The following is an 89,483-nucleotide window of genomic DNA, read 5'->3' on the forward strand; positions in this document are numbered from 1 at the left end:
CTGCACCGGTTCTCGTCGGGGAGTCCGCTCTATCTGCGTGGCGTGCTCAACGCCGCCCGCGCAGACGGGGCCCTGGTCCGCGACGGGGACCACTGGCGGTTGCGCGGCCACCTGCGGCCCAGCCCGGATATCCATGAACTGGTGGCCTCGCGCCTGGATGCGCTGCGACCAGACGAGCTCGACGTGGTGGAGGTGGTGTCTGCGGCGCAGGCACTCGAGTGGGACGTGCTGCTGGACATCTGCCCGCCCGAGGCGGTGACTCGCGCAGAACGTCGCGGTGCGATCCAGGTGATCGCTGATGCGGCGCACACCATGGTGCAACCGGCGCATCCGATCGTCGGCGAGGTGGCTCGACGACGCTGCCCGGTAACCCGGTCGCGTCAGATCAATTCCCTTCTGGCACGGCACTTGTCAGCGCACCGACCAGCCTCTGCCGACGTGCGGACCCGCATCCAGCTGGCCCGCTTCATGATGGCCAGCGATGCCCCCGCGGATCTCGAAACCATCGTCGATGCCGGTGCCAGTGCTGTCACCATGTCCAATCTGGTTCTCGGGGAACAACTTGCACGATTCGCCTTGGAGCACGGCTCCGGTGTGCAGGCCGCGATCGTGCTTGCCGACGCCATCAGCTGGCAGGGCAGAGGGCAAGAGGCAGAGGAGCTGCTGGCCCGATTCGACCCGCACTCCGGCGATGAGCTGACTGTGGTGCGGTGGGGCTGCCTGCGTGCGGCGAACCTCTTTTTCGGCTGCGGTCATGTCGAGCAGGCGTGGGCCGTTCTCGACATCGTCCGCGCGCGTGTGACCAGTGCTGCCGCCCTGAGCTTCATCGCCGCGATGGAGGTCAGCTTCGCGTTCTTCGCCGGTGACCTGCCTGCCGCGATCGCTTCGGGAACCCAGGCGCTGGCGTCGGATATGTTGCCGATGGCGACGGTGTGGGCTGCGCTGGCCACCGCGGGGGCGCTGGCGCTGTCGGGGCGCTTCGCCGCGGTGGCTGCGGTGGTGCAGCAGGGTGAACGGGCGGCCGATTGTTGCGAGTCCGGCCCGCAGCGCTACTCGCTGGCACTCGCCGAGGCCCTGGCCGGTCTCTACGGCGGTGACTTGACCGCGGTCGACCGCGTCATCACGCGGTACTCCGCGATGACGGCGGGTGCGCTGCAGGCAGAGGCCATCGTGACCGCGTTGGCGGGGCGTCTTGAGCTGGCGCGGGGCCGCGTCGTCGAATCGTGCGACGCGTTGCAGACCTCGGTGTGGGCGATGTCGGAATGCCTGCCGCGCGGTTGGGTCATGCTGGTCGCCTCGTGGTTGGCGCAGGCCGAGGCGCATCGCGGAAACATCGACGCCGCCACGGTGGCCCTGGCGCGGGCCGAAGCGGCCAGCGGGCCTCAGGTCGAGGTGTTCCGCCCCGAACTCGAGTTGGCCCGGTCGTGGTTGCAGGCGGCGACGGGCGAGACATCGTCAGCCCAGCAGCACGCCGTGCGGGCAGCGCAGCTCGCGCGTGGCGGCGGCATGCGCGCGGTCGAACTCACCGCACTGCACACTGCCCTGCGCCTCGGCGACCGTTCCGTGGACGCCAGGATTCAGCAGTTGGCCGCCCAGCTGGACGCGCCCCTGTCCGAGCCGATCGCCGCGCACAGCCGGGGCGTGAGCGAGCACGACGGCCGCTGCCTGGACGAGGCAGCCTGCCGTTTCGAAGAGCTCGGCGCACTGGCGCTGGCCGCCGACGCGGCCGCCCACGCCGCGCGTGAACACGCCCGCGCCGGGCGCCGGGGCAGTGAACTGGAATCCGCGACCCGGGCACATTGGCTGGCCAGCCGGTGCGGCCTGGCTACACCGGCAACCCGGCGTGCAGCCGATCCGCTGCATCTCACCGAACGCGAATGGGAGATCGCGAATCTGGTGGGAGCCGAGCTGAGTAACCGGCAGATCGCCGACCGATTGTGCTTGTCGGTGCGCACCGTCGACGGCCACCTGTACCGCATGTTCGCCAAACTCGGCATCGAGGACCGCGACCAGCTGGCCCGGCTGGTCCGGTTTCGCCCGGCGACCTGAGGATCAGGACGCGGTGCCGTCGGCGAGCAGGGTGATGAGCTCGTCGCGGGTGTTGACGCCCAGCCGCTGACAGGCCCGGAACAGGTGCCCTTCCACCGTGCGCACCGACATCACCAGCCGATCGGCAACCTCGCGGTTCGAAAGTCCGGTCGCCGCAAGGGCGATGACCTCCCGCTGGCGCGGGGTCAGCACACCGGTACTGGCCATCGCCCGGTACGCCGGGGTGCGGGCCCCGCCCGCGGCGAGCCGGTGCGCAGTGGCGATCGCGCGGCGCTGCCGCTCGCCGTGCAGGTGCGGTACGGCTTGCGCCGCGGCGTCGAGTGCGGCGACCGTATCGCCGATCACGGCATAGCCGTTCGACGCGCTCAGCAGCCGAGCGCCGTCGGCCCGGCGCAGCGCGGTGGCGTGATCGCGTGCCAATGCCGCCCGCGGGCCCTGCACCACCGCGGCCAGTTGACCGAGCCGTTCTGCCGTGTCGGTTGCGCCGAACTGGGTTGCGGTCTGCAGGCACCACAGTTCCTGCGCCGGCCTGCCCTGGGTGCGGGCAGTCCTGGCCGCGCCGATCGCGAAAGATATTGCGCGGCTTCGCGATCCATGTACTGCTTCGAGCCATGCCTGGGTCAGCAGCATATCCGTACGCCAGATGTGCGAGTAGTCACCGAAGTAGCGGAACCTCTCGGCGTCGGTGGTCCGGGCGCCCGCCAGATCACCGCACATCGCCAATGTCATGGTCAGCCACATCCCGGCGAGTTCGCGGATGACACCCGACTGCGCATCGAACACCGATCCGGTGGCCAACGATTCCCGCAGCCAGCGCTGCGCGGACTCCAACCGGCCACAACACAATTCGGCGTATCCGAGGATGACCGCGGTGAACGAACGCGACACCACGACGTCGAGCGACTGCTGTCGCAGGCGGTTGGCGATACCGGTGATGCGCTCCTGGGTGCCTGCCCGGTGCAAGCCGACGATCTCCATCAGGCCGAGACCGAACCGCAGATGCGAGGCTTGCGGGGCCGTTGTCGCCAGTTCATACCCAGCTGCTGCCGCTTCGGCCATGCGGTCGACCTGACCCAGGTCGCCGAGACCGCAGACCAAGGCCCAGTAACCGAACATCGCCGCCATGGGATCGACGTTCTCTGCAGTCAGCGCAGCCGTCGCCATGTCCACTGCTTCCCGGGGGTGGCCCAAGGCGATGCGGCACGAGGCATGCAGCGCCTGATAGGACGGGCCGAGGCCGCAGCTGTCGGCGGCGTCGCGCGCCGCCGACAACACGGTCTCGGCGCTGCCTGGCCGTGCCAGCACCCAGGACAGATTGGCAGCTCGCAACAGGGCGATCGACGCGCGTTCAGCGGCATCACCGCCGTCGGCCAGTTCCGCGAACATCGTGTCCGCGGCGCCACCCTGCCCGGCGAAAGCCAACATCGTGGCGAGCGCCGCCTGGGCTGCGCGGCCGCCACCTGCCGCGACCGCCGCCTCGGCCAGGCGGGCAGCCAGGTCGAGGTCGAGTAATTGCAGCGCCGCGTTCGCCGCTTCCACCAGGAACCCGGGATCGCCCTGGGTGTCGGAATCCATCAGCAGAACGGCACGTCGCACAGTCTGGACCGCCGACGGCGCGCACAGCTGCCCGATCAACTCGGCGACCCGGCCACGGATACTGCGTAGCCGCGCGGTGCCGGCCCGGTTGCGGCGGACCTCCCCGAACAACGGATGCGCCAGCCGTACCTGCTCGCCGTCGACGATGATCAAGACCCGGTCGCGCGCGTCGTCGATCACCGCGGAGCCGACGAATCGGAGCAGCACCGGCAGTTCGACCGGATCGGAGACGGCGAGCACGTCGAGCAGCTCGATGATCGCGTCGGGCTGGTTGCCCGTGCTCGCTTCGAGTAGGTCGACGAGCGAGGCGGACAGTCGAGGCGGCCCGTCCCACACCCATACGCCCGAGCGTCGCGCCAGCCGGCCCGCCGCGATCTCGTCGGTGACCAACTGCCGCAAATACAGTGCGTTGCCGCGGGTGTAGCTGAAGAACCGTTGTGCGCTCGACGATTCCAGTGCAGCGCCGAGGACTTGGGTGACCAGTGCGCTGACCCCGTCGCTGGTCAGCGGAGGCACGGGAATGCGGGGCAACCGCGCGCACAGGGCTGCCACCGAATCCGGTAGTGGCTCGCCGTCGCGGACCGTCATGACGACAGTGCCCCTTGCCTGCTCGACGAACCGCTCGATCACCAAGGCCGACTGGTCGTCGAGCAGGTGGGCGTCGTCAACACAGATCAGCACCGAGGGTTCGTCATCGACGAGGGCTTGGATCACTTCCTGCACGCGGTGCAGCGGATCCAGGCCACATTGCGCGGTGTAGCCGGCGAGCGCGCCCAGCGGGATCGAGCGACCGGTGGCCGTTGCCGCGATCCAGCGGACGAGCCCCTGCGGTCGCTGCGCAGCGGCGTGTGCCAACCGGGATTTGCCGACCCCGGCGGGTCCGGTGAGCACCGCGCCGCCATGGGAGCTCAGCGCGGCCGCGATCAGGCGCAGTTCGTCCTGACGATCAACCAGTGGCCACGCGGTCGGCACATCCGGATCCTAAGGCCGCGTGGTCAGCCGCGCCTGCAAGCACCGATGGCGCCTGCAGGCCGACCTACCCGATCAATCGAACTGCGACCGCACCGTGGCGGCGTCGGCGGCCGACAGGGCCGCAGCGGCCAGTTCCCGTGCCTCGGCACTGTCGATTGCGCGCACAGCGTCCTTGGTGGCCGGAATGGCCGGGGGAGTGACGCTGAGGGCATCGACACCCAGCCCGAGAAGCAGGGCGGCGGCGCGGTTGTCTGCGGCGAACTCGCCGCAAACCGAGACCGATGCCCGTCTCGCCGCGCCTTGACACGTCGACCGCACCAACTGCAGGACACCCGGATCGAACGCGTCCCCGAGGCTCGCGACGGCGTCGTTGTTGCGATCGGCTGCCATCGTGTACTGGGTGAGATCGTTGGTGCCGATCGAGAAGAAGTCGACGTGCGGCGCGAACGCCGCAGCCTTGAGAGCGGCGGCGGGCACCTCGACCATCATCCCGACCTGCAGATCGGCCGACGCTTGCGGACCGGCCCGCCGGATCGCGTCGTCGAGCAACCGGCGCGCGGAGAACAGTTCGTCGAGGGTGCTGACCATCGGGAACATGATGCTGACGGGCGTGTGCCTGCTGAGCCGGGCCATGGCCGCCAACTGGTCGGACAACAGCTGCGAGTGGGCCAGCGCCAGCCGGATGCCGCGCACCCCAAGATAGGGGTTCGGCTCGGCGGGCGTCGGCAGAAACACCAATGGTTTGTCACCGCCCACGTCGAGGGTGCGCAGGGTGATCCGGCGTCCCTCAAGGGATTCCGCGATCTTGCGGTAGACCGCGAGTTGCTCGTCCACGTCGGGTGCCTGCTCCCGGCCAAGGAACAGAAACTCCGTGCGGACCAGGCCCGCGAAGTCCGCGCCCTGGCTTGCCGCGGCGCGCGCGTCATCGACCGAGCCGATGTTGGCGCCGACCTTGACCGTGACACCGTCGCGCGTGATGGCAGGCTCCCGCGTCCGCGTGACGGCCTGCAGGTGCTGCTGCGCGGCTGCGGCGACCCGGGCTTCGAACTCCCGGCGGACATCGTCGGGTGGATCCACCAAGTATTCCCCGCGCGTACCGTCGACGGCAACGGTGGTGCCGTCGGCGATGGCCAGCACGGCCCGTCCGGCGCCTACGACCGCAGGGATTCCCTTGGCACGCAACAGGATCACGTTGTGTGCCGTGGCACTGCCGAACGCCAGCAGCACTGCGGCGACCTGCGTCGGATCGAGTTCGGCGGCCTCGGCGGGGGTCAGGTCGGCGGCCACCAGCACGCCGGTTGCCGCGGACGTGGGTGCAACATGGCCCAGCAGGGCACGGAGCACCTGATCGCCCACGGCGCGGACGTCCTCGGCCCGCGCCTGCAGGTAGGCGTCGTCGACGGCGGCGAACTGATCGGCCACCTCGGCCACCGCGGCGGCCCAGGCTGCTGCGGCGTTGTGACCGTTGTCGATTCGGCTCTTCGCCGCGCCGAGGAGCGCTTCATCGTCGAGCAGCAGTCCGTGCGCGTCGAAGATCGACGCCTCGGCTTCGCCCACGGCACGGGCGGTGTGGGCCCGCACGTCCGCGATGGCTGTACGCACGTCGTCGACGGCTGCGGTGAGGCTGCGCCATTCGGCCGCCGGATCCTCGCCCGGGTGTTCGGGTACCTCGACGGTGCCCGCCCGAACCGACCAGGCCGGCCCGATGCCCAGCCCCGGCCCGGCGCCGATGGGTCGGCCCGTCGCGGGTGGCTCAGGTGGGGCTGGGGTGGACGGTGTCTCGTCGAAGCGCCGGGCGGCCAGCGCAAGGATGTGCTCGAGCACATCTGCGGCTTGGGGGCCGGATACCCGGATGTCGACCTCGTCGCCACTGCGTACACCGAGCGTGGCGATCTTGGACAGGCTGGCAGCGTCGATCCACGCCGAACCGGTGCGCGGGTTACGGATGCGCACCTGGGCGTCGCGGCCGCGGACCTCCTGGACGAGGCGGGCTGCGGGTCTGGCATGCAGGCCGTGCGGGTTGGTCACGACGAACGTCGCGGCCAGTCCTTCGGCGGCGGTCTCGGTGGTGGCCGGTTCGATGCCGCCGCCGAGCTGGGCAAGTTTTCCGGCGAGCGCACCCGTGGCTTCGGCGGCGACCTCGGCGGCCGGGGCTCCGCCGCCCGCTGCGACCGCGGCCACGACCAGTCCTTCGACAAGGGGAGCCGGGCACAGCACGACCCGCTCCCGCACGTCGTCGTCGAGCAGTTCCAGCGCGAGTTCGGCGGAGAGCACGGCACTTCCGAGATCCATGAGCACCACCGCGCCGTCGCCGTGGTCGGCGGCGGCGATGGCGTCGACGATCGCTACCGCGTCGGTCCCGAACGTGTTCTCGTCGAGGCCTGCCGCGACTTCGATCTGGATTTGCTTGCCGTGCAACATCTCCTGCGCCAAGTCGACGGCAGCCGTGGCGAGAGGACGACTGTGTGAGACGACGACGAGCCCGACGGTCACGTGCCCACCACCGTCGCGGCAGCACCGATCAACAATGCTGCCGACGTGGCTCCCGGGTCGATATGCCCGACGCTGCGTTGCCCCAGATAACTGGCCCGCCCTTTGCGGGCCACCATGGATTCGGTGGCGTCCCTGCCTTTTTCGGCGGCGGCTGCAGCGTCAGCGAGAGCTTTGGGCAGGTCGGTGCCCGACGCGAGTGCCGCGTCGACGGCGTCGAGGGCAGGCGCGAGCGCATCGAACATCGTCTTGTCGCCGGCTTCGGCGCGTCCCCGCTGGACGACGCCTTCGACGCCGGCGCGCAACGCCGCGGCGAAATCCGCGCTGTCGGCACCCATCGCCGGTGCCATGCGCAGGAAGAAGGTGCCGTACAGCGGCCCACTGGCACCGCCGACCGACTTCACCAACGTCATGCCGACCTGTTTGCACAATGCGCCGGTGTCGGAAGGTGGTGTTTCGTCGAGCGCGGCCACCACGGCCGTCATCCCGCGGTCCATGTTGATGCCATGGTCGGCGTCGCCGATCGCGGCATCCAGATCGCTGAGATACTGGGCATTTTCGCCGATCAGCCGGGCGAACTCGCGGACCCAGGCGTTGAGTCGGTCCAGATCCATGTCAGCATCCTCTCCGCAACGCGGGTGTGTTGACCGGGTGGTCCCACAGCCGCAGCAATTCGTCGTCAGCGCGTAGCAGGGTGACCGAGCAGCCCGCCATGTCCAGGCTCGTGATGTACGGCCCGACGAGTGAGCGCGCGATCTGCACGCCTGCCTTCTCCAGGATGGCCGCCACTTCGGCGTACATCACGTACAACTCGATCAGCGGTGTGGCACCCATGCTGTTGAGGAACAACACCACCGGGTCCGTGCCGGTGAAGTCGAGGTCGGACAAGATGGGTTCGACCAAGAGTTCGGCGACGGCCCGGGCGGGTTGCAGCGGCACGCGCTGCCTACCGGGTTCGCCGTGGATACCGATGCCGAGCTCGATCTCGGTGTCGGACAGCTCGAAGGTGGGGTGGCCCACCGCGGGAACCGTGCCCGACGTCAAGGCGACGCCCATGCTGCGGGCTGCGGCGTTCACCCGGCGCGCCACCTCGGCGACCTCGGTCAGCGGCCTGCCCTCGTCGGCCGCGGCCCCGGCGATCTTCTCGACCAGCACGGTGGCGCCGACGCCGCGCCGCCCCGCGGTGAAGGTGCTGTCCTGCACCGCGACGTCGTCGTCGACAACGACCGACTCGACCGTGATGCCCTCGGCGGCAGCCAGTTCGGCGGCCATTTCGAAGTTCATCACGTCACCGGTGTAGTTCTTCACGATGTGCAGCACGCCTGCGCCACTGTCGACCGTGATGGTCGCCTCGAGCATCTGATCGGGTACCGGTGACGTAAAAACCTCACCGGCACAGGCGGCGTCGAGCATGCCGCGGCCGACGAAACCGGCGTGCAGCGGCTCGTGCCCGGACCCGCCGCCCGAGATCAGGCCGACCTTGCCTGCGACCGGGGCATCAGCGCGGTAGACGATGCGGTTGGTGTGGTCGACACGCAGTTCCGGGTGGGCCATGGCCATGCCGCGAAGCGACTCGGCGACGACGTCAGCGGGATCGTTGATCAGTTTCTTCACAATTCGGCTCCTCAGACTGCGGTTGGTGCTGCGTGGACGTTGAGTTGCGCGGTGTCGGCGCGGGTGCGTGAGATCGCGACGTAAGAGAGTGCGGCGAGCGCGCCTGCGAGGAATTCGGCGGCGAGATATACGGGCAACTGGTGCCAGGCCACCGAGCCGCCTGCGATCTGCTGGATGAGCATGGGGCCGAAGGTGCGGGCGGGGTTGATCGACGCACCCGTCGTCGGTGCCAGCGGGATGATCGCTGCGAATACAACCAGGCCGATCGCTACGCCGGCGAAACCTGCCGACGCCTTGCGATGTATCACGCCGAAGACGGTGAACACGAGTATGAACGTACCTACGAACTCCGCGAAAAATGCCTGTACGGCACTGATGTCGCCGGTGTAGGTGGCGACGCCCAGGCCGGCGTCACGCGCGCGGGTGCCCAGCACGCCGAGGATCGCCGCGGCCCCGACGGTTGCGCCGACGAGTTGTGCGGCGATGTAGGCCGGAACGCGCGACCAGGGGAACCGGCCGGTGACGGCCAAACCGACGGTGACCGCCGGATTGATGTGGTTGCCCGAGATGTGCCCGAGCGCGTAGACGGTCGCGACGACGACCGTGGCGAACGCGAATGAGATGACGCCGAGATCGGCCATCGTGAACGGCGCGTGACCGTTGATGATGATCGTCGCGGGCACCGAACCCACGCCGATGAACACCAGGAACGCGGTGCCGAAGGCTTCCGCGGCGAGTTTTTGAGTGATTGACGGCTCGTCCATGTCGTGCGCTCCAGAGAGTTGGGATGTGACACACCACTTGCCGACTGTGAATCGGCTATCTCGTATCACATTCGACATTATCGAATGTGATCTGGAACATACGCTTATGCTGCTGTGAGCACAAGAGTGTCTGCGGCACGAGGAGGTCGACGTGATTCAGGCGGTGGATCGCGCCCTTCGCATCCTCACCGTGCTCCAAGGCGGTCGGCGGATGAGCCTGGGGGAGATCGCCTCGGCGATCGAGCTCGCACCGTCGACCGTGCACGGCCTGGTGCGCACGTTGTTGGCGCACGGCATGGTGCAGCAGGAGCTGGATTCCGGGCGGTACCGACTGGGCCCCGCGACGTTGCGGATGGGCAACGTCTATCTGGACACGCTCGAATTGCGCTCGCGGGTCGCGGTCTGGACCGAAGGGTTGGCCCGCCGCACCGGATGTGCGGTGCGCACCGGGGTGTTGTTGTTCGATGAGGTCGTGGTCGTGGCGCACGAGCCGCGTCCCGACGGCACCCGGCAGATGCCCGAGGTGGGCATCGTGATCCCCGCGCATGCCAGCGCACTGGGCAAGGCGCTGCTGGCCTACGCGGCGGACTACCCGTCAGGGGAGCTGCGCGGGATGACGGGCGAGACCGTCACCGACGCCGACGCGCTCGCCGGCCAACTCACCCAGATCCGCGGCACCGGCATCGCAACGGAGGCCGAGGAGGCTGTGCTCGGGGAATGCTCGGTTGCGGCAACCATTTTCGATGCATCCGGTGAGGCCGCGGGCGCGATCGCGCTGGTGGTCCCCGCGGCGCGCTGGCCGTTGGACCAGGAGGCCGTCGACGCGCTGCGGGATACCGCACGCACCGTCTCGCGTGAGCTCGGCGCGCCGGTCTGGCCGCCCCGCCGCGGCGGATAGCGATCAGGCGGTGCCGAGACTTCCTCCAACGCGGTTTCGTCGACCTCGTCGACGAGGTCCACCGCCTCCTCGGGCATCTCCGGAGGGCCGGAACGCCGGACCAACCGGTTCACAACCGCCTCCGTGAACGGTATTTCCATGTCACGCACCCGGTTCGGTGATCACCGGGAGTCCTCGCTACCCGCCCTGGTGCCCACGAATTCGAGCAGGCGCGGGTCGGTCGACGTGAACCGCTCGACCTCCTCGCCGCCATCGCAGCGCAGCAGTGCGACGGTGATGCTGTCGGAAGTGCGGGCGATCACCTGCCAGTGCGCGCCGGACTCCTCCCAGCGCACCAGATCGGCAACGCGATTGACATCCATGGTCCTACGATCGCATGTGATGGCTGCGAAACATCAGATCCGGTTGGCGCGGGTGTATGAGGAACCGGCGCCCGACGAGGGGACTCGGGTACTGGTGGACCGGCTATGGCCGCGGGGAATCCGCAAGACGGACCCGAGGATCGGGCATTGGATGCCTGACGTTGCGCCGTCGACCGAGCTGCGGCACTGGTACAACCACCAAGCCGAGCGCTTCGACGAGTTCGCCACTCGCTACACCGCGGAGTTGGAGACCTCGCCGGCTGCCGAGGCGCTCGACGAACTGCGCGACATGGTGCGCAAGGGCCCCGTCACGTTGGTGACGGCGACCCGCGAGGTCGAATTGAGTCATCTGGTGGTGCTGGACAAGCTGCTCTCGCCCGACGCAAGGTAGGTAAACCTACCCTCACTTCCTGAGGTAGGCTCGGCGATCAAATGACCGAGATCGATGACGCGCCGATCCTCAAGCGCGAACTGACCGACATATCCGACGCGGTACGGGCCGTGGGGGCACCGCCCACCCCGATCGTGGCCGATCCGTACGCGATCCGGCCGGCCGATCCGGACGCGGACGCCGAGATGGTGGCCGAATGGATGAACCGGCCGCACCTTGTTGAGGCCTGGGAATACGACTGGCCGCCCGAGCGCTGGCGGCGTCATCTGCAGGCGCAGGTCGACGGTGAATACTCCCGCCCCTTCATCGGCAGCTTCAACGGCGAGCCCATCGGCTATATCGAGCTGTATCGCGCCGCGAAGGATTCGATCGCACCCCGATACGCCGCCGAACCCGACGACATCGGCATCCACGCCGCGATCGCCGACCTGCGGTATGTCAACCGTGGTCTCGCGGCGTTCCTGCTGCCCCGCATCGTCGCCAGCGTCTTCGAGCTCGAACCGAACTGCCGGCGCATCATGTTCGACCCGGATCACCGCAACGCCGCTGCCCGCAGGCTGTGCGAGTGGGCGGGGTGCACGTTCCTCGGCGAGCACGACATGTCCAACCGGCGCATGGCGCTCTACTCGTTACCGCGTCCATGACCTGCCGAATGGCCAGTTGTGACACGATTTTTCGACGGATGCGTGTCGCAACTGGCCATTGGTCGCGACGTCAGGATTGACCGAACTCGGCGTAGCCGTCGTAATCCGGCTTCATCGCGGCGGCCACCAGCTCCCACAACACCTCGTCGGTGCCGCCACCGACGCGGGCCAGCTTCATGTCACGCCACCACGCACCCAGCGGTGTCTCGTCGACGAGATAGCCCGAGCCGCCGAAGATGTGCATGCACTCGGAGAGCACTTCTTCCCCCAGCCGCGCGGCGCTGACCTTGATCGCGGCGGCGGCGCGCATGTCGAGCTTGCCCTGCGCTGCGATGCCCACCAGGCTGTAGCGCAGCATGTCGACGCGGGCCTGCAGGTCGGCGATGCGCATCCGCAGGGCCTGATGTTCGTAGAGTGTGTGGCCGAACTGCCGTCGTTTCATCATGCGCGCCAACGTGATTCCGATGACACGTTGGGCTCCCGCAGCCACCTGCCCGGCGATCGACATGCGTTCGTGGGCCAAGCCCCAGGAGATCGCCGCCAAGCCGGTTCCCGCCCGTGCAACCAGGGCGTCCGCGGGCACCCAGGTGTCGATGTGGACGGCCGCGGTGTCCAGCGGGCCTGCGCCGACCTTGCGGTACGGGGCCTGCACTTCGACCTGGCTGGTGGGCACGGCGATGACGACGACATTGCCGTGCCGGCTGGTCGGGTCATGGTCGACGCTGCGCGCCACCACCATGATGTGATCGGCGATGGGGGACAACGACACGAACTTCTTGATGCCCTTGACCTCGAAGCCGTCTCGGGCCGTGCGCACTTCGGTTTCCACGATCTGCAGGTCGGAGCCGCCGGATTCCTCTGAGGCGCCGATGCACAGCACCGCTTCGCCGCGGATCGCCTGCTCGCAGATGGCGCGGAGGTAGTCCGACTTGCCGAAGCGACGCAGCAGGGCGATCGCCGAATCGTGCAGGCTGACACCTACTCCGATGCCCGCCGAGCCCGTGCGGCCCAGCGCGAATGCCAGTTCGAAGAGCTTGGCCATGTCGGGTTGTTGACCGTCGCCCCATTTTTCGGCGAACACACCCGAACGCCCGAGGTGTTCGATTAGGTGACGCGGAAAACGTTCGGTCGCTTCGGCTTCGGTGGTCCAGGCTGTCACGGTCGCGTCGAAGGCCTCGTCGAGCAACTCACGGTATTCCTCGACGGTGGTGGTCGCCGGTCGGGTGGTCACGGTCATGCTCTCGCCATCTCCAGGTTGCGTTTGACCTCCAGCCGGCGCAACTTGCCCGACGAGGTTCTGGGTAATGAGCCCGGAGCCAGGAACACCACGTCGGCCGGTACGACGCCGCATTCCGAGGCCACCCGCTGCACCACTTCGCTGCGGGCGTCGGATTCGTCGCCGCCGCGGAACTCGGCCGCGATCACCAGGCCGGGCCGCGAGGCTCGTTCGTTGGCGCCAACGGCGACGACGGCACCTTCGCGAACTCCCTTGACCTGTGCGGCGATTCGTTCGACCTCGGCGGGGAAGATGTTGCGGCCGGCGACGGTGATCAACTCTTTCGCCCGTCCGCACACCACCAACTGACCGTCGACGAGGTAGCCGAGATCGCCGGTGGGGAACCAGGCGTCGCGCTGGTAGGGCTCCTGGCCCAGGTAGCCCGACATCATCGAAGTGCCACGGACCTCGATTTCGCCGACCTCGCGGTCGCTGACGCCCGCGTTGTCCTCGGTGGGGCACAGTCGCACCTGCATGCCGGGGATCGGCGCGCCGAGGACGGCGAGTCGCTGGGTGGTGGTCCGGGAGCCGGCCTTCACCGCGATCTCGTCGACTGCGACACCGACGCCGGGAGTGGGAATCGATACCGCACACGATGATTCGGCCAGGCCGTAAGACGGGCACAGGGCTCCGGGGTCGAAGCCGAAGCGGACCATCTCGGTGCCGAACCGCTGGGTGCCGTCACAGTCGACGGGCTCGCCGCCGTTGAGGGCGAATCGAAGCGGCGACAGGTCGAGGCCTTGCAGACGGCTCGCGTATTTGCCGATCAGTCCGTACGCCATGTTCGGCGCCGCGGTCAACGTGGCCCTGCTCTCCGAGAGCCAGTTCAGCCAACTGAAGGGCGATGCCGCGAAGGCCGTCGTCGGCGCCTGCCACGCCTGCAGTCCGTTGATCGCGTTGGTCAACAGGAACGCCAGGCCCATGTCGTGGTACAGCGGCAGCCAGGAGCAGCCGACATCGTTGGTGGACACACTGATTCGCTCGCTGATGCCGCGCAGGTTGGCCAGTGCGGCCGCCGACGAGATCTGCGCGGTGCGCGGGGTACCCGTGGATCCGGCAGTACCCTGCAGGATCGCGACGTCGGAGGGCCCGGAGTGGGGGCGGAGCCACGTGGCTGAACGCCGAGCGTGGGCGACGGTCACGTCGTCGTGAAGGGTGAATTGGGCTGGGGCCTTTCGCAGTTGCTCCAGGTGGGCGCCGTGGCTGAACACGGTGCCCACGCCGATGCCGGTGAACCGGTCCAGCGTTGCCTGCGCCCAGCGCTCGGGGTCCGCGCCGCGGACCGGGCCGGGCAGGATTGAGAGTGCTGCGCCGGCCAGAACGGCCCCCACAATCGCGGCGACGAATTCGGCGGTCGGTTCACCGACCAATCCGACCGTGCGCGAACCGTCTTCGCCGATGCGTTCGGCGATGTTCTCGGCGCGCACATGGACCTCGCCCCACGGATGACGCGCCCAAGTTTGGGTTTCGGTGTCGAAAACGACGAGATCGGCGCCGGTTGTGGTCAGCGAGTGCGACAGCGCTGTGGCGAGCGTGCTCACTGGTCGCTCTGCCCCGCAGGCAGTTTCGCCAGAATCGCGGCTTCCAGATCACCGACGGTGTCGCAGCCGAGCAGATCCTGTTCGGAGAGCGCAACACCGAGTTTGTCCTCGATCGCGACCATTCCAACCGCGAACGCCACGGAGTCGAGACCGGCGTCGTCGATCAGCCGGGACTCGCGGGTCACGCGCCGGATGTCGACATTCATGTCGTCGCGCAGGATTTCGATGAGGGCAGCGCTCACGGCGTCAGGCGTAGTCGGGTGCATGGGGTGGGACGGTACACCCGAGACTAAGGTAAGGCTAGGCTTACCTCCCGTGCTTAGTATTGGTGCCGAGCCAAATCTGTACTGCCGTACCGGACGCCCCCGTCGACCACCACAGCTGCCGGCACCATTTCGGCACTGATCAAGCCGTGGCCGTTGGTCAGCTCGTCCACCGTATCGAAGGCTGCGGCGATGCGGTCAGACGTGTCGATCACGATCGTCGTCACCGGCACCTGGCGGCCGATCTGAAAGAGCTTGTCCCCATGCGGTTCCCGGGTGCCGCTGTATCCCCATACGCCGCGCAGAACCGTGGCGCCTCGGCTGGTGCCGGACTGAAGGAGCTGGCGCACGATGGCCCGGTGGATCGGCACCCCGTCGTGCAGCGTGGCCTCCGACGTGTGGATCATCAGCTTCTGCCACAGCGGCCTGCCCTCGGCGTCGGTCGCGGGCAAGGTCGGCGGTCGCGTCAGCAGCTCGCCACCGCTCTTACACAACTGTGCTCGCTCGACGGTCAGCAACGGCTCGTCCAGCAGGTCATCGAGCTCGCCGAGCGCCGCCGAGACCTGTTCGCGCGTGCCGATCGCCATGATCATGATCGGAACATCGGAATTGCTGCTGAAGAACCGCGCACGGCGACGCTGGCCGTGCGCCGTCCCGTCGACCCCGAGAAGCACTGTGGCCCCGGCGAAACCGTGCCTGTGCAACGTGGTGCACACGGCACGATAGGCAGGCGCGCCGCCCACCCGGTGATGCCGGCCGACATAGACCGTCAGCTTGGCTGTCTCCGGGATCGTCGGCGCCGGACTACCGCGCCGGACCAGTTGCGCGCGTTCGAGCGTGATGAGCCCGCGAGTGGTCAGCGTGACCGTGTCCTCGGCGAGCGCCGCGATCTTGTCGGCGGTATCCACCGCCGCGACGGCCACCGGCGGGTCCTCCGACATGCTCAGCGTCTGATCGCTGCGTAAGTGGTGGTGTGGACCGAAACTGGCGATCCCTCGCATCATCACACTCGTCGCGACGTCGTTGCTGCCGTACAGATCGAACAGGGCGTCGGCGGCGAAGCGGTGACCGTGCCGCATGCGCTCGGCGAAATAGGCGGTGAGCTTGAGGTAGTCGGTCTCGTGCGGGTCACTCACAGCTGAGCTCCCAACCACAGCCCCAATCCCGCCATCATCAGGCCGAGAACCACACTGACCAGGATATTGGCCGCAGCCGGCCACAGACGGCGTTCTTCGCTCAGCCGCTGCGTTTCCAGCATCCAGGTGGAGAACGTGGTGTACGCCCCGACGTATGCCGTGCCCGCCAGTAGTGCGACGTTCGGGCTCAATGCCAGGCCGCCGAAAAAGCCCAATAGCAATGCGCCACTGAGGTTCACGACCAGCGTGCCGAACGGAAAGCCGCGCGTTTGCCGGGCCGAGACCGCCCGGTCGACCAGAAAGCGTGACACCGCGCCGAGGCCGCCGAGCAGCACGACCCCCGTCCACACCAGCAGGGTCGTCACACGCGGACCCGTCGGGTTAGCGCGGTGGCCAGCGTCACCGCGAGTAACCCGAGAACGAGACTGGCCGCCGTGTAGCCCGCCGCCAGACCCCACCGCCCGGACTCCAGCATTCGAACGGTTTCCACTTGCATGGTCGAGAACGTTGTCAATCCGCCGCACACGCCTGTGCCCAGCAACGGACGCCGGTAGCTGGATACCGGCAGGCGTTCCAGCAGTCGGGTGGTGAAGTACCCCAGCATGAAGGCGCCGACGATGTTGACGACGAAGGTCGGCCACGGCCAGTGGCCGGGCGCCGGTGCCGCCGCGATCGCCAAGACGGCGCGGGCCACCGTGCCCAGCGCGCCGCCGATGAACACGGCGGCCAGTTCGCGAGGGTCATGGCCGAACATGAAGTAAAAGTATGGCGGCAACTCGGCGACCGGCAGACACCGACGCGCTTCTGGTAGCAGAATCGTCAACCATGGCTGCCAACCCCCGTGCCGGACAACCGGCGCAACCTGAGGATATCATCGATGTCGCGCAGGTGGTGACGGCGTATTACACGTTGCAACCCGATCCCGAGGATGTGGCCCAGCAGGTGGTGTTCGGCACGTCCGGGCACCGCGGGTCGAGTCTGGATGCCGCGTTCAACGAAGGGCATATCCTGGCCACCACCCAGGCCATCGTCGAATACCGCGCCGCCCAGGGCACCACCGGGCCGCTGTTCATCGGCCGCGACACCCATGCCCTCTCCGAACCGGCATGGGCCTCGGCATTGGAGGTGCTGGCCGCCAATGACGTTGTGGCGATGATCGATTCGGCGGATCGGTTCACCCCGACCCCCGCGGTCAGCCACGCCATCTTGACCTTCAACCGCGGCCGGGATGCGGATCTGGCCGACGGCATCGTGGTGACCCCGTCGCACAACCCGCCCCGCGACGGCGGCTTCAAGTACAACCCACCCAACGGCGGACCCGCCGACACCGATGCCACCAGTGTGATCGCCCAGCGCGCCAACGAAATCCTGCGCGAGGGCCTCACCGCGGTCAAACGAATCCCCTTGACGCGGGCTTTGCAGACCGCGCAGCGCCATGACTACCTCGACGCCTATGTCGCGGACCTGCCCAACGTGGTGGACCTGCACGCGATCCGCGCCGAGGGCATCCGCATCGGCGCCGATCCGCTGGGTGGGGCCAGTGTCGACTATTGGGGTGCGATCGCCGAGCGGCACAACCTCGATCTGACCGTGGTCAACCCGCTGGTGGATGCCACCTGGCGGTTCATGACGCTGGACACCGACGGCAAGATCCGCATGGACTGCAGCTCGCCGAACGCGATGGCCTCCCTGATCGCCAACCGTGACAAGTACCAGATCGCCACCGGCAATGACGCCGACTCCGACCGCCACGGTGTCGTCACCCCCGACGGGGGGTTGCTCAACCCGAATCATTACCTCGCGGTGGCCATCGACTACCTCTACACCCACCGGCCCAACTGGCCCGGGTCGACCGCGGTCGGCAAGACCGCGGTGAGCAGTTCGATCATCGACCGGGTGGTCGCCGGGTTGGAGCGCAAGCTGGTGGAGGTTCCGGTCGGCTTCAAGTGGTTCGTCGACGGTCTGATCAGCGGGGCGATCGGGTTCGGTGGCGAGGAAAGTGCAGGGGCGTCGTTCCTGCGCACCGACGGGTCGACGTGGACCACCGACAAGGACGGGATCATTTTGGCTCTGTTGGCCTCGGAGATCCTGGCGGTGACGGGTAAGACCCCGTCGCAGCGGTACGCGGAGTTGGCCGAGCGGTATGGGGCGCCGACGTATGCGCGTATCGATGCGCCGGCTGACCGTGAGCAGAAGGCGCGGTTGGGCAAGCTGTCGCCTGAGCAGGTCAGCGCGACGGAGTTGGCTGGTGAGCAGATCACCGCGAAGCTGACCGCGGCGCCGGGCAACGGGGCGCCGCTGGGTGGGTTGAAGGTGACGACCGAGAACGCGTGGTTTGCCGCGCGCCCGTCGGGAACCGAGGACGTCTACAAGATCTACGCCGAATCCTTCAAAGGTCCCGAGCACCTTGCCGAGGTCCAGCAGGCCGCCAAGGACTTGGTCAATACAGTTATCGGGTGAGTTCTGTCGCGGAGACCGACTGTCAAAGCAAACCGAAGCTGCCCGGTGAAGTCTGGGTTCTGATCGCTGCCAACGCCGTGATCGCGCTCGGTTACGGCGTGGTGGCGCCGGTGCTGCCTGCCTACGCCCGTCACTTCGGCGTCAGCATCAGCGCCGCGACCTTCGTCATCACCGCGTTCGCGCTCATGCGCCTGACCTTCGCACCGGCCAGCGGCCTGCTGATCCAGCGGCTGGGGGAGCGGCGGGTCTACGTCAACGGACTGCTGATCGTGGCGTTGTCCACAGGCGCCTGCGCGTTCGCCCAGACCTACTGGCAACTGCTGCTGTTCCGCTCACTCGGCGGTATCGGCTCCACCATGTTCTTCGTCTCGGCGCTGGGCCTGATGATCCGGATCAGCCCGCCGGACGCCCGGGGCCGGGTTGCCGGCATGTTCTCCTCGGCCTTCCTGGTCGGCTCGGTCGGCGGGCCGGTGCTCGGAAGCCTCACCGCAGGCCTCGGGCTCAGCGTCCCGTTCCTGATCTACGGTGGCGCGCTGTTGGTGGCAGCCGCCGTGGTGTTCATCAGCCTGCGGCACTCGTCGCTCGCGGCGCCCGCACCCGACGACGGCCCCAAGGTGGGCGTGCGGACCGCGCTGCGCAATCGGGCGTACCGCGCGGCGCTGCTGTCCAATTTCGCCACCGGATGGTCGGCGTTCGGGTTGCGCATCGCCCTGGTGCCGTTGTTCATCACCGAGGTGTTCCACCGCGGGGCCGGCGTCGCCGGTCTGGCGCTGGCCACATTCGCGATCGGCAACGTCTCGGCCGTCATCCCCAGCGGGCATTTGTCCGACCGGGTGGGTCGGCGGCTGCTGCTCATCGTCGGGCTGAGTGCGGCGGGCATTTCGACCGTGCTGGTCGGATTCACCGACGGGCTGACGCTGTTTCTCGTCAGCGCGTTCGTCGCGGGGTTCTCGACAGGCATCTTCTCGGCACCGCAGCAGGCCGCGGTGGCCGACATCATCGGCAGCAAGGCACGTGGCGGCACCGCGGTCGCGACGTTCCAGATGATGTCGGACGTCGGCTCGATCGGCGGATCCTTGCTGGTGGGCATGATCGCTCAGCATTTCTCGTTCTCCTGGGCGTTCGTGGCCAGCGGAGCCATCCTGCTGCTCGCCGCGACGGGCTGGATCTTCGCCCCCGAAACCCGCCATATTCCGGCCGCCGAGCACACCCCGGCCCGCGCACTGGGCCCGGAGGCCGGTGGCGAGGTGCCTTGACCAGCGATTTTGAATGGCGGGTAGCCGTGGTGTAACTTCGTGGAGCACGACAAACGGGGCTATGGCGCAGTTGGTAGCGCACCACACTGGCAGTGTGGGGGTCAGGGGTTCGAATCCCCTTAGCTCCACGTTTTGAAAACCCGCTCTGACCTCGGTCGGGGCGGGTTTTTTCGTTAGCTAGGCACGTCGGGTCACCCGGCCGTAGACAGCCTGGGTCATCCGCTCGGCGTGGCCGTGCTACGCGGCGACCACGTCGGCACCGACCGCCGCCTGCATCCGGCTGAAATCCGAGTGCTGCATCTTGTTGAGGGGTGGTCCGGTGCTAGCGAACATTCCACCAGGCGGTGCGAACCGCATTGAGAGCGTCTTTCGCTGACACGGTGAGACGAGTCTGACCAGCTAATTGCGCCTGCCAGTCCGTGTCCGGTGGCGCGCTGCGAAACAGGTACGCCCCGGGGTTTTTGTTGGTGGGGCCGTATTGCCGGAACAGCGTGGCCGCAACCGGATCGATAGCGCCGATCTCGCTGAGGGCCCACAGGTCCCAAAGATCGCGGGGCGCGTGCCGGTCAGCCCATGTCGCAGTCTTCGACGCGACGAAGGCGGGCAAAGTGGGCACCAGCAGCGCCGCAGGTGGGGCATCGGCGTAGCGCTGGACCAGCACGCGACGTTCAGTCGGCCACAGGACGCGATCTCGAGACGAAAGCAGCTGCAGCCGCACTGGACGACCGTCCGCGGGTCGCAGCAGCACCGGCAGCGTGTTCGCGGTCGCGCTCAGCGCAGGTTCGACGGTGAGCCGCCCATGGCTCCGAGCCACCGCGCGGGGGAGTGAGGCGTCCAGGTCCTGCGCGACCTGCTTGCGGTCGCCAAGGGCAATCAGATCGATGTCCTCACTGAGTCGACCATCGGGAAGATGTGTGCGGGCCAGCGCCGTCCCGCCGATGAAGTGGATTCGGTCAGCAAAATGTTGGCTCAGAAATGCCAGCAGATGGGAAATCAGGTGATCGCGTTCAACTTGTTCAGCGGCGACACCGAATTGTGTTGCCACCGAGTCACGTTCGTCGACGTTCATGATCCCACTTGCGCCCAGCCTTCGGCCCGACGCAGCGACGCCAGCCGACGCTGGTCGGCTGCCAATGCCCGCAGGTGGTTCATGTCACTGCGTGCGTATAGCGCGGCGACCGCCGCGGGAACGTCAGTTTCGGCATCGCCCAGGGCGGGACGGTGAGCCAGATCGAGAACGGTCTGCTCGGGTGTTGTCACCAACGTCGGCCCCAGCTCGGTGCGGATGAGTTCTGCGTCCAGTTCGCTGGTCTGGCGCTTGACGAATCGTATGATTGCCTGCCGGTCAGAAATTGCGATCGGTCGATGTTGTCGTGGCACCGCGATGATCGCGGTGGCGAGTGCCCGCGGAATCGCGCCGTGTAGGCGAGCGGCGCTGACCCCCATCACGACGATGTTGTCCGCACCGTAAATCGTTGCGCCGATTCCAGCAGCGGCGGCTTCGAGTCCGGGGATCCATCCCCGGCCCACCATGTCTTGGGGGACAGCGACGTAGTAGCCGTCCGCGAGGCGATGAAGTAAGCCGTGTTCGGTGAGTCGCGCGAGCTGGGTTCGGGGATGGGCATACACGGCGGTGGCATCGCGTGGCCGGATTGTCCGCAGCGGGACTTGAGCTAGCTCCGTCGGTATGGGGGTGCTGCGGTCTTGTGCCATTGTCGCCTTTGAGTATGCAAATCGTACTTCTGTAGAGTACGAAGTGCATACTCGGTAGGCAAGCGTCGGGGCATCCGGCAGATGCGGAACAGTCTTGCCCTGTCGGGTCAGCTGCCTGAAAAACCACGGCTGGCCCTACGTAGCCGAGGTCGGAACAAGAAGGGCATTGGTATCGAAGGCGCAGATCGAAGGGAACGCCGAGATGCTCCGTGACCAACTGGAGCGCGGGACGCGCCCGCGCTCCGCCGTGACCTAACTGTCTTGCGACAGGCGATGAATCGCTGACACACGCTGGACACATCAGCATGAAATCCTCCACGTTTTTCGTTCGCGGGCACCAGGCGAGATCACTCCGGTGTCGAGCCGGCGAGCCTGATCACCGAGACTCACACCAGGGACAAATTCCGCGATGCATTTGTCCCTGGTGTGAGTCTCGGTGAGGTCCGCGCCTGACAGGTCACGCCAGCGGCGCGAGGCCCACCGACGGGAAGAGGTCGTGGGTGGGCAGCGTGTCCATGACGGCGTCGATCAGCTCGTCATAGTCGGGCTGCATCTCCCGCTGCGGCGCGCCGGCGTTGTACGTGACGGCCCAGCTGATGCCGTCGTCACGGATGGCCATCAGCGCGTCGGTATTGCTCAATCCGCCGTTGTGCGTCCACTCGACGCGTCCGTCGGTGGCGTTACCGGCGAACATGATGTCGGCAGGCGTGTACGTGTTGAGCAGCCGGTGCTTGGAGGTTTTCGCAAAGCTCGCAAGCACTTTCACCAAGTCGCAGGACGGAAAGGCCATCCCGCCGATCGCATCGCCGACCTCCTCCAGATTCACGTTGCCGTAGCCGGACCGCACCAGCGGCTGGTCCGCACTCATCAGACTGGCGGGCAGATCCATGTTCCAGTCGTGGCTCAGCACCTCCTGCGGCCGCCGACGTGCCAGCGTCGAGCCCGACGGTGTCGGCAGCGTCAGTCCCAACGGCGCGAGGACGCGTGACTTCAGCGCGTCGAACCACATACCGCCGGTGAGCTTCTGGACGAGGGCACCGAGGAATAGGTAGTTCGTGTTGCGATAGCCACCTTTCGGCGGATCGAACGGCTGACACATCATGAAGGCGGCGAAGTCCAGCTTGCTGCGCGCCGGGAGCGACTTGCCGAACGCGGCGACGACCTCGGGGTCGAGACTGGCGAAGTTTCGGGCGACGGATGTCTGGTGCTTGATGAGCTCCAGGACCGTGATGTCTTCGAACCCTTTGGTCTTCGTCATTCCCGGCGGCGGATCCAACGCCAGCAGGTGGTCGATTTTGCTGGTGTCGCCGAATTGAGGTCTGGTGGTCGGGTCTTCCATGAGTTGTCGGATCAGGATCGCCGTGAGGACCTTGCTCTCACTGCCGATCCGGAAGCTCGTCTGTGGTTGGGCGATGGGATAGCCCTGCGCACTCCATGTGAATGCGCGCGCGTAGATCAGTCGATGGTCCTGAGCCACCGCCAGATTCGCCGCCCGGATGCCGGTGCGCTTGAGGTAATCGGCCATCGCCTCGTCGAGGACGGTGAGCTCGGGCACCGGAGTGCCGGTGATGACGAGCCGACGCGGCAGTGGGTCGATCCGCTTTTTGAAGATGACGGAGAACCGATGGTCGTCCGTCCCGCCCATGTCGATGTGACGCGGCAGGTAGCCGAGTTTGCGGTGGCTTTCGACCTTGGAAGCCATCTCCGCCGGGGTGAGACCGCTGAATGACGCGCCGGGGCCGATGTCGTCGTCTCGGTACAGCGAGGCCCACTGGTCGTCGGACACCGCGGTGAGTTCGACGCGCCCGCCGTGTGCGAGCTGAATCGGCAGCTTGGCCATGTCGTCTTCCGGCGCGATCGGGTGCGTCTCGTAGACCGACCACGGGATCGCGTCGGGAGCTCGGCGGTACACGCCGGCCGCCCAGGATGCACCGCTGTTCTCGAAGAGTGTCAGGCTGGTCAGCACCGCCTCGTTGCGCTGGGCGATCTTGTTCATCGCCAGTAGCGATCCCGGATCGGTTGAGGCACCGTCGGTCATCCTCGGAAACCACATCAGCGGCGGCTCGCCGGGGCGCGTGGTCGCCGCCCAGACCCGGTCGGTGCCATCCCCTGACGCGGATATCAGCTCGATCGAATGACCGTGAGCGGCTTCGGTATCCAGGAATTTCGCCAGCCCGGCCTCATCGACGCCGTGGATCTCGTGCTGGTCGGTGTCGCTGCTCTTCATCCAGACGGCCGCGTACACGACACTGTTGGACGACAGCCGTTGCACGGCCAACGACACCATCCGGTGGTCCTTGCGCAGAGCGGCGGTCTTGTTCTTGTGGAATGCGGCGTCCCGGTTCCAATACGCCTCCCAGGCCACCGATGACTGGTCGACGGCACCGCTGGTGGGGGTCCACTTGATGTCTCCGTGCTGAAAGTGGCTGATGCGCCCATCTGTTCCGGCCGGACCTTCGTCGGTGCGCGGATAGCCCAGCCAGCTCTCCTCCCAACCCAATGAAGCCCACTTGGTGTGGATGGCGCCGTGCACCTCGTGGGCGCCTGTGCTGGGATGCCAGTAGATGGACCCGTGGTCGTAGTGCCGGAACCGCCCGGTTCGGTCCGGGCAGATGGTCTCGGGCCCTTTCGGTGGGCCAAGGTCGAAACCGGCCGCTTTCAGTGCCGCGAATTTGTCGTCGATCGCCGTCATGGCACGATCACCGCCCCGGTTGCCTTGGTCCAACGGATGAGTCCGTGCTGGAACCTGCTGAAGCGGCTACCGTCCGCGGCAGGTGTTTCGTCGGTGAGCACACCGCCGAGCGCTGCGCCCTGCGGTGACTGCCAGGCCGCCAAGATCGGGCCGTGTACCGCGAAGGCGCGCCAGTCGTGCCCTGGCCAATCGATGACCCCGTGCTCGAACGTGCTGCGACGCGTCGGCGGGGTCGACGCGTGCTCGTCGGAGATCGGGTACCCGACCGCCGATCGGACGCCGCCGATCCGGACCCACTTGTTGTAGATCGCTCCTTGAACGGCGAACGCGCCCAGATCCTTTCGCCAGACGATGGCAGCCCCGTCGAAGTAGGAGATGCGCCCGGCCCCGTCGCGGGTCATCAATTCGTCGGACGTGGGAAACCATGGATCTGTCGGGCTCTCGACTGTGCGAAGGTGATCGAGAATGGCGCCGTGCACCTCGAATGCTTCTTTCGGGTCGGCGGTCGGGTCGAGGCGAATCTCTCCGAAGGCGTACCTGCGCCGGCGGCCGCGACCAAAGTCTTCTCCCGGGCTTTTCGGCGGGCCGAGGAAGCCGTGGTCGCCGCCGAGCATCGCATATTTGTCGTCGATTAACCCCACAGGCGGGCACCTTAGTGCAGTAATCTTGGCCTCACCAGAGGCTTCGACTGTGAATCGCTGGCGCGCTTGGTGATTCGCTTGTCTGCTGGTGCTGGGTCGCGCACGAGGGGGTGAGCCTGGGCTGACGTTTTCGCCGAAGGCGCCGCGTTGCTCACGATGCCGCCAGGTGGCGACGTGGCGCCGAATTCTTATTCGGACTCGCTGATCAAGCGTTGTCTCGCAGGTGTTTTCAGCTCTGCTTCTGGATCGCCTGATCGTGCCCGATCAGTGGTCGCCGAGGCCGCAGCGCTTGAGCTCATGAGTTCTGTTGTGCTGCAGTACCTACATTGCGTCGAGTCTTCATAACCTATCGATAACCTATACATAGGTTGGCTCGATATCGTCGAAGGTGGGACGAAACGGAAAGTGACCGTTGCTTTCCATGCCCAGCAACGACTTTGGCCCGTGTCGGGGAGGCCGGAGCCGTAGTTTCGATTCGCGTTTCACAGGGGTGCTCATGAAGAGTCTGAAGAGAGTTGCAGTAGGTGCGGCCATCGCGGGGGCTCTCGGCGTATCCGCGCTTGGCCTTGGCTCTGCCACCGCCAACGCGGCACCGCTCACGCCCGGCGTGCAGTGGTCGCAAGGTCCGTGGCATCACGGCGGTTGGGGCGGCGGTCCCGGCTGGGGTGATGGACCCGGATGGGGCCCGCCACCGCCTCCGCCCTACGTGGGTTACGGCGGCTGGGCTCCGCCGTGCGTGTCCGGACCGCTCGGCTTTGTGCAGGTCTGCGCGTAGCCGTGAGACCGGGTTGCCCGCTCCGACCGTCATTCGGGGCGGGCATCGCGTCTTCCGCCGAACGCCGACTGCCACCCCGCCAGGCCTGACGGGGTGGCAGCCGCATCCGGTGTCCTACAGCCGAATGAATGCGCTCGCCTGGGCGTCCCACACGCCCCAGGCGCCGATCTCAGGATCCCAAACCACCGGGAACCCGGTGGCCCAGTCCGGAACCGGCGGGGCCGCAGGGGTGCCCATCGGTGGGATCACCGGAACCGTGACCCACGCAGGCGCCGAGGCGAACGGGATGCGGTCCTGGGGCATCGGTCCACCATGCCCAGGAGGCGGCAGATAATCCTGCCCCGGTGGCAGGGGATTGCCAGGCATTCCGGCGTTCACGCCGGGGCCGGGAATGCCGGGACCTGGGACAGGAGGTATCGGCGGCATCGGGACGTGCGGATCGGCGTGGGCCAGACCGGCGCCGATGCCCAATCCGGCCATGCCGAGCATGCTTGTGGTGACTGCACGCGCTGCGATTTTCTTCAAGGTCATGCGTTTGAACTCCTTGCGTGTGCTTCTGAATGACGGGAGCGCCGCGCCGTGTGGCACAGCGGCGATCCCTGACCCCCACACACGCCGCATACCCGGACGGCTGACTGCCAAACACCCGCCAGGTGAGAGCGGCGGCAGCCAAAAACCGGTTGGGGCGACTCCACCCGGTCATTACGCTCACCACATGGATGGGCCGTACATCAATCCGCACAACACGCCGTGGCACCGCGACATCGCCGAACGCAACACGGTTCTGCGGACGCAGGTCGGCTCCGGACTGCATGGTGTGACGGTCGACGGCACAGACGACCGCGACGAAATGGGTGTCTGCATCGAACCGCCGGACTGTGTGATCGGGCTCGCACAGTTCGAGCAGTACCAGTACCGAACCCAACCGGAAGGCGCGCGTTCGGGTGTGGGTGATCTCGATCTGACCATTTACAGCCTGCGCAAGTGGGCTCGGCTGGCTGCCGGTGGCAACCCCACCGTCCTGTTGCTGTTGTTCGTGCCACCCGAGGAAATCGTCGAGATTGCTTGGCCGGGAAGAGAACTGCAGGCTAGTCCGGAGCTGTTCCTGTCGCGCGACGCCGGGCGGCGGTTCATCGGTTATCTCGACGCCCAACGCGACCGGATGCTGGGCCTGCGCGCGCAGCGCACCAATCGCCCGGAACTGGTCGACGTATACGGGTACGACACGAAGTTCGCCTATCACGCGATACGGCTCGGCGTACAGGGCGTCGAACTGCTCAGCACCGGTCGGATCACGCTGCCGATGCCCGAACCGACCCGGACCTGGCTGCGTGATCTACGGGTCGGCAAGGTCGACCAACCGACTGTCATCGACACCATCGCGGATCTGCGCTCGCAACTCGTCACGCTCACCGATACGGCCGATCTGCCCGAGCGGCCGGATTACACCAAGCTGAACGATTGGCTGGTCAGCGTCTACACACGGTGGTGGGATACCGACGCGGACGACAACGCTAGAGGAACTGGCTGACCATCGCGATGCCAAGCGGGCCGCGGCCTTGACCCACGGATCGAAATCTCTTGCGCTCATAGAGATGTCGAGCCGGATTGCGTTGATGTACGTTCAGGCTCAGCGCCGCATACCTGCCGCTCGCACGCCGGAGCAACTCATCGAGCAGCGCGCTGCCAACGCCTGCCCCGCGGTGAGAGGGCGAAACGGCGATGGCGATCTCCGGCATGGCTTGAGCGTCAGCGTCACGCACGAGCGGTGGCTCGTGCTGGAAAGCCCACACCGCGCCGATGTCGATACCCGCCGAATCCACGGCGAGTATCACGATGCTGTCGCCAGCAGGTAGGAGCTCTCGAACATCGTTGTCATCGGGATCTGGTAGTGGCCAGTCCTCGATGACACAAGCATGTCGAGCCATCTCGATCACGAATGCCGCGTCGGCTGCGGTTGACGATCGAAGACGACAATCCCCGGGCACCTTGTTCTCCGTGTGGCTGAGCGCTCTTTGCGTGTCTTCGTCCTATGACACCACCAAGCCGCTCTGAGCCGGCGTCGGCGCGCGCTGGCTCAGTGGTGGAAAAGCAGGACGCCGTACGCCCCGCCGAAGGGCTGCTGCAGTTGAGCGGCTTCTTGGGCGGCGTCGCCCGGCGTGGCGGTGATCTCGGTGTTGCCCGGATTCTGGTCGATTGACGCGCCGGTCGGCAGGGTGCTGGCAGAGGCGATCGGCGCGGCGGCGATGGCGACGGCGGCCACACCCATGGCGACCAGTGGAACGATACGAGCAGTGGTGATGTGCATGGTCTTCTCTCAATCTCTGCTGTTGTTCTGATGCCGAACTCGGCACCTATCAGAGTCGTCTCGAGGGGCCCCGATGTCGTCAGCGCTGGCACCCAACCCGGTCTTCCAGCTAGCCGGAAGAGCTGCGGATAAGCTGGTGCTGGCGACGGCATCACGTGGCGACCCGAAAAGTGTTGTGCGCCATCAATACTGTCCATTGGCGAGAGATCAGACCGCTGGTGGCGCGTGGCAGCAGACCCTGGAATGGCCGTAGAATGGATCGGCCGGCCGAGCGGTACGGCGGCGATCACGTCAGAGATACGGAGCGACCAATGTGCGCGCCTTTCCCTTTCCACTCTATAGCGCATAGGGGGGCTTGCGGCAAGGCCGGGGGTATGGCGCAAAATCGCTGGCCTGAACCAGAACTCGGCGGGAATGCGGCACCGGTGTGCCGTGAGGTGTAAGAGCGAAAAGCGAGAGTATGTCAGAGTACGAAGACGAATTGCGGTCCGAGCGCGAGTACGTAGCCGGGCTGTACGCACGCCTCGACAGGGAGCGGGCCGAGGCCAACCGTCGCTATAAGGCGGCGTTGAGCAGCCCCGTCGACCCTCAGAACGGCAGCACGCTGGTCGAACGCGACGCCGAGGTGCGCGCGATGGCCCGGGAGATGCAGCGGTTGGATGTTGCTGACTACGGTCTGTGCTTCGGTCGGCTGGAGACTCTGGACGACGAACACCTGTACATCGGCCGCCTGGGCCTGCTGGACAGCGAGAACGACTACGAACCGTTGTTGCTCGACTGGCGGGCGCCGCTGGCTCGCGCGTTCTATGTCGCGACCGCGGCGAGCCCGGAAGGGATGCGGAGACGTCGTCAGTTCCACACCCGTGGTCGGCGGGTGATCGACTTCACGGACGAGACCCTGGGCCGCCCCACCGGCGCGGAACTCGGCGAGGAACTCGACGGCCCTGGCGATGCCGCCCTGTTGGCCGCGGTCAACGCGCCGCGCGGGGAGGGCATGCGCGACATCGTCGCGACGATCCAGGCCGAGCAGGACGAGATCATCCGGTTCGAGCACTCCGGCGTGCTCGTCATCGAGGGTGGCCCGGGCACCGGCAAAACGGTGGTCGCTCTGCACCGGGTTGCCTATCTGCTGTACACGCAACGTAAGCAGATGGAACGCCACGGTGTCCTCGTGGTGGGCCCGAGTTCGGAATTCCTCAATCACATCGGGCGCGTGCTGCCGTCGCTGGGAGAGTCACAGGCGGTGTTCATGACCACCGGTGATTTCGTTCCTGGCCTCAGTGTGAGTGCCGAGGACACCGACGACGCCGCGCGGTTCAAGGGATCCTTGAAGATGCTCGACGTCTTGGCGGCTGCCGTGGCGGATCGTCAGGAACTGCCGGACGAGCCGATTCCCATCGACCTTTCGGACGTCACGGTTCGGATCGACGCCGCGACCGCGGAGTGGGCCCGGGAAGAGGCGCGCAAGACCGGCCTGCCGCACAACGAGGCCCGCGCCGAGTTCATCGACGTCGTCACCTATGTGGTCACCGAACGTGCCGTCGCCCGCATCGGGAAGGGCTGGTTGACGCGCGACGACAAGCACGCGTGGGCCCAGATGCGTGCCGACGTGGTGAACGAACTCGAGGATCACGAGCAGTTCACCGCCGCACTCAACAGGCTCTGGCCGATCCTGACCCCCGAAGATGTTCTGGCGCAGCTCTATACGTCACGTGAGCGGTTGAGCGCGGCAGGCGCCGACGACGCGTTGTACCGCACCGACGGCGAGGCCTGGACGGTGTCCGACGTGCCGTTGCTCGATGAACTGGTCGATCTGCTGGGCCGCGACAAGGCAGCCGACGAAGCGGCCGAGCGGCAGCGCAAGGAGGAGGCCGCCTACGCGGCCGGAGTGCTCGATTTGATGGTCGACCGCGAGGACCTGATGGACGACGAGGATCACCTGCTGGCCGCGGACCTCCTCGACGCCGAGCAACTGGCGGAGCGATTCCAAGAGCAGGACGGCCGTGAGCTCGCTGAACGTGCAGCCGCGGACAGGGATTGGACATACGGGCATGTGGTGGTCGACGAGGCGCAGGAACTGTCTGAGATGGACTGGCGGCTGCTGATGCGGCGTTGCCCGCGGCGGTCGTTCACGATCGTGGGCGATCTCGCGCAGCGTCGGTCGGCCGCAGGGGCGACATCGTGGGGGTCGGTGCTGGAACCGTATGTGCCGTCAGAAGCCAAGGGCGCGAACCGCGCCGGCCGGTGGGTGTATCGGCCGCTGACGGTGAACTACCGCACACCCGCGGAGATCATGGAGGTCGCGGCCGCGCTGCTGGCCGAGTTCGCGCCGGGCGTCCAACCGCCCGAGTCGGTGCGCGCGTGCGGGGTCAAGCCATGGGCCCGCAAAGTCACTGACGATGAATTGAGTACTGCCATCGAGGAATTCGTCCAGGAGGAAGCCTCACGCGAGGGCACGAGTGTGGTCATCGGACCGGCGGGGATGCCAGGCACCGTGCCACCTGCCGCCACCAAGGGACTGGAGTTCGATGCGGTGCTCGTGGTGGAGCCGCAGCAGATCCTGGCCGACGGGCCGCGGGGTGCGGCCGAACTCTACGTCGCCCTCACCCGCGCCACCCAGCGGCTCGGTGTCCTGCACCGCGATCCGTTGCCGCCGGCGCTGGCCGGGCTCGACGAACGCTAGCCGGTGACCGCGGTCGGGTGCTGCGCGCCGGACGGATCGGGGACGTCGAGGCCCAAGTGCTCGCGCAAGGTCGTGCCGTCGTAATCGGCGCGGAACACGCCGCGTTCTTGCAGCAGCGGCACCACCCGGTCGACGAATGGATCGAGACCGCCCGGCGTGACGTGCGGTACGAGGATGAAACCGTCACTGGCATCGGCCTGGACCAGATGATTGATGGATTCGGCGATGGTAGCGGCCGATCCGATGAAGTTCTGCCTGCCGGTCACCTCGATGATGAGTTCGCGGCTGTTCAGTCCCTCGGCCTCGGCCTTGGCTCGCCATTCGTTGGCGGTGGCGATGGGGTCGCGGTGCATCCGGACGCTGGCGCGGCCGCGGGCGATGGTGTTCTCGCCGACGATGGGGTCGACAGTGGGGAGCGGACCGTCGGGGTCGTGGTCGGAAAGGTCGCGGTTCCACAGTTGTTCGAGGAATTTGATCGCGGTCTGCGGTGACACCTGGGCCAGCCGCACTTCATGAGCGAGCTCGGCGGCTTCGGCGTCGGTGTCACCGAGCACGAACGTCGCGGCGGGCAGGATCAGCAGTTGGTCGTGGCCGCGGCCGTATTTGGCGAGCCGGCCCTTGACATCGGCGAAGAATTTCTGGCCTTCTTCCAGAGTCCCGTGGCGGGAGAAGATCGCGTCGGCCGCTGCGGCGGCGAACTCGCGCCCGCGATCGGAGTCACCGGCCTGGAAGATCACGGGCCTGCCTTGCGGGCTGCGTGGGACGTTGAAGCGGCCGCTGATGTCGAAATGACTGTCGCGATAGGAGAATTCACCGGCACGCGCATCGGACAGGAACCGCCCGTTCGCCTTGTCGGCGACGATCTCGTCACCGCGCCATGAGTCGAACAGCGTGTGCGCGGCCTCCAGAAAACTCTCGGCTCGCTCGTATCGCTGATCTTCTGGCAGGAAGCCGCCGCGGCGGAAGTTCTCTCCGGTAAAGGCATCCCACGATGTCACCACGTTCCATGCCGCGCGCCCGTCCGAAAGCTGGTCCAACGAGGCGAATTGCCGTGCCACCTCGTACGGTTCGTTGAACGTCGAGTTGATCGTGCCCGTCAGGCCCAGCCGGTCGGTGACCGCGGCGAGGGCCGCCAGCACAGTGAACGTGTCGGGCCGGCCGACGACGTCGAGGTCATAGATCTGGCCGCCCTGCTCGCGCAGGCGCAATCCCTCGGCGAGAAACAGGAAGTCGAACTTGCCCCGCTCGGCAGTCCGGGCGAAGCGCACGAACGAATCGAACTCGATGTGGCTGCCCGATGCGGGATCGCTCCACACGGTGGTGTTGTTGACGCCCGGGAAGTGTGCGGCGAGGTGAATCTGCTTGATGGGCTTGCTCATACGGGGTCCTTGTCGGATTTCACGCGGTGGCGTACCGGTTGATGGGGCGGTCGAGGCCGAGCAGGCCGCGCAGCGTGGCGGCCTCATAGCGGTCACGGAACAACCCGCGCCGCTGCAGCTCGGGCACCAGCGCGCGGGTGATCTGTTGCAGATCGTGCGGCACGGTAGCCGGACGCAGCCGAAAACCCGCGGCGCCCGCGGCGTGCCACTCCTGGATCAGATCTGCCAGCCCCGTTGGTGTTCCGGTGAAAATCTCTGCATCACTGACGTATTCACTGCCGGCCAGCTCGTCCAACCGTGCACGGCGGGACCGTGCGGCGTCGGCATCGTCGTCGAGGAACACCACCAGATCGGCAAATACCCGCACCGGCGCGGCGCCACGTCCCCGTCGCGCGGCGATCCCCGCGGCCAGATCGGTGACCTCGGCAGCACCATGCGGGGTGACGAAGCCGATGTCGGTGCTCGACGCGATCAGCGCGTAGGCGGGGTCGACGTGTCCCAGCGCGGCCACGATCGGCTGCCCCTGTGGCGGGCGCGGCGTGATCGAGGGACCTTTCACGGAAAACTGGGTGCCGCTGAAGTCGATGTAGTGCAACTTGTTCCGGTCGATGAAGCGTCCGGTGGCCACATCGCGAATCTCGGCATCGTCTTCCCAGCTGTCCCACAGCCTGCGCACCACCTCGACGTATTCGGTGGCCTCATCGAAGAGTTCATCGACGAGTCCGGCTGATCTCGCTGGCAGCCGGCGCCGTCCGAAGTGCGCGGCGATGTCGGGGCGTGGGGACACCTGAACCCGTACGCCCGCCCGGCCGGAGCTCACGTAATCGAGTGTGGCGATCGCCTTCGACGCGTGGAACGGTTCGGTGTGTGTGGTGATGACGGTGGGAACCAGCCCGATCTGCTTGGTGTGCGGTGCCACCCGGGCCGCGATCAGCACAGCGTCGAGCCGGCCGCGCACCCGATCGGTGCGTTCGTCGGGACGCCCCGGATGGTCGGACTGCAGCCCGAGCGAGTCCTCGATGGTGACGAAGTCCAGCAACGCCGACTCGGCTTCGGTCACCAGGTCGGTCCAGTATTGCGCCGTGAGCAGCTCGGTGGGGCGGGCGTCGGGCTCACGCCACGACGCCGGGTGCCATCCGGTCCCGTCGAGTGCGACGGCGATGTGGGGTGCGGCCACGGATGGTCCTCACTTTCGGTCGCGGTCTCTGACGCCAACGCGGCCGGGCAGATCGATAATCCCCGCCCGCGGCCTCCGCGAGTGTCCAACCGGTCGTGACCTGGCCTCCAGGGATCGGCGCACGGTGATGCGAAGTCGTTCGATCAACCTGTCCAGTTCACACGCGGCGAGGGGGGTGCTGGGGTGCACGACGGGGTTTGATTCGCTGGGCTAATTGCTTCCCGCTCATCTCGTTGCTGGATGCGAGGTGTCGTTCCAGTAGCCGAGTGTCCGATAGTTCGCCCACATGGCTGCGAGGTTGCGTTCGGCGAGGGCGTGCTCCTGCGATGGGGTCGGGTGGGCCATGTCGAGGAAGTCACCGTCTATGAGGCAATGAGGGATGTCGGTGGCGCTCAGCTGTGCGTGCATTTCGAAGCCGACGCTGGTCTTCCCGGTACCGGACCGTCCGCCGATGCACATCCGGACTCCTCTTGCTCCGCCAACCCTTGCGTTCGTCTCGCGGGGCTGAAAGGCCTTGGTGTCCTGCGGTTTCACCGCAGACCGCCATCAAGCTGAATAGCACGGAACTGACGTGGCACCATTCTGAATGGCCGTTGTGGGTAACGATATTCGCTGGACAGTTCGCTGAAATCTTGGTTTGGTTGCCGCCGTGTCCATCGAGCCTGCTGCATTGGACCTGCTTGCCAGCGAGATCGAGGTTGTCTGGGGATCCGACAGCGTCGGCGCAGAACCTATCCCTCCGGTTGTGATTGTCCAGGCCGACGGCAGTTGGCGTCTCCATGTCGCGCCAACTCTTCCGGCCAGTAGCACACAAGCGGTCCGTGCAGTGGCTGCGGAGCTGTCCGACTGCACGGCAGCATCGCTGTTGGACGGGCTACATTCGGTGCTGGCGCCGGTGCTCGGCCCGCTCCGCCGCGAAGTCACGGTGAGCTACGACTGTTCCCGGCCAGCCCGTATCGTTGTGCCGGGGGTTCATGTGATGACCACCGCTGATACTGATGCCTGCCGGTTGCGGATCGCGTCGGACTGGGGTGCGCAATCCGACTGGGAACGACTGTTGGACAGCGAGTTTCCCTGGGCTGCGGCGACTGACGGCGATCAGGTCTTGGGGATCTGTGAAACCGCGCGATGGTCGCCACACGGTACGGAGGCGGGTGTGTGGACGTTGCCCGCTGCGCGTGGTCATGGCCTGGCAGCCGCGTTGGTCGGCGCCTGGGCATCGCAATGCGTGGGGCGGGTTCCTCGCCTGTACTACAGCACTTCCGCGGACAACTTGTCCTCGCAACGTGTAGCTGAACGTCTGGGGCTACCCCGCATCGGGAAACTTAGGTTTCTCACTGCTGAAAGCAGTTGAGCGAGCTAAGCACCGATAGCCGCGATCGTTCATCGTCTGGCAGTGCTGACTGACCGCTAGGGCCAAGGAATCGATGTCATCGAGGATGCTCTGGGCTAGCTCAGATAGGGGTTCCGTAGGGTGTCGTCTTACCGGTGTGCCATGGGCCGACGCCGGAGACCCGCGTGATATCAACAGTGACGAGGAGATGTCCATCTTCGTTCAGCTCGAATCTGGGCGCGCCTGTGTACTTGTGGAACAGCTGGTCCATGAATCTCTGGCCACGTTCGGGATCGTTGTCGATCGACGCGATGCCGTCGATGAGCAGATGTCGGGTTAGTCCGCTTTCGAGCTTTTGATTGTCCTGGATCGAGAGGATGCATTTCGGGTCGCGTGCGAGGTTCTTTCCCTTGACCCGCCACGGGGGTGTTCCGAACTGGATCTGCCCGTCATCAGTCACGTCGATCCAGATGAAGGAAACATGCGGGCGGCCGTTGGGTCGCATCGTCACCAGATGGGCGCAAGGGCGTGACTCGATGAGAGCACGGGCCTCTGGATGAAGGTCATAAGCCATCGTTGTCTACCTTTCGAAGTATTTACCCGACGTGAACGCCCAATAACTTGAACCACTTTGGCCAAGAGAGAGGCTGCCGTCGCGACAGTGTCCGGCGGAATGTGGACTTCGGATACCGCCTGGTGATCAACGAGTCATGTTGAACGCCGGCGATGCAATGCGTCGGGCGGGGAACTGGACTGCTGGCACCGACGACCTCACAGGATTTCGGCTACGGTGAACGGCGCCCAAGTGATGTCGCCGTAGAGGACGCTGACCACCTCCGGGTCCGAGCCGGGGGCAAGCGCCGCCGCGGGGTGATCGCCGCCGAAGAGCCATTCGATCGACTTGACCTGTGCCTCCTTCACGGCAGCGACGAACGGTACCGCTACCCGTGCAATCTGTTCGGGATCGTGTGGGCCGGCGAAGGTCGTGAAGTAGTTCAGGTGTCCGCCGATCGTTGCCAACCGGTCGGTACCGACAGACGAGGTCGTTCTTACGACAACTTTGTCGTCCACGTAGAGCTCCTGGACCAGTTCGCCGGGACGGGGTTCGGTGTGCTTCACCCATCCGACGTCCGCGCGGTTCCCACATGACGCCATGGCAAAGGACCGCATGCCTTCCGACTCCAGCCAGTGATGTGCGAAGAAGCGGCCATGCGCAGTTGTATTGCCATCGCTTGTCTGTGTGTCGTAGCCGCTGACTTCTGGAGCGATATAGCCGCAGGAGAGTCGCCCGTATGTTCCCATCCCCGAAGAGAGGCCGGGATCCTCGGCGGCCCAGAGGTTGAGTAGCACGATCCCGTCGGGATGAGGTTCCAACGTGCTCGGGAGAGCCTGCCGCGTTGCGGCCGGATCCGCCGGCCGGTACCCGATGATCATCATTCGGGCGTCCTTGACGATCTCTCGAGGAAGCGGGATGGTGCCCGGGCCGGCAAGGGTTTCAACGCTCATGGGATTTCCTCTCGAAGGTCAGCTTGTCCGTTGTTCCACTCCTGCGTCGGCACGAGCAGTCGTGCATCAGTGGTGGCCTCGTACGGGAGGTCATGGGCGGGGCGTGACACCAGTTCCAGCAGCAGCCCGATAGGTGTTCGGACGTACAGGATTGTCATGCCGGCATGAGGCACGTTTTCTAGCAGGATCGGGTCGCCACACGCGCTGCATCCGTGCTCTTGCAGGTACCGCATCGCTTGGTCGATGTCACTGACGTGAATCGCTAGGTGGGACGCTCCGACATCACTGTTCAGCGGCCACACCACCTCACGGTTCGCGGTACTCCATTGAATGAACTCCACCACCTGAGTCGCACCGAGCCTGACGAGCGCAAGAGATGCCGAGGCCCGAGCATCGACATCGAAATGCGTAGACATCCAGTCGCCCGAGGCATCGCAGAAAGGGCCGGCCCTGAGAATCTCTCGACCCCCGAGAACCTCGACGCAGAAGGACACGGCGGCATCCAGGTCGTGAACCGACCAACCGATATGGTCGACATTGGTTGCGGTAGGAATAGATTGGGTCATCACATGTACATCCAGTTCCAATTCTATCGTCAGCGAGACCGCGCGCCACACAGATAGCGATCGGGCTTTCGAGTTTCGATCCTATTGGTATGTAATCGTTTTCGTGTCAAACGGTCGGAATGCTGCCACCGTTCACCGTGTATTCGGCACCTGTGACGAATGATGCGAGTGGGCTCGCGAGGAATATGTTGACCGCGGCTACTTCCGCTACCGTGCCGAGTCGGGCGAGCGGAAGTTTGCGAACATTGACGGCAAAGTGTTCGATTGCAGCCTCCTTCTCCATCCCGAAGGACTCAGCTACAGAATCGCCGAATCCGCCCGGCCGGTCCCACATTGGTGTGCGTACAGGGCCTGGACTGACGGTGTTGGCGCGGATTCCAGCACCACCAAATTCAATCGACAGCGTCTTCATGAACATCAGGATCGCCGCTTTGGACACGTTGTACTCGGCGAAGAAGGGGTCAGGCATTCGGCCGGCGTCGGAGGCAACGCTGACGATCGATCCCCCGTTGGCGGCTTTCATGTGAGGCACCACTTCGCGGCACATCCGCACGATGCTCAGAAAGTTGACGTCGAGCGTGCGCCTCCAATCGGCGTCTGTTCCCTCGAGTGAGCTGCTACGGACTGGCGCGATCCCGGCACAGCAGATCAGGGCGTCGATGGAGCCGAACGCCTCCAGCGCTGCAGCTGTCACGGCCGAGGCTGAGTGTGAATCTGTGAGGTCGCACTGGAACGACCGGAGCCGCGGGTCCTGTCGAGGGGCCAGCGGGGCGACGTCAAGATCCGCCGCCAGGACGTTGGCGCCTTCGGCAAGCAGCTGATTCGCTGTTTCCAGCCCGATGCCTGACGCCCCGCCGGTGACGATCGCCGTCTTCCCTGAAAGCAAGTAGTCCATTTGCTATCTCCATTGATAGTGCCGTCATTCGATGACGTCCTGATAAATGCGAGCTTCGAATCTCGCATGTGATGAGCGAGTCACGTTGAAAGCTAAGTGATTTGACCCTCTTTGGCAAGTGCCGCGATATCGCGTAGTTCCGTTCATCAATTGGGGACTGCGAGCTAGAAGAACGACGAATGGCTGCCATTCAAAGATCGAAGGGCAAGTCGAAACTGCCTCGGATACGGTTGAGTGGTTGGCGGGACGGCGATGTTCGCGTCGGAACCGATTGCATCACAACGTGTTCTAGCGAGGAGGCTTGAATGACTGACCGGAGGCGCGCGGGATCTGCCAACGTGAGGTTCGACTGGGCGACGATTCACCACCCGCACCCGTCGACCGAGGCCACGACGATTGAGCGCTTCCTCGCCCTCGATGACCTGTCCAGTACCGTGTCCGATGTGCTCGACGAGCTGGGCGTCCGCGGTGCAATCCCCGCGTCATGCCTGGGTCCGTCGATGCCGAAGGAACGGATCGTCGGAAACGCCACGACGGTTCGAAACGTGGATCAGTCGCGGTCAGCGTTTGCCGCCGTGTCCGACAAGGATTGGCGCATGGCCGAAATCCTCGCCCTGAGGACCGCGCGGCCCGGGGACATCCTGGTCATTGAAGGCCTTGCCGAGGTATCCAACATGGGCGGCTTGATGGCGGCGGTAGCTAAGCGACAGGGCGTGGCGGGGGCGATAGTCGACGGCGGTGTCCGCGATCTGGGAAGGTCGCGCTCCTTGCAGTTCCCTGTGTGGTCGCGTGACCACACCCCGATCACCGGCAAGTGGCGCAGCGTCACCACCGAGGTCAACGGAACGGTCCGGCTATGCGACATCCAGGTCACAGCCGGCGATCTCATCGTCGCCGACGAAACCGGAATTTGCTGCATCCCGCGTGACCTCATCCACGCTGTCCTTGAGCGCGCAGAGCAGATCGCGTCGTCCGAGATTGGTTTCGATGCCCTGCTGAAGGCCGACGAGCCGGTCGATGTCCTCATCGACTATCTGTACGGCAGGACAGACTGAAACACTATAAGCGGCAATGACCTTCGATACGTTCACCTTCCGACCACCCCGCACAGCCGCTGAGATCAGTGCGCTCGACGCGACGCGACCACTCGTCGTCGAACTGGCCGCAAAAGTTGCGGGATGGCTTGACAGTTTGTCCAGCGAGCAGCGCGCACGAGCCACTTTCGCACCTCCCGGGAAATCGGAGCATGAGCGGTTGCTTTGGTTCTACACTCCGACCGACCACGGCGGCCTCCCATTGGTCGACCAGCGCCCGGCGCAGCATAGGCTGGCAATGCAGATTCTTGCGGCCGGACTCTCAGAGGCCGGATACGTCACCCTGGTCACGGTCATGGGCATGGAGAACGTGCTCGACCGTTTGGAAGGGTGGTCGATGACCTTCGAGCGCGAGCGGGGCAGAGACCCCGGTATGTATTACGTGAGCGTATTCGGGTCGCCGGGTGATCGACTGTGGGGCTGGCGATTCGGCGGTCACCATGTATCCGTCAATCAACTGATCGTCGACGGACGCGTCGTATCCACCACCCCCTTGTTCCTGGGGGCGGACCCCGCCGCTGCGCCGTTGATCGGCAGCGTTCTGCAACCACTGGTCAGCGTGCAGGACGTTGCCCTTGATTTGATGAGATCCTTCGATCGCGATCAGCGCACGCGTGCGCTGATTCATCCACGGGCAGTGTCGGATCTTGTTGGAGCAAACCGCTCTCGGGTCTCGGAAGGCAACCAGCGGCTTCCCCTGCCCGACGTGTTCCGAGGTCGGTTCACCGACGGCATGGTGGCAGCCCAGCTCAACCACGTCAACGAAGCGATGCAGTCAGGCTCTGGCTACTCGGCCGAAGACGACGCTCAAGTCGCCTTGACCGGGGTGCCGAAAGGCCTGCCGGCAGCCGCCATGACAGCGACGCAGCGGGATGCACTGCGGATTCTGCTCGACCTGTACTTCACCCGGGCGGCCGAACCGATCGCGGAGTCGTACCGGGTTCGGTACCGGGGAGACGACCAATTGGACGCGCTGCACGTCGCGTGGGCCGGGGCCACGAATGCCGGCGAACCCCACTACTACCGTATCCAAGGCCCCAGAATCCTGATCGAGTATGACAACACCCAACGCCGCGCCAACCACGTTCACGCGGTCTGGAGGGATCCAACGGGCGACTTCGGAGTCGACACCCTCGCCCATCATCACCACGCCGCGCATGGAGCGCTGAGGGCACACTCTCCCAGTGCGGCTCTCAACAGGTAGCCTGCGGAAATGGTGTCATTGCGGGCGCTGGAGTCCCTGGTGGCAGTAGCTGACCACGGATCGATCACCCGCGCCGCGGAAGCGCTGCATTCGTCGCAGCCCGCAGTGTCCCAACAGCTCGCCGCACTCGAACGTGAGACACGCACACAGTTGTTCCATCGCGAAGGGCGTGGAGTCAGGCTGACGCCCGCCGGTCGTGCGGCCCTGTCCGACGCGCGGCGGGCACTCGATGCCGCAGCTGCAGCAATGCGCTCAGCGCGCGTCGTCGGGGAAGGGGGCAGCGGGTCGTTGCGGCTCGCCTGCGCACAAAGCCTCACGGTCACGTTCCTCGGCCCTGTGATCCAACAATGGATCCAAAGCGATCGCGCAGTGAGGTTTACGCTGCGGGAATCGACCTCAATGGACGAGCTTGTGCAAGTGCTCGACGACGATGAGGTCGATGTGACGTTCGCTGCCGCCCCCACTTCCGTTCCTGACCGGTTCACGGTGACTCCGGTGGCAGACGAAGAGATTGTGCTGACAACAACATCGGACCATTGCCTGGCCAAACAGCCCGCAGTGCGACTCGATCAACTCGACGGCGTCCCCATCGTTCACTTCGCTCCCGAGAATGGTCTGATCTCCTGGCTTGACTATTCGCTCGCCGAGGCCGGTGTCCGTCCGGATCCGGTGATGAGAACCGCGGTGACAGCATCCGCACCACAGCTTGCCGCTACCGGGCTCGGCGTCGCCATCACGCCGATCAGCGCGGTCGGCGAGGGTTTTCCTGGAGCTGTGCGGTCCTTCTCACCGCGCTGGTTCCGCCAACTCGTGGCCATCACTCCCTCAGCGCCCGACCCGCTCGCCGCCCGCTTCATCGGCGAACTGCGGGCGCGGGGCGTGCGCGTACCTAGGGAGATTCAGCAGCAACTTGTCACCGACGTCACCGCATGAGACGTGCGTCAGCGAGTTGCCCCAACCAGCCATGGTCGGGATAGAGCCGAGTGATCCAACCTGCGAGGCGAGCCCTGCTGGTCTCGGTCAGCCGCGGTGCGACCCGATCGAAGTCGTTTTGATCCTTGGGATCGGCGCGGCGCGCCTTGAACAGCAGCGCCACCTCGGGGATGAGGTAGGGCATGCCGTCGCGGAAACCGATCAGCTCGCCGTAGGGCAGCGTGATCGACGGGTCTCGTCGGCACACCCACCGGTTGCCGTCGTGCGGCTCGCGGAATACGTCGAGGTGGTAGCGACCGCTCGCGGGATCTCGGCACCACGTCTGATGAAGGTCCGGATGCTCACCCGCATCGGCGTACGGCCAGAGTCGCCCGGCGCCGGCGACATCCCACTCGAAGCCCGGCAACGCGTCGGCGATCTCCGGAAAACCCCGGCGGGGAACGGCGATTTCGATGTCGGAATGAAGTCGCGGTGTGCCACCGAGATACAGGTCGATCGCCCAGCCGCCGGCCACACACCACGGGGCCTGAACGTGCGCGAGCCGCTCGGCCACCTCGCCCGGAGTCCATGGGGCCCACAGCCGGTCGAGCTCCTCGGCAGAGGGCATCCGGCCGCCGGGCGGAAGTGCATCGTGCGGTGCGGAATTCGTCATCGCGGCTCAGGGTATCTCGGCTGGGCAACGCCGAAGTTCTTGCGCAGCACGACGGCGAGCGTGCGGTATAGGAGCCGCTCGGTTTCAGTGCTTCGGCCGCGTTGGGTGAAGATCTGGACGATGACGGTGCCTTTGGTCCGCTGGAAGTCTAGTCCGGCGTCGAGTGCGATAATTTCGTCTGACTCATGCTGGTTCACAATTTGGAACCGGTCGCGTTCAGGTATTACGAGTACGTCGATTAGCGGCTGTTGGACAGCGTCAGTGATAGCCCGGACAGCTTCGGGAGTACGGCCGCGGATCATGTCGATACGAACGAGTGGCACATCAAGCTCCTTTGATTGGCCGGAGTTGTACTGGATTATCGGCCGAATTCTCGATTGCGGCGATTGTATTTTGCAGACCAACTCACTGCTCCGCTGATCGAAAAGTGTTGGTGCGGTTGGATTGCACCTGGGTTTCGAGGCGGGTTATATCGCGCAATGATGTGAGCTGAACCTTTCAGATACCTGGCGGGAGACCGGCAGGGTGCGGTCAACGGGACGATAATTGTGTTCGCCGCCGCGACGTGGGTCCGCTTGCAATTCGTCCCCGGCTCTGGCGATGAATTACCCGCCAGCAGTTGGTCGTACAATCGAGAGATTCCCCTGGTCTCCTTGATTTCTAGACTGGCAGCTTTACCTCGGCCTGCGGAATGTCGCAGTCGGGGACAGGGTGGCGTCTGCCGAATTGCCGCCAGGTGCTGATACCGTGAAGTTTGAACAGGATTTTAAACGCGCTGCGAGAAGGGCTGGTGGTCATTGTGCCGCGGGAGAGTCCACGGTCTGAGCCTATGAGGCTCGCGTTGCGCGAGGCTGCGTTGACCGTGGCAGCTGAGTTCGGGGTGCGTGGCGTCAACCACCGTCGGATTGCATCGACGGCGTCGGTCGCTATCGGATCGGTGAGCTATCACTACGAGAGCATCGATGAGTTGATTTTCGAGGCGTTCGCCGAATGGGTCCGCCGCCAGACGGATCGGTTTACCCCTGCCTTTGAGGCTGCTTCGGATGAGGACAGTCTTGTGCGGGCTGTGCTCAATCACCTGCATATCATGTACGGCAATCCGCGTGATCGAATCTTGTTGTTCGAGCTGTATGCCCAGTCGGTCCGGGATCCGGTGTATCACGGGCTAGTGGAGAACTGGTCGGTCACGGCCCGGGCCGCGATCGAACGTTTGTATAGCGCACAGACGGCGCAGCAGCTTGAAGCGGTGTGGGAGGGGATCGGTGTGCAGTTGGTGATGGGTGGTTCCATTTCCGCTCCAGAGCAGGCCGAGCCCTTCATTCGACTGGTGCTTGATCAGGAAAGTGCACCGGCGAAGGCTGGGCGGCGTGCCGCTTCTCGACGGAAGACCACAGCGCGCCTCAGTTGAACTGAGACGCGCTGCGGTGTAAGAGTTTTCGGATTTGCGCGGTCAACGAGGTGGTCTGAACGTGGAGGTGCTTAGGTGACGGCTACCTGGTCGCGGTCGTCGTCCTGGGGGTCACCGGTTTGGCCGCCCAGTCGGCGGTAGATGTCCGGGCGGGCTTTCTTCCAGTGCAGCGCGAGGACGAACCCGACTACGCCGGTGCCGTAGATGAAGACCTGCAGGACGGTTCCCAGTACGGTCGAGCCGCCGATGAGCAGGGGGAAGTACCACGCGATGATGGCGACAAACGATGCGAGGCCGACGAATCCCAAACCGGGGGCGACGAGTGATCGCCACCAGTTCTCGCTGTGCATCGTGCGACGCAGGTAGACGATGACAGCCAGGCTTGTCAGCGTCATGACGATCAGGATGGCGTAGCAGAAGATGCCAAACATCCAGGAGTAGAACTTCACGGCGTCCAGTCCGGTGAAGGGCAGCACGAGGATCAGGACGATCACGGCCACGGCTGCGGAGGCGATCGCGGGTGAGCCGTGTTTGGGATGGGCCTTGCCGAGAGCCTTCGGTAGCACTCCGTCGCGAGCGAGGGCGTTGACGTATCGGGCGACCGTGTTGTGTGGGGCGAGCGTTGCGGCGAACAGACTGGTGACGACGAGGCAGCGCATGATCTTGGCGGCGGTGTCGCCGGCGTAGTACGCCAGTCCGTCGGCGAACATGCTTGTTCCGTTGGTGGTGGCGACGTCCGCGACGTTGTTTGGCCCGTAGAAGGTGACCAGTGCCCAGGAGGAGAGAACGTAGAACAGGCCGATCAGGATGATCGCGAGATAGGTGGCCCGCGGCACAGTGCGTGAGGGGTCTTTGACCTCGGATCTATAGACAGCGGTCGATTCGAAGCCGATGAACGTGGCGGCGGCGAAGAGGATGGCGATGCCGACCGAGCCCGAGGTGAATGCGGAGGGAGTGAATGAGGTCAGCTGGAATCCGTGGGGGCCGCCGGTAAAAAGCACCGGCAAGTTGAACACCATCACGATGATCACTTCAAAGGCCATCAGCACGCTCAGGATGGTTCCGGACAGGTCGACGTTGAAGTGCCCGAGAGCCGCGACGGCGACCCAGAGAAGTACCGCTGGGATCCACCAGGGCACCGTGTCGCCTTTTACGAACGAACCGACAAGAAGATTGATCGAATCGCCGAAGAAGGCATACATGCCGACCAGGCAGGTCACGTATCCGAGCAGGGCGAGGAATGCGGCGGCCATGCCGGCCTCGCGACCCAGACCGCCGGTGACATAGGCGTAGAACGCGCCCGTCCGGGGGAAGACCCTCGCCATTGCGGTGAATCCGGTGGCGAACAGCACGAGTACGACACCGATGAGGGCGTAGATGCAGGGCGCTCCGGCGCCGTTGCCTTCCGAGATGACCAGCGGTACCACGCCGGCGATGGCACCAAGGGGCGCCGAGAACGACAGGACTGTGAAGATCAGTTTTGTGGTTCCCATGTGGCCGACGAGTGCGGTGCCTTTGGGGGCGTTCCCAGAGTCCGCGTCGTGTGTGTCTTCCATTGTGTCTCCCAATAGTGTGGATGAGGTTCCACCCGCGGCTTGGTGTACGTGAAGCGTGCGGCACGGGCTTGTGCCAGGCCCCTGCCAATGTGTTGGTCGAAGTGACCAAGAAGCCCAAGTGGATGGTCCTTTTGCGGCGCGGCCCTCGGACTGCCGCGGCGCCGGAATCTCTGTCTCCTTGCGGAACGGTCGATATCGGAACGCTTGTTTGAACTTCTGTATTGGAAAAAAGTTCAAATTTAGCTAGATCACAATGTAGCCCCGCATGTGACCTAGGTCAATCCCTGAATGTGACTTTTGTGTTGCTGATTGCTCGCGCTGCCTGCACGCACCATGGTGTGGGACCAGCCGCGGCAAACTGCTCGTCCGTTGTGTGCGCGGTCCAGGAAACATGCAGTGCTGGTGGCGGTTTCGGTATACGGCGGCCGCAATATGGCCAGAGTGAAACCCGGCACGATTGGTACCAAGCGCTGTGGGTGCCGCGCCACGCCTTGGCCACGGCGACCAAATGGGTCAGATTGTCCAGAACGGCGCGTTCGATCATTGGCCCGACCAAGACCAACACGGAATCTGGCGAAGAACCGATAAGGCATTGATGGATGCGGATGGACGCGCTTAACCCTCAGGTGCTGACCAGTAGTAGGCGGTGGTGACGTCGGCGGCATCGACGTAGCCCAAGCCGAGTGTGTCCGCTATGCGCCTCCCCTCGGGAGGAGAGGCGAGATCACAAGGCGAATCCACCGAAATGAGCGTGGTGAACGCTGCCGCTGTGGCGGCGCCGGTCGCCACTTCTTCCAGCATCAGCACGATTTGAGCGTCGGCAGGTACAGACCCGACGATGATGTCGGCCGCGACCGGAATCACATGGCCCGGTCGGCGGAATGATTGGGCGGTGCTGTCTTGTGCGGCGAGGCGGCGAATGGTCTCGGTGCGGTCATGAGCGGAGATCCCGGTTCCGATCCGGCTCGCCGCATCGACAGCGACATAGCTGTTGGGGCACAACGATTTCGGATCGGACGGCATCCGGGGAACCTGCAGGTCCCGTAAGCGTTGACTGGTCATGGCCACAAAGATCAGGCCGGCGCCGTGGGTGACGAGCGCAGTCGTTGCCGTCGCAGCGGCCGTCGCGCCGTTGAGCGCGAGCAAACTGCGCGTCCGGTGCCCCACGATCACAGGTTCTCCGAGGCGGTACCGGGTAAGGGTGGCTTGTAGGTCGGCTGAGGGTGACATCGCGGTCCTGGTGATGTATTCGTCGACGGTGACGGACATGGGAGGGCCTCCCGGGGTGGTCGTTCAGAGGGATTGGGCAGCCGCGGCGAACTCGGTCAGGAACCGGTCGGCGTCGGTGTCGTCGAACACCAGCGGCGGACGGATCTTGAGCACATGGCCGTGCATACCACTGGCAGAGATAAGGATTCGGCGTCTGCGCAGATCGTTGACGAGGTCGGCGGCCTTGTCCGGGTCGGGTGATCCATCCGAGCGCACGATGTCGACACCGATGAACATTCCTACGCCCCGGATCTCGCCGATCGCCGGCTGATCGGAGGCGATCGTGGCGATCGTGTCGCGCATACGTGTCCCGACCGTATGCGCCCGCGAGAGCAGTTGTTCGTCTCGAATCACGTCGAGGACGGCCTGCGCCGCGGCAATCGATGCCGTGTTGCCACCGAAAGTGTTGAAGTAGCGGACCGTACGATCGAATTCTTCGGTGATCTCGGGCCGGAATACCGCCGCGGCGATGGGCACGCCGTTGCCCATCGGTTTACCGATGGTGACGATGTCGGGAACGATGTGGTGGCGCTGAAAACCCCACCAGGCTTCTCCGGTACGACAGAACCCCGGCTGCACTTCGTCGGCAATGTAGAGGCCTCCGGCCCGGTGCACCTCTTCGATCACAGGCTGGAGGAAACCGGCGGGGTCGGTGAACACCCCATCGCTGGAGAAGATGCTGTCAGCGACAAAGGCGGCCAGCCCATAACCGTGACGCTGGAGATCGGCAATGGCCGTCGCCACGCGAGCGCGCATCGCCGACGCGATATCACCGCCATCGGCATGCTGACGATCTGGCGCTTCGATCACTCGGACGTGTTTGCCCAGCGGTGTCCCCGGGCCCAGTGACGGTGACATAGCGGCGACGGCCGCGGTCAGCCCGTGATAGGCGTTCTCGGTGACGATGATTCCTTCGTTCCCGGTGACGAAGGTCGCCAGGCGAAGTGCCAGATCATTGGCTTCGGATCCCGTGCAGGTGAGGGTGATTCGGCTGAGTTCGGCCGGGAAGGTTGCCGTGAGCCGCTCGCTGTAGTCGATTACGAGATCTTGGATGTAGCGGGTATTGGTGCTGATCGTTTGCATCTGGCGGTGAACGGCTTCGACGACGTGCGGGTGACAGTGTCCGACGCTGGGCACGTTGTTGTACACATCCAGAAAATCGTTGCCGTCAGCATCGAACAGATGTGTTCCGCTGGCCCGGACGAACTCCAGCGGTTCGCGATAGAACAGTCGGTACCCAGGACCGAAAACCTTCGCTCGGCGGGCGAACTGGGACCTCACCTCGGGACTGAGTCCGGAGAGGTCTATGGGGTCGAAACCGTTGATCATGGGAGCGCGGGTTCCGGCTGCAGATGGGCTCATCGTCTGTGTTCCTTCGGGCAGAGTTTTCAGAAGCGTGATGGTGGCGCCTGCAGGCGTGCGGCGACCTCATCCGGTGACACCGCCGCCGCGGCGGCAAGGTTTTCCCAATCAGAGCTGGCGTGACTCATCAGATACTCGTGGCGTTCGGGATTCTGGTGGGCACGCCACCCAGCGATAAGGGCTCGCATCAGCAGGCGAGCCAAGACGGTGTGCGGCAGTAGCGACATTTCGTTCGATGACAGAGTCCGTACTCGCTGATATCCGGAAAGGACAGCCGCGGCACGGTCCCAGGGATCGGGTAGCTCAGCGCTGAGTTGGTTTGCCATCGCCACGCTGACATCGAAGATGGTGGCAGAGCGGACCGCGTCGCCGAAATCCAGGATGCCCGTCACATAACGCGGATCGCTCGGGGAGACCACGACGTTGAACGGGCTGAAGTCTCCGTGAATCACCTGGGTGTCGAGGGCGGCCACGACCGGTGTCACGGTCTCGTTGTAACCCGCGATTACCCGATCGGTGACATCGAGGTGGCTTGGATCGGTGGTGTAGGCGCGCAAGGGGCCGAGACGGTGGAAGTGGGCCAGATCCCACAGGACAAGCCGTGTGTCGGCGCCATGGGTGAAGTCTTTGAGTGCCAACGATAGTCGGGCGAGCATGCCGCCCACGTTCTGCAACTGTTCGTGAGATGGGTCGGCGTGGCTCAGCGTTGTCCCTGGAATGAACTGCAGGACACGCAAGATCCTGGGGTACTTGCCGGTTGTCGCATCGATGGTGTGGTGTCCGCATCCGTCGAGTGTCGGGATCACCTGCTGGACGGGCAGATCCGGTGCCACAGTGCTGACGTGGCGGATCGCGGCGGTCTGTAGCGCAACGATGTCGGGATCTTCACCGTCGGGGGAGACTTTCACCAGATAGGTCCCGGCGGCTGTGGTCAGCCGGAAGGTGTCGTCCTTCTCCGTCGCGATGCGTGACAATGTCCCCGAGAGACCGTAGCGACTGTCGATAAGCGACCTGACCACTTCAACGTCGCTAGGTGTGCCGGTGGAGGCGAGGCCGCTCTCGGCGACGAGACGGTCGAAGAAATCGGTCGGTGTGTGTGCGTTCGCTGTCACTTCGATGCCTCGTGTCGTCGCTGTGGGTCGTGAGTTCGGCATTCGTTGAATGCTGATAGTCGCCATACGTGAATCTCGGACTGTCACAGGTGCGGTGGCGTAGGGAAGGAGAAGCCGTCTTCGGGATTGTCGGTCGGCGGTCGCGCACCGCGATGGCCGATGCCGACGATTCGACGGGAGATGAACGATGTGATTGGTCAGCTGGACCGGACTGGATCGTCAACCACAGCGTGCGGTTGACGATCCAGACTGGACCCTTGCCGACGACCTCAGTTACTGGTTGATGACGAATACCTTGCGCAGCGTCTCGTGGACCGTCCAGGTGGCGACCTCGCCCGCGTCGACGAACACAAGGTCTCCGGCACTCACGTCGATGCTGTCGCCGTTCTCCCCGGATACCGTTGCCTTGCCGCTGAGTACGTAGACGGTCTCCTGGCCCGGCAGGTTGCCGTGTGTGCCCGGCTCGGCCTGCCACACCCCGTGGAACTGGTCGCCGTCGGGGCTGGTGTAGAGACGGTTCGAGGCTGTCGGAGCGTCACTGTCCTCGCGCGTGGCGGACCGAGATCGATCGTGAGTGGGTTGAACTTGCGGATCGTGGCCATATCTTCCTTCTCTTGTTGCTGATTGGCCCGGTGTGGACGGGTCAGTTGGCAGTGAGGTGTTGCAGAGCGGGGCGGACCTTGGTGCCGATGAGTTCGAAGCTTCGGCGGTAGGCGTCGGCGTCGTCGACATATTCGTGTCCGAAAGACACCAAGGTGCCGAAGCCGCCCACCTTCTCGTGGAGGGCTTCGATCTTGCCGATGACGGTGTCAGGGGAGCCGACGATGAGGAAGTTGTCCACCATCCACTCGATTGACAGGTCTTCAGGTGCAATTGTTCCGCCGGAGATCAGATCGCCGATGTGGAGTTTGTTGACGAAGGTCGGGATGTTGTACTCGCCCCATACCTTGCCCATCGCCCCGTTGAGGACTCGGTCTCGTGCTTCGTCGTCGGTTTCGGCGACGAAGTAGTCACGACAGATGCGCCAGTCGGCGCGGGTGGGATTGTGTCCGGCACCGCGGGCAGCTTCGGCGTAGGTGTCCCAATGGTGGACGAGAACCGACTCATGAACCTGCTGGCTCATCGGGATGCCACCGCGACGGCCGGCTTCGGCCAGGCTCGGCGAATGCGCCTGCATTCCGGTCACCATCAACGGGATGCCCGGCTTCTGCAACGGCTTGAGGTGCGGACCCGCGATCGACTCGTCGTAAGCCGGCATGTCGACGGAGAAGAACTCGCCCTCGATCTTGAACGGGCCTGTGCGCGTCCAGATCGCCTCGATGATGTCGAGAGCCTCGACCAGCATTCTTGGGTTGTTCTTTCCGGTGCCGAACAGTTGTGCGTCACTCGGGTAGGCGCCGGGGGCCACGCCCGCGATGTAGCGGCCACCCGTGAGGTGGTCGAGCCACATCATCCGGAACGCCAGGCTGACTGGATTGTGGTACGGCAGCAGGTGTGCCGCGGCACCGAGGGTGATGCTGGAGGTGATCTGCGAGGCCGCGGCGATCATCTGATCCGGCGCGGGCGACGGCTCGTCGCCGAGCGTGTAGTGCTCGGCGAAGAACGCCTCGTCCAGACCGTACTGGTCGGCCCACTGGGTGACCTGAAGGTCCCAGTCGATGACCTCCTTGGCGGTACGCTTCCCGGCCGAGTACCCGAGCGCGTAAGGAATGTTGAAAATGCCGAATCTCATTGGTGTGATGTCCCTTTCGAATTAGAAGGTCGGCTGTCTGGAGACAACCGGGGAAAGCTCGACCGGTGAAAAACCAGCGGTGCGACGTGCCCGTGATCGCTGGGAGGCTCCGCGACGGAGGCGGCGAGAACGCGGGCCACCACGATGGTGTGATCGCCTCCGTCGTATTGGGCTTCGGCTTGGCAGTTGACCCACGCCGACACCCCGGCCAGCAGTGGTCCGCCCAACCGCGGATCATGCTCGCAGTCGACGCCCTCGAACTTGTCAGCGCCGCTGCGGGCGAACTGGCGGGCCAGCTCCGACTGCCCCTCGGACAGGACGTTCACTACGAACTGGTCACTCTCGGCGATTCGCGGCCAGCTCGTCGACGTCTTGGCGACCGATAACAGCACCAGGGGCGGATCCAGAGACAGTGATATGAAGGACTGCAGCGTCATACCCACCGGACCCGAAACGGTATGCGCGGTCACAACAATGACACCCGTGGGGAAATGCCCCAATACGGACCGGATGGTTTCTGCGGTCACCACGTCGGCGGGTAGAGACTCCATCGTGACTCCTTTTCGCGCCCATCCATCGCAAAGAAGTTTGAACGCTTTTTCTGAACATTTTTTCAATGTGTGACACACGCTACACACGGCGAGTGCGGCCGTCAACCCCCTTGTTTCGACCGCGTAGACGCTCCCGGCGTCGTTTCCTGCACGCCACCCATCAGCGTGACCGGATGAATGCGCTGCGGTGCGGATTCGGTCTCAGTTCGACTGTGCCGCAGTGGAATTGCCTGCTCGCAGCTCGGTCGATGAGATGACCCTCCGCCACTTGGGATGGCTGCCGGGCCGGTGGCGCTTGGCGGCACGTGCGCGACGGCTCGGCGCCGGTCGTGCCGGGGCGGTGTTGGTCCGATCGGCCGGCGATGGTCGTTCGTGTGTGCGTCGTTGCGGTATGCCCGAAAGATGCTCGCACGCGCGGTCTTTGGGGGAGTCAAAATGATTCGGTCTTGACAGTATGCGCTGTGCGCGCAACGATGACACCGAATTTGTAAAAAAGTTCAAATCAAACGGATGGTCGTGTTCGCACAGTGCACACGATGACGCCCTTGCTGTGGGCGATGACATCTGACTTCCCATGGGCAAAGGAGAAAAATCATGGTGCCAGAGTTTGCTGGACGTACGGTGCTTGTGTCGGGATCAGCTCGCGGACAAGGCGCCGCGCATGCCTTCCGCTTCGCCGAAGAGGGGGCCAACGTCGTAGTCTCCGACATCCGCGACCAACTGGGCGAGGAGGTCGCCGCGCAGATTCGCGAGAAGGGCGGCAGCGCCATCTATCAGCACCTCGACGTGCGCGACAACCAGCAGTGGCTGGCCGCGGTGGCACGAACCGAATCCGAGTTCGGCAGCCTGAACATCTTGATCAACAATGCAGGCATCGTGAACTGCGATCCCGTCGACACCTGCACCGACGAAACCTGGAACAACGTCATGGACACCAACGCCGGCGGCGTCTTCCGCGGCATGCGGGCCGCCATCCCAGCGCTGCGCCGGGCAGGCGGCGGCGCGATCGTCAACACCGCCTCGATCATGGGCCTGGTCGGCTCCTGGGGCTACGCAGGCTACGTGGCCAGCAAGTTCGCGGTCGTCGGTCTGACAAAGTCCGCCGCACTGACCTACGCCAAGGAGAACATCCGAGTCAATGCAGTCGCTCCGGGCTGTGTCGACACTCCGATGCTCGACGAAGAAAAAGCCATCATGGCCGAAAACCCGTACTGGGACTTCGACGAGTGGATCACGGCCCAGCCGATCTCTGTACCGGCCCGACCCGAAGAGGTCAGCGAACTCATCGTCTACCTTGCCTCAGACCGCGCCCGCTACTGCACCGGCGCCGTCTACCCAATCGACGGTGGAACCACCGTCGGCTGACGACGCCAGCTCGATAACTGAACGCGAGCGCTCGACTACTCGGTGTGCAAGGGCAACATCGTTGCGAATCTCCCCGAGGTTCAAGGCTTCTGCGCGCCGTCCGAGGTCAGGTTTCACCACGCGGAGAACGCCGACGTCGACGCCAGGTAGTCGAGTTTGCGGCGAATTCCGTTGATTTCCCGGCCGATGCTGCGCAGCGCAGTGCGGTCCTGCGGTGACAGCGTTGACAGGTCGACCCGGTCGTCGTACTCGCCGCTGTGATTTCCGGGTAGGGCCGCATTCCATCGCGCCGCCCGTACCCGCCAGCGGATGCTGGACCCGATGGCATGGCACTTGTCGAGTTCGCGCGCGTCGAGACTGTCCAGATAGGTGCTGCCTGCGCCGTCACGCAGCCGATCGCGGGTACTCAATGCATCTGAGCCGCAACTGAGCGCCGCCCATCGGGCGATGCGCACGACAGGGTCCACCGCGGCGAGCTTGATGTCGACACCATCGTCGCCGGTGGTGAGCAACCGCAGCCGGGATGGAACGTGCGCGCGGATGTAGGTCGCGTCCTGCAACATGGCGGCCAAAGCCGCCGGGTGCGCCCGCGTCGCCGTTCCGGCCTGGCCGCGTAGATCGGGACCTGCGGTGACCGGCAGCGCGTCGGCCAGCAGGCCGATCATCACCACTCCGCGGTCGGCGGCGGGGTCAGCGGACCAGTCGCCCATGGCGTCGGCCCACTCACGGGCCGTGCGATTGAACCGCACGCGCGCGGCGATCGCTCCGTTGTCGTCACCGCGGAAATCACAGGCGCCGAGCAGTTCATGGACCTGTGCCGCGTGCGCCAACGCAGCGTCGGGCGTGCTGTCGTCCGCCCGGACGAACAGGGTCTCGAGATCCGAGCCGGGCAGTGCGTCGCCGCGTCCGACGCTGCCCGAGGCGTACCAGACACCCCGGTCCGCGCCCACCAGCCGTGCCGCGGCGATCAGGGCTGTTCGGACCAGCGACGACCAACCCTCCGCCACCGTTGCAGCGCCGGATCTGGTTGCGATGAATTCAGTGACGGCGTCATGCGCTTGGGCAGCCGCGCTGATCAGGTCGTGCTCGGTGACCGCAGCTGCCATGCGACGGCGTGCCGGCTCCAGCGGGTCATCGGGCATACGGGGATTCTGACAGGCCCCGGGGCTGTGAGTGTTCGGCAACCAAACCCTTACTGACGGCTACATGGACGAAACATCCGGGTGACGCCCCGGACATCGCGGCCCGCTTATCTGTCATTCGACAGATATGGACCGGGCGGCAGCGCGCCCCGCACCCGAGGGACATCTCCTATGACCAGTAGCGCAACAGCGCCCGGACGCGATATGTCCGACCACCCCGGAGACCATCACGACCTGGCCGAATTCGGTTACGACCAGCAACTGCACCGCAGGCTAGGGCGGTTCGAGTCGTTCGCGGCGGGCTTCTCGTTCGTGTCGATCCTGACGACGATCTTCCAGTTGTTCGGGCTGGGCTTCGGATTCGGTGGCCCGGCGTTCTTCTGGACTTGGCCCGCAGTTTTCCTCGGGCAGTTCTTCGTCGCGCTGTGCTTCGCCGAACTGGCCGCGCGCTATCCGATTTCGGGTGCCGTCTACCAATGGTCACGACGCATGGGCGGCGAGGTGGTCGGGTGGTTCGGCGGCTGGTTCATGATCCTGGCCCAGATCGTCACTGCGTCGGCTGCCGCCATCGCACTGCAGGTCGTGCTGCCCACGATCTCGGCGCGGTTCCAGATCATCGGTGACGACCCGGCTTTGACCTCGCCGAGCGGAGCGGCCAACGCCGTGCTGCTCGGCACTGTTCTGCTGGTGGTCACGACGACGATCAACTGCCTTGGCGTCAAATGGATGTCGCGGGTCAACAGTGCGGGTGTCGTGTGCGAGATCGTCGGTGTCATCGCGGTTATCGGGGTGTTCTTCACCCACGCCCAGCGTGGCCCCCAGGTGGTGTTCGATACAGGGACCCCAGGCCAACAGCCCGGCTACATGTGGGCGTGGATCATGTCCGGCCTGATGGCTGCCTACGTGATGGTGGGATTCGGCTCGGCAGGTGAACTGGCCGAAGAGACCCGCAATCCGCGCCGAGTGGCGCCGCGCACCATCCGGTTGGCGTTGTCGGTTTCCGCGCTCGGCGGCGGCCTGATGATCTTGGGAGCGCTGATGGCCGCGCCGAGCCTCACCGACGGGCGGTTGGCCACCGAGGGGCTGCCGTATGTGCTCGACACCGTGCTGTCCTCGCCGTGGGGAACGGTCCTGCTGATCGACGTGTGTATCGCGATCACGATCTGCACGTTGGCCATTCAGACCGCGGCGTCACGGCTGATGTTCTCGATGGCTCGCGACAACCGCCTGCCGGGCTCGGCGATCCTGTCCCGCGTCAACGGCCGCACCGGCACTCCCATCTGGCCCTCGGTGCTCATCGGAGTGCTGTGCATCGGCGTCCTGCTGGTGAACGTCGGCAACGCTGCCATCTTCGCGACGCTGGCCAGCGTCTGCATCATTCTGATTTACCTCGCCTACCTGATGGTCACCGCCCCGCTGTTGTACCGCAGACTCAAGGGCTGGCCTGCCGAGCGCAATCAGGTTGATTCCGAAGGTCTTCCGCTGTTCTCGCTGGGCAGGTTCGGTGTGGTCGTCAACATCCTCGCCGTGGCCTACGGCGCCCTGATGATCGTCAACCTGGGTTGGCCGCGAGCCGCGATCTTCAACCCGACCGGCGACATGCCGATCCTGCAATGGGCAGGCCCGCTGAGCGTCGCCGTCACCGTACTGCTCGGCGTGGCCTGCTTCCCCCGCGGCAAGACGCACCCGAAACCCGTCACGATTGGAGCCTGAGCATGACCACTGCGACGACTGCCGGGGCACGCGACCACGCCCGTGCCCAGGCCGGTACCGTCACCGACGCGATGCCCGTTGTCCCGGCATCGAATTGGCCGTCCCCACCGCCGGGTGTCGACGCACAGCGGCTGACCTGGGCCGAGACGGTGCCAGGAGGGCGCTACACCACCAAGGTGTTGGCCCGCGGCACCCGGCTGCGACTGCGCGATCTGGACGGCAGCGCGTGCGCCCACCTGTTGTTGTGGCGTGCCGACGCGCCGTGGGAACGCCTCAACGTCGCCGACACCGTGAAAGTGCCCTGGCATGCCTATATTTCGGCTGGGCACCCGCTGCTCAGTGATCAGGGGCGAGTGCTGGCCACCGTCGTATCGGACAACTCACGCCACCACGATGCGCTGTGCGGTACCACCACGCTCACGGGCAATACTGCGAAATACGGTGCGGGGGAGGTGCAGTCGGCAAGCCCCGCTGGCCGGGAGCTGCTGGCGCTGGCCGCGCTGAAGAACGGGCTGTCCCGTCGGGACGTCGCACCGAGTGTGTCGTTCTTCCACGGCGTGCGGGTGGAGTCCGACGGCACACTGGTGTCGACCGGGTCTGCCGGCCCGGACACGGCGGTGGAACTGATCACGCACCTGCCGCTCATCGCGGCCATCGCCAACACCGCCCATCCGCTGGACCCGGCACCGGTGTTCGACGTCGGACCCGTCGAAGTGTTGGCTTGGACGGCACTCGGCGACCTCACGGCTATCGGGACCGAGCTCAGTGCTCGCGATCCGGAATACCAACGCGCTTACCTGAATTCCGAAGACGTCTGGAGTGCCCGATGACTGTGCTTGTTACCGAGACCCTTGTCGACGAGGTGGTTGCGCCACGGGCGCCGTGGTCGCAGGTCGTATCCGCGGGTGACGTGCTGACCATCATCGACCTACACGGCAATCAGGCGGTGGACACGTTGTTCTACGGAGCCGACGATCACACCGTGCGCTACAGCGCTCCGGCCACGATCGCCATGCAGGGCAACATCTTCCTGACCACCGGGTCGGTGCTGCGCGACAGCGACGGCGCGCCGATGCTGACGATCATCGAGGATGAGGTCGGTAACCACGACACCCTCGGCGGCGCCTGTTCGCAGGAGTCCAACACCCTGCGCTACGGGCACCACACCAAACACCAGCACGCCTGCGTGGAGAACTTCATCGGCGAGGGCGCCCTGTGGGGGCTGGCGAAGGCCGACATAGTCAGCAATATCAACTTCTTCATGAATGTGCCGGTGGAACAGGACGGTTCGCTGGGCATCGTCGACGGCTTGTCCGCACCGGGCAAGAAACTGTCGCTACGTGCCGAGATCGACACCCTGGTGCTGGTCTCGAACTGCCCGCAGATCAACAACCCGTGCAACGGATTCGATCCGACCGCTGTGCGCATGGTGGTGACGCGCCGATGACGGAGTTCTTCTCTGCTCCCCGCGTGCGCACCATCGAAGTCATCCGGCCCGGCCTGGCCACCACCGTCCAGGACTGGCCCGGCCGGGTCGGCTACTGGCAGATCGGGGTGCCGCCGTCGGGACCGATGGACGACGTGTCATTCCGGCTGGCCAACATCGCGGTGGGCAACCCCGAAGGCGCGCCGGGATTCGAGACCACCATGGCGGGCCCCGCGTTACGGTTCGACACCGACACGTGGGTGTGTGTCACCGGTGCGCCGGCACCGGTCACGATCGACGGGGTGCGGGTCCCGCAATGGGAACCGGTGCTGGTGGGGGCGAATCAGATCCTTGACGTGGGCCTGGTTGCTGGTGCGGGTCTGCGCTCGTACATCGCGGTGGCCGGTGGGCTGCGCGCCGACGAATATCTCGGCAGCGCTGCGACATTCACCCTCGGCCGGTTCGGCGGACATGAGGGCCGGGTGCTGTGCGGCGCGGACAAACTCGACATTGCCGACGCTCCGGTGGGACGGCGGCGGCGGATCCTCTACGACGAGCAACCCGCCATCGGCAAGCATTGGTACATCGCCGTCACGGTGGGCCCGCATTCGGCACCGGAGTTCTTCACCCGCGATGACATCGACACCCTGTTGGAGCACGACTACGAGGTGCACTTCAATTCTGACCGCACCGGGGTTCGGTTGATCGGGCCGAAACCCGAATGGGCCCGGCCCGACGGCGGGGAAGCCGGACTACACCCGTCGAACATTCACGACAACGCCTATTCGGTGGGCTCGCTCGATTTCACCGGCGATACCCCGATTCTGCTGGGGCCCGACGGCCCCAGCCTGGGCGGCTTCGTCTGCCCGGTCACTGTCACCGCTGCCGATCGGTGGAAGCTGGGCCAGCTCGCGCCGGGGGCCACGGTACGGTTCGTGCCGGTGCGGGCCGATGCGGCACCGTCGCCCGCCACAGTGGGCAGGCCGCGACGCGCCTTCATTCCGGCCGTGTTCTCCTCCGGTGGTGACGAGGACGACGGAATCCTGCACCGGGCAACCTCGTCCGATGGATCGACGGCGGTCACCTACCGGCGCTGCGGCGACGACAACGTGCTCGTCGAATATGGGGAGATGCGCCTCGATCTGGCGCTGCGGGCCCGTGTGCACGCCTTGCACCACGCGCTGGAACAGGATCGGCCGGCCGGCCTTGTCGACCTCACGCCTGGTGTGCGTTCGTTGCAGGTGAAGGTGGACTCGACCCAGCTCCCGCTCTCGAAGCTGGTGCCCCTGTTGACCGAGCGGGAGGCGTCACTGCCGGCCGCACATGACCTCGTGGTCCCCAGTCGCACCGTGCGGCTGCCGTTGAGTTGGGACGATCCCGCGACGCGTGAGGCGATCGAGCGCTACATGCACGGCGTGCGGTCGGATGCGCCGTGGTGCCCGTGGAACATCGAATTCATCCGCCGGATGAACGGCCTGCAGTCGACCGATGATGTGCACCGGATCGTGTACGACGCAGAGTATCTCGTGCTCGGCCTGGGTGACGTGTATCTCGGCGCGCCGGTGGCGACACCGCTGGATCCCCGGCACCGGCTGGTGACCACCAAGTACAACCCGGCCCGCACGTGGACCCCGGAGAACGCCGTGGGTATCGGAGGGGCGTACCTGTGCATCTACGGCATGGAGGGCCCCGGCGGGTACCAATTCGTCGGACGGACCACTCAGATCTGGAACCACCGTCATCCGCTTCGCGCCGCAGGTTTCGAGCCTGAACACCCTTGGCTGCTCAGGTTTTTCGATCGTATCCAGTGGTATCCGGTGTCCGCGGACGAGTTGCTCGACCTGCGCGCCGACATGGCTGCCGGCCGCGGACGCGTCGAGATCGCCGACGGGACATTCTCCCTCGCCGAGCATGATCGGTTCCTGGCAGCCAACGCCGGCGACATCGCCGCCACTCGCGCGGAAATGGAGACCGCCCGCGCCGAGGAACGGCAGCGGTGGGCTGCGGCAGGGGAGTTCGCCAAGAAGGAGTCAGCGTGAGCGAGCTTGCAGGCATCGGCGAAGTCGCCGAGGTCTACCGGCGCATCGAGGAGAGCGGCCGCAGTGAGGTCTTCATCCACCTGCGCCCGCAGGCCGACGTCGAAGCCGATCTCCGCGTGGCAGCGGGCCCCTTGGCAGGGCTACTGTTGGCAGTGAAAGACAACGTCGATGTGGCGGGTGTACCGACCACGGCGGCGTGCCCAGGCTTCAGTTATCTTCCCGATGCCGACGCACCGGCGGTCTCCGCTCTCAAGGCCGCCGGTGCCGTCGTCATCGGCAAGACCAACCTCGACCAGTTCGCCACCGGGCTGGTTGGAACACGCAGTCCTTATGGTGCCGTGCGGGATTCACGGCGACCGGAGTACATCTCGGGCGGATCGAGCTCGGGTTCGGCGGTCGCGGTCGCACTGGGGTTCGCTCACATTGCGATCGGCACCGACACCGCGGGATCCGGGCGGGTGCCCGCGGGTCTGCAGGGGCTCGTCGGGATCAAGCCGACCATCGGAGTGGTGAGTACCGACGGTGTTGTACCGGCGTGCGCCAGCTATGACTGCGTGACCATCTTCGCGGCCGACCTGGCTACCGCCCAGGCAGCCATGGCCGCCATGAGTGCCGGTGCGTCCCAACGCGTCTGGCCCGCCGACGTCCCGCTGGCCGCGCCGCCTGCGCCCCGGGTCGCGGTGCCGGCGGAACTGCCAGAACTCGACGCCGACTGGCGGGTGGCCTTCGATGCGGCGGTGCATCGGGCCCAGGCGGCGGGATTCGAGACGGTACCCATTGCGATGGACGCGTTCTTCGCCGCCGCCGATCTGCTGTACAACGGCGCGCTTGTCGCCGAACGCTGGGATGCGGCGGGCGGTTTCGTGGCAGGCGCAGTGCCGGATGCGGGATTGGATCCGACGGTAGCGTCCATCATCATCGCGGCGGGCGGGTACTCGGCCGCAGATCTGCTGCGGGACCGCCGTCGGGTCGAGGAGTTGCGACGTGAGGCGCTCGCGCAACTCACCGGCTGCGATGCCCTCTTGGTGCCCACCGCACCCGCGCATCCGTGCATCGCCGAGGTCGTGGCCGACCCGATAGCAGTGAACACCCGCATGGGTCGGTACACCAACTTCTGCAACCTGTTCGACATGTGCGCGATCGCGATTCCTGCCGGAACGGTCGCCGATGGTGCACAGTTCGGTATCACGTTGCTGGCGCCCACTTTTCACGACGCCGTCGTCGCTGACCTCGCGGGTCGTTTCCTCGGTGAGCCGCCTGCTGCCGGTTGGCCTGAGCTCGGCAGCGCAGCGGTCACGGAGCTTGCGGTCTTCGGTGCGCACCTGCGGGGCCAGCCGTTGGAGCATCAATTGACCAGTAGAGGCGCCCGCTGGGGCGGAGCTATCAAGACCGCACCGCACTACCGGCTGTACGCGCTCGACACTGTCCCACCCAAGCCTGGGCTGGTCCGTACCACCGAAGGCGGCGCGACCATCCTGGGGGAGCGGTGGGTGCTGTCGCGGGCCGCTCTCGGCGACTTCCTCGATGAATTGCCCGCGCCGATGATGCTCGGCAAGGTCGAGCTCGACGATGGCACCTGGATCACCGGATTCGGTTGCGATCATGCGGCTGCCGAGCAAGGGCGGGACATCACACGATACGGGGGCTGGTTGGCGGCGCACATGGGCTGACGCCTGGGGATGAACCTTGGGTTGGGGACTCAGGCCTGCGGCACGATGAGCGCGACCATGACCTCGAGCCGGCGGGCGGCCTGCCGGTAGGTCATCGCGCCGGTCTGGGCTTGCAGCAGCGCGCCCCAGAACACTGACTCGAGCGTGGTGAGCACTTCGGGCCAGGCGCCGGTTCCCAGGGCCGTGGAAATCCGTCGCCGCACCTCACTGGAGATGCGGGATCGGACATCGGCGACGGTGTCGTCCTCGGCGCTCACCAGTACCTGGGTGCACATGCGGGCCAACCTCGGCTCGTCGGCCAGCAGCAGGGTCATTGCCCTGAGTTGGTCGCTGACCCGGGCGGCGATGCCGACGTCTGGGTCGACGTCGAGCGGCAGTGTCGTCACCCGATGGAGATAGAGCTCGGCGAACACCACCTCGAGCGATGGGAAGTGGGCACGCAATGTCGCAGGTGCGATTTGGGCTTGCGCGGCCAACCGCGTCACCGAGACGTCGGCATCGCTGTCGAGCAACTGTGCCGCGGCACCGAAGATGCGGCGACATGTGTGTGCGCGCCGACCGTGGGCGTCATGCAGACGGGTGACAGTTGCCACCGTCGGGCTGGACATCTGTCCAGGCTATCGAGCATCGGCAAGGAAGGCAATCAACGGGTCAAATTCGAACTGGGCCAACGGCAGTGACATGATCACTGCGAAAAGGCAGGCTATCGAGGCGCCGATCCGGAGCGGAAAACTGCGCGTCACGAGGTCACAATGGACAACTGTCCACTTCCTGAGATGGCTGGGTCAGCGAGCGATCTCGGTTTCGGGTTCCTTGGGTGCGTGGGTGGCCAGTACCGACCCGGCGAGGATCAGGCCGAGGCCGGCCACATTCCAGACCGTCAGCGGCTCGCCGAGCACGATCACCCCGGCAGCCAGCGCGACCGCCGGGTTGATGTAGGTCACCACCAGTGCGCGGGCCGGGCCTACCTCTCGAATCAACGCAAAGAAGATGATGAAGGCCAGCGCCGTGCAGACCACGGCCAACACGACCAATGCCAGTAGTGCACGCACCGACGGCATCTCGTGAGGCCAGGCCGCCACGGCCGGAGCGGTGTAGATCAGCGCCGCAAGCGCCAAACACGCCGCGGTCAACGGCAGGGCGGGCACGTCGGCGAGGTAGCGCGCGGCCACCAGCGGGGCGATCGCGTAACAAGTCGCCACCAGCAGCACCTCGGCGATCGGCACGCCGTGCCCGCCCGTGAGGCCAGGGCCCGCCAGCACCGCCACACCGGCCATCCCGATGCCCAGTCCCGCGATGCGTCTGGCGCTCAAGCGTTCTCCGCCGGTGAGCCGGTCGAGCATCGCGGCGATGATCGGTGCGGCCGCGATCAACAGGCCGGTCATCGAACTGCTCAGGGTGCGTTCGGCATCGGTGAGCAGCACCCAGGCCGCGATGATCTCGAAGAATGCGAAGGCCAGCACGGGTTTCCAGTGCCGCAGTACCGGCGCCCAGGCAGCCCGCGACAGCGCCAGCGGCAGGAGCACCAACGCCCCGACGGCGGTACGGGCCAGAACCAACACGGGAACCGAGACGCTCTCGACCGCGACTTTGATCAGCAGGTAGGGGATGCCCCAGATGATGCTCATCGCGCTGAACAACAACCATCCGCGCGCGCTCACTCCAACACCCTACGGACGTGTCACCCTGTCGGGGCGGATTATGTCGTGAGATCCAGTGCGATGTCGACGAGCAGGTCCTCTTGCCCGCCGACCATGCCTCGGCGGCCGGCTTCCTCGAGCAGCGTGCGCGCGTCGATACCGAATCGTTCGGCCGCCGCCTCGGCGTGCCGCAGGAAGCTCGAATACACCCCGGCATAACCGAGGGTCAGGGTTTCCCGGTCCACTCGGACCGGACGGTCTTGCAGGGGACGCACGATGTCGTCGGCGGCATCCTGCAGCGCGTGCAGGTCGCAGCCGTGTGAGACGCCCAGCTTGCCGATCGCGGCGACGAAGACCTCAAGCGGGGCGTTGCCCGCGCCTGCACCCATGCCGGTGAGCGAAGCGTCCACGCGATGTGCGCCGTGTTCCACGGCCGTGATGGAATTGGCCACGCCGAGTGCGAGATTGTGGTGTGCGTGGATGCCGATATCTGTTGTGGAGGAGAGGGTTTGGCGTAGTGCGCTGATCCGGTCGGCGACGTCGCGCATGGTCATCGCACCGCCTGAGTCGACGACGTAGACGCAGGTGGCGCCGTAGCCCTCCATCAGGCGGGCTTGCTCGGCCAGCGCGTTCGGCGTCGTCATATGGCTCATCATCAGGAAACCCGCGGTGTCCATGTTGAGCTCGCGAGCCGCTGCGATGTACCGGGCAGAAAGGTCGGCCTCGGTGCAGTGCGTGGCGACCCGCACCACGGTGGCCCCGGCGTGGTGCGCGTCGGTCAGATTTCGTACCGTCCCGATTCCGGGCAGCAACAAGGTGGCGACCTTGGCCCGGGTTGCCGCGCCGGCGACCGCTTCGATCCACTCCAGGTCGGTGTGGGCGCCGAAGCCGTAGATGCAGCTCGATCCGCCCAACCCGTCGCCGTGGGCCACCTCGATCGAGTCGACTCCGGCGGCGTCGAGTGCCTGCGCGATCCGCACTGCCTGGTCGATGCGGTACCGATGACGCACCGCGTGCATGCCGTCACGCAGCGTCACATCGCTGATGTAGAGGGGGCGGTTCATGAGGGAATTCCGTTGGCACGAAGGGCGATGTGCTCCGCGGCAGCCTTGGCGGCCGCGGTAACCATGTCGAGGTGACCCGCGTAGTCCGGCAGGTGGTCGGCCGCGCCGGTGACCTCGAGCATGGCGGTGACGCGGGTGCCCGTGAACGCGCCGGCCTCCGGGATGTACAGCGGGCTCTCGGCGCCGAACGTCTCGAACTGCACGCGTTGTTTGAGGCGGTAGCCCGGCATGTAGCGGTTGACCCGCTCGACCATGTCGACGATGTCGGCCTCGATGGCTTCGTCGTCGAGATCGCCGTCGAGATCGCCGTCGAGAAGGCAGTAGACCGTGGTTCGCATCAAGGCCGGTGGATCGGCCGGGCTCAGCAACAACACGACCTTACTTCGTCGGGCTCCGCCGACCTCCCGCAGTGCGGCACCGGTGGATTCGATGAACTCGTCGATGCCGGCCCGGTCGTCGGGTCCGACGGATCGCGACGCCACCGCGCAGACGATCTCGGCGTAGGACACGACACCGGATCGTCCGATCGCGGCCACGATCGGCACGGTGGCCTGCCCGGCACCCGTCCCGATGGTCAGGGTGCGGTCGCTGCGCACGTCATCGAGATTGAGGGCCGGCACACAGTGTGAACCGATCGTCTCCGCGGCGAGATCGATCGTCGGCACCCCGCTCCGCGCGAGGACGGCCCAACTGCCGGTGCGTATGCGGGGCGCCGTGGTATCGAAAACCAGCCTGATGTCGGCGAGATTCGGCATGGCGAGCAGTTCGTCGACGCAGTCGGCCATCGCGGCCACCGACAGTGGGCCGTCGCCCTGCTGGATCTTGACCATCAGGTCGGTGCCGACGCCGCCGGAGCCGAGAATCGCCACGGGCCAGCGGGCCGCTGTCATCGGTCGGAGCCTTCGGCGATCATCCGGATCGCCGTGTCGTAGATGGCGTGTGCGTGGACCTCGAACAACGCGAGAATGTCGACAGAATCCCCGCCGATCTCTTTGGCGACGAACAAGCCGTCCGCTCCTGCGATCGCATACGTGACCAGTAGATCAACCTGGGCGTCGGTGAGGCCGGCGGTGACCCCGCTGAATGCGGCTTTCAATTCGTCAGCAGCCTGCGCTCGCGCGCGCAGGAACATCGCCCGGGCCCTGGGTTCGACCGGGCGTCTTTCCAGCGTCAGCATCAGCCCGAGCCGCAGAAAATCGGGGGCGTCGAGCAGTGCCTTGGCGATTTGCGTAGCCATCGCGCTCACCCGTTCGCGCGGTGCGCCGTCCTCGGGGAGGCGCCAGGCGTTGAGCCAACCGGAGAAGCTGCGTTCGATCACCGCGGCGATCAGATCGTCCTTGTCCTTGAAGTGCCAGTAGATGGAGCTGGCCGGTAATCCGCAGGCCTTGCTGACCAGGGCGATGCTGGTTCCCTCGTACCCGCGCTCGGAGGCGATCTGGGTGGCGGCGTCGAGGATTCGCTCGCGTGACTGTTCCCCGTCGGCACGTTTGCGACGAGGCGCGGGACGTGTCTTGTCTGTCATCTGCCCTCCTGCGGCGACCTCTTGACTCTGTAGTGATCACTACACTACCGTAGTGATCATTACAGAACAAGCTCTCGCGAAAGAGGCTCCCATGACCCGTGCAGACATCTATGACGTCGCGGTGATCGGCTATGGGCCGACCGGCGCCACCGCAGCCAATCTGCTGGGCCGGTTCGGATTGAAAGTCGTTGTGATCGAGCGCGATCCGGATATCTACAACCGGGCCCGCGCCATCTCGACGGACGAAGAGGTGATGCGGGTGTGGCAGTCGGTCGGCCTGGCCGCTCGCCTGCAGCGCGACATGCTGCCCGGGAGGCCGCTGGCATTCGTCGACGCCGATGGGCGAGCCTTCATCGAAACCGTCATCACAGGCCGCGGCTGCGGGCACCCGTCACAGCAGTTTCTGTACCAACCCGCCGTCGATGAGGTCCTGCGGGAGGGCGTGGCGCGCTACCCGAATGTCGACGTGCTGCTGGAGCACGAATGCCTGCGGGTCGGCAACCGCGACGACCACGTCGAACTCATGCTCGCCGACCTGCACACCGACGCCTTCAAGCGCGTCCGGGCGTCCTATGTGATCGCCGCAGATGGTGGATCATCGCCAACGCGTGGACAATTCGGCATCGGGTACACCGGTCACACGTATGCCGAACGGTGGGTCGTCATCGACACCAAAGTGCGCAAGGAGTGGGATGCCCACGACCGCTTGCGATTCCACTGCAATCCCGAGCGGCCCACCGTGGACTGCCCGACGCCGCTGGGGCACCACCGGTGGGAATATCCGGTGCGCGCGGGGGAGGATGAGCGAGAATTGGTCACCGAAGAGGCGATATGGCGGGTGCTGGGGGCGCAGGGCGTCACGCCAGAGCATGTCGAGATCCTGCGCGCGGTGGTCTACAGTCACCACGTCCGCGTCGCCGACCGGTGGCGGGTCGGCCGCGTGTTCCTCGCAGGTGACGCCGCCCATGCCATGCCGCCGTGGATCGGTCAGGGCATGTCGGCAGGCGTGCGTGATGCCGCCAACCTGTGTTGGAAGCTGGCGGGGGTACTGCGCGGCGAGCTCGCCGACTCGGTGCTGGATTCCTATGAGGCCGAACGTAAGCCGCACGTGACCGAAGTGACCCGGCGCGCGGTGATCGTCGGCCGGATCATCACCGAACGCCGCTCGGGCGTGGCAGCGTTCCGCAACCATGTCCTTCGGACGCTGACCAAGGTGCCCGGCGTTCTCGCTGCCGGACAGCGGCGGTTCTGGATTCCCGAAGCCTGCTACGCCGACGGATTCTTCGCCGGCATGTCCAGCGCCGCCGTCGCCCGCCAGATCCCGCAACCGATGATCGTCCGCGACGGCGCATCGATGCCCCTCGACGATCTCCTCGGCGGAACGTGGGCCTTGGTCTACACCACAGCCCTGCCCACCGGTGCGCAGGCGTGGCAACAGATCGGTGTCCAGGCCCACCGAATCACCGAGCCCGGACTGACACAGTGGCTGCGTGCCTACGGTGCCGACGCGGTGGTCCTGCGGCCTGACGGATTCATCTATGCCGCAGCCGGATTCGGCGAACCTCTGCCCGCCCCACCGGTGGGCCTGACCCTACCCAACATGACCGGAGCCCACGTATGACCACCACCACCGTCACCGAACGTACCGTCCGTGCCGCAGGCAAAGACATCTTCTTCGCCGAAGCAGGCGCGGGACCCGCAGTCGTCATGCTGCACGGCGGGGGGCCTGGCGCCTCTGGCGTCACGAACTACTCCCGCAACATCGATGCCCTGTCGCAGCGCCACCGCGTCATCGTGCCCGACATGCCGGGCTATGGAGCCTCCGACAAGCGCATCGACACGACCGACCCGTTCGGTTACCTCGCCGACGCGATCCGCGCTCTGCTCGACGAACTCGACATCGACACAGCGCATCTCGTCGGCAATTCTTACGGTGGGGCGGCGGCACTGCGGCTGGCGCTGGATACGCCGCATCGCGTGGGCAAGCTCGTCCTGATGGGCCCCGGCGGTATCGGCACCACCCGGATGCTGCCCACCGCCGGGCTCAACAGCCTGCTGTCCTACTACGGCGGTGGCGGCCCAAGCCGCGGGAAACTCGCCGATTTCATCCGAAATTACCTGGTGTACGACGGCGCTTCGGTTCCTGACGACCTGATCGACGTGCGCTACCGAGCATCGATCGACCCCGAAGTGGTGGCGAATCCACCGCTGCGTCGACCCTCAGGACCGCTCGCGCTGCGCACGTTGTGGCGCATGGACCTCACCCGCGACAGCAGGCTCAAGAATCTGCAGACGCCGACCCTGGTGCTGTGGGGCCGCGACGACAAGGTCAACCGCCCGGCCGGTGGCCCGATGCTGCTCAACCTGATGCCCAACGCGGAACTCGTGATGACCTCGCACACCGGGCACTGGGTGCAGTGGGAGCGTGCCGAACTGTTCAACGAGCTCGTCACCGAGTTCCTCAGCCCCGATTCGAGGTTGGCCCATGGCTAGTGTGTTCGGCAACGTTCAGCTCGGATACATCGTCATCGAAACCGACAAGTTCGCCGACTGGCGACGCTTCGGTCGCGAAGCGATCGGGCTGCATCTCGATGAAGCGCTGCCCGATGTGATGCGATTCCGGTTGGACGACAACGAATGTCGATTCCTGCTGCAACGTGGCCCGGCCGAGGATGTCACCGCGTTGGGCTGGCATGTCGCCGACCATGCCACGTTCGACGAGATCCTTCGTCGCGTCACCGGCCACGGTGTACCCGTGGCCCACGGAACAGATGAGGAATCCGCGCTGCGGGGCGTCGAACGTCTCGTGCGGTTCCCGGGACCTAACGGGCTCATCCAGGAAGTATTCACCTGCGCCCGAACAGGTTCCGGGCCACTGCGGATGGCGGTCCGCGGCGGGTTCGTCACCGGCGACTCCGGGCTGGGACACGTCGCGATCACCACCAAGAAGCCCCATCAGGTGCGGGGCTATTACGACACGGTGTTCGATGCGCGGCTGTCCGACTACATCGACGAGACCATCAGCGGTGTCAAGTTCAAGATCCGGTTCCTGCGGGTCAACGAGCGCCACCACTCGGTGGCGATCGCCGCAGTGAACCGGTTGCCACTCAACCCGATCCGGACCCGCGTCCAGCATCTCAACATTCAGGTCGCCGACCTTGACGATATGACCGCGTCGTACCAGCGGGTGAAGCAACTCGGCTTCGACATGGCGTTGGACGTGGGACAGCACACCAATGACCGCGAGCTGTCCTACTACGCGGTGACGCCGTCAGGGTTCGAATGGGAGGTGGGCTGGAACCCTATCGTGGTCGACGAATCCACCTGGGAGCCCACCACACACCGGGGCATCAGCATCTGGGGCCACACGTCGGAAGGGCGCAGCATCATCGACAAGCTCAGCCAGTTCAAGCTCGGCGCACTGTCCCTGGCACAGCGAGAGAACGTCGTGCCGGCACTGGCCGGCGCAGGCATCCCCGACAACTGAGAAGGCTCTGGACCCGTCCGGACGGGCTGCCATCGACAGGACGAATGCCCTGGCCCTCTTTCCCCGCCTCGGTAGCGCACCTCGGCTGCCTGCACCCACACCGCTCGAGCACATCCGGCACACGGTCAGCCGGGTCGTCATGCGCGGTGTCGCGCGGATGATGCAGCCCGGCTGACGCGTCCCGCCGCTACGGGCGCGTCAAGTCCGCATACCGACTCACGTGCCAGTCGGTCGAGCCGAACTCGTACTGAACGGCGGTGAGCCGCTTGAAGTAATGTCCGATGGCCAACTCTTCGGTCATGCCCATGCCGCCGTGCAGTTGCACCGCGTTCTGGCCGACGAAGCGCGCGGCGCGGCCGATGGTGGCCTTGGCCGCCGACACCGCTTTGGCGCGGGCCGCCGCGTCGGTATCGAGATTCAACACCGCGAGATACACCGCGGCCGCAGCCTGCTCGACCTCCATGTGCATGTCCACCATGCGGTGCTGCAGGGCCTGGAAACTCCCGATGGCCGTGCCGAATTGGTGTCGCTGCTTGCAGTACTCGACCGTGTCGGCGAGTACCTTGCGCATGCCGCCGACGGCTTCCGCGCACACGGCCGCGGCGCCCTCGTCGCGGGCCCGCTCCAACGACGGCCACGCCTGCCCCGCGCCTCCGAGCAGGGCGTCGGCCGGGACCCGCAGGTTCTGCAGATCCAGGTCGGCGGCCTGCCGGTCGTCGACCGTGCGGTAGGGATGAATGGTGAGACCCGCTGGACGTGAGGCGGTCTCGACGAGGAACAGCGAGATTCCGTCGGTATCGGCAGGATCACCCGACGTGCGCGCGGTGATCAGCAGATGCGTCGCCAACGGAGCGTTGAGCACCATCGCCTTGCTGCCGTCGAGCACCCAGCCGTCGCCCTCACGGCGTGCGGTGGTGGCGACGGCGCGCCAGTTGTCGCCGGAGGCCGGCTCACCGGCGGCGAGCGCGACGATGGCGCTGCCGTCGACGATGTCGGCCAGCAGCTGATCGGCCCCGCCCGCGCGGTGCAACAGCCCGCCGGCCACCACCACGGTGTCGACGAACGGTTCGATCACCAGTGCGTGGCCCAGCGCTTCGGCGATGAGCATGGCCTCGACGGGACCTCCGCCACTGCCGCCGGCAGCTTCGGGGAGCGTGGCGCCCAGGATGCCGAGTTCGTCGGCGAAGCCACGCCAGATCTCGGGCTGCCAGCCCGGTCCCGTCTTGGCGGCGGACCGGCTCGAGGTGAGGTCGTAGCGGCTGGACAGAAACTTGGTCAGTCCTTCCCGCAGCAGTTCCTGCTCGTTGGTCAGGTTGAAGTCCATCTACAGCCCCAATTCCGCTTTGGCGAGGATGTTCCGCTGAATCTCGTTGCTGCCGGCATAGATCGAGCCGGCCCGGTCGTTGAAGTAGCGCAGCGGGGCCACCGCCTGCCAGGGTTGGCCACTGACATACCCGTCGGCCGGCGGTTCGAAATCCGCCACCGGACCGCCCGGGCGGGTGGCGTGCGGCTGGTAGGCGCGCCCCCACGGCCCGGCCGCCTCCATCGACAGCTCGGTCAACGTCTGGCTCAGTTCCGTACCGAGGATCTTCAGCATCGACGACGCCGTTCCCGGATTCCGGCCTTCGGACACTGCCGCCAGCACCCGGTATTCGAGGATCTCCAGCACATCGGTGCGGATTCGGGCCTCGGCGAGCTTTCGGCTGAACGCGGCGTCGTCGATGAGGCGGCCGCCGGCAGGTCCGGGCTGTTCCGTGGCGACCGTCGCGATCTCCTCGGCGAGCACCTGCAGCGCCGGAGCCGACGCGCCGCCGCCGCGCTCGAATTCCAGCAGGTACTTGGCGACGGTCCAGCCTTCGTCGATGGTGCCGATGACGTTGCTCTTCGGCACCCGGACGTCGTCGAAGAAGACCTGGTTCTGGACTTCCTCACCGGAAGTCATGACCAGGGGCCGGATCTCGATGCCCGGCGCGGTCATGTCGATCAGCACGAACGTGATGCCCTGCTGCTTCTTCGCGCCGCGCGTAGTGCGGACGAGTGCGAACATCCAGTTCGCTTCGCGGGCGTGGGTGGTCCAGATCTTGCTTCCGGTGCACACCAGGTGGTCGCCATCGTCGACCGCGGCCATGGACAGCGCGGCCAGGTCCGAGCCGGCCTCGGGCTCGGAGTAGCCCTGGCAGAAGAACACTTCGCCGGTGAGGATCCGCGGCAGGAAGTAGTCCTTCTGTGCCTCGGTGCCGAACTTGATGATCGCGTGGGCGACCATGCGGATACCCATCGGCGACAGTGACGGTGCCCCGGCGAGCGTGGACTCCCTGCTGAAGATGTAGTGCTGGGTCAGGCTCCAGTCGCAGCCGCCGTACTCGACGGGCCACGCGGGCGCCGCCCAGCCGTGCTGATGCAGGATGCGCTGCCAGGCCATGCTGGCGTCATGGTCGGCGTAGACGCTCGTCATCAGCCGCCCCGCCTGCCGAAGATCGTCGGTCAGATGCTCTGCGAGAAAGTCGCGCACCTCGGCGCGGAAGTTCTGGTCGGTCGTAGACCACTTCAGGTCCATGCGTGCCCCTGTCTGCCGGTGTCGCAACCACAGAGTAAACCTAGTTAGTTAAGTGATGCGAGCTGCCCTTGCGCGCGCGACGCCGGTCGAGGCGTCCCTGCTGTGAGCCGCGCTGGTACCAAGCTGGCGCGTCGGGCAATAATTGAGGGCGTGGAGCGGCGTCAGAGCGAGCAGGACACCCGATCTCCGATGACCACGTTGCAGCAAATGCCGGCGTTGGTCGTCTTGGAGCGGTTCCCCGTTCCGGTGCTCGCAATCGCCGAGGATGGCAGCATTCTGTTCGCTAACACTGCTTTCGCCGAAATGCTCGGACACAGCGCGGAATCAGTGAAGGCCATGAAGTTTGCCCAGATCTTTCACTCGCTGCCCGATGACGAGTCCGCGGTGTCGGTCGTGCGGGCCAACGCCGAGCTGGTCGTCGACCTGGTGCACCAGGACCGCTCGATCGTGCGCGCCCGGATGAGCAAGTCCGCGCTGCTGCGTGGAGACGATCCGGTGGCGCTGGCGACGTTCCACGATCTCACCGAGCAGCTGTGGGTGGACGAACTGTAGCCGCGCTACCTGCCGATCATCGGCGACCGCCGGAGTGATTCGCGCGCGAGAAACTCACGGAAGTATTCCAGTGACTCTTCGTTGACGATCGCGGGTAGCAAGAGTTCCCACGTTCGCCCCACGCGCTCCCGAAGGTCGTTCGCGGTCCCGGTGGCGCGCGACAGCGCCTCGGCGCCCAGCATCGAACCCAGGATCACCTCTGCGGCGCTCTTGGGATCGATGTCGCTGCGGAGGTCGCCTTCGGCGGCGGCGTGGCCGACCTGCTCGACGAGGTCGTCGAGCCAGCTCCCGTAGACCCGGCCTGTTGCGTCGTTGAGACCGCTGAAAGTCCGCAGCAGCTGCATGCCGATCCAGGCCAGCTTGTCCGCGGCGGTGAAATCGGTCACCACGAACATGCCGTGGATGAGGTTCTCCAGCGCAGGCGAGGATGATCCGGTGATCGTGCGAAACGTCGCCAACATGCGGGCGCCGGCCTCATCGATGATGGCCTCGGCCAGCGCCTCCTTGGCGTCGAAGTGGTAGTAGAACGCTCCCTTGGTCAACTCGGCGCGTTCGATGATGTCGCCCAATCCCGTTGCCGGGTAACCAGTTTCGTCGAAGAGCTCGACGGCGGCGGCAATGATCTTGCGGCGGGTGACCTCCGACCGGGCCTGGCGTGCCATGGCGTGCTCCGTCAGGCCGGCCCGGTGGCCGGGTCGGTGGCGATGCGGGTCGTGGCGGGTTTGATCGGTGCGGCCTTCTTGAGCGCCGCGGTGGTGCGACGCCTGATGAACTGGGCCAGATAGCTAAGTCGGTCCGGGTTGGCCAAGCCCGGCAGCACCAACTTCCACGCCCGCTCGAGGTCGGTGAGGAACCGTTGAGGGTCGTCCAGATCGCTGGTCTGGCGGATGCCCAGCTGCATCGACACCAGCAGCATCGCCGCCACCTGTGGATCGGTACCGTCGGTGAAATCGCCCTCGTCCACCGCGCGCCGGACGATCGTCGCGTACCCGGAGATCCAGGGCGCAAGGACCTGCGGTCCCAGCCTGTCAGTACGTCCGATCGACTCCACCAAGTTCCCGGCCGCTCGGGACATCGTCTCGCCGATGTCGTCGACGGCCAGCTGGTAGGAGATGTCGACCAAGGTCTCCATCGCGGACAGATTGCGGGCGAGCACCTCGGTGACCCGTTCCCGGGCGCGTTCGGCGCGGTTGTCGATGATGGATGACGCCAGTGCGTACTTGGACCGGAAATGGAAATACAGCGCGCCCTTGGTAACGGCTGCGTCGGCCAGGATGTCGTCGAGGCTCACGGCGCTGTAGGGCTTGTGGGCGAACTGGCGCGCCGCGGCCTGCAGGATCTGAAGCCGTGTGACGTCTGCTCGTCGGTCGAGCTGCTCAGTCACCAGGACACCCCAAGTTCTTCACGACTGCGTGATCGGACGAGGCATCTGGCGCCGCCCGGCGCGTGCACCGGGATTGTTTCATTCGGGTTCCTCGGGACACCAACACCCCGGCGGCTGAGCGCATCTGCCCACTCGCCAATTGAGATACTCGAAGTCATCGCCACGCGTGCATATCATTCTAAAGGTATGTAGGGTGCTTAGCGTGATAACTCTTGGTTCGCAGTGGGCGGACGTGGACGCGGCTCGCGTCGCGATCTCGCCGACGGTTGCCAAGGGTTATCGTGGAGACGTTGCCATAGCCTGCGCTGGCTATCCCCCTCGAATCCCGGTGCGGGCTGTGGCAACCTCCTCTCCAGTTCATCGACGCGACGTGGCCGGTACCCGGGTCGCGGCGTCGAAGAGCTGGAAAACTGGCTGAAGAGTTCTGTTGAGTACTGTTGATCGCGCACCGATCGGCGCGGGCGCGTCTGGGTTTGCGGGCCACGTGCCGCCGGCGCTGGCAAACTAGAGGTATCCGTAGATGATGTGGGACGACGAATTTGACGTCGTTTGCTGTGGTTCCGGCCTCGGGGTCTTGGCGTGCGCCATCGCCGCAGCCGACGCCGACCTGGACGTCCTTCTTGCACAACCCGGTGTCGAGAACCGACACGAGGCCGACGCGCCGCTGCTGGGGCCCGGTATCGAGGATCCGCAAACGCGCGAGTATTTCGACGCACTGTCTGCCGACGTGGGGTCGGTCGCTGCCGCGTCGAACGACGTCGAGCTCACCGTCCGGTCTGTGCGCGCTCCGGCCCCGGCCCGGCCGGGGTCCCCGATTGCGCCGTTCTACGGGGCGCGCCTGCGTGACTGGGCTGTCGAGTGCCTGCTGTCGCCGTACGGTGTGCTCTACACCCGGCTGACCGACCGGGAGACCCAGTCCATGCAGACGCAGTCGGGCGAGGACATCGAGGTCAAGGTCATCGGTTCGGTGACATCCGGCGACGGTGCGGTATCGGCGCTCGACGAATGGCTGATCGGCCAGACCCGGGATCGCGATATTTCGACGTATGAGAACAGCACGCTTGAGCGCATCGTCTTCGAAGAGGACGAGATCGTCGGTGTTGTGCTCAACACCGACGAGGGCCCACGCGCGATCCGAACCCGGCACGGTATCGCCGTAGCCGGCAGGCAGAACGGCCCGGCCCGTGGCGCGTTGCCGGTCGATGAGCCGAACCGCACGCTTCAGGTGGGGCTGGTCGGGCAGAGCGCCAGCCGGTTCGCCCGTGTCGAGCTGCTGGTCACGGACCCCACAGCAGGGTCGAGCAGCTCGGAGTACTGCACGTCCGATCTCGGCCGCGGCGGGGGCCGTTCACATGTGCGGCACTGGCGGAAAGCGAACCGGAACCCGCCCCTTGGCTAGCAGCTGCTGCATCTCGCGCCCCGAGATCGGTCGGGACAACAGGAACCCCTGAGCGCGGTAACAGCCGTGCCGAAGCAGGGTGAGCGCCGCGGTTTCGGTCTCCACGCCCTCGGCGACCAGTTGCAGGCCGAAGGCGCCTGCGAGCGCGATGACTGCGCGGACGATCGGTAGATCGCCGGGGTTGGAACCCAGTTCGGCGACGAAACTCCGGTCGATCTTGAGTGTGTCGACCGGTAGGGATTTCAGCAGGGACAGCGCGCTGTACCCGGTGCCGAAGTCGTCGATCGCCACATGAACGCCCGCGTTCTGCAGCCCGAACAACGTACGACGCGTGGTCTCGATGTCCTGAACCACGACGCTTTCAGTGATCTCCAGGCACACCGAGCCGCGCGGAAGCCCGAACTCGTTCATGATGCTGGCGACAGAGTCGACGAATCCTTCGGTCACCAACTGCACCGGCGAGACGTTGATCCGCAACAGAATGCGCCTGCCCAGGCCGTTGGCGCGCCAACGGGCGAATTCGGCACATGCGTTGCGCAGCACCCATCGTCCCAACTCGCCTGCCAGGTTGATGGATTCGGCGACTCCGATGAACGAATCCGGCGCGAGCAGCCCGCGCGTCGGATGCTGCCACCGGACCAACGCCTCGGCTGCCAGCACCTCGCCGGTACGCATGTCGATCTCGGGCAGGTAGTGCAGCACCAGTGATCCGTCCTCGATCACGTTCTGCAGGTGCAACTCGATGTCGTTACGGAAATCGATCTCCATGGCCATCGCATCGGAGAACGCCGCCACCTGGTTCCCGCCGGCGCTCTTGGCGGTCAGAACCGCCTGGTCGGCGCGGCTGAGCAGATCCGAGGTCGAGTCACGCCCGGGAATGCCCTCGGCCAGGCCGATACTCACCGTCCGGGTGAGCATCTCGCCGTCGACCGTCACCCGCTCACGCAACATCGACTGCAGTCGGTAGGCCAGGGCTTCGGCGTCTCCGACCGACATCGGTGCCGCGGGGACCACGACGAACTCGTCACCGCCGAGGCGCGCGATGATTTTCGGCTCGTCGTCGCCCTCCTCGAGGCGCTGCGCCAGGACTCTGATGAACGCATCCCCGGCGGTGTGCCCGAGATAGTCGTTGATGGCCTTGAGCCGGTCCAGATCCAGGAACATCACCGACACCGGACCGGGTTGACCGGCCGCGAGCCGTTCGTCGAGATGCGCCAGCAACGCGCGGCGGTTGTACAACCCGGTGAGGTGGTCGTGGTCGGCCAGGTAGCGCAGCCGCTCCTCGGCAGCGATGCGGGCCTGCACCTGGGCGAACAAGGAGGCGATCGCCTGCAGCGCATTGAGTTCCTCGGGTCGCCATTCGCGGTCGCCGAACTTGACGAAACCGAGCACGCCGGTGGTGATCTCGCCCGACAGCAACGGCACGGACGCCATCGAGGTACTAGGAACCTGGCGCCCCGCCTCGATGGTGCGCTGGTAGTCGTCGGTGGCGGGTTCGGGCCGGAACACCGCGGGCTCTTTGAGATTCTCCGCCATGGCGAACACCGGGTCGGCGTCGGCGAACCGAACGACCGCGATCGGATCCGTGGGGGCGTCCACCGGCCGCGGCGGCCATTCGGCGACCAGTTTCGTGGTGTGGGCCTGGTGATCGTTGTGCCGCAGGAAGCTCACGTCGACGTCGAAGTAGGACACCAGGTCGGCAAGCACCTGCTGGCTGACCGCCGCAGCGGTGGCGGCATTGACTGCCATCAGCTGTGTGGCCACCGACGTGACGACCAATTCCAGACTGCGTGGCACACCAACCTCCGGAGTCACCTCAACCATGGAGCGGCTCATGGACCAGCGGCAGCGGCCTGCGGCGGCTGCGTACCGTTGGGCGTGGTGCACAGAACAACCTGAGCACCAACGCCTGGGACGCATCGCGTTCGGTCGCCGACAACTGGCGCAAAGAGTACTGCAGATCGCGTAACTCCCCGGCATGGTCGGGGGACAGGTGCGCGCGCCGGTCGGCCGTCCACCCGATCCGCCATGGCTGGGCATTGCCGTCCGCCGACTCGTCGATGGTGTCGATCATTGCCCTGCCGCTGCGGAGGCGTCAACGGCTTCGACGTCGTGCAGCTCGGCCGAGATCCGCTGGACTTCGCCGTAGAAAGCCGAAAGCTGTTTGGGTTCAGCGTGGTTGGCGAACGTGCGCCGATCCCACCACATCATCTTGGTTTGGTAGCGCTCGTCCGGGTACGGCGTTGCGGGGATCTTGGCGGCGAGCACACCGCCGGAGGACAGCCAGCGCTTGAGCACGTACGCCGCGGCGGTGGCCATCGCGAATCCGATGTCAAGGCGCGTCATGAAATGCAATGGCATGCGTGCCAGGGTGTCCGTCAGCGCTCGGCTCTGGTCGGGGTCGTCGCACACCCACGCAGTCTTCATCTCGACGACGCCGAACGGCAGCCGGTCGTCGATCATCTTGCGCACGGCGCTGAGCCCGGGCTGGCCCGCCCACTCGACGGTGGCATGGCATTCGTCGGTGTGCTGATACGGGCCCTTGGCTCGCAGGCCGCCGACCACCACGCCCGCTTGATTGATACCTGCGCAGAACAATGCCGTGTCATCACCTGTGCGCAGTGCATCCATGTCGAGCGCCCGTTCCACGCCGTGCTTGCGATAGTTGCGTTGGGCCCCGCTGACATAGTCATGCCACAATTCACGTTCCGAACCAGGGGTCGCGATGACGATCGTGCAGTCGCTGCCGGGATCCCACCAACTGTGGGTTTTGTCCAGAGACAGGGTTGAACGAGCAGCGACATCGCGCTGGGGAGCGGTCATTGGTGATCCATTTCTTCTGGCAGCCGCACCCCCCGGACCGGTTCGGCTGATTTGTTGTGCGCACCACGGTTGTGCGATTACGCGAGATGAGTATCACGCCGCAGGCACAGGTAATTCCAGCTAGCAGGCGAAACTTGTCCAGTAGTGTGTCCATTTCTGCACTCGGGGAGGCCATTTATTTACGGCGGCATGCAAATTTGGCAAATCTTATGGACGATAACGCTACTGGATATTCCTGCTGAATGTTTGTCGAGCAAAGTTTCTGCACGGCTGAGATTCGGCTTCACCATTCTTCGTGTCGGATTCGGCCAGTTTTGCTGTCTGGACACGAGCCAGTCATACGGACGACGTTTCGCCGCTGCGAGGCGATCACGGTACCCGGGTCGAGCGCCGGGCAGCTGCACGGGTGAGAATCTGGTGGGTGACGACTGAGGAGTACCCGAGAGCCAAGAGCCTGCCGGTCCGTGATGTGGGCCGGCTCCTGCTGCGTTGTGCGGACCGCCCGGGACTGGTGGCAGCCATCAGCAGCTTCCTCACCGGAGCCGGTGCCAACATCGTGTCGCTGGATCAGCATTCGACTGAGCAGACCGGTGGCACCTTCATCCAGCGCACCATTTTCCACCTGCCCGGATTGACCGCGGCCCGTGAGGAACTGGAGCGCGAGTTTCGGGAGCGGGTGGCCGGGCCGTTCGAGATGGACTTTCGGCTCACCGAAGCCGCCAAACCAAAACGCGTGGCGCTGATGGCATCCCGGGAGGACCACTGCCTGCTCGACCTGCTGTGGCGCAACCGCCGCGGTGAGCTGGACATGTCCGTGGTGATGGTCATCTCGAACCACCCCGATCTCGCCGAGCAGGTGCGGGCGTTCGGCGTGCCGTACATCTACGTTCCCGCGACCCGCGACAATCGGGCAGAGGCTGAGCAGCGGCTGCTCGAACTGCTGCGCGGCAACGTCGACCTCGTGGTGCTCGCGCGCTACATGCAGATCCTCACCCCGGAGTTCCTCGATGCCATCGGGTGTCCGCTGATCAACATCCACCATTCGTTCCTGCCCGCGTTCATCGGCGCAGCACCGTATCGCAGGGCCAAGGAGCGGGGGGTGAAACTGGTCGGGGCCACAGCGCATTACGTCACGGGTGACCTCGACGAAGGACCGATCATCGAACAGGACGTGGTGCGGGTCGATCATCGCCACGCCGTCGAAGACCTGGTGCGCCTCGGCTCCGATGTCGAGCGGGTGGTGTTGTCGCGTGCGGTGCTGTGGCACTGTGAGGATCGCGTCATCCGGTTCGGGAACCAGACCGTAGTGTTCTGAACGTCGTTCGGGTGCGGTCCGAGAGGAGTTGCGATGAAGGTGTTCAGCGGGCTCGACGAGTTCGTGGCGGCGGCAGGCAGTGAGCTCGGACCGACCGAGTGGATGGAGATCACTCAGGATCGGGTGAACCTGTTCGCCGACGCGACCGACGATCACCAGTGGATCCACGTCGACCCGGAGAAGGCGGCCGGCGGCCCGTTCGGCGGGACCATCGCACACGGGCTGCTCACTCTGTCGCTGCTGCCGCACTTCACTCACCAGCTCTACCGGGTTGACAACATCGCGATGGCGATCAACTACGGCTACAACAAGGTTCGCTTCATCACGCCGGTGAAGGTCGGCGCCAGCGTTCGGGCTCGCGCGCGGATCGACGACGTCGCCAAGCTGGACGGCGCGGTGCAGGCGACGGTGACGGTGACCGTCGAGATTGACGGAGTGGCCAAGCCCGCCGCGGTGGCCGAGTCCATCGTCCGATTCATCGGCTGATCTTTCCCTGGCGAGCAGACATGGCGGTACCGGAAAACCGGCGTGTCGGGTGCTTTCACGTCTGTTCGCGGGGGGTGACGGCGGCTTTCCACTCCTAGCGGGTGGTGCGTTGCGCGGCCTTGACCAGTCCGCCTCCGATGATGAGACGCTGGATCTCGCTGGTGCCCTCGTACAGTCGCAGCAACCGGACCTCGCGATAGATGCGCTCCACCGGGACCTCACGCATGTAGCCGGTGCCGCCGTGAATCTGCACTGCGAGATCGGCCACGTTGCCTGCCATTTCGGTGCAAAACAGCTTGGCGGCCGACGGCGCGATCCGGCGATCCTCACCCGACACCCACTGGCGGGCGGCGTCGCGTACCAACGCCCGGCCTGCCATGACGCCGGTCTGCTGGTCGGCGATCATCGCCTGGACGAGTTGGAAGCTGCCGATCGGCTCGCCACCCTGCGTGGCCGCGGCGGCATAGGCGACCGATTCGTCGAGGGCCCGCTGTGCGGAGCCGACGGCCAGCGCGGCGATGTGCACGCGTCCGCGTGCCAACGACGTCATCGCGGCCCGGTAACCCACGTCTTCGCTCCCGCCGACGAGGGCGCTATCCGGAACGCGGACGTCGGTGAACGTGACATCGGCTGTCCAGGCGCCTTCCTGCCCCATCTTGGCGTCCTTCGCCCCGATCTGGACACCTGCCGCATCGGCAGGCACCAGGAACACTGCGATACCCGGTCCGGCATCATCGGCGGGGCGGGTCCGGGCGAACACCACGAACAGGTCGGCTGTCGGGGCATTGGTGATGAAGCGCTTCTGGCCGTCGATCACCCAGTCGTCGCCGTCGCGAACAGCCTTGGTGCGCAACCCGGCTGGGTTGGACCCGGCTCCGGGTTCGGTGAGTGCGAACGATGCGACGACGTCTCCGGAGGCGATACGTTCCAGCCACTGCGTCTTCTGCTCGTCGGTGCCGAAGCCGACCAACACCTGGCCGGCAATGCCGTTGTTGGTACCGAACATCGACCTCAACGCCAGCGCGGTATAGCCGAATTCCATTGCCAGTTCGACATCTTGGGCGAGGTTGAGGCCGAGGCCGCCCCACCGCTGCGGTATGGCGTAGCCGAACAGCCCCATCTTCTTGGCCTGCTCACGCAGGTCGTCGGGCACCTTGTCGGTGGCCAGGATTTCGTTCTCGCGGGGCACCACGGCTGTGCGGATGAAACTGCGGGTCTGCGCCAAGATCTCCTGGAAATCCTCGTCGCCGACTTCGGCCGCAGTGGTGGTCACGGGGCAGCTCCATATCTCTCAGGCGGGGACCCGGGGGCGAGTGTTTGCAATATCGTATATGAAATATGATCGGCGCTTGAGAGAGCCCACGAGCGAGAGTTAGGTGATCAGGTGTCATTGCTTACCGGCCAGACTGCGGTGGTGACCGGCGGTGCTCAGGGGCTTGGCCTCGCCATCGCGCAGCGGTTCGTCGACGAGGGTGCCCGGGTGGTGCTCGGCGATCTCAACCTGGAGGCGACCGAGGCGGCAGCCGCCCAGCTCGGCGGCCCTGAGGTCGCCGCTGCCGTTCGCTGCGACGTCACCTCGGGCGCCGAGGTCGAAGCGCTGGTGCACGCCGCTGTGGAGCGGTTCGGCGGGCTGGACATCATGGTCAACAACGCCGGCATCACGCGTGACGCGACGTTGCGCAAGATGACCGAGGACCAGTTCGATCAGGTCATTGCCGTGCACCTGAAGGGCACGTGGAACGGCACCAAGTCGGCCGCGGCGATCATGCGGGAGAACAAGCGCGGCGCGATCGTGAACATGTCATCGATCTCCGGCAAGGTCGGTCTGATCGGCCAGACCAACTATTCGGCAGCCAAGGCAGGCATCGTCGGCATGACCAAGGCCGCTGCCAAAGAACTGGCCCACCTCGGGGTGCGGGTCAACGCGATTCAGCCCGGATTGATCCGCTCGGCGATGACCGAGGCCATGCCGCAACGTATTTGGGACCAGAAGTTGGCCGAGGTTCCGATGGGCCGCGCCGGCGAACCCGACGAGGTCGCCAAGGTCGCGCTGTTCCTGGCCAGTGATCTGTCGTCGTACATGACCGGCACTGTGCTTGAGGTGACCGGCGGGCGATACGTGTGAGTATGCGCGACGCCGTCATCTGCGAACCGGTTCGCACGCCGATCGGGCGCTACGGCGGCATGTTCGCGTCGCTCTCGGCCGTCGAGCTCGGCGTGGCGGCGCTCAAAGGTCTGCTCGAACGCACCGGCGTCGCGCCGGAGGCGGTGCAGGACGTGATCCTGGGCCATTGCTACCCGAACAGCGACGCCCCCGCGATCGGCCGTGTGGTGGCGTTGGATGCGGGTCTACCGGTGACCGTTCCCGGCATGCAGATCGACCGGCGCTGTGGGTCGGGTTTGCAGGCGGTGATCCAGGCGTGCCTGCAAGTGCGCGGTGGTGACAGCGATCTCGTCGTCGCCGGCGGCACCGAGAGCATGAGCAATGTCGCGTTCTACTCCACCGACATGCGGTGGGGCGGATCTCGTGGCGGAGTGCAGATCCACGACGGGCTCGCGCGTGGGCGCGTCACTGCGGGTGGACAGTTCCACCCGGTGCCCGGCGGCATGCTGGAGACCGCCGAGAACCTACGTCGCGAGTACGGCATCACGCGGGCCGAACAGGACGAGCTTGCGGTGCGGTCGCATCAGCGTGCGGTGGCCGCGCAGACCGACGGGGTCCTGGCCGAGGAGATCATCCCGGTGGCGGTCGGCTCTCGTAGCGGCGAGACCGTGATCGACACCGACGAGCACCCGCGCGCCGACACCTCGGTCGAGGCCTTGTCCAAGCTCAAACCTGTTCTGCTCAACCAAGACCCGGCGGCCACGGTCACCGCGGGCAATTCGAGTGGCCAGAACGACGCGGCGTCCATGTGCATCGTCACAACGCCGGACAAGGCGGCCGAGCTCGGCCTGACTCCGCTGGTGCGGCTGGTGTCCTGGGGCGTGGCAGGCGTCGCTCCCCATGTCATGGGCATCGGCCCGGTGCCTGCCACCGAGTTGGCGCTCGCCAAAGCCGGGCTGGCTCTCTCGGATATCGATCTCATCGAACTCAACGAAGCCTTCGCCGCTCAGGCGCTCGCGGTGATGAAGGAATGGAAATTCGGGGCGAGTGACCACGAACGCACCAACGTGCGCGGCTCGGGCATCTCGCTGGGCCACCCCGTCGGGGCGACCGGAGGCCGGATGCTCGCGACGCTCGCGCGCGAGCTGCCGAGGCGCGGCGCGCGGTACGGCCTGGAGACCATGTGCATCGGTGGCGGGCAGGGGTTGGCAGCGATCTTCGAAAGGGTGACATCGTGACCAAACTCGCCCAGACCCTGGGACTCACCGAGTTCCAGACCGAAATCGTCTCGACCGTAAGGCAATTCGTCGACAGGGAAGTCATCCCCACCGCCCAGGAGTTGGAGCATTCCGACACCTACCCGCAGGCCATAGTCGATCAGATGAAAGAGATGGGCCTGTTCGGGCTGATGATCCCCGAGGAGTACGGCGGACTCGGTGAATCGCTGCTGACCTACGCGCTGTGCGTCGAGGAACTGGCCCGCGGGTGGATGAGCGTGTCCGGCGTGATCAACACCCACTTCATCGTGGCCTACATGATCCGGCAGCACGGCACCGACGCCCAGAAGCGGAAGTTCCTGCCGCGCATGGCCATCGGGGACACCCGCGGCGCGTTCTCGATGTCCGAACCCGAGCTGGGCTCCGACGTCGCCGCGATCCGTACCCGGGCCACCAAGCAGAGCGACGGCGACTACCTCATAGACGGTCAGAAGATGTGGCTCACCAACGGCGGTAGTTCAACGCTGGTGGCCGCCCTGGTGCGCACCGACGAAGGCGCAGACAAGCCGCACCGCAACCTCACCGCATTCCTGGTGGAAAAGCCCGCAGGTTTCGGGGAAGTCGTTGCGGGGCTGACTATCCCGGGCAAGCTCGACAAGCTCGGCTACAAGGGGATCGACACCACCGAGCTGATCTTCGACGGCTACCGCGCGTCTGCAGATGACGTTCTCGGTGGCGTCACCGGCCAAGGGTTCTTCCAGATGATGGACGGCGTCGAGATCGGCCGCGTCAATGTGTCCGCACGCGCGTGCGGCGTCGGCATCCGGGCGTTCGAACTCGCGGTGCGCTACGCCCAGCAGCGTCAGACCTTCGGTAAGCCGATCGCCGAGCACCAGGCCGTCGCCTTCCAATTGGCCGAGATGGCAACCAAAGTCGAGGCCGCTCACCTCATGATGGTCAACGCCGCGCGGCTCAAGGACTCCGGTGAGCGCAACGACGTGGCCGCCGGTATGGCCAAGTACCTGGCCAGTGAGTTCTGCTCGGAGGTGACGCAACAGAGTTTCCGGATCCACGGTGGCTACGGATACTCCAAGGAGTACGAGATCGAGCGGTTGATGCGCGACGCGCCGTTCCTGCTGATCGGTGAGGGCACCAGCGAGATCCAGAAGAACATCATCAGCAAGCGGCTGCTGTCCGACTACCGGGTCTGAGCCGTGACCGTTCCCGATTTCGCCTCTCGCCCACAGCTTGCCGAGGATGTCGCCCGGCTCATCCGCCGGCGGATCTTCGACGGCACCTACCCGTCGGGGAAGTTCATCCGGCTCGAGCAGCTCGCGGCGGAACTCGGCATCAGCGTCACGCCGGTGCGCGAAGCGCTGTTCGGACTGCGTGCCGAGGGGCTGCTCACCCAACAACCCCGGCGCGGGTTCCTGGTGCTGCCGGTCACCCGTCGTGACATCGACGATGTGGCGGGTGTGCAGGCGCACATCGGCGGTCAACTGGCCGCCCGTGCGGCGGGCCAGATCACCGATGGTCAACTCGATGATCTCGACCGGATCCAGCGGGAGCTGGAAGACGCGTACGCGCACAACGATCATGAGCGGGCCGTCCGGCTCAACCACGCGTTCCATCGGGGTGTCAACCGGGCGGCCGAGTCGCCGAAGCTGGCTCAGTTGATGTCCCAGATCACCCGCTACGCACTGGAATCGGTCTACCCCACGGTTGCCGGGTGGCCCGAGCAGTCCACGCATGATCATCGCCGGATCCTGGCAGCCCTCAAGGTCCGCGACGGGGCCGCTGCCCGCGACGCCATGGCCGAGCATCTGTGCGCGGCAGCCAAGCCGCTCGGCGATCACCTCGAACGCGTGGGTGTTCTGGAGTAGCGGTACGGGTTCCGCCGATACCTGCTACCGTTACATAACCACGGTAGATCGTAAAGGTTGATGCTCATGCCAAAACCCGTCATCGTCGGCGCTGCCCGCACGGCCATCGGCCGGTCATTCAAGGGCACCCTGGTCAACACGCCTCCCGAGACCCTGATAACGACGGTTCTGCCCGAGGTTGTTCGTCGTGCCGGCATTGCTGCGGAGGCCATCGATGATCTGATCTTCGCGGAGTCGAATTACGGTGGGGGCGATATCGCGCGCTATGCCGCGGACGCTTTGGGCTGGGAGTCGGTGCCGGGGCAATCGGTGAACCGGCACTGCGCGGGCAGCCTCACTGCGATCGGCAACGCGTCGGCGCAGATCGGCTCCGGCATGGAGCGCGTCCTGGTGGCGGGTGGTGTGCAGTCGCTGTCGTCGTCCCCGCTGATGAAGTGGCGGGTGCCGGGGCCGGAGCTGACCTTCATCGAGCCGTGGATGACGCCCACTCACGTCGAGACCCCGGACGCGCCGATGCGGGACATGTCGGTCACGGTCGGTTGGAACACCGCCCAGGCCGTCGGCATCACCCGTGCGGAGATGGACGCGTGGGCGGCCCGGTCGCATCAACGCGCTATCGCGGCGATCGACGAGAGCCGATTCGTCGACGAGATCGTGCCGTTGAAGGTGACTCAGCCGGACGGCTCGGTCACCGAGTTCAGTATCGATGAGCATCCGCGGCGCGGTACGACCGCCGAGAGGTTGGCAGAGCTCAAAGTCCTGCACCCGGAGATCGAGGGATTCTCCATCACCGCGGGCAACAGCAGCGGCACCAACGATGCTGCCGCTGCTGTCGCGCTCGTCGACGCCGACTACGCCGCGGCTGAGCGCCTCGGTGTGCTGGCCACCGTGAAGGCTTGGGCCGCAGTCGGTGTCGCGGCACGTGACACCGGCCTGGGCGGGGTCAAGGTGATCGGAAAAGTGCTCGACCGTGCCGGGCTCAAGCCGTCCGACGTGGCGCTGTGGGAGATCAACGAGGCCTTCGCGTCGGTCCCGATCGCGGCGGTTCGCGAGTATGGTCTCGACGAGGAATTGGTCAACTTCTCCGGAAGCGGCTGCAGCCTAGGCCATCCGATCGCCGCCTCGGGTGCGCGCATGGTGACCACGTTGGTCTACGAGCTGCAGCGCCGTGGCGGTGGCATCGGTGTCGCCGCCATGTGCGCCGGCGGTGGTCAGGGCGGCGCCGTCGTCATCGAGGTGTAGTCGAAGCGAGTCAGACAGTCTTGCGTCGGACCGCCTTCTTGGCAGGTTTTGCGCCCTGCTCGATCAACTGCGCCGCGTGGTCGAGGATGCACTGAAGGCCGTACTCGAAGTTCTTCTCGTCGGCCGCGCCGATGCGATGGCCTTCGCCGGTCATCTGTGCGAGCAGGGGAGTGCTCTCAGGATCGATCACCATGGTCTCTTCGAAGTCGCCGGGCGCGTTGTCGTCGGCCCGGTTCTTCTCGTAGAGCCGGTGCAGCACTACCGATCCGCGGACATGCACGGAGACAGCCGAATACGTATCGAACGCGTCCTGGGCTGAGAGCCCGGCCTCGACCAGACCGCTGATCGCGGTTTCGATCTCCTGCGCGCCCAGGCGCGCGGCTCGCGGACTCAGAGCCGACCGGATCAGGATCAGATCGCACAGGATCGGGTTGCCCATGAACGCCGTGCGCATCGTCCGGGCATGGTTGGCGAGCGACTCACGCCAATCCTTGGCTTCGACATAGGGTGTCGCGACGGCGAATTGGCGCAATGCGCGATCGGTCATCGCGTTGAGCAGATCGTCCTTCTTGCGGAAGTACCAATAGATGCTCGTGACGCCGACGCCGAGGTGCTTGCCGAGCAGCGGCATGCTCAGGTTGTCGATCGAGACCTGCTCGGCGAGTTCGAACGCGCCGGCGATGATGTCGTCGGGGTTGATGGATCCTCGTTCGCGGCGCTGACGCTTCTCCGCGGTCGGGTGCTTTGCCACTGCGGACACCTCCATCGAATTCGATACTGCTCAGGCAGTTCCTGCGCCAGTGACGGGCGGTTTTCCGCCCGTTTACTGTAATTAATCTAGTAGGCTTTTCCGGGATATTGGACCGCGGGCGAAGGGGCACTGGTGTCAGAGGTAGTTCTGCGGGAGCGTCAAGGTCGCACACTCGTCATCACGATCAATCGGCCGGAGGCCCGTAACGCGTTCAATCTGGCGGTCGCCCAAGGGCTCGCCGACGCGGTCGACGAACTCGACAACACGCCAGAGCTCTCGGTGGCCATCATCACCGGCGCAGGCGGCAACTTCTGCGCCGGTATGGATCTGAAGGCGTTCGCCTCCGGAGAGCTGCCCCACGTGCCTGGCCGCGGAATCGGGTTCACCGAACGGCCGCCCCGCAAACCGCTCATCTCCGCGGTCGAAGGCTATGCGCTGGCCGGCGGCACCGAGATCGTTCTGGCGACCGATCTGGTGGTTGCCTCCAAGGCCGCCAAGTTCGGCATCCCGGAGGTGAAGCGCGGTCTGGTCGCCGCGGGCGGCGGTCTGCTGCGGCTGCCCAAGCGCATTCCGTATCAGAAGGCCCTCGAACTGGCGCTCACCGGTGACAGCTTCACTGCCGAAGAAGCCGCGGCGTGGGGCTTCGTCAACAAACTCACCGAGCCGGGCGAGGCCTTGGCCGGCGCCCTCGAACTGGCCGAGCGGATCACCGCCAACGGCCCGCTCGCGGTGGCGGCTACGAAGGAGATCATCGTCAAGTCGGCCGGCTGGTCCGAGGACGAGATGTGGAAGAAGCAGGGCGAGTTGATCACTCCCGTTTTCACGTCGAAAGACGCGATCGAAGGAGCGACTGCGTTCGCCGAGAAGCGTGCCCCGAACTGGACTGGTTCTTGACGGATTGATCGATCTCGGGCTCGCCGGCGGCGCTCTCGAACCCGACTATTCACCCCTTCGCACAGCGTCCTGATTATCCGTCGGCTCGATGCGGATACGTTGGGTGTCAACCCATTCCACGTAGCCGGAGCCGCCGACGGATGTGTCTCGGTACCGGCCCTCGAATGTGTAGGCGCTGACGTACCCGCGCCCGTGCCCGTAGCGCCACGGGGCATCGACTGCGCAGTCGAGGGTGAGGACCGGGGCGCCGGCGTCGTCGGTCACCGTCCATCGGAATCGCTCGGGCATGTCCATGGTGCGGCCGCGCTCATCGATCAATGGAGCTTGGCGGTAGTCGAGGATGTCCATGCGGGTGTTGGTGTAGATCTCAGAGGTCTTGCCGAGGATGCGCAGATGTGCCAAGCGGCAGGCGATTCGGCCGCGGGCCCGCACATCGGTGAGCAGGACCTGGGTTTCGGCGTCGAGATTGACGATCTGGTAGGTGAAGAAGTCGATCGGCAGTTTCAGCGCGGGCGGTACGGGCCTTCGGGTCAGCGACTGGTGAGTGAGGAAGCGTGCGTACTCGACGGTGCCGAGACCGTCGATCGCAGTGGTGCCCGATGCGTCCTCGACGGTCCCGGAATAGGTAGCCAGGAGGCTGAGGTGGTCGTAGATCGGTGTCTTGACGAAATAAGAGACCTGGTCGGTCACAGCGAGCCGTAGGTCGACCGAAAAGTGTTGGTAACGGCCGCGGACCGTGACGCTGGGGTAGCGCACATCGATGGTCAGGTCGTCGCCCCAGCGCAGGGACGTGCCGTCCTCGGTGAACATGCAATCCGCCGTCGTATCGTACGCGCGGTAGTGGTGCTGGCCTTCCGCGGCCGTCGACGACAGCACGGTGGCGGTGTGCCGGGCGTCGCGCGCAGCCAGGTAGTCGTTGTCGAAGAGTTCCGATCCCGTTGCCCCGATGAGCGTCATGGTGTTCAGATACCGGTGTGGTGCCGGCAGTTGCGGGACGAATACCCCGTAGTGGGTGGCCGTCCACGGGCCCGACGCGGCGTGTGGGCGCAGCATGGCCGGTGCGTCGAATGGCAGGCGCGAGGCCGGCAGGCGTCGGTCGACCCGGGGCATCAAGCCGTCGACGATGATTTGTGACAGCACGCGGGAGATGGGTTGTTTGAGCACTGCCGGCCTAGCCCGCCCATGCTGTACCGAAGTCATACGTCCCCCATCCGCATGTCTGTGGCCACGCGTTTCATGAAGTGACCTACCGGTAACATAAGGACATGTGACCCCAAGGTCAATCCCTTGTCGCTTCGGCAACTCGAACGCGGCGGGCCGAATGATCGGTCGTTCGATAGCGTCGTACAGGTGCGACCCAACCGAACCGGCACCAAGGGCATGCCCCGCCAGCAGCGAGAACAAGCGATCCTCTCGGCGGCCTCGGCCGAATTCGGTGCGTCGAGCTACGTAGGTGCGCACATGAGCGTCATCGCCGCCAACGCCGACGTGTCGAAAGCGCTCGTGCTGTCCTACTTTGGTTCGAAAGAGGATCTCTACGTCGCCTGCGTCGAGCGCGCCGGGGAAACGCTGGCTGCCGCGATCGGCGATGCCATACCGGTGCCGTCCGGCGGCGCGAGCGACGGCGAGCGGGTCCTCGAGGCGATCTTCACCACGCTGGCCGACCGGCCCAGCGACTGGCCCGTCGTCTATGACCGGACAGTGCCCGCCGGTCGGGCCCGCGACGCCGCGCGCGAGCAGCGCACCATCCTGCGGGAGCAGGCCATGGCCGGGGTCACTCGTGCGCTCGCCGAAGTCGGCCTCGACGACCCTGACGACCTGTCGGCGGCGACGGTGGTCTGGGAGCACATCGTCTCGGCATTGGTGCAGTGGTGGCAGCAGCATCCCGAGCAATCGGCCGCCGACATGACCGCGCGCGGACGGCGGATTCTCGCCGCGTTGTCGGACCGTCCTGTCGCAACGTCGTAGCCGTAGCTGTAGCCGTAGCCGTAGCCGCGCGAGCAGACGTGAAGGTCCCGGAATGTGCGGCGTGTCGGGAACATCCGCGTCTGCTCGCGGATGAAAGGTGGCACTCTCGGTCGGCTGAGGGCACTACGGTAGAGATTTCAGTATCGACCGAGGAGGGCGCATGGCCGACGACATCGAGGCGATCAAACAGCTGAAGGCCCGCTACTGCCGGTTCCTGGACACCAAGGACATCGACGCGTGGCGCGCACTGTTCGCCGAGGACGTCGTGGTCACCCTGGACATGGCTGTGTCGACCGGCGGGGCGGACCCGCAGACCGCACCGCCGCTGAACGGTTTCAACGAGTTCTTTCCCGTGGTGTGGGGTGGCGTCGAACATGCAGCTACGGTCCACCACTGCCACACCCCGGAGATCGAGTTGACCTCGGATACCACTGCCACGGGCATCTGGGCGATGGAGGACATGCTGTATTTCGCCGACGGCGGTCATCTACACGGCGCGGGGCACTATCACGAGACCTACGAAAAGCGTGACGGCGCATGGCAGATCACCAGCCTGCACCTCACCCGGACGCTGTTGAAGTTCACCACCGCGTAGCCGACGGGCCGCTGATTTCCCGATGCCGAGTGTCGCATCGCGACGAGTTTTGCCCTCCAGTGCAGTCTGATCGTCATGGGCAAATTGATTTATGGGTTCAACGTATCGGTGGACGGGTACATCGCCGATGCGCAAGGCAACATCGACTGGTCTGAGCCGAGCGACGAACTTCACCAGTACTGGAATGACTTCGAGCGGGAGACCGCGCTGTCGTTCTACGGGCGCAGGCTCTACGAACTGATGTCTGCGTACTGGCCGACGGCCGACAAGGCCCCGGACGCCACCCCTCTGATTGTCGACTTCGCCCACATCTGGCGCGACATGCCCAAGGTTGTGTTCTCGCGCACCCTGGAATCCGTCGACTGGAACTCCCGCCTGGAACGCGGCGACCCGGTCGAGGTGGTATCGAAGCTGAAAGCGGAAACCGACGGCAGGCTGGAGGTGGCAGGCGCGACGCTGGCCGCACCGATCGTGCAGGCCGGGCTGGTGGACGAGTACCGAATCGTGGTCGCACCCACCGCGGTGGGCGGCGGAACCCCGTTCTTCCCGACCCTGCCGTCGTGGATGTCGCTGCGACTGTTGGAGAACCGCACCTTCCCGGGTGGCACGGTACTGCTGCGCTACGAGGCCAAACGCGACTGAGTCAGTGATCGGGTCGACGGGACCTGACTGTGACGCGAATTCGTCTGGCGGCCAGGGCGATTCGGCCCGCGTTGGGGGCGGGCTCATGCCTAGTTGGCCGACGGTGGTGGTGGCTCGGGTTCGAAGGGTGTGTACCACCACCAATCGGCGCGTTCGCCGGTCGGCCCTCGGTAAGGCGGTACCTGGGGTGGTGGTGTGGTTGGTGGTCGCGCCAGTGATCCGGGATGTAGCTGCTTGCCGGTGGGGTCGGTGACGCTGAGTTGGTGGGCGGGGCCGGTGATGGTGATCCCGCCGTTGTGGTGCAACCGGTGGTGGTACGGGCAGAGCATCACCAGATTGTCGAGGTCGGT

At 65.7% G+C, this 89,483-nt stretch carries 87 protein-coding genes, 1 tRNA gene and 1 pseudogene (1 of these 89 running past the window's edge); 37 read left to right on the plus strand and 52 right to left on the minus strand.

The window, feature by feature from the left end; genetic code table 11:
- Positions 1 to 2,049: the 3' portion of a LuxR C-terminal-related transcriptional regulator gene (locus A5784_RS14170; protein ID WP_197514746.1), read on the plus strand. It extends 591 nt beyond the left edge of the window; only the last 2,049 of its 2,640 coding nucleotides appear in the window; the start codon falls outside the window, past its left edge; its stop codon occupies positions 2,047 to 2,049.
- Between the two features lie 3 nt (positions 2,050 to 2,052).
- Here the strand turns inward: A5784_RS14170 and A5784_RS14175 are convergent, their stop codons facing one another.
- From A5784_RS14175 to A5784_RS14195, 5 genes are all read right to left on the minus strand, one after another.
- Entirely contained in the window at positions 2,053 to 4,617 is a 2,565-nt protein-coding gene (locus A5784_RS14175; protein ID WP_064945535.1) for a helix-turn-helix transcriptional regulator, read from the minus strand.
- 72 nt (positions 4,618 to 4,689) lie between these two features.
- Positions 4,690 to 7,110 carry a phosphoenolpyruvate--protein phosphotransferase gene (ptsP, locus tag A5784_RS14180; RefSeq protein ID WP_064945536.1) on the minus strand — a complete coding sequence of 807 codons (2,421 nt, stop codon included), beginning with the start codon at positions 7,108 to 7,110 and terminating at the stop codon, positions 4,690 to 4,692.
- Positions 7,107 to 7,721 carry a dihydroxyacetone kinase subunit DhaL gene (dhaL, locus tag A5784_RS14185; RefSeq protein ID WP_064945537.1) on the minus strand — a complete coding sequence of 205 codons (615 nt, stop codon included), beginning with the start codon at positions 7,719 to 7,721 and terminating at the stop codon, positions 7,107 to 7,109. The genes ptsP and dhaL overlap by 4 nt, the downstream gene beginning before the upstream one ends.
- 1 nt (position 7,722) lies before the next feature.
- Positions 7,723 to 8,721 carry a dihydroxyacetone kinase subunit DhaK gene (dhaK, locus tag A5784_RS14190; RefSeq protein WP_064945538.1) on the minus strand — a complete coding sequence of 333 codons (999 nt, stop codon included), beginning with the start codon at positions 8,719 to 8,721 and terminating at the stop codon, positions 7,723 to 7,725.
- Positions 8,722 to 8,732: 11 nt separating this feature from the next.
- On the minus strand, positions 8,733 to 9,485 hold the full coding sequence (locus A5784_RS14195; protein ID WP_064945539.1) for an MIP/aquaporin family protein: 753 nt from the start codon (positions 9,483 to 9,485) through the stop codon (positions 8,733 to 8,735).
- Between the two features lie 151 nt (positions 9,486 to 9,636).
- On the opposite strand from A5784_RS14195, the gene A5784_RS14200 reads away from it, so the two are divergent.
- The gene (locus tag A5784_RS14200; RefSeq protein WP_064945540.1) at positions 9,637 to 10,383 is read left to right on the plus strand and encodes an IclR family transcriptional regulator; all 747 of its coding nucleotides are present in this window, start codon (positions 9,637 to 9,639) and stop codon (positions 10,381 to 10,383) included.
- Positions 10,384 to 10,544: 161 nt separating this feature from the next.
- Here A5784_RS14200 and A5784_RS14205 read toward each other — a convergent pair whose 3' ends face one another.
- Positions 10,545 to 10,745, minus strand: a complete 201-nt coding sequence (locus A5784_RS14205; RefSeq protein WP_064945541.1) for a hypothetical protein — start codon at positions 10,743 to 10,745, stop codon at positions 10,545 to 10,547.
- A 19-nt stretch (positions 10,746 to 10,764) separates the two neighbouring features.
- Here A5784_RS14205 and A5784_RS14210 point away from each other — a divergent pair, with 19 nt between their 5' ends.
- Together A5784_RS14210 and A5784_RS14215 are read left to right on the plus strand one after the other, a co-directional pair.
- Positions 10,765 to 11,136 (plus strand): DUF488 domain-containing protein, encoded by a 372-nt coding sequence (locus A5784_RS14210; protein ID WP_064945542.1) that lies wholly within the window; start codon positions 10,765 to 10,767, stop codon positions 11,134 to 11,136.
- A gap of 41 nt (positions 11,137 to 11,177) precedes the next feature.
- Positions 11,178 to 11,780, plus strand: coding sequence for a GNAT family N-acetyltransferase (locus tag A5784_RS14215; protein WP_064945543.1), 603 nt, complete (start codon positions 11,178 to 11,180; stop codon positions 11,778 to 11,780).
- Between the two features lie 70 nt (positions 11,781 to 11,850).
- Here the strand turns inward: A5784_RS14215 and mbtN are convergent, their stop codons facing one another.
- Genes mbtN through crcB (A5784_RS14245) form a run of 6 tightly spaced genes read right to left on the minus strand, consistent with a single transcriptional unit; the run spans position 11,851 to position 16,750 of the window.
- Entirely contained in the window at positions 11,851 to 13,017 is a 1,167-nt protein-coding gene (gene mbtN / locus A5784_RS14220) for a mycobactin biosynthesis acyl-ACP dehydrogenase MbtN (RefSeq protein WP_064945544.1), read from the minus strand.
- Complete coding sequence (mbtM, locus tag A5784_RS14225; protein ID WP_064945545.1) at positions 13,014 to 14,597, minus strand: long-chain-fatty acid--ACP ligase MbtM; 1,584 nt, start codon at positions 14,595 to 14,597, stop codon at positions 13,014 to 13,016. The genes mbtN and mbtM overlap by 4 nt, the downstream gene beginning before the upstream one ends.
- Complete coding sequence (mbtL, locus tag A5784_RS14230) at positions 14,594 to 14,923, minus strand: mycobactin biosynthesis acyl carrier protein MbtL (protein ID WP_286159428.1); 330 nt, start codon at positions 14,921 to 14,923, stop codon at positions 14,594 to 14,596. Before mbtL ends, mbtM begins: the two co-directional genes overlap by 4 nt.
- The gene (locus tag A5784_RS14235; protein WP_082944840.1) at positions 14,917 to 15,996 is read right to left on the minus strand and encodes a DUF190 domain-containing protein; all 1,080 of its coding nucleotides are present in this window, start codon (positions 15,994 to 15,996) and stop codon (positions 14,917 to 14,919) included. The genes mbtL and A5784_RS14235 overlap by 7 nt, the downstream gene beginning before the upstream one ends.
- The gene (gene crcB, locus A5784_RS14240; protein ID WP_082944841.1) at positions 15,993 to 16,361 is read right to left on the minus strand and encodes a fluoride efflux transporter CrcB; all 369 of its coding nucleotides are present in this window, start codon (positions 16,359 to 16,361) and stop codon (positions 15,993 to 15,995) included. The genes A5784_RS14235 and crcB (A5784_RS14240) overlap by 4 nt, the downstream gene beginning before the upstream one ends.
- Positions 16,358 to 16,750, minus strand: a complete 393-nt coding sequence (crcB, locus tag A5784_RS14245) for a fluoride efflux transporter CrcB (RefSeq protein ID WP_064945547.1) — start codon at positions 16,748 to 16,750, stop codon at positions 16,358 to 16,360. Before crcB (A5784_RS14245) ends, crcB (A5784_RS14240) begins: the two co-directional genes overlap by 4 nt.
- 71 nt (positions 16,751 to 16,821) lie before the next feature.
- On the opposite strand from crcB (A5784_RS14245), the gene pgm reads away from it, so the two are divergent.
- From pgm to A5784_RS14260, 3 genes are all read left to right on the plus strand, one after another.
- On the plus strand, positions 16,822 to 18,456 hold the full coding sequence (gene pgm / locus A5784_RS14250; protein ID WP_064945548.1) for a phosphoglucomutase (alpha-D-glucose-1,6-bisphosphate-dependent): 1,635 nt from the start codon (positions 16,822 to 16,824) through the stop codon (positions 18,454 to 18,456).
- Positions 18,453 to 19,712 (plus strand): MFS transporter, encoded by a 1,260-nt coding sequence (locus A5784_RS14255; RefSeq protein WP_064945549.1) that lies wholly within the window; start codon positions 18,453 to 18,455, stop codon positions 19,710 to 19,712. The genes pgm and A5784_RS14255 overlap by 4 nt, the downstream gene beginning before the upstream one ends.
- Positions 19,713 to 19,767: 55 nt before the next feature.
- Positions 19,768 to 19,840, plus strand: a tRNA-Ala gene (locus tag A5784_RS14260).
- 194 nt (positions 19,841 to 20,034) lie between these two features.
- On the opposite strand, the gene A5784_RS14265 is transcribed toward A5784_RS14260, so the two are convergent.
- The 4 genes from A5784_RS14265 to A5784_RS14280 all read right to left on the minus strand — a co-directional run bounded on the left by A5784_RS14265 (position 20,035) and on the right by A5784_RS14280 (position 24,758).
- Positions 20,035 to 20,781 (minus strand): nucleotidyl transferase AbiEii/AbiGii toxin family protein, encoded by a 747-nt coding sequence (locus tag A5784_RS14265; RefSeq protein ID WP_064945550.1) that lies wholly within the window; start codon positions 20,779 to 20,781, stop codon positions 20,035 to 20,037.
- Positions 20,778 to 21,425, minus strand: a complete 648-nt coding sequence (locus A5784_RS14270) for a type IV toxin-antitoxin system AbiEi family antitoxin domain-containing protein (RefSeq protein ID WP_064945551.1) — start codon at positions 21,423 to 21,425, stop codon at positions 20,778 to 20,780. The genes A5784_RS14265 and A5784_RS14270 overlap by 4 nt, the downstream gene beginning before the upstream one ends.
- Before the next feature lie 457 nt (positions 21,426 to 21,882).
- Positions 21,883 to 24,117 carry a serine hydrolase gene (locus A5784_RS14275; protein WP_064945552.1) on the minus strand — a complete coding sequence of 745 codons (2,235 nt, stop codon included), beginning with the start codon at positions 24,115 to 24,117 and terminating at the stop codon, positions 21,883 to 21,885.
- Positions 24,114 to 24,758 (minus strand): LGFP repeat-containing protein, encoded by a 645-nt coding sequence (locus A5784_RS14280; RefSeq protein ID WP_156750555.1) that lies wholly within the window; start codon positions 24,756 to 24,758, stop codon positions 24,114 to 24,116. The genes A5784_RS14275 and A5784_RS14280 overlap by 4 nt, the downstream gene beginning before the upstream one ends.
- Positions 24,759 to 25,254: 496 nt before the next feature.
- Between A5784_RS14280 and A5784_RS38305 the strand changes: the two genes are divergently transcribed.
- Positions 25,255 to 25,533 carry a hypothetical protein gene (locus A5784_RS38305; RefSeq protein ID WP_156750556.1) on the plus strand — a complete coding sequence of 93 codons (279 nt, stop codon included), beginning with the start codon at positions 25,255 to 25,257 and terminating at the stop codon, positions 25,531 to 25,533.
- A 114-nt stretch (positions 25,534 to 25,647) separates the two neighbouring features.
- Here the strand turns inward: A5784_RS38305 and A5784_RS14285 are convergent, their stop codons facing one another.
- Positions 25,648 to 26,064 carry a hypothetical protein gene (locus A5784_RS14285; protein WP_064945624.1) on the minus strand — a complete coding sequence of 139 codons (417 nt, stop codon included), beginning with the start codon at positions 26,062 to 26,064 and terminating at the stop codon, positions 25,648 to 25,650.
- Positions 26,065 to 26,248: 184 nt separating this feature from the next.
- On the opposite strand from A5784_RS14285, the gene A5784_RS14290 reads away from it, so the two are divergent.
- Complete coding sequence (locus A5784_RS14290; protein ID WP_064945554.1) at positions 26,249 to 27,064, plus strand: DNA polymerase beta superfamily protein; 816 nt, start codon at positions 26,249 to 26,251, stop codon at positions 27,062 to 27,064.
- Here A5784_RS14290 and A5784_RS14295 read toward each other — a convergent pair.
- Together A5784_RS14295 and A5784_RS14300 are read right to left on the minus strand one after the other, a co-directional pair.
- Entirely contained in the window at positions 27,048 to 27,461 is a 414-nt protein-coding gene (locus A5784_RS14295; RefSeq protein ID WP_232006044.1) for a GNAT family N-acetyltransferase, read from the minus strand. The genes A5784_RS14290 and A5784_RS14295 overlap by 17 nt on opposite strands.
- 149 nt (positions 27,462 to 27,610) lie before the next feature.
- Positions 27,611 to 27,841: a hypothetical protein gene (locus A5784_RS14300; RefSeq protein ID WP_064945556.1), complete on the minus strand. Its 231-nt coding sequence runs from the start codon at positions 27,839 to 27,841 to the stop codon at positions 27,611 to 27,613.
- 460 nt (positions 27,842 to 28,301) lie between these two features.
- Between A5784_RS14300 and helR the strand changes: the two genes are divergently transcribed.
- A complete protein-coding gene (gene helR, locus A5784_RS14305; protein ID WP_064945557.1) occupies positions 28,302 to 30,524 on the plus strand; it encodes an RNA polymerase recycling motor ATPase HelR in 2,223 nt (740 codons plus the stop codon).
- On the opposite strand, the gene A5784_RS14310 is transcribed toward helR, so the two are convergent.
- From A5784_RS14310 to A5784_RS14320, 3 genes are all read right to left on the minus strand, one after another.
- Complete coding sequence (locus A5784_RS14310; RefSeq protein WP_064945558.1) at positions 30,521 to 31,903, minus strand: NtaA/DmoA family FMN-dependent monooxygenase; 1,383 nt, start codon at positions 31,901 to 31,903, stop codon at positions 30,521 to 30,523. The genes helR and A5784_RS14310 overlap by 4 nt on opposite strands.
- A gap of 19 nt (positions 31,904 to 31,922) precedes the next feature.
- Positions 31,923 to 33,080, minus strand: coding sequence for an LLM class flavin-dependent oxidoreductase (locus A5784_RS14315; RefSeq protein ID WP_064945559.1), 1,158 nt, complete (start codon positions 33,078 to 33,080; stop codon positions 31,923 to 31,925).
- 225 nt (positions 33,081 to 33,305) lie between these two features.
- Positions 33,306 to 33,539 (minus strand): hypothetical protein, encoded by a 234-nt coding sequence (locus A5784_RS14320; RefSeq protein ID WP_064945560.1) that lies wholly within the window; start codon positions 33,537 to 33,539, stop codon positions 33,306 to 33,308.
- Between the two features lie 190 nt (positions 33,540 to 33,729).
- On the opposite strand from A5784_RS14320, the gene A5784_RS37580 reads away from it, so the two are divergent.
- A complete protein-coding gene (locus A5784_RS37580) occupies positions 33,730 to 34,434 on the plus strand; it encodes a GNAT family N-acetyltransferase (RefSeq protein WP_082944842.1) in 705 nt (234 codons plus the stop codon).
- Positions 34,435 to 34,534: 100 nt separating this feature from the next.
- Here A5784_RS37580 and A5784_RS14325 read toward each other — a convergent pair whose 3' ends face one another.
- The 4 genes from A5784_RS14325 to A5784_RS14340 all read right to left on the minus strand — a co-directional run bounded on the left by A5784_RS14325 (position 34,535) and on the right by A5784_RS14340 (position 37,380).
- On the minus strand, positions 34,535 to 34,987 hold the full coding sequence (locus A5784_RS14325; RefSeq protein ID WP_064945561.1) for a PPOX class F420-dependent oxidoreductase: 453 nt from the start codon (positions 34,985 to 34,987) through the stop codon (positions 34,535 to 34,537).
- Between the two features lie 197 nt (positions 34,988 to 35,184).
- Positions 35,185 to 35,850, minus strand: coding sequence for a hypothetical protein (locus tag A5784_RS14330; protein ID WP_156750557.1), 666 nt, complete (start codon positions 35,848 to 35,850; stop codon positions 35,185 to 35,187).
- Between the two features lie 65 nt (positions 35,851 to 35,915).
- Complete coding sequence (locus A5784_RS14335) at positions 35,916 to 36,536, minus strand: VOC family protein (protein WP_082944843.1); 621 nt, start codon at positions 36,534 to 36,536, stop codon at positions 35,916 to 35,918.
- A gap of 55 nt (positions 36,537 to 36,591) precedes the next feature.
- Positions 36,592 to 37,380 carry an SDR family NAD(P)-dependent oxidoreductase gene (locus tag A5784_RS14340; RefSeq protein ID WP_064945563.1) on the minus strand — a complete coding sequence of 263 codons (789 nt, stop codon included), beginning with the start codon at positions 37,378 to 37,380 and terminating at the stop codon, positions 36,592 to 36,594.
- 305 nt (positions 37,381 to 37,685) lie between these two features.
- Between A5784_RS14340 and A5784_RS14345 the strand changes: the two genes are divergently transcribed.
- From A5784_RS14345 to A5784_RS14355, 3 genes are read left to right on the plus strand one after another with little or no spacing between them, the layout of a single operon-like run.
- Positions 37,686 to 38,435 carry an RraA family protein gene (locus A5784_RS14345; RefSeq protein WP_082944844.1) on the plus strand — a complete coding sequence of 250 codons (750 nt, stop codon included), beginning with the start codon at positions 37,686 to 37,688 and terminating at the stop codon, positions 38,433 to 38,435.
- Positions 38,436 to 38,451: 16 nt separating this feature from the next.
- Entirely contained in the window at positions 38,452 to 39,678 is a 1,227-nt protein-coding gene (locus A5784_RS14350; RefSeq protein ID WP_082944845.1) for a DUF3500 domain-containing protein, read from the plus strand.
- Between the two features lie 9 nt (positions 39,679 to 39,687).
- Positions 39,688 to 40,611 carry a LysR family transcriptional regulator gene (locus tag A5784_RS14355; RefSeq protein ID WP_064945565.1) on the plus strand — a complete coding sequence of 308 codons (924 nt, stop codon included), beginning with the start codon at positions 39,688 to 39,690 and terminating at the stop codon, positions 40,609 to 40,611.
- Here A5784_RS14355 and A5784_RS14360 read toward each other — a convergent pair.
- Positions 40,601 to 41,263, minus strand: a complete 663-nt coding sequence (locus tag A5784_RS14360) for a nucleotidyltransferase domain-containing protein (protein ID WP_064945566.1) — start codon at positions 41,261 to 41,263, stop codon at positions 40,601 to 40,603. The genes A5784_RS14355 and A5784_RS14360 overlap by 11 nt on opposite strands.
- Entirely contained in the window at positions 41,260 to 41,586 is a 327-nt protein-coding gene (locus A5784_RS14365) for a tautomerase family protein (protein WP_082944846.1), read from the minus strand. The genes A5784_RS14360 and A5784_RS14365 overlap by 4 nt, the downstream gene beginning before the upstream one ends.
- 506 nt (positions 41,587 to 42,092) lie before the next feature.
- Here A5784_RS14365 and A5784_RS14370 point away from each other — a divergent pair.
- Positions 42,093 to 42,671 (plus strand): TetR/AcrR family transcriptional regulator, encoded by a 579-nt coding sequence (locus tag A5784_RS14370; protein ID WP_156750558.1) that lies wholly within the window; start codon positions 42,093 to 42,095, stop codon positions 42,669 to 42,671.
- Positions 42,672 to 42,742: 71 nt separating this feature from the next.
- Here A5784_RS14370 and A5784_RS14375 read toward each other — a convergent pair whose 3' ends face one another.
- From A5784_RS14375 to A5784_RS14405, 7 genes are all read right to left on the minus strand, one after another.
- On the minus strand, positions 42,743 to 44,227 hold the full coding sequence (locus tag A5784_RS14375; protein ID WP_064945569.1) for an APC family permease: 1,485 nt from the start codon (positions 44,225 to 44,227) through the stop codon (positions 42,743 to 42,745).
- 615 nt (positions 44,228 to 44,842) lie between these two features.
- Positions 44,843 to 45,496, minus strand: a complete 654-nt coding sequence (locus A5784_RS14380; protein ID WP_064945570.1) for a 3,4-dihydroxy-2-butanone-4-phosphate synthase — start codon at positions 45,494 to 45,496, stop codon at positions 44,843 to 44,845.
- Between the two features lie 24 nt (positions 45,497 to 45,520).
- A complete protein-coding gene (locus A5784_RS14385; protein WP_156750568.1) occupies positions 45,521 to 46,825 on the minus strand; it encodes an aspartate aminotransferase family protein in 1,305 nt (434 codons plus the stop codon).
- 59 nt (positions 46,826 to 46,884) lie between these two features.
- Complete coding sequence (locus A5784_RS14390) at positions 46,885 to 47,970, minus strand: phosphotransferase (RefSeq protein WP_064945572.1); 1,086 nt, start codon at positions 47,968 to 47,970, stop codon at positions 46,885 to 46,887.
- Between the two features lie 273 nt (positions 47,971 to 48,243).
- Positions 48,244 to 48,447 (minus strand): cupin domain-containing protein, encoded by a 204-nt coding sequence (locus A5784_RS39175; RefSeq protein WP_064945573.1) that lies wholly within the window; start codon positions 48,445 to 48,447, stop codon positions 48,244 to 48,246.
- A 166-nt stretch (positions 48,448 to 48,613) separates the two neighbouring features.
- On the minus strand, positions 48,614 to 49,702 hold the full coding sequence (locus A5784_RS14400; protein ID WP_082944849.1) for an LLM class flavin-dependent oxidoreductase: 1,089 nt from the start codon (positions 49,700 to 49,702) through the stop codon (positions 48,614 to 48,616).
- A complete protein-coding gene (locus tag A5784_RS14405) occupies positions 49,699 to 50,253 on the minus strand; it encodes a flavin reductase family protein (protein ID WP_064945574.1) in 555 nt (184 codons plus the stop codon). Before A5784_RS14405 ends, A5784_RS14400 begins: the two co-directional genes overlap by 4 nt.
- A gap of 594 nt (positions 50,254 to 50,847) precedes the next feature.
- Between A5784_RS14405 and A5784_RS14410 the strand changes: the two genes are divergently transcribed.
- Complete coding sequence (locus tag A5784_RS14410) at positions 50,848 to 51,618, plus strand: SDR family NAD(P)-dependent oxidoreductase (RefSeq protein WP_064945575.1); 771 nt, start codon at positions 50,848 to 50,850, stop codon at positions 51,616 to 51,618.
- Between the two features lie 113 nt (positions 51,619 to 51,731).
- Here the strand turns inward: A5784_RS14410 and A5784_RS14415 are convergent, their stop codons facing one another.
- Positions 51,732 to 52,760 (minus strand): putative nucleotidyltransferase substrate binding domain-containing protein, encoded by a 1,029-nt coding sequence (locus A5784_RS14415; RefSeq protein WP_082944850.1) that lies wholly within the window; start codon positions 52,758 to 52,760, stop codon positions 51,732 to 51,734.
- Between the two features lie 171 nt (positions 52,761 to 52,931).
- On the opposite strand from A5784_RS14415, the gene A5784_RS14420 reads away from it, so the two are divergent.
- From A5784_RS14420 to atzF, 5 genes are read left to right on the plus strand one after another with little or no spacing between them, the layout of a single operon-like run.
- Entirely contained in the window at positions 52,932 to 54,473 is a 1,542-nt protein-coding gene (locus A5784_RS14420) for an amino acid permease (RefSeq protein ID WP_064945576.1), read from the plus strand.
- Between the two features lie 2 nt (positions 54,474 to 54,475).
- Complete coding sequence (locus tag A5784_RS14425; protein WP_064945577.1) at positions 54,476 to 55,303, plus strand: urea amidolyase associated protein UAAP1; 828 nt, start codon at positions 54,476 to 54,478, stop codon at positions 55,301 to 55,303.
- The gene (locus A5784_RS14430) at positions 55,300 to 55,920 is read left to right on the plus strand and encodes an urea amidolyase associated protein UAAP2 (RefSeq protein WP_064945578.1); all 621 of its coding nucleotides are present in this window, start codon (positions 55,300 to 55,302) and stop codon (positions 55,918 to 55,920) included. Before A5784_RS14425 ends, A5784_RS14430 begins: the two co-directional genes overlap by 4 nt.
- Positions 55,917 to 57,938, plus strand: a complete 2,022-nt coding sequence (locus A5784_RS14435; RefSeq protein WP_064945579.1) for a 5-oxoprolinase/urea amidolyase family protein — start codon at positions 55,917 to 55,919, stop codon at positions 57,936 to 57,938. Before A5784_RS14430 ends, A5784_RS14435 begins: the two co-directional genes overlap by 4 nt.
- Before the next feature lie 14 nt (positions 57,939 to 57,952).
- Complete coding sequence (gene atzF, locus A5784_RS14440) at positions 57,953 to 59,608, plus strand: allophanate hydrolase (protein ID WP_064945629.1); 1,656 nt, start codon at positions 57,953 to 57,955, stop codon at positions 59,606 to 59,608.
- A gap of 29 nt (positions 59,609 to 59,637) precedes the next feature.
- Here atzF and A5784_RS14445 read toward each other — a convergent pair whose 3' ends face one another.
- The 5 genes from A5784_RS14445 to A5784_RS14465 all read right to left on the minus strand — a co-directional run bounded on the left by A5784_RS14445 (position 59,638) and on the right by A5784_RS14465 (position 63,834).
- Positions 59,638 to 60,216 (minus strand): TetR/AcrR family transcriptional regulator, encoded by a 579-nt coding sequence (locus tag A5784_RS14445; protein ID WP_064945580.1) that lies wholly within the window; start codon positions 60,214 to 60,216, stop codon positions 59,638 to 59,640.
- Positions 60,217 to 60,393: 177 nt separating this feature from the next.
- On the minus strand, positions 60,394 to 61,269 hold the full coding sequence (locus A5784_RS14450) for a DMT family transporter (RefSeq protein WP_064945581.1): 876 nt from the start codon (positions 61,267 to 61,269) through the stop codon (positions 60,394 to 60,396).
- A 38-nt stretch (positions 61,270 to 61,307) separates the two neighbouring features.
- The gene (dmpG, locus tag A5784_RS14455; RefSeq protein WP_064945582.1) at positions 61,308 to 62,312 is read right to left on the minus strand and encodes a 4-hydroxy-2-oxovalerate aldolase; all 1,005 of its coding nucleotides are present in this window, start codon (positions 62,310 to 62,312) and stop codon (positions 61,308 to 61,310) included.
- Positions 62,309 to 63,202 carry an acetaldehyde dehydrogenase (acetylating) gene (locus A5784_RS14460; RefSeq protein WP_197514747.1) on the minus strand — a complete coding sequence of 298 codons (894 nt, stop codon included), beginning with the start codon at positions 63,200 to 63,202 and terminating at the stop codon, positions 62,309 to 62,311. The genes dmpG and A5784_RS14460 overlap by 4 nt, the downstream gene beginning before the upstream one ends.
- Positions 63,199 to 63,834: a TetR/AcrR family transcriptional regulator gene (locus tag A5784_RS14465; RefSeq protein WP_064945583.1), complete on the minus strand. Its 636-nt coding sequence runs from the start codon at positions 63,832 to 63,834 to the stop codon at positions 63,199 to 63,201. The genes A5784_RS14460 and A5784_RS14465 overlap by 4 nt, the downstream gene beginning before the upstream one ends.
- 91 nt (positions 63,835 to 63,925) lie before the next feature.
- Between A5784_RS14465 and A5784_RS14470 the strand changes: the two genes are divergently transcribed.
- From A5784_RS14470 to A5784_RS14480, 3 genes are read left to right on the plus strand one after another with little or no spacing between them, the layout of a single operon-like run.
- On the plus strand, positions 63,926 to 65,455 hold the full coding sequence (locus A5784_RS14470) for a bifunctional 3-(3-hydroxy-phenyl)propionate/3-hydroxycinnamic acid hydroxylase (protein ID WP_156750559.1): 1,530 nt from the start codon (positions 63,926 to 63,928) through the stop codon (positions 65,453 to 65,455).
- On the plus strand, positions 65,452 to 66,327 hold the full coding sequence (locus A5784_RS14475) for an alpha/beta fold hydrolase (RefSeq protein WP_064945584.1): 876 nt from the start codon (positions 65,452 to 65,454) through the stop codon (positions 66,325 to 66,327). The genes A5784_RS14470 and A5784_RS14475 overlap by 4 nt, the downstream gene beginning before the upstream one ends.
- Positions 66,320 to 67,321, plus strand: coding sequence for a VOC family protein (locus tag A5784_RS14480; RefSeq protein ID WP_064945585.1), 1,002 nt, complete (start codon positions 66,320 to 66,322; stop codon positions 67,319 to 67,321). Before A5784_RS14475 ends, A5784_RS14480 begins: the two co-directional genes overlap by 8 nt.
- Positions 67,322 to 67,508: 187 nt before the next feature.
- Here A5784_RS14480 and A5784_RS14485 read toward each other — a convergent pair whose 3' ends face one another.
- Together A5784_RS14485 and A5784_RS14490 are read right to left on the minus strand one after the other, a co-directional pair.
- Positions 67,509 to 68,645 (minus strand): acyl-CoA dehydrogenase family protein, encoded by a 1,137-nt coding sequence (locus tag A5784_RS14485; RefSeq protein WP_064945586.1) that lies wholly within the window; start codon positions 68,643 to 68,645, stop codon positions 67,509 to 67,511.
- Entirely contained in the window at positions 68,646 to 69,878 is a 1,233-nt protein-coding gene (locus A5784_RS14490; protein WP_064945587.1) for an acyl-CoA dehydrogenase family protein, read from the minus strand. It abuts the gene before it with no gap.
- Between the two features lie 189 nt (positions 69,879 to 70,067).
- On the opposite strand from A5784_RS14490, the gene A5784_RS14495 reads away from it, so the two are divergent.
- The gene (locus A5784_RS14495) at positions 70,068 to 70,430 is read left to right on the plus strand and encodes a PAS domain S-box protein (RefSeq protein WP_197514750.1); all 363 of its coding nucleotides are present in this window, start codon (positions 70,068 to 70,070) and stop codon (positions 70,428 to 70,430) included.
- Between the two features lie 5 nt (positions 70,431 to 70,435).
- Here the strand turns inward: A5784_RS14495 and A5784_RS14500 are convergent, their stop codons facing one another.
- Together A5784_RS14500 and A5784_RS14505 are read right to left on the minus strand one after the other, a co-directional pair.
- Entirely contained in the window at positions 70,436 to 71,092 is a 657-nt protein-coding gene (locus A5784_RS14500; protein WP_064945589.1) for a ScbR family autoregulator-binding transcription factor, read from the minus strand.
- Between the two features lie 11 nt (positions 71,093 to 71,103).
- A complete protein-coding gene (locus tag A5784_RS14505; protein WP_064945590.1) occupies positions 71,104 to 71,814 on the minus strand; it encodes a TetR family transcriptional regulator in 711 nt (236 codons plus the stop codon).
- A 520-nt stretch (positions 71,815 to 72,334) separates the two neighbouring features.
- On the opposite strand from A5784_RS14505, the gene A5784_RS14510 reads away from it, so the two are divergent.
- Positions 72,335 to 73,213, plus strand: coding sequence for a hypothetical protein (locus A5784_RS14510; RefSeq protein WP_064945591.1), 879 nt, complete (start codon positions 72,335 to 72,337; stop codon positions 73,211 to 73,213).
- Here A5784_RS14510 and A5784_RS14515 read toward each other — a convergent pair.
- Genes A5784_RS14515 through A5784_RS14525 form a run of 3 tightly spaced genes read right to left on the minus strand, consistent with a single transcriptional unit; the run spans position 73,163 to position 76,036 of the window.
- Entirely contained in the window at positions 73,163 to 75,037 is a 1,875-nt protein-coding gene (locus A5784_RS14515) for a putative bifunctional diguanylate cyclase/phosphodiesterase (protein WP_064945592.1), read from the minus strand. The genes A5784_RS14510 and A5784_RS14515 overlap by 51 nt on opposite strands.
- On the minus strand, positions 75,030 to 75,287 hold the full coding sequence (locus A5784_RS14520) for a hypothetical protein (protein WP_064945593.1): 258 nt from the start codon (positions 75,285 to 75,287) through the stop codon (positions 75,030 to 75,032). The genes A5784_RS14515 and A5784_RS14520 overlap by 8 nt, the downstream gene beginning before the upstream one ends.
- A complete protein-coding gene (locus tag A5784_RS14525) occupies positions 75,284 to 76,036 on the minus strand; it encodes a hypothetical protein (protein WP_064945594.1) in 753 nt (250 codons plus the stop codon). Before A5784_RS14525 ends, A5784_RS14520 begins: the two co-directional genes overlap by 4 nt.
- 406 nt (positions 76,037 to 76,442) lie before the next feature.
- On the opposite strand from A5784_RS14525, the gene purU reads away from it, so the two are divergent.
- Positions 76,443 to 77,351, plus strand: a complete 909-nt coding sequence (gene purU, locus A5784_RS14530; RefSeq protein WP_232006041.1) for a formyltetrahydrofolate deformylase — start codon at positions 76,443 to 76,445, stop codon at positions 77,349 to 77,351.
- 33 nt (positions 77,352 to 77,384) lie between these two features.
- Positions 77,385 to 77,837: a MaoC family dehydratase gene (locus tag A5784_RS14535; RefSeq protein WP_064945596.1), complete on the plus strand. Its 453-nt coding sequence runs from the start codon at positions 77,385 to 77,387 to the stop codon at positions 77,835 to 77,837.
- Positions 77,838 to 77,931: 94 nt separating this feature from the next.
- Here A5784_RS14535 and A5784_RS14540 read toward each other — a convergent pair whose 3' ends face one another.
- Positions 77,932 to 79,110: an acyl-CoA dehydrogenase family protein gene (locus A5784_RS14540; RefSeq protein ID WP_064945597.1), complete on the minus strand. Its 1,179-nt coding sequence runs from the start codon at positions 79,108 to 79,110 to the stop codon at positions 77,932 to 77,934.
- 111 nt (positions 79,111 to 79,221) lie between these two features.
- On the opposite strand from A5784_RS14540, the gene fabG reads away from it, so the two are divergent.
- The 5 genes from fabG (at position 79,222) to A5784_RS14565 (ending at position 84,283) form a co-directional block, all read left to right on the plus strand.
- Positions 79,222 to 79,962 (plus strand): 3-oxoacyl-ACP reductase FabG, encoded by a 741-nt coding sequence (gene fabG / locus A5784_RS14545; protein WP_064945598.1) that lies wholly within the window; start codon positions 79,222 to 79,224, stop codon positions 79,960 to 79,962.
- Between the two features lie 2 nt (positions 79,963 to 79,964).
- On the plus strand, positions 79,965 to 81,179 hold the full coding sequence (locus tag A5784_RS14550; RefSeq protein WP_064945599.1) for an acetyl-CoA C-acetyltransferase: 1,215 nt from the start codon (positions 79,965 to 79,967) through the stop codon (positions 81,177 to 81,179).
- Complete coding sequence (locus A5784_RS14555; protein WP_064945600.1) at positions 81,176 to 82,369, plus strand: acyl-CoA dehydrogenase family protein; 1,194 nt, start codon at positions 81,176 to 81,178, stop codon at positions 82,367 to 82,369. The genes A5784_RS14550 and A5784_RS14555 overlap by 4 nt, the downstream gene beginning before the upstream one ends.
- Positions 82,370 to 82,372: 3 nt before the next feature.
- Entirely contained in the window at positions 82,373 to 83,041 is a 669-nt protein-coding gene (locus A5784_RS14560) for a GntR family transcriptional regulator (RefSeq protein ID WP_064945601.1), read from the plus strand.
- A gap of 66 nt (positions 83,042 to 83,107) precedes the next feature.
- Complete coding sequence (locus tag A5784_RS14565; RefSeq protein ID WP_064945602.1) at positions 83,108 to 84,283, plus strand: thiolase family protein; 1,176 nt, start codon at positions 83,108 to 83,110, stop codon at positions 84,281 to 84,283.
- A 10-nt stretch (positions 84,284 to 84,293) separates the two neighbouring features.
- On the opposite strand, the gene A5784_RS14570 is transcribed toward A5784_RS14565, so the two are convergent.
- Entirely contained in the window at positions 84,294 to 85,034 is a 741-nt protein-coding gene (locus tag A5784_RS14570) for a TetR/AcrR family transcriptional regulator (protein WP_064945632.1), read from the minus strand.
- A gap of 132 nt (positions 85,035 to 85,166) precedes the next feature.
- Between A5784_RS14570 and A5784_RS14575 the strand changes: the two genes are divergently transcribed.
- Positions 85,167 to 85,928: a crotonase/enoyl-CoA hydratase family protein gene (locus A5784_RS14575; protein WP_064945603.1), complete on the plus strand. Its 762-nt coding sequence runs from the start codon at positions 85,167 to 85,169 to the stop codon at positions 85,926 to 85,928.
- Between the two features lie 45 nt (positions 85,929 to 85,973).
- On the opposite strand, the gene A5784_RS14580 is transcribed toward A5784_RS14575, so the two are convergent.
- A complete protein-coding gene (locus A5784_RS14580) occupies positions 85,974 to 87,128 on the minus strand; it encodes a DUF6670 family protein (RefSeq protein WP_064945604.1) in 1,155 nt (384 codons plus the stop codon).
- A gap of 180 nt (positions 87,129 to 87,308) precedes the next feature.
- On the opposite strand from A5784_RS14580, the gene A5784_RS14585 reads away from it, so the two are divergent.
- The 3 genes from A5784_RS14585 (at position 87,309) to A5784_RS14595 (ending at position 89,133) form a co-directional block, all read left to right on the plus strand.
- Positions 87,309 to 87,896, plus strand: a complete 588-nt coding sequence (locus A5784_RS14585; RefSeq protein WP_064945633.1) for a TetR/AcrR family transcriptional regulator — start codon at positions 87,309 to 87,311, stop codon at positions 87,894 to 87,896.
- A gap of 160 nt (positions 87,897 to 88,056) precedes the next feature.
- The gene (locus A5784_RS14590) at positions 88,057 to 88,491 is read left to right on the plus strand and encodes a nuclear transport factor 2 family protein (protein WP_064945605.1); all 435 of its coding nucleotides are present in this window, start codon (positions 88,057 to 88,059) and stop codon (positions 88,489 to 88,491) included.
- 75 nt (positions 88,492 to 88,566) lie between these two features.
- Positions 88,567 to 89,133: a dihydrofolate reductase family protein gene (locus A5784_RS14595; RefSeq protein WP_064945606.1), complete on the plus strand. Its 567-nt coding sequence runs from the start codon at positions 88,567 to 88,569 to the stop codon at positions 89,131 to 89,133.
- An 89-nt stretch (positions 89,134 to 89,222) separates the two neighbouring features.
- On the opposite strand, the pseudogene A5784_RS38800 reads toward A5784_RS14595, so the two are convergent.
- Positions 89,223 to 89,483 (minus strand): annotated as a pseudogene (locus A5784_RS38800) (hypothetical protein); the annotation flags it as partial.

The sequence above is a fragment of the Mycobacterium sp. 852013-50091_SCH5140682 genome (assembly GCF_001665685.1).
Taxonomy (GTDB): domain Bacteria; phylum Actinomycetota; class Actinomycetes; order Mycobacteriales; family Mycobacteriaceae; genus Mycobacterium.

Coding starts and splice junctions, on each gene's coding strand:
- A5784_RS14345 (WP_082944844.1), top strand. CDS start 37,686: ATGACTGACCGGAGGCGCGCGGGATCTGCCAACGTGAGGTTCGACTGG.
- A5784_RS14590 (WP_064945605.1), top strand. CDS start 88,057: ATGGCCGACGACATCGAGGCGATCAAACAGCTGAAGGCCCGCTACTGC.
- A5784_RS14265 (WP_064945550.1), bottom strand. CDS start 20,781: ATGAACGTCGACGAACGTGACTCGGTGGCAACACAATTCGGTGTCGCC.
- A5784_RS14595 (WP_064945606.1), top strand. CDS start 88,567: ATGGGCAAATTGATTTATGGGTTCAACGTATCGGTGGACGGGTACATC.
- A5784_RS14310 (WP_064945558.1), bottom strand. CDS start 31,903: ATGAGCAAGCCCATCAAGCAGATTCACCTCGCCGCACACTTCCCGGGC.
- A5784_RS14485 (WP_064945586.1), bottom strand. CDS start 68,645: ATGGACTTCAACCTGACCAACGAGCAGGAACTGCTGCGGGAAGGACTG.
- A5784_RS14475 (WP_064945584.1), top strand. CDS start 65,452: ATGACCACCACCACCGTCACCGAACGTACCGTCCGTGCCGCAGGCAAA.
- A5784_RS14445 (WP_064945580.1), bottom strand. CDS start 60,216: ATGTCCAGCCCGACGGTGGCAACTGTCACCCGTCTGCATGACGCCCAC.
- A5784_RS14460 (WP_197514747.1), bottom strand. CDS start 63,202: ATGACAGCGGCCCGCTGGCCCGTGGCGATTCTCGGCTCCGGCGGCGTC.
- A5784_RS14195 (WP_064945539.1), bottom strand. CDS start 9,485: ATGGACGAGCCGTCAATCACTCAAAAACTCGCCGCGGAAGCCTTCGGC.
- mbtN (WP_064945544.1), bottom strand. CDS start 13,017: ATGACCGTGACCACCCGACCGGCGACCACCACCGTCGAGGAATACCGT.
- A5784_RS14405 (WP_064945574.1), bottom strand. CDS start 50,253: ATGGAGTCTCTACCCGCCGACGTGGTGACCGCAGAAACCATCCGGTCC.
- A5784_RS14210 (WP_064945542.1), top strand. CDS start 10,765: ATGGCTGCGAAACATCAGATCCGGTTGGCGCGGGTGTATGAGGAACCG.
- helR (WP_064945557.1), top strand. CDS start 28,302: ATGTCAGAGTACGAAGACGAATTGCGGTCCGAGCGCGAGTACGTAGCC.
- A5784_RS14495 (WP_197514750.1), top strand. CDS start 70,068: ATGACCACGTTGCAGCAAATGCCGGCGTTGGTCGTCTTGGAGCGGTTC.
- dmpG (WP_064945582.1), bottom strand. CDS start 62,312: ATGAACCGCCCCCTCTACATCAGCGATGTGACGCTGCGTGACGGCATG.
- A5784_RS14465 (WP_064945583.1), bottom strand. CDS start 63,834: ATGACAGACAAGACACGTCCCGCGCCTCGTCGCAAACGTGCCGACGGG.
- A5784_RS14415 (WP_082944850.1), bottom strand. CDS start 52,760: ATGCCCGATGACCCGCTGGAGCCGGCACGCCGTCGCATGGCAGCTGCG.
- A5784_RS14525 (WP_064945594.1), bottom strand. CDS start 76,036: ATGACCGCTCCCCAGCGCGATGTCGCTGCTCGTTCAACCCTGTCTCTG.
- crcB (WP_064945547.1), bottom strand. CDS start 16,750: ATGTTCGGCCATGACCCTCGCGAACTGGCCGCCGTGTTCATCGGCGGC.
- A5784_RS14355 (WP_064945565.1), top strand. CDS start 39,688: ATGGTGTCATTGCGGGCGCTGGAGTCCCTGGTGGCAGTAGCTGACCAC.
- A5784_RS14490 (WP_064945587.1), bottom strand. CDS start 69,878: ATGGACCTGAAGTGGTCTACGACCGACCAGAACTTCCGCGCCGAGGTG.
- A5784_RS14330 (WP_156750557.1), bottom strand. CDS start 35,850: ATGATGATCATCGGGTACCGGCCGGCGGATCCGGCCGCAACGCGGCAG.
- A5784_RS14435 (WP_064945579.1), top strand. CDS start 55,917: ATGACGGAGTTCTTCTCTGCTCCCCGCGTGCGCACCATCGAAGTCATC.
- A5784_RS14550 (WP_064945599.1), top strand. CDS start 79,965: ATGCGCGACGCCGTCATCTGCGAACCGGTTCGCACGCCGATCGGGCGC.
- A5784_RS14300 (WP_064945556.1), bottom strand. CDS start 27,841: ATGCACATCACCACTGCTCGTATCGTTCCACTGGTCGCCATGGGTGTG.
- A5784_RS14470 (WP_156750559.1), top strand. CDS start 63,926: ATGACCCGTGCAGACATCTATGACGTCGCGGTGATCGGCTATGGGCCG.
- A5784_RS14340 (WP_064945563.1), bottom strand. CDS start 37,380: ATGGACTACTTGCTTTCAGGGAAGACGGCGATCGTCACCGGCGGGGCG.
- A5784_RS14285 (WP_064945624.1), bottom strand. CDS start 26,064: ATGACCTTGAAGAAAATCGCAGCGCGTGCAGTCACCACAAGCATGCTC.
- dhaL (WP_064945537.1), bottom strand. CDS start 7,721: ATGGATCTGGACCGACTCAACGCCTGGGTCCGCGAGTTCGCCCGGCTG.
- A5784_RS14320 (WP_064945560.1), bottom strand. CDS start 33,539: ATGTGCATCGGCGGACGGTCCGGTACCGGGAAGACCAGCGTCGGCTTC.
- pgm (WP_064945548.1), top strand. CDS start 16,822: ATGGCTGCCAACCCCCGTGCCGGACAACCGGCGCAACCTGAGGATATC.
- A5784_RS14510 (WP_064945591.1), top strand. CDS start 72,335: ATGATGTGGGACGACGAATTTGACGTCGTTTGCTGTGGTTCCGGCCTC.
- A5784_RS14425 (WP_064945577.1), top strand. CDS start 54,476: ATGACCACTGCGACGACTGCCGGGGCACGCGACCACGCCCGTGCCCAG.
- A5784_RS14215 (WP_064945543.1), top strand. CDS start 11,178: ATGACCGAGATCGATGACGCGCCGATCCTCAAGCGCGAACTGACCGAC.
- A5784_RS14295 (WP_232006044.1), bottom strand. CDS start 27,461: ATGGCTCGACATGCTTGTGTCATCGAGGACTGGCCACTACCAGATCCC.
- A5784_RS14375 (WP_064945569.1), bottom strand. CDS start 44,227: ATGGAAGACACACACGACGCGGACTCTGGGAACGCCCCCAAAGGCACC.
- A5784_RS14370 (WP_156750558.1), top strand. CDS start 42,093: ATGAGGCTCGCGTTGCGCGAGGCTGCGTTGACCGTGGCAGCTGAGTTC.
- A5784_RS14350 (WP_082944845.1), top strand. CDS start 38,452: ATGACCTTCGATACGTTCACCTTCCGACCACCCCGCACAGCCGCTGAG.
- A5784_RS14585 (WP_064945633.1), top strand. CDS start 87,309: ATGCCCCGCCAGCAGCGAGAACAAGCGATCCTCTCGGCGGCCTCGGCC.
- A5784_RS14205 (WP_064945541.1), bottom strand. CDS start 10,745: ATGGATGTCAATCGCGTTGCCGATCTGGTGCGCTGGGAGGAGTCCGGC.
- A5784_RS14535 (WP_064945596.1), top strand. CDS start 77,385: ATGAAGGTGTTCAGCGGGCTCGACGAGTTCGTGGCGGCGGCAGGCAGT.
- A5784_RS14580 (WP_064945604.1), bottom strand. CDS start 87,128: ATGACTTCGGTACAGCATGGGCGGGCTAGGCCGGCAGTGCTCAAACAA.
- A5784_RS14420 (WP_064945576.1), top strand. CDS start 52,932: ATGACCAGTAGCGCAACAGCGCCCGGACGCGATATGTCCGACCACCCC.
- A5784_RS14500 (WP_064945589.1), bottom strand. CDS start 71,092: ATGGCACGCCAGGCCCGGTCGGAGGTCACCCGCCGCAAGATCATTGCC.
- A5784_RS14385 (WP_156750568.1), bottom strand. CDS start 46,825: ATGATCAACGGTTTCGACCCCATAGACCTCTCCGGACTCAGTCCCGAG.
- A5784_RS14400 (WP_082944849.1), bottom strand. CDS start 49,702: ATGAGATTCGGCATTTTCAACATTCCTTACGCGCTCGGGTACTCGGCC.
- A5784_RS14380 (WP_064945570.1), bottom strand. CDS start 45,496: ATGTCCGTCACCGTCGACGAATACATCACCAGGACCGCGATGTCACCC.
- A5784_RS14430 (WP_064945578.1), top strand. CDS start 55,300: ATGACTGTGCTTGTTACCGAGACCCTTGTCGACGAGGTGGTTGCGCCA.
- A5784_RS14270 (WP_064945551.1), bottom strand. CDS start 21,425: ATGGCACAAGACCGCAGCACCCCCATACCGACGGAGCTAGCTCAAGTC.
- A5784_RS14565 (WP_064945602.1), top strand. CDS start 83,108: ATGCCAAAACCCGTCATCGTCGGCGCTGCCCGCACGGCCATCGGCCGG.
- A5784_RS14360 (WP_064945566.1), bottom strand. CDS start 41,263: ATGACGAATTCCGCACCGCACGATGCACTTCCGCCCGGCGGCCGGATG.
- A5784_RS38305 (WP_156750556.1), top strand. CDS start 25,255: ATGAAGAGTCTGAAGAGAGTTGCAGTAGGTGCGGCCATCGCGGGGGCT.
- A5784_RS14325 (WP_064945561.1), bottom strand. CDS start 34,987: ATGGCTTATGACCTTCATCCAGAGGCCCGTGCTCTCATCGAGTCACGC.
- A5784_RS14515 (WP_064945592.1), bottom strand. CDS start 75,037: ATGGTTGAGGTGACTCCGGAGGTTGGTGTGCCACGCAGTCTGGAATTG.
- A5784_RS14275 (WP_064945552.1), bottom strand. CDS start 24,117: ATGACGGCGATCGACGACAAATTCGCGGCACTGAAAGCGGCCGGTTTC.
- A5784_RS14290 (WP_064945554.1), top strand. CDS start 26,249: ATGGATGGGCCGTACATCAATCCGCACAACACGCCGTGGCACCGCGAC.
- A5784_RS14480 (WP_064945585.1), top strand. CDS start 66,320: ATGGCTAGTGTGTTCGGCAACGTTCAGCTCGGATACATCGTCATCGAA.
- A5784_RS14410 (WP_064945575.1), top strand. CDS start 50,848: ATGGTGCCAGAGTTTGCTGGACGTACGGTGCTTGTGTCGGGATCAGCT.
- A5784_RS14520 (WP_064945593.1), bottom strand. CDS start 75,287: ATGATCGACACCATCGACGAGTCGGCGGACGGCAATGCCCAGCCATGG.